This window comes from Aequorivita sp. CRS11 (genome assembly GCF_059693805.1).
This window is the reverse complement of sequence record NZ_JCATIG010000002.1, coordinates 288358-403700: the sequence shown is the minus strand read 5'-3', so window position 1 is coordinate 403700 and position 115343 is coordinate 288358. Positions and strand designations below refer to the sequence as shown.

General features: G+C 38.1%; 112 protein-coding genes, 1 other RNA gene and 1 pseudogene (2 of these 114 only partly in view). 64 read left to right on the top strand and 50 right to left on the bottom strand.

The features are described from left to right. On the top strand, positions 1-217 hold the end of the coding sequence (locus tag AC58DT_RS05015) for an OmpA/MotB family protein (RefSeq protein WP_497215740.1). It extends 626 nt beyond the left edge of the window; the window shows 217 of its 843 coding nt (coding positions 627-843); its start codon lies beyond the left edge, outside the window; it ends in the stop codon at positions 215-217. A gap of 142 nt (positions 218-359) precedes the next feature. Then, positions 360-725, top strand: a complete 366-nt coding sequence (locus AC58DT_RS05010) for a hypothetical protein (RefSeq protein WP_497215738.1) — start codon at positions 360-362, stop codon at positions 723-725. A 1-nt stretch (position 726) separates the two neighbouring features. Here the strand turns inward: AC58DT_RS05010 and AC58DT_RS05005 are convergent, their stop codons facing one another. Continuing rightward, a complete protein-coding gene (locus AC58DT_RS05005; RefSeq protein WP_497215737.1) occupies positions 727-1452 on the bottom strand; it encodes an SDR family oxidoreductase in 726 nt (241 codons plus the stop codon). Between the two features lie 70 nt (positions 1453-1522). On the opposite strand from AC58DT_RS05005, the gene AC58DT_RS05000 reads away from it, so the two are divergent. Then, complete coding sequence (locus AC58DT_RS05000) at positions 1523-2137, top strand: M15 family metallopeptidase (RefSeq protein ID WP_497215736.1); 615 nt, start codon at positions 1523-1525, stop codon at positions 2135-2137. A gap of 6 nt (positions 2138-2143) precedes the next feature. On the opposite strand, the gene AC58DT_RS04995 is transcribed toward AC58DT_RS05000, so the two are convergent. After that, a complete protein-coding gene (locus AC58DT_RS04995) occupies positions 2144-3064 on the bottom strand; it encodes a mechanosensitive ion channel family protein (RefSeq protein ID WP_497215735.1) in 921 nt (306 codons plus the stop codon). Between the two features lie 113 nt (positions 3065-3177). Here AC58DT_RS04995 and AC58DT_RS04990 point away from each other — a divergent pair, with 113 nt between their 5' ends. The 3 genes from AC58DT_RS04990 to AC58DT_RS04980 are packed head-to-tail and all read left to right on the top strand — an operon-like array spanning position 3178 to position 5834. Next, positions 3178-3456 (top strand): DUF3817 domain-containing protein, encoded by a 279-nt coding sequence (locus tag AC58DT_RS04990; RefSeq protein WP_497215734.1) that lies wholly within the window; start codon positions 3178-3180, stop codon positions 3454-3456. Then, a complete protein-coding gene (locus AC58DT_RS04985; protein ID WP_497215733.1) occupies positions 3456-4739 on the top strand; it encodes a mechanosensitive ion channel family protein in 1284 nt (427 codons plus the stop codon). The genes AC58DT_RS04990 and AC58DT_RS04985 overlap by 1 nt, the downstream gene beginning before the upstream one ends. A gap of 24 nt (positions 4740-4763) precedes the next feature. Further along, positions 4764-5834, top strand: coding sequence for an endonuclease/exonuclease/phosphatase family protein (locus AC58DT_RS04980; RefSeq protein WP_497215732.1), 1071 nt, complete (start codon positions 4764-4766; stop codon positions 5832-5834). Between the two features lie 11 nt (positions 5835-5845). Here AC58DT_RS04980 and AC58DT_RS04975 read toward each other — a convergent pair whose 3' ends face one another. Further along, complete coding sequence (locus AC58DT_RS04975; protein WP_497215730.1) at positions 5846-6733, bottom strand: DUF72 domain-containing protein; 888 nt, start codon at positions 6731-6733, stop codon at positions 5846-5848. A gap of 113 nt (positions 6734-6846) precedes the next feature. Between AC58DT_RS04975 and AC58DT_RS04970 the strand changes: the two genes are divergently transcribed. Both AC58DT_RS04970 and AC58DT_RS04965 read left to right on the top strand, forming a co-directional pair. Beyond that, positions 6847-7605 (top strand): outer membrane lipoprotein-sorting protein, encoded by a 759-nt coding sequence (locus tag AC58DT_RS04970; protein WP_497215729.1) that lies wholly within the window; start codon positions 6847-6849, stop codon positions 7603-7605. Positions 7606-7681: 76 nt separating this feature from the next. After that, on the top strand, positions 7682-10771 hold the full coding sequence (locus AC58DT_RS04965) for a WD40/YVTN/BNR-like repeat-containing protein (protein WP_497215728.1): 3090 nt from the start codon (positions 7682-7684) through the stop codon (positions 10769-10771). 52 nt (positions 10772-10823) lie between these two features. On the opposite strand, the gene AC58DT_RS04960 is transcribed toward AC58DT_RS04965, so the two are convergent. Then, positions 10824-12185 (bottom strand): NAD-dependent succinate-semialdehyde dehydrogenase, encoded by a 1362-nt coding sequence (locus AC58DT_RS04960; protein ID WP_497215727.1) that lies wholly within the window; start codon positions 12183-12185, stop codon positions 10824-10826. A gap of 182 nt (positions 12186-12367) precedes the next feature. Here AC58DT_RS04960 and gcvT point away from each other — a divergent pair, with 182 nt between their 5' ends. The 5 genes from gcvT (at position 12368) to AC58DT_RS04935 (ending at position 16319) form a co-directional block, all read left to right on the top strand. Then, positions 12368-13450, top strand: coding sequence for a glycine cleavage system aminomethyltransferase GcvT (gcvT, locus tag AC58DT_RS04955; protein ID WP_497215726.1), 1083 nt, complete (start codon positions 12368-12370; stop codon positions 13448-13450). Next, positions 13450-14364 carry a glutaminase gene (locus tag AC58DT_RS04950; RefSeq protein ID WP_497215725.1) on the top strand — a complete coding sequence of 305 codons (915 nt, stop codon included), beginning with the start codon at positions 13450-13452 and terminating at the stop codon, positions 14362-14364. Before gcvT ends, AC58DT_RS04950 begins: the two co-directional genes overlap by 1 nt. A gap of 17 nt (positions 14365-14381) precedes the next feature. After that, entirely contained in the window at positions 14382-15239 is an 858-nt protein-coding gene (locus AC58DT_RS04945; RefSeq protein WP_497215724.1) for a sugar nucleotide-binding protein, read from the top strand. A gap of 12 nt (positions 15240-15251) precedes the next feature. Further along, positions 15252-15533, top strand: coding sequence for a 4a-hydroxytetrahydrobiopterin dehydratase (locus tag AC58DT_RS04940; RefSeq protein WP_497215723.1), 282 nt, complete (start codon positions 15252-15254; stop codon positions 15531-15533). Positions 15534-15596: 63 nt separating this feature from the next. Beyond that, on the top strand, positions 15597-16319 hold the full coding sequence (locus AC58DT_RS04935; RefSeq protein ID WP_497215722.1) for a YebC/PmpR family DNA-binding transcriptional regulator: 723 nt from the start codon (positions 15597-15599) through the stop codon (positions 16317-16319). Between the two features lie 63 nt (positions 16320-16382). Here AC58DT_RS04935 and AC58DT_RS04930 read toward each other — a convergent pair whose 3' ends face one another. From AC58DT_RS04930 to AC58DT_RS04905, 6 genes and pseudogenes are all read right to left on the bottom strand, one after another. Beyond that, positions 16383-17411 (bottom strand): hypothetical protein, encoded by a 1029-nt coding sequence (locus tag AC58DT_RS04930; RefSeq protein ID WP_497215721.1) that lies wholly within the window; start codon positions 17409-17411, stop codon positions 16383-16385. A 203-nt stretch (positions 17412-17614) separates the two neighbouring features. Continuing rightward, complete coding sequence (locus AC58DT_RS04925) at positions 17615-18151, bottom strand: 1-acyl-sn-glycerol-3-phosphate acyltransferase (RefSeq protein WP_497215720.1); 537 nt, start codon at positions 18149-18151, stop codon at positions 17615-17617. 16 nt (positions 18152-18167) lie between these two features. Beyond that, the gene (locus AC58DT_RS04920; RefSeq protein WP_497215941.1) at positions 18168-19226 is read right to left on the bottom strand and encodes an iron-containing alcohol dehydrogenase family protein; all 1059 of its coding nucleotides are present in this window, start codon (positions 19224-19226) and stop codon (positions 18168-18170) included. A gap of 45 nt (positions 19227-19271) precedes the next feature. Then, positions 19272-19982 (bottom strand): annotated as a pseudogene (gene kdsB, locus AC58DT_RS04915) (3-deoxy-manno-octulosonate cytidylyltransferase); the annotation flags it as partial. A gap of 52 nt (positions 19983-20034) precedes the next feature. Beyond that, positions 20035-20613, bottom strand: a complete 579-nt coding sequence (locus AC58DT_RS04910) for a DUF4126 domain-containing protein (protein WP_497215719.1) — start codon at positions 20611-20613, stop codon at positions 20035-20037. Positions 20614-20619: 6 nt separating this feature from the next. Then, entirely contained in the window at positions 20620-22041 is a 1422-nt protein-coding gene (locus AC58DT_RS04905) for an ATP-dependent DNA helicase (RefSeq protein ID WP_497215718.1), read from the bottom strand. A gap of 128 nt (positions 22042-22169) precedes the next feature. On the opposite strand from AC58DT_RS04905, the gene AC58DT_RS04900 reads away from it, so the two are divergent. From AC58DT_RS04900 to AC58DT_RS04885, 4 genes are read left to right on the top strand one after another with little or no spacing between them, the layout of a single operon-like run. Then, a complete protein-coding gene (locus AC58DT_RS04900; RefSeq protein ID WP_497215717.1) occupies positions 22170-22832 on the top strand; it encodes a hypothetical protein in 663 nt (220 codons plus the stop codon). After that, positions 22810-23631, top strand: a complete 822-nt coding sequence (locus AC58DT_RS04895; RefSeq protein ID WP_497215716.1) for a DUF3822 family protein — start codon at positions 22810-22812, stop codon at positions 23629-23631. Before AC58DT_RS04900 ends, AC58DT_RS04895 begins: the two co-directional genes overlap by 23 nt. After that, on the top strand, positions 23631-24164 hold the full coding sequence (locus AC58DT_RS04890; RefSeq protein ID WP_497215715.1) for an RsmD family RNA methyltransferase: 534 nt from the start codon (positions 23631-23633) through the stop codon (positions 24162-24164). Before AC58DT_RS04895 ends, AC58DT_RS04890 begins: the two co-directional genes overlap by 1 nt. An 11-nt stretch (positions 24165-24175) precedes the next feature. Continuing rightward, the gene (locus tag AC58DT_RS04885; protein ID WP_497215713.1) at positions 24176-24559 is read left to right on the top strand and encodes a hypothetical protein; all 384 of its coding nucleotides are present in this window, start codon (positions 24176-24178) and stop codon (positions 24557-24559) included. On the opposite strand, the gene rnpB is transcribed toward AC58DT_RS04885, so the two are convergent. Further along, positions 24559-24880, bottom strand: an RNA gene (gene rnpB, locus AC58DT_RS04880) — RNase P RNA component class A. The two genes, AC58DT_RS04885 and rnpB, sit on opposite strands and share 1 nt — an antisense overlap. A 91-nt stretch (positions 24881-24971) precedes the next feature. Between rnpB and AC58DT_RS04875 the strand changes: the two genes are divergently transcribed. The 4 genes from AC58DT_RS04875 to AC58DT_RS04860 all read left to right on the top strand — a co-directional run bounded on the left by AC58DT_RS04875 (position 24972) and on the right by AC58DT_RS04860 (position 29173). After that, the gene (locus tag AC58DT_RS04875) at positions 24972-26762 is read left to right on the top strand and encodes a DNA polymerase III subunit gamma/tau (RefSeq protein ID WP_497215712.1); all 1791 of its coding nucleotides are present in this window, start codon (positions 24972-24974) and stop codon (positions 26760-26762) included. A gap of 88 nt (positions 26763-26850) precedes the next feature. Beyond that, positions 26851-27432: a MiaE family protein gene (locus tag AC58DT_RS04870; RefSeq protein ID WP_497215710.1), complete on the top strand. Its 582-nt coding sequence runs from the start codon at positions 26851-26853 to the stop codon at positions 27430-27432. A 21-nt stretch (positions 27433-27453) separates the two neighbouring features. Next, positions 27454-28749, top strand: a complete 1296-nt coding sequence (locus AC58DT_RS04865) for a chloride channel protein (RefSeq protein ID WP_497215709.1) — start codon at positions 27454-27456, stop codon at positions 28747-28749. Between the two features lie 64 nt (positions 28750-28813). Then, the gene (locus tag AC58DT_RS04860; protein ID WP_497215708.1) at positions 28814-29173 is read left to right on the top strand and encodes a hypothetical protein; all 360 of its coding nucleotides are present in this window, start codon (positions 28814-28816) and stop codon (positions 29171-29173) included. A 436-nt stretch (positions 29174-29609) separates the two neighbouring features. Here AC58DT_RS04860 and AC58DT_RS04855 read toward each other — a convergent pair whose 3' ends face one another. From AC58DT_RS04855 to AC58DT_RS04805, 11 genes are all read right to left on the bottom strand, one after another. Beyond that, positions 29610-30524 (bottom strand): Ppx/GppA phosphatase family protein, encoded by a 915-nt coding sequence (locus AC58DT_RS04855; protein WP_497215707.1) that lies wholly within the window; start codon positions 30522-30524, stop codon positions 29610-29612. A gap of 1 nt (position 30525) precedes the next feature. Beyond that, complete coding sequence (gene ppk1 / locus AC58DT_RS04850) at positions 30526-32622, bottom strand: polyphosphate kinase 1 (protein WP_497215706.1); 2097 nt, start codon at positions 32620-32622, stop codon at positions 30526-30528. Next, complete coding sequence (locus AC58DT_RS04845; RefSeq protein ID WP_497215705.1) at positions 32622-33107, bottom strand: SixA phosphatase family protein; 486 nt, start codon at positions 33105-33107, stop codon at positions 32622-32624. The genes ppk1 and AC58DT_RS04845 overlap by 1 nt, the downstream gene beginning before the upstream one ends. Before the next feature lie 33 nt (positions 33108-33140). Then, positions 33141-33785 carry a pyridoxamine 5'-phosphate oxidase gene (gene pdxH, locus AC58DT_RS04840; protein ID WP_497215704.1) on the bottom strand — a complete coding sequence of 215 codons (645 nt, stop codon included), beginning with the start codon at positions 33783-33785 and terminating at the stop codon, positions 33141-33143. Positions 33786-33860: 75 nt separating this feature from the next. Continuing rightward, positions 33861-34766 carry a ribonuclease Z gene (locus AC58DT_RS04835; RefSeq protein ID WP_497215703.1) on the bottom strand — a complete coding sequence of 302 codons (906 nt, stop codon included), beginning with the start codon at positions 34764-34766 and terminating at the stop codon, positions 33861-33863. A gap of 52 nt (positions 34767-34818) precedes the next feature. Continuing rightward, positions 34819-35154, bottom strand: coding sequence for a ribonuclease Z (locus AC58DT_RS04830; protein WP_497215702.1), 336 nt, complete (start codon positions 35152-35154; stop codon positions 34819-34821). Beyond that, positions 35144-36082 carry an aspartate carbamoyltransferase catalytic subunit gene (locus tag AC58DT_RS04825; RefSeq protein ID WP_497215701.1) on the bottom strand — a complete coding sequence of 313 codons (939 nt, stop codon included), beginning with the start codon at positions 36080-36082 and terminating at the stop codon, positions 35144-35146. Before AC58DT_RS04825 ends, AC58DT_RS04830 begins: the two co-directional genes overlap by 11 nt. A 47-nt stretch (positions 36083-36129) precedes the next feature. Next, the gene (gene pyrR, locus AC58DT_RS04820; RefSeq protein ID WP_497215940.1) at positions 36130-36669 is read right to left on the bottom strand and encodes a bifunctional pyr operon transcriptional regulator/uracil phosphoribosyltransferase PyrR; all 540 of its coding nucleotides are present in this window, start codon (positions 36667-36669) and stop codon (positions 36130-36132) included. 142 nt (positions 36670-36811) lie between these two features. Continuing rightward, positions 36812-38662 carry a 30S ribosomal protein S1 gene (gene rpsA / locus AC58DT_RS04815; protein ID WP_497215700.1) on the bottom strand — a complete coding sequence of 617 codons (1851 nt, stop codon included), beginning with the start codon at positions 38660-38662 and terminating at the stop codon, positions 36812-36814. Between the two features lie 633 nt (positions 38663-39295). Continuing rightward, positions 39296-41965: a DNA gyrase/topoisomerase IV subunit A gene (locus AC58DT_RS04810; RefSeq protein WP_497215698.1), complete on the bottom strand. Its 2670-nt coding sequence runs from the start codon at positions 41963-41965 to the stop codon at positions 39296-39298. Positions 41966-42092: 127 nt separating this feature from the next. Next, positions 42093-43943 carry a DNA topoisomerase IV subunit B gene (locus AC58DT_RS04805; RefSeq protein ID WP_497215696.1) on the bottom strand — a complete coding sequence of 617 codons (1851 nt, stop codon included), beginning with the start codon at positions 43941-43943 and terminating at the stop codon, positions 42093-42095. 279 nt (positions 43944-44222) lie between these two features. Between AC58DT_RS04805 and AC58DT_RS04800 the strand changes: the two genes are divergently transcribed. The 3 genes from AC58DT_RS04800 (at position 44223) to AC58DT_RS04790 (ending at position 46524) form a co-directional block, all read left to right on the top strand. Next, the gene (locus AC58DT_RS04800; RefSeq protein WP_497215695.1) at positions 44223-45143 is read left to right on the top strand and encodes a DnaJ C-terminal domain-containing protein; all 921 of its coding nucleotides are present in this window, start codon (positions 44223-44225) and stop codon (positions 45141-45143) included. After that, the gene (locus AC58DT_RS04795) at positions 45143-45433 is read left to right on the top strand and encodes a chaperone modulator CbpM (RefSeq protein ID WP_497215694.1); all 291 of its coding nucleotides are present in this window, start codon (positions 45143-45145) and stop codon (positions 45431-45433) included. The genes AC58DT_RS04800 and AC58DT_RS04795 overlap by 1 nt, the downstream gene beginning before the upstream one ends. 86 nt (positions 45434-45519) lie before the next feature. Next, on the top strand, positions 45520-46524 hold the full coding sequence (locus AC58DT_RS04790; RefSeq protein WP_497215693.1) for a phosphatase PAP2 family protein: 1005 nt from the start codon (positions 45520-45522) through the stop codon (positions 46522-46524). Positions 46525-46581: 57 nt separating this feature from the next. Here AC58DT_RS04790 and ychF read toward each other — a convergent pair whose 3' ends face one another. Continuing rightward, positions 46582-47676, bottom strand: a complete 1095-nt coding sequence (gene ychF, locus AC58DT_RS04785) for a redox-regulated ATPase YchF (RefSeq protein WP_497215692.1) — start codon at positions 47674-47676, stop codon at positions 46582-46584. Between the two features lie 166 nt (positions 47677-47842). On the opposite strand from ychF, the gene AC58DT_RS04780 reads away from it, so the two are divergent. The 3 genes from AC58DT_RS04780 to AC58DT_RS04770 all read left to right on the top strand — a co-directional run bounded on the left by AC58DT_RS04780 (position 47843) and on the right by AC58DT_RS04770 (position 49734). Continuing rightward, on the top strand, positions 47843-48316 hold the full coding sequence (locus AC58DT_RS04780; RefSeq protein ID WP_497215691.1) for a hypothetical protein: 474 nt from the start codon (positions 47843-47845) through the stop codon (positions 48314-48316). Positions 48317-48524: 208 nt separating this feature from the next. Next, on the top strand, positions 48525-49061 hold the full coding sequence (locus AC58DT_RS04775; protein WP_497215690.1) for a hypothetical protein: 537 nt from the start codon (positions 48525-48527) through the stop codon (positions 49059-49061). Positions 49062-49197: 136 nt separating this feature from the next. Further along, positions 49198-49734 carry a hypothetical protein gene (locus AC58DT_RS04770; RefSeq protein WP_497215689.1) on the top strand — a complete coding sequence of 179 codons (537 nt, stop codon included), beginning with the start codon at positions 49198-49200 and terminating at the stop codon, positions 49732-49734. Between the two features lie 83 nt (positions 49735-49817). On the opposite strand, the gene AC58DT_RS04765 is transcribed toward AC58DT_RS04770, so the two are convergent. Next, entirely contained in the window at positions 49818-50168 is a 351-nt protein-coding gene (locus tag AC58DT_RS04765; protein WP_497215687.1) for a 4Fe-4S dicluster domain-containing protein, read from the bottom strand. 63 nt (positions 50169-50231) lie between these two features. Here AC58DT_RS04765 and AC58DT_RS04760 point away from each other — a divergent pair, with 63 nt between their 5' ends. The 8 genes from AC58DT_RS04760 to AC58DT_RS04725 all read left to right on the top strand — a co-directional run bounded on the left by AC58DT_RS04760 (position 50232) and on the right by AC58DT_RS04725 (position 57557). Further along, positions 50232-51257 carry an acyl-CoA reductase gene (locus AC58DT_RS04760; protein WP_497215686.1) on the top strand — a complete coding sequence of 342 codons (1026 nt, stop codon included), beginning with the start codon at positions 50232-50234 and terminating at the stop codon, positions 51255-51257. A gap of 68 nt (positions 51258-51325) precedes the next feature. Further along, positions 51326-52393, top strand: coding sequence for a 3-phosphoserine/phosphohydroxythreonine transaminase (gene serC, locus AC58DT_RS04755; protein WP_497215684.1), 1068 nt, complete (start codon positions 51326-51328; stop codon positions 52391-52393). A 32-nt stretch (positions 52394-52425) separates the two neighbouring features. After that, on the top strand, positions 52426-53379 hold the full coding sequence (locus tag AC58DT_RS04750) for a D-2-hydroxyacid dehydrogenase (RefSeq protein WP_497215682.1): 954 nt from the start codon (positions 52426-52428) through the stop codon (positions 53377-53379). A gap of 108 nt (positions 53380-53487) precedes the next feature. Further along, on the top strand, positions 53488-54129 hold the full coding sequence (locus AC58DT_RS04745; RefSeq protein ID WP_497215681.1) for a DUF937 domain-containing protein: 642 nt from the start codon (positions 53488-53490) through the stop codon (positions 54127-54129). Between the two features lie 120 nt (positions 54130-54249). Next, positions 54250-54672, top strand: coding sequence for a DUF6146 family protein (locus tag AC58DT_RS04740; protein ID WP_497215680.1), 423 nt, complete (start codon positions 54250-54252; stop codon positions 54670-54672). Beyond that, a complete protein-coding gene (locus AC58DT_RS04735; protein ID WP_497215679.1) occupies positions 54669-54971 on the top strand; it encodes a DUF6787 family protein in 303 nt (100 codons plus the stop codon). The genes AC58DT_RS04740 and AC58DT_RS04735 overlap by 4 nt, the downstream gene beginning before the upstream one ends. Then, entirely contained in the window at positions 54968-55297 is a 330-nt protein-coding gene (locus tag AC58DT_RS04730; protein WP_497215678.1) for a hypothetical protein, read from the top strand. Before AC58DT_RS04735 ends, AC58DT_RS04730 begins: the two co-directional genes overlap by 4 nt. A gap of 46 nt (positions 55298-55343) precedes the next feature. After that, positions 55344-57557 (top strand): TonB-dependent receptor, encoded by a 2214-nt coding sequence (locus tag AC58DT_RS04725; protein ID WP_497215677.1) that lies wholly within the window; start codon positions 55344-55346, stop codon positions 57555-57557. Positions 57558-57582: 25 nt separating this feature from the next. Here the strand turns inward: AC58DT_RS04725 and AC58DT_RS04720 are convergent, their stop codons facing one another. Together AC58DT_RS04720 and folE are read right to left on the bottom strand one after the other, a co-directional pair. Then, the gene (locus tag AC58DT_RS04720) at positions 57583-57885 is read right to left on the bottom strand and encodes a hypothetical protein (protein WP_497215676.1); all 303 of its coding nucleotides are present in this window, start codon (positions 57883-57885) and stop codon (positions 57583-57585) included. A gap of 52 nt (positions 57886-57937) precedes the next feature. Beyond that, positions 57938-58537, bottom strand: coding sequence for a GTP cyclohydrolase I FolE (gene folE, locus AC58DT_RS04715; protein WP_497215675.1), 600 nt, complete (start codon positions 58535-58537; stop codon positions 57938-57940). Positions 58538-58658: 121 nt separating this feature from the next. Between folE and AC58DT_RS04710 the strand changes: the two genes are divergently transcribed. From AC58DT_RS04710 to AC58DT_RS04675, 8 genes are all read left to right on the top strand, one after another. Beyond that, complete coding sequence (locus tag AC58DT_RS04710) at positions 58659-59321, top strand: ABC transporter ATP-binding protein (protein WP_497215674.1); 663 nt, start codon at positions 58659-58661, stop codon at positions 59319-59321. Continuing rightward, positions 59322-60086, top strand: a complete 765-nt coding sequence (locus AC58DT_RS04705; RefSeq protein WP_497215673.1) for a TIGR02757 family protein — start codon at positions 59322-59324, stop codon at positions 60084-60086. It abuts the gene before it with no gap. A gap of 123 nt (positions 60087-60209) precedes the next feature. Further along, positions 60210-61415 (top strand): sensor histidine kinase, encoded by a 1206-nt coding sequence (locus tag AC58DT_RS04700; RefSeq protein WP_497215672.1) that lies wholly within the window; start codon positions 60210-60212, stop codon positions 61413-61415. A gap of 111 nt (positions 61416-61526) precedes the next feature. After that, complete coding sequence (locus AC58DT_RS04695; RefSeq protein ID WP_497215671.1) at positions 61527-63449, top strand: BatA domain-containing protein; 1923 nt, start codon at positions 61527-61529, stop codon at positions 63447-63449. Next, the gene (locus AC58DT_RS04690) at positions 63446-64702 is read left to right on the top strand and encodes a dihydroorotase (protein WP_497215670.1); all 1257 of its coding nucleotides are present in this window, start codon (positions 63446-63448) and stop codon (positions 64700-64702) included. The genes AC58DT_RS04695 and AC58DT_RS04690 overlap by 4 nt, the downstream gene beginning before the upstream one ends. Then, positions 64702-65022 (top strand): hypothetical protein, encoded by a 321-nt coding sequence (locus AC58DT_RS04685; protein ID WP_497215669.1) that lies wholly within the window; start codon positions 64702-64704, stop codon positions 65020-65022. Before AC58DT_RS04690 ends, AC58DT_RS04685 begins: the two co-directional genes overlap by 1 nt. 50 nt (positions 65023-65072) lie before the next feature. Further along, positions 65073-65396, top strand: a complete 324-nt coding sequence (locus tag AC58DT_RS04680) for a DUF4870 domain-containing protein (protein WP_497215668.1) — start codon at positions 65073-65075, stop codon at positions 65394-65396. Positions 65397-65473: 77 nt separating this feature from the next. Continuing rightward, entirely contained in the window at positions 65474-66130 is a 657-nt protein-coding gene (locus AC58DT_RS04675; protein ID WP_497215667.1) for an alpha/beta hydrolase, read from the top strand. Positions 66131-66152: 22 nt separating this feature from the next. Here the strand turns inward: AC58DT_RS04675 and AC58DT_RS04670 are convergent, their stop codons facing one another. Next, a complete protein-coding gene (locus tag AC58DT_RS04670; RefSeq protein ID WP_497215666.1) occupies positions 66153-66647 on the bottom strand; it encodes a hypothetical protein in 495 nt (164 codons plus the stop codon). Between the two features lie 2 nt (positions 66648-66649). Continuing rightward, positions 66650-67426: an MBL fold metallo-hydrolase gene (locus AC58DT_RS04665; RefSeq protein WP_497215665.1), complete on the bottom strand. Its 777-nt coding sequence runs from the start codon at positions 67424-67426 to the stop codon at positions 66650-66652. Positions 67427-67505: 79 nt separating this feature from the next. Between AC58DT_RS04665 and AC58DT_RS04660 the strand changes: the two genes are divergently transcribed. After that, a complete protein-coding gene (locus AC58DT_RS04660) occupies positions 67506-68960 on the top strand; it encodes a TonB-dependent receptor (RefSeq protein WP_497215664.1) in 1455 nt (484 codons plus the stop codon). Here AC58DT_RS04660 and bcp read toward each other — a convergent pair. After that, on the bottom strand, positions 68957-69409 hold the full coding sequence (gene bcp, locus AC58DT_RS04655) for a thioredoxin-dependent thiol peroxidase (RefSeq protein WP_497215663.1): 453 nt from the start codon (positions 69407-69409) through the stop codon (positions 68957-68959). The two genes, AC58DT_RS04660 and bcp, sit on opposite strands and share 4 nt — an antisense overlap. 30 nt (positions 69410-69439) lie before the next feature. On the opposite strand from bcp, the gene AC58DT_RS04650 reads away from it, so the two are divergent. After that, positions 69440-70102: an endonuclease III domain-containing protein gene (locus AC58DT_RS04650; RefSeq protein WP_497215662.1), complete on the top strand. Its 663-nt coding sequence runs from the start codon at positions 69440-69442 to the stop codon at positions 70100-70102. A gap of 110 nt (positions 70103-70212) precedes the next feature. Here the strand turns inward: AC58DT_RS04650 and AC58DT_RS04645 are convergent, their stop codons facing one another. Next, positions 70213-70365 (bottom strand): hypothetical protein, encoded by a 153-nt coding sequence (locus AC58DT_RS04645; protein ID WP_166517850.1) that lies wholly within the window; start codon positions 70363-70365, stop codon positions 70213-70215. 57 nt (positions 70366-70422) lie between these two features. Next, complete coding sequence (locus AC58DT_RS04640) at positions 70423-71007, bottom strand: RNA polymerase sigma factor (protein WP_497215661.1); 585 nt, start codon at positions 71005-71007, stop codon at positions 70423-70425. 255 nt (positions 71008-71262) lie between these two features. Between AC58DT_RS04640 and uvrA the strand changes: the two genes are divergently transcribed. Together uvrA and AC58DT_RS04630 are read left to right on the top strand one after the other, a co-directional pair. Further along, complete coding sequence (uvrA, locus tag AC58DT_RS04635) at positions 71263-74040, top strand: excinuclease ABC subunit UvrA (RefSeq protein WP_497215660.1); 2778 nt, start codon at positions 71263-71265, stop codon at positions 74038-74040. 281 nt (positions 74041-74321) lie between these two features. After that, positions 74322-75608, top strand: coding sequence for a hypothetical protein (locus AC58DT_RS04630; protein ID WP_497215659.1), 1287 nt, complete (start codon positions 74322-74324; stop codon positions 75606-75608). 81 nt (positions 75609-75689) lie between these two features. Here the strand turns inward: AC58DT_RS04630 and AC58DT_RS04625 are convergent, their stop codons facing one another. The 3 genes from AC58DT_RS04625 to AC58DT_RS04615 form a co-directional block, all read right to left on the bottom strand. After that, positions 75690-76976, bottom strand: coding sequence for a glycosyltransferase family 4 protein (locus AC58DT_RS04625; protein ID WP_497215658.1), 1287 nt, complete (start codon positions 76974-76976; stop codon positions 75690-75692). Beyond that, positions 76977-79412, bottom strand: a complete 2436-nt coding sequence (locus AC58DT_RS04620) for a YfhO family protein (protein ID WP_497215657.1) — start codon at positions 79410-79412, stop codon at positions 76977-76979. A gap of 123 nt (positions 79413-79535) precedes the next feature. After that, positions 79536-79796, bottom strand: coding sequence for a DUF4834 family protein (locus tag AC58DT_RS04615; RefSeq protein ID WP_497215939.1), 261 nt, complete (start codon positions 79794-79796; stop codon positions 79536-79538). Between the two features lie 109 nt (positions 79797-79905). On the opposite strand from AC58DT_RS04615, the gene AC58DT_RS04610 reads away from it, so the two are divergent. Together AC58DT_RS04610 and AC58DT_RS04605 are read left to right on the top strand one after the other, a co-directional pair. Then, positions 79906-80883, top strand: coding sequence for a transporter (locus tag AC58DT_RS04610; RefSeq protein ID WP_497215656.1), 978 nt, complete (start codon positions 79906-79908; stop codon positions 80881-80883). Between the two features lie 13 nt (positions 80884-80896). Further along, positions 80897-82015 (top strand): GTP cyclohydrolase, encoded by a 1119-nt coding sequence (locus AC58DT_RS04605; protein ID WP_497215655.1) that lies wholly within the window; start codon positions 80897-80899, stop codon positions 82013-82015. A gap of 69 nt (positions 82016-82084) precedes the next feature. On the opposite strand, the gene AC58DT_RS04600 is transcribed toward AC58DT_RS04605, so the two are convergent. The 4 genes from AC58DT_RS04600 to AC58DT_RS04585 form a co-directional block, all read right to left on the bottom strand. After that, positions 82085-82849, bottom strand: coding sequence for a DUF6090 family protein (locus AC58DT_RS04600; protein ID WP_497215654.1), 765 nt, complete (start codon positions 82847-82849; stop codon positions 82085-82087). 182 nt (positions 82850-83031) lie between these two features. Beyond that, positions 83032-84297 (bottom strand): cysteate-C-fatty acyltransferase, encoded by a 1266-nt coding sequence (gene capB / locus AC58DT_RS04595; protein ID WP_497215653.1) that lies wholly within the window; start codon positions 84295-84297, stop codon positions 83032-83034. Between the two features lie 163 nt (positions 84298-84460). Next, a complete protein-coding gene (gene capA / locus AC58DT_RS04590) occupies positions 84461-85498 on the bottom strand; it encodes a cysteate synthase (protein ID WP_497215652.1) in 1038 nt (345 codons plus the stop codon). 78 nt (positions 85499-85576) lie between these two features. Continuing rightward, positions 85577-87712: a S9 family peptidase gene (locus tag AC58DT_RS04585; protein WP_497215651.1), complete on the bottom strand. Its 2136-nt coding sequence runs from the start codon at positions 87710-87712 to the stop codon at positions 85577-85579. 65 nt (positions 87713-87777) lie between these two features. Here AC58DT_RS04585 and AC58DT_RS04580 point away from each other — a divergent pair, with 65 nt between their 5' ends. Together AC58DT_RS04580 and AC58DT_RS04575 are read left to right on the top strand one after the other, a co-directional pair. Continuing rightward, a complete protein-coding gene (locus AC58DT_RS04580) occupies positions 87778-88101 on the top strand; it encodes a YbaB/EbfC family nucleoid-associated protein (RefSeq protein ID WP_497215650.1) in 324 nt (107 codons plus the stop codon). 102 nt (positions 88102-88203) lie between these two features. Beyond that, positions 88204-88524 (top strand): YegP family protein, encoded by a 321-nt coding sequence (locus AC58DT_RS04575; RefSeq protein ID WP_497215649.1) that lies wholly within the window; start codon positions 88204-88206, stop codon positions 88522-88524. Between the two features lie 61 nt (positions 88525-88585). Here AC58DT_RS04575 and AC58DT_RS04570 read toward each other — a convergent pair whose 3' ends face one another. The 3 genes from AC58DT_RS04570 to AC58DT_RS04560 form a co-directional block, all read right to left on the bottom strand. Next, positions 88586-88825 carry a hexameric tyrosine-coordinated heme protein gene (locus AC58DT_RS04570; protein WP_062621147.1) on the bottom strand — a complete coding sequence of 80 codons (240 nt, stop codon included), beginning with the start codon at positions 88823-88825 and terminating at the stop codon, positions 88586-88588. Positions 88826-88892: 67 nt separating this feature from the next. Next, complete coding sequence (locus AC58DT_RS04565) at positions 88893-89918, bottom strand: threonine aldolase family protein (RefSeq protein ID WP_497215648.1); 1026 nt, start codon at positions 89916-89918, stop codon at positions 88893-88895. 9 nt (positions 89919-89927) lie between these two features. Continuing rightward, entirely contained in the window at positions 89928-90557 is a 630-nt protein-coding gene (locus AC58DT_RS04560) for a hypothetical protein (protein ID WP_497215647.1), read from the bottom strand. 111 nt (positions 90558-90668) lie between these two features. On the opposite strand from AC58DT_RS04560, the gene prfB reads away from it, so the two are divergent. After that, positions 90669-91776 (top strand): peptide chain release factor 2 gene (gene prfB, locus AC58DT_RS04555; RefSeq protein WP_497215646.1). Its coding sequence is split into 2 segments (ribosomal slippage): positions 90669-90731 and positions 90733-91776, totalling 1107 coding nucleotides; the frame shifts between segments, so codons are not numbered across the junction. Between the two features lie 185 nt (positions 91777-91961). Here prfB and AC58DT_RS04550 read toward each other — a convergent pair. From AC58DT_RS04550 to AC58DT_RS04530, 5 genes are all read right to left on the bottom strand, one after another. Next, the gene (locus tag AC58DT_RS04550) at positions 91962-92132 is read right to left on the bottom strand and encodes a hypothetical protein (RefSeq protein ID WP_497215645.1); all 171 of its coding nucleotides are present in this window, start codon (positions 92130-92132) and stop codon (positions 91962-91964) included. A gap of 98 nt (positions 92133-92230) precedes the next feature. Next, complete coding sequence (locus AC58DT_RS04545) at positions 92231-93964, bottom strand: hypothetical protein (protein WP_497215644.1); 1734 nt, start codon at positions 93962-93964, stop codon at positions 92231-92233. Between the two features lie 2 nt (positions 93965-93966). Then, complete coding sequence (locus tag AC58DT_RS04540) at positions 93967-95136, bottom strand: DUF4249 domain-containing protein (protein ID WP_497215643.1); 1170 nt, start codon at positions 95134-95136, stop codon at positions 93967-93969. Between the two features lie 44 nt (positions 95137-95180). After that, entirely contained in the window at positions 95181-97943 is a 2763-nt protein-coding gene (locus AC58DT_RS04535) for a carboxypeptidase-like regulatory domain-containing protein (protein ID WP_497215642.1), read from the bottom strand. 19 nt (positions 97944-97962) lie between these two features. Next, positions 97963-98694, bottom strand: a complete 732-nt coding sequence (locus AC58DT_RS04530) for a hypothetical protein (RefSeq protein ID WP_497215641.1) — start codon at positions 98692-98694, stop codon at positions 97963-97965. 152 nt (positions 98695-98846) lie between these two features. On the opposite strand from AC58DT_RS04530, the gene AC58DT_RS04525 reads away from it, so the two are divergent. From AC58DT_RS04525 to AC58DT_RS04515, 3 genes are all read left to right on the top strand, one after another. After that, the gene (locus AC58DT_RS04525) at positions 98847-99317 is read left to right on the top strand and encodes a hypothetical protein (RefSeq protein WP_497215640.1); all 471 of its coding nucleotides are present in this window, start codon (positions 98847-98849) and stop codon (positions 99315-99317) included. Positions 99318-99346: 29 nt separating this feature from the next. Next, the gene (gene arsC, locus AC58DT_RS04520) at positions 99347-99688 is read left to right on the top strand and encodes an arsenate reductase (glutaredoxin) (RefSeq protein WP_497215639.1); all 342 of its coding nucleotides are present in this window, start codon (positions 99347-99349) and stop codon (positions 99686-99688) included. An 84-nt stretch (positions 99689-99772) separates the two neighbouring features. After that, positions 99773-102268: a TonB-dependent receptor gene (locus AC58DT_RS04515; protein ID WP_497215638.1), complete on the top strand. Its 2496-nt coding sequence runs from the start codon at positions 99773-99775 to the stop codon at positions 102266-102268. A gap of 68 nt (positions 102269-102336) precedes the next feature. Here the strand turns inward: AC58DT_RS04515 and AC58DT_RS04510 are convergent, their stop codons facing one another. Next, on the bottom strand, positions 102337-102507 hold the full coding sequence (locus AC58DT_RS04510) for a hypothetical protein (RefSeq protein ID WP_045079762.1): 171 nt from the start codon (positions 102505-102507) through the stop codon (positions 102337-102339). Between the two features lie 191 nt (positions 102508-102698). Between AC58DT_RS04510 and fumC the strand changes: the two genes are divergently transcribed. Continuing rightward, positions 102699-104084 carry a class II fumarate hydratase gene (gene fumC, locus AC58DT_RS04505; protein WP_497215637.1) on the top strand — a complete coding sequence of 462 codons (1386 nt, stop codon included), beginning with the start codon at positions 102699-102701 and terminating at the stop codon, positions 104082-104084. A gap of 98 nt (positions 104085-104182) precedes the next feature. Here fumC and AC58DT_RS04500 read toward each other — a convergent pair whose 3' ends face one another. From AC58DT_RS04500 to AC58DT_RS04490, 3 genes are read right to left on the bottom strand one after another with little or no spacing between them, the layout of a single operon-like run. Then, complete coding sequence (locus AC58DT_RS04500) at positions 104183-107377, bottom strand: cytochrome c biogenesis protein (RefSeq protein WP_497215636.1); 3195 nt, start codon at positions 107375-107377, stop codon at positions 104183-104185. Between the two features lie 58 nt (positions 107378-107435). Further along, positions 107436-107843 (bottom strand): group III truncated hemoglobin, encoded by a 408-nt coding sequence (locus AC58DT_RS04495; protein WP_497215635.1) that lies wholly within the window; start codon positions 107841-107843, stop codon positions 107436-107438. Beyond that, a complete protein-coding gene (locus AC58DT_RS04490; RefSeq protein ID WP_225626047.1) occupies positions 107844-108131 on the bottom strand; it encodes a hypothetical protein in 288 nt (95 codons plus the stop codon). A gap of 81 nt (positions 108132-108212) precedes the next feature. On the opposite strand from AC58DT_RS04490, the gene AC58DT_RS04485 reads away from it, so the two are divergent. The 8 genes from AC58DT_RS04485 to AC58DT_RS04450 form a co-directional block, all read left to right on the top strand. Then, positions 108213-108800, top strand: a complete 588-nt coding sequence (locus AC58DT_RS04485; RefSeq protein WP_497215634.1) for a Crp/Fnr family transcriptional regulator — start codon at positions 108213-108215, stop codon at positions 108798-108800. Between the two features lie 53 nt (positions 108801-108853). Next, a complete protein-coding gene (locus tag AC58DT_RS04480; RefSeq protein ID WP_497215633.1) occupies positions 108854-109618 on the top strand; it encodes a Rossmann-like and DUF2520 domain-containing protein in 765 nt (254 codons plus the stop codon). Continuing rightward, positions 109602-110135: a KdsC family phosphatase gene (locus tag AC58DT_RS04475; RefSeq protein WP_497215631.1), complete on the top strand. Its 534-nt coding sequence runs from the start codon at positions 109602-109604 to the stop codon at positions 110133-110135. Before AC58DT_RS04480 ends, AC58DT_RS04475 begins: the two co-directional genes overlap by 17 nt. Positions 110136-110214: 79 nt before the next feature. After that, positions 110215-111126 carry a geranylgeranylglycerol-phosphate geranylgeranyltransferase gene (locus tag AC58DT_RS04470; protein WP_497215630.1) on the top strand — a complete coding sequence of 304 codons (912 nt, stop codon included), beginning with the start codon at positions 110215-110217 and terminating at the stop codon, positions 111124-111126. 27 nt (positions 111127-111153) lie between these two features. Beyond that, a complete protein-coding gene (locus tag AC58DT_RS04465; protein WP_497215629.1) occupies positions 111154-111741 on the top strand; it encodes a Maf-like protein in 588 nt (195 codons plus the stop codon). A gap of 34 nt (positions 111742-111775) precedes the next feature. Further along, on the top strand, positions 111776-112711 hold the full coding sequence (locus AC58DT_RS04460) for a septum formation inhibitor Maf (RefSeq protein WP_497215627.1): 936 nt from the start codon (positions 111776-111778) through the stop codon (positions 112709-112711). A gap of 5 nt (positions 112712-112716) precedes the next feature. Next, positions 112717-113277, top strand: coding sequence for a mechanosensitive ion channel domain-containing protein (locus AC58DT_RS04455; protein WP_497215626.1), 561 nt, complete (start codon positions 112717-112719; stop codon positions 113275-113277). 54 nt (positions 113278-113331) lie between these two features. Continuing rightward, a protein-coding gene (locus AC58DT_RS04450; protein ID WP_497215625.1) for a PIG-L family deacetylase crosses the window boundary here: on the top strand, positions 113332-115343 show its 5' portion. 481 nt of this gene lie beyond the right edge of the window; only the first 2012 of its 2493 coding nucleotides appear in the window; the start codon lies at positions 113332-113334; its stop codon lies off the right edge, out of view.

Genomic DNA, 115343 nt, shown 5'->3' with positions numbered 1-115343 from the left:
CAACTGGGAGTTGAGCGTGGACCGCTCCACTGCTGTTATCCGCATATTGCAGGATGATTATGGTGTTGCTCCTGAAAAATTGATTGCTGCTGGACGTAGTAGTTTTCATCCTTTAACTGAAAATGAAACCAAGGAAGGCCGTGCTACTAACAGAAGAACGCGAATTGTAATTTTACCGAATCTTGATAAATTTTTGGCTCTACTTTCCGCCAATTAATCATTAAAAATAAACTATTTTGAAAAGAGCAATCTGTTAAACAGGCTGCTCTTTTTTTTTGGAATAAGGAAAATAAATATGCAAGCACTAACAAATAAAAAAAAGGCATATCTTTAATTAAAAATCAATGCCTCCCGAAGCAATGGAAAAGAAACTACTTTCTGACTTTTGTGAACTATATCTTTATGACACCTACTCCCTGCTCCGTGTTTTTGAAAACCAGCATGTAGACCTAAAGAGAAATGATTGGATTAGAGCTAACTATAAAGAACATTTTGGCAACAAACCATTTGTTGTGATAGCCGATAGAAGGTACCGACATACCATTGATCTTGATATCTATAAAAACGGAAAGATGAAGAACAAAAAGGGAATGGCTATTGTCTCCACTTTGGAAGAAGAAAGGGAAAGAGCTCTTGTAGAACAAAAACTCTTCCCTCATAGTTTTGCTTTTTTTGATAATTTGGAAAACGCTCGCGCCTGGGCCGAATCATTTTCTTTCAAGTAAACTATTTTGAAGGAGGCATTGAGGGCCTAACCTCAATTTTACTTGGCAGTGTGCGCGAATTCATTTTTATTAAATCTACTATCAATTTACCAACATCCTCAATCTGAATTTTCCAGGCATCATCGGCATCTGGCTCATTTCCGTTAAAATGTGTTGAAACCGAACCAGGCATAATTGTACTCACTTTTACACCCTGGTCACGCAAATCCAGCATTACGGCTTGTGTAAAACCTGTCAAGCCAAATTTACTTGCGTTGTAAGCACTTCCACCTTTAAAAAAATTAGTCCCCGCCAAACTTGAGATAGTTATAAAATATCCTTTATTTTTTTTTAATTGCTCCACACTCGCTTTCAAGGAATAGAATGGACCCGAAAGATTAGTGTCAATAGTCTCCTCCCACTGCTCAATAGAAATATCTTCAACAGAGCCAAAATGTCCAAGCCCAGCATTTGCAATAACAATATCAATACCGCCAAATTGGATCAAGGTTTCTTTAACCGCCTTTTGCTGACTTTCATAATTGCGAACGTCAGCTTCCAGCCCTATGGCCTGTGCCCTATCGTTTCCGTTTGAGTTTAATCGTTTCGCGGCTTCTTCGGCAGTTTTTTTTGTTCTTCCCGTAATGGCAACGTTGATGCCTTCCTTAAGCAACGCTTCTGCAATTCCGTAACCTATTCCTTTAGTACCGCCAGTAATAAGTGCGGATTTGTTTCCTAAATCATTCATTGTTTTTCGTTTTTCCCAAAGTTACCAATTGCGAAATGGAATGTTATTAAATTCTGCTTAAATTTGAAAGATGAAGTTGTTGCCAATAGTATTTTTCATCTTTCTGTTCTTTGGTTTTTCTTCTGATGAAAAACTTCAGGAACCTTTGGTAAACCTTAAAGAGCTTTCAACAGAATTCGTTTACGAAATACGCTACGCTACCCCAAATAATTTTATAGGCGAAACGCTCTACGATTGTGCTGAATGTTTGCTACGTCCCGAAGTAGCGGAAGCGTTACTGGAAGCCAATCAATATTTTTGCGAGAGAGGTTACCGCATAAAAATTTACGATTGCTACCGCCCGCTGGACGTACAGAAAAAAATGTGGGCAAAAGTGCCTCGACCAACTTACGTGGGTAACCCATACGGGAATGGGTCTATCCATAACAAAGGTGCTGCGGTTGATATTACTTTGGAAACATTGGAAGGCTGCTATGTAGAAATGGGCAGCGACTATGATTATTTTGGAAGGGAGGCACATATTGACAATTATAATCTTTCAAAAGAAATACTTGCCAACCGAAAGCTGCTTTTTGAAGGAATGCGGAAGTTTGGCTTCAATACCATCCGCACGGAATGGTGGCACTTTAGCTATAAAAGAAACTGGAGTTACAAAACATTGAACATTCCCCTGCCCTGCGACTAATAATTATTATTTATTAGGAAGTTCTTTTTCTGCATTTCCACTTATTTTAAAAGGAATTTCAGGTGTGTTCTTATATAGTTTTAGTTCAACTACATCAGAAGGTAAATTGAAATCTGCATTGGCCAATGCTTCTTTTACCTCTTTTATTATCAAGCCTCGAAGTACCCGCGAAGCCCTTCTGTAATCAACGGTATCTACCCAAAAGAAAACTTTGAGGTTTACGGTACTTGCTGCAAGTTCGTCTTCAATCACAAAATTTTCATGAGTTTCATCACGAATTATCTCTTTGTTTTTATCCAAAACCTGCTGAATTACTCTCTTTGCTGCTTCAATATTATCTTCATAACCAATTCCAACGGTAAAATCGACTCTAAAAAAACCATCGGCGGTATAATTTTCAACAGGTTTGGTCAGCACGTCACTATTGGGGATATAAATATCGCGGCCATCAAAGGTTTTTATGTGTGAATCCCGAAAACTCAATTCTTTCACCCTTCCAAAAATATCATCCACCTTTATGGTGTCGTTAATATTAAAAGGTCTGTTAAAGGCCAAAATAATTCCGGCTAGAAAATTCTTTCCAATATCCTGAAATGCAAAACCCAAAATAATAGCACCGCCACCTACTGCCGTTAACAGTCCTGTAGCGATACCGTCCAATCCTGCTACCTGCAACGCTAACATAATTGAAATAATGATTAAAATAATTTTTACTGCCTGTGCCAGAAAGCGCGACATTAAAGGGTCTTCAGATTTTTGCTGGAAACGTCTTTTATAGAAATTTGTAAGTAATTGCGCCAGCAATACTCCTAAAATCACCACCAATACTCCCAATGCAATCCGAGGAAGGATTTTTAGAAATTCTTCGTAATAATTGTGCAATGAATTTTGGATTGTGTCGCCGGGAGATTGTAAAAGTGGGAGCATCTATTTTTCTTTTAAAGATAACAATTCTTCTCCAAATAAATCTTGACTTAAAATAATCTTAAAGTATAGTGGAACGAGCTGCAACATGTATCTTTGCAAAAAAAATAAAACCTGTGGAGCTTTCAGTAAAATCATTTAAATTAATTAGCACTTTAGAGGCTATATCATTTTTGGTTCTTTTGGGAATTGCAATGCCCTTAAAATACATTTGGCATATGCCACAAATGGTGCAAATAGTAGGAATGGCGCACGGCGTGCTATTTGTGCTTTATGTTGGCGGTGCTCTTTATATGTATAAAAAGTTGAAGTGGTCCATTACAGATTTATTTATTGTGGTAATGTGTTCAGTACTGCCTTTCGGCCCTTTTTATGTAGAACGTAAATATTTATAATGAACAGGGAAACAATTCAGAATTATAGTTGTCTTTTTCAGAATTACCTCGTTAGTGAAGGTATGACAGTTGAATGGGCTATTTTTTTGAATGTGCTTTTAAACTGTATTATCGTTTTAACAATAGTATTGATTCTTGATGTTATTTTCAGAAAATTTATTATTGAAACTTTCAAGGCTTTTAGCAACAAGACAAAAACCACCTTTGACGATTATTTGGTAAAAAGTAATTTTCCAAGATTCATCGCACATACTTTACCATTGGCAATAATTTGGTATCTCATCCCTATTATTTTTATTGAATCGCCGTTTATGACCAACCTGTTGTTGATAGCATCTCAGGTCTATCTGGTTATTCTTTGTGTATATATTTTCAGAAGTATTTTACGCACTACGCGAAATTACTTAGAAGAAAATGAGCATTACCGAGACAAGCCCACGGAAAGCTATGTTCAGGTATTGATGATTTTTGCTTGGGGAATTGGGATCTTTTGGATTATCCAGCTTCTTACTGGGTTTTCAGTTGTTAGTCTTACCACTTTAGGTGCGGCTTCAGCTGTAATTCTTTTAATTTTTAAAGATACCATTTTAGGCTTTGTTGCAAGTATTCAGGTTTCCGTAAATGATATTGTTCGTATTGGAGATTGGATTACATTCAGCAAATTTGGAGCAGATGGGTATGTAACCGAAATAAATCTTGCAACCGTTCGCGTACAAAATTGGGACAATACCTATACCACCATTCCCACCTACAGTTTAATTGCCGATTCATTCCAAAATTGGCGCGGAATGCAGGAAAGCGATGGCAGGAGAATAAAGCGTTCCATATTTATTAAACAATCTTCCATAAAATTTCTTTCGGTGGAAGATGTGCAGCGATTGAAAAAGATTCAATTGATCAAGCCTTATTTGGAACATCGTCAAAAAGATGTTGACAAATACAATGAAAAAAACGAAATTGATAAAGAGCTGTTAATAAACGGCAGAAACCAAACAAACCTAGGAGTATTCCGATATTATGCCGATGCGCTTTTAAATGAAAACTCTGCGATCAATAAAGATCTTTTTTTAATGGTGCGCCATTTGGCCCCTACGGATAAAGGAATACCTATTGAAATATTTTGCTTCAGCAAAGACAAGCGTTGGGTAAATTATGAACACATACAGGCCGATATTTTTGACCATCTGCTGGCCGCCATTCCTTATTTCGACCTTGAAATTTTTGAACTGCCAACGGGCAAGGACATTTCTTCCACCATCAATAAGGCATCTTTTGAAAATTAAAAGTATCTTTAATTCAAAAACCTTTTGGATTTAAAAAACTTTAAGACCTACCTGTACATTTTTGGAATGCTGGCTGTTGCCTTAACCATTTTTCCCTTCGTGGCAGTGGATTATTGGTGGATTCGCATATTCGATTTTCCACATATACAGCTTACTATCCTAACATTTGTAGCACTTGTGGTTTTCTTTATGAGGTTTGACTTGAAGCGGCTAAACGATTATCTATTTGTAACCGTTATGGCTGTCTGCCTCATTATTCAAGTTTGGAAAATAATACCCTATACGCCTTTGGCAGATAAAGACATTAACGACAGCCAAGAAAAAAAATCTGGAACTAGTATTTCATTGTACGCTGCCAATGTGCTTCAATCCAACAAAAAACCTGAACTTTTAATCTCGGATTTCAAAAAAATGGATCCAGATATAATGTTACTTGTAGAAACCAATAAGAGATGGAGGGATTATATTATTGAAAATTTACCCGAAACATATAAATATAAAGTTGAGGTACCTCAAGACAATACCTATGGTATGCTATTGTATTCAAAATATAAATTGATTAATCCACAAGTAAAATTTTTGGTAGATAAAGATATCCCTTCAATTCATACAAAGCTTTTGCTAACTAGCAATGATACTGTTCAACTTTACAGCATCCATCCTACCCCGCCAATGCCCCAGCACAACTCCCGCTCAACAGACAGGGATTCTGAAATGATGAAAATTGCAAATTTAAGCAGAACATCTACTTACCCCGTAATTGTTTTAGGTGACTTTAATGATGTCGCTTGGTCCAATACCACATCTTTGTTCCAGAATGTAGGCGAATTGTTGGATATCCGCAAAGGCAGGGGGATATACAATACATACAACGCCAAAAGTTTTTTAATGCGCTGGCCATTGGACCATATATTTGTATCAGCAGAATTTAGACTTATTGCTATAAAACTTGGACAAGATATCAATTCAGATCATTTGCCCACTTATGCAAAACTCAGCTTTGAGCCTTTAAAAGCAGCCGAGCAACAACCCGAAAAACCTTCTGAAAGACAATTGAAAAATGCAAAAGAGCAGGCAGAGCGGGTTCAGCTTTAAATTTCAAAATATTAAAATAAAGTGTCTGGTTTGTCCATATTGGGTGTATGAAGGTTAGTTCCAAACCGCTCATTCGCCTTTTTAATAAAATGTGCCGAAAGCAAGGGTGAAGCCTTTTCAATATTTTGGTGCACAAAAAAGTAAATGTTTTGCAACCCTTGCTCAATCCAGGTTTCCAGGCGGTCAATCCAATCATCAAGCCGAGTATAATCGCTTTCGTGGTTAGCGCCATTATAACGAATAAACGCTGTGGGCGTGGTAAGCCGCATGTGTAGCAAATCGCGCCTTCCTGCAGTATCAACAATAGCGTTAGTGATGTTGTGTTTTTCTAAAATATTATAGAGTTCTTCGGCTACATCTTCATCGTTAAACCAATCAGTGTGCCTAAACTCTATCGCTGGTTTTATATCTTTTGGTAGCATTTTGAAAAACGGTTCCAATCTATCCATATTTTTTGGTCCGAAATTATCAGGGAGTTGCACAAAAGGCATTTCAAGTTTTTCTTTCAAATTTGAAGAATTCAGAATGTATTCATTCAAAGTTTCCTCACAATCCTGAAGTCTTTTCCAATGTGAAACTCCTTGGAAAAATTTGGGAAAAAACCTGAAATCATCCGGTGTTTTTTCATACCAACCCGCAAAAGTATCTGCCGGAAAAATTCTGTAAAAGGTAGCATTCAGCTCAATACTGTTAAACTGGGTTGAATAATAAGCAAGCTCGTCTTTTGTACCTCGAGGATAAAAGCCCTTTAAATCTGCCTTGTTCCATTTTGCACAACCTACATATAAATTTGGAGGGCTGGATTTTTTATGCTTAGTAAGAACTTTTTTAGTTCCCGGATGGTCTTTTGGCAAGGTAAAGTCTATATTTTCAGGGTCGTCAACTTTTCCGAATTTCATGATTTTCAGTTTTCAGTAAAGATACTTTTAAAATCAAATTTCAAAAAAATATTAACCTGTAACTTTTTATAAAGCTGTTAGTCTTATATTTACTGAAACTTAAAAAATCATTTATGAAAATCATTAAAACACTTACCATTGCCTTTTTAATAACCGCCATGGTTCCTGTATCTGCGCAAACTGCCGACGAAATAATCAATAACTATTTCGAAAATACCGGTGGAAAAGCGGCTTGGGAAAATTTAAAAAGCTCAAAAATGACGGCAACCGCCCAAGCACAGGGAATGGAAATTCCAGTAGAGGTTTATCAAACCAAGGATGGCAAACAATTAATAAAAATTAATTTTCAAGGTCAAGATATAACGCAATTAGCCTTTGATGGCGAAACCATGTGGAGCACTAATTTTATGACCATGCAGCCTGAAAAAAGTGATGCCGAAGCTACTGCCAACATGAAAAAACAATCAAAAGATTTCCCCTCACCTTTTTTAAATTATAAAGAGAAAGGCTTTACGGCTGAGCTGATGGGTAAAGAAACAAAAGATGGTACCGAAACTTATAAAATAAAACTTACTCAGTCCCCTATTATGGTTGACGGTGTTGAGCAGCAAAATATAAGCTATCACTATTTTGACACTGAAACCTTTGTGCCGATTGTGGTTGAAAATGAAATCTTTCAAGGCCCCATGAAAGGCCAAATGAATGTAAGCACCATGAGCGATTATCAAGAAGTTGATGGTTTATATTTTCCATTTTCGCTTAGCATGGGTGGACAGGCAATTCAACTAAAGGAAATTATTATAAATCCTGAAATTGATGATGCAATGTTTGTATTTCCTGCTACAACAACAGAAGCTGTTAAAAAAGAATAAAAATTCTTTCTTATTAAAAATCCCTGCTAGTCGGGGATTTTTTTTTCCGCATTTTTAAAAACTAAAACTCTCTAAAATGAAATATTTCATCTTTACGTTTCTCCTGATACTTTCAGGTTTAATAGCCCCAGCACAAGAAACAGCTTTAAAAGGAAAAGAGCTTTTCGGCAATATGAAGGCTAGGCATATTGGTCCTGCACTTATGAGTGGTCGTATAAACGATCTTGAAAATCATCCTACCAACGCACGTATTCTTTATGCCGGTGCCGCAGGTGGTGGAGTTTGGAAATCTAGTGATGGTGGCGCAACCTTCGCCCCAATTTTTGATGAACACGCCCAATCCATAGGGATCATTACTTTAGATCCCAAAAACCCTGACGAAGTTATTTGGGTTGGCACAGGTGAAACATGGACACGAAACTCAGTTTCAGTTGGTAACGGTCTCTATAAATCTACCGATGGAGGAAATAATTGGAAGAAAGTTCCAGGGTTTGAAAACTCAGAACGGATTGCTTCCATCGTTATAAATCCAAACAATACAGATGAAGTTTACGTAGGCGTATTAGGCGCACTTTGGAGTGATAGTGAAGATCGGGGTGTTTACAAAACAACTGACGGCGGAAAAACGTGGAATAAAGTTTTATACGTAGGGCCTTCAACTGGTGTTTCAGATATTTTGATGGACTCTAAAAATCCAAATGTACTCTTTGCTTCCATGTGGCAATTCAGAAGAACTGCTTGGGGCTTCAATTCTGGAGGGGAGAATAGTGCTATTTACAAATCAATAGATGGCGGAAAAACCTGGAACAAATTAACGAAAGACCTTCCTTCAGGTAAACTAGGAAGAATAGGAATTGCAATGGCTCCAAGCGATAGTAAAATAATCTATGCTGTTATTGAAACGGGCAAAAAAGAAACAAATGGTCTTTGGAGATCAAATGATAGCGGCAATTCGTGGGAACATTTAAATAATGATTTTGGGCTTACCGTTCGTCCTTTTTACTTTTCACGTATCACGGTAGATCCTAAAAACCCAGATATCATATTGAAAGGTGGTTTAACAGGCTCCATAAGTCGAGATGGTGGCAAGACCTTTAAAAATCTTGGAAATATGCACAGCGACATCCACGATGTGGTTTTCGATATAAATAACAGTGATATTATTTATTCAGGAACAGATGGCGGAGTTTATCGCTCTTGGAATGGTGGCTCTACTTTTGAAATTGTGGAGAATCTTCCACTTTCGCAGTTTTATCATATAAGCGTTGATGATGCCGAACCCTACAATGTTTATGGAGGCCTGCAGGACAATGGCTCTTGGTATGGCCCCTCCTCTGCTCCTGGGGGTGTTTCCGCAAGACACTGGAACAGTATTGGTTACGGTGATGGTTTTAGGGTTTTAAAACACCCTGCAAAAAATATTATTTATTCCGAAATGCAGGGCGCAGCAAACGTTTGGCGTTATGATGTTGATAGAAATAGAACTACCACTGTGCAACCGCAACCTAAAAAAGGAGATCCAGAGCTTCGTTTTAATTGGAATGCGCCTATGGCCGTGAGCAATTTTGCTCCGGACAGGTTTTATATGGGAAGCCAGTTTTTGCACCGTTCCGAAGATATGGGCGATAGTTGGACCATCATTTCACCAGATTTAACTACAAATGATAAATTCAAGCAAGACCAAGCAAATTCTGGCGGACTTTCCGTTGATAATAGTGGTGCGGAAAAGCACACCACAATTTTCACAATTGCAGAATCTCCACTGGACCAAAATATAATTTGGGTTGGTACTGATGACGGAAACGTACAGCTCACAAAAGATGGTGGAAAAACGTGGACAAACCTTACCGATAATCTAGTAGGTATTCCCAAAAACACTTGGGTTTATCATATAGAAGCTAGCGTTCACGGAAAAGGAACTGCTTATGTTGTTTTTGAAGGTCATAACACGGGTGATATGAAACCCTACGCACTAAAAACCACCGATTATGGCAAAACTTGGAAATCAATTATTTCAGAAGATATTGATTCAAAAGCTTTCGTAAGAAATATTCAAGAGGATTATGTGAACGAAGATTTGCTTTTTCTTGGAACTGAGTTTGGTCTTTATGTAACAATTGACGGCGGAAAAAACTGGTCGCAATTTACAAATAATATGCCCCCTGTAGCAGTTCATTTTACTGATCTTCAAAAAAGAACGAATGATTTGGTGATGGGTACACACGGTCGCGGTGTTATTATTATTGACAATATCAGCCCCCTCCGCGAATTAAGTTCTGAAATATTAAATAAGGATGTTCACTTCTTTAAAACTGAACCTTTCTCAATGACAGAAGATAGCGGTTTCAGTGGAAATTTTGGAACTGAAACCCAATTTGTAGGTGAAAATAAAAACACCAATGCCAAAATTGTATATTACTTGAAAAAGCGTCATACGTTTGGAAAAATGGAGATGGAAGTTCAAGATATGGAAGGCAATAAAATAACGACACTCAATCCAGGAAAATCAAAAGGAATTAATATTGTAAGTTGGGATTTTAGTACGGCGGCTCCAAAAATGGCTCAAGCCAAAACCCTCGCTTTCAGTGGTTTTACTGCTCCAAGAGTACCTGCAGGAAAATATAAAATAGTGCTGACAAAAGGAAAGGAAACCTACACCCATAATATTGAAGTGAAGTACGATGAAAAGTCAGTCACCACTTTAGAACAACGAAAAGAGCAAGAAACGCTCACTGATGAATTGTTCAATATGGTAGAGGATTTGGCGTATATGGTTTATGAAATCACCGAAACACAAACAAAAGCTACTGAAGTTATTGAGAATAATCCAAAAGGAAAGAAAGAAGCCCAAAAATTATTTGATGCTTTGGAAATCCTTCGGAAAGACTTGGTTATTACCACAGGCGATAATTACGTTGCTTCCGCTGAACCGGAATTGCGAGAAAAGATGGGCGATCTTTACAGCAATGTGGCTTCAAATTTTAATAAGGTTTCTGGAGCTTCAAAAGCAAATTACGAATTGATTTCCGAAGAATTCTCAAAAGCAAAGCAGCGGTACGAAGCTATAATGGAAAAGGAAGGAAAGAAATTCTATTCATTTTTGGAAAAAAACAATATTCCAAAAACTGAAATTCAAAGTAAAGAAGAATTTTTGAAGAAAGGATAATTTGCTTCCAGACCTAACAGGTCTTTGGGACCTGTTAGGTTTTTTTTATTTCCTATTTATTAATAAATACCGTTTTACGATTCACAAATTCCCTAATACCATCTTCACTGAGCTCGCGGCCATAACCGCTTTGCTTAATCCCGCCAAAAGGTAGGCGTGGATCGCTTTTTACCAATTCATTTATAAAAACCGCGCCTTCATCAAAACGAAAAGCCAGCTTTTCAATTTCTTCAATCTTTTTTGTGAAAATAGAAACGCCCAACCCAAATTTTGAATTATTTGAAAGTTCAATTGCTTCTTCCACTGTCTTAAATGTTGTGACAGAAAGTGCCGGCCCGAAGGTTTCTTCATTAAATACGGCCATAATATCAGCAACGTTTGTTAAAATGGTAGGTTCAAAATAGGCACCTTGCCGCTTTCCTCCTATTTCCAACTTAGCGCCCGCCTTCACGGAAGCGTTTACTTGTTTTTCCAAATCCTTTGCTAAATCTGTGCGTGCCAGCGGGCCAATAAAAGTCTCGACATCCATCGGGTCGCCGCTTTTAAGCTCTCGTACTTTTACAAGCATTTTTTCAACAAATTCTTCAGCAATTGTTTCATCGATAAGCAAACGTTTTCCCGCTATACAGCTCTGTCCCGTGTTTTGAAATCGTGCTTGCACACAGGTATCAATAGTTTTTTGCATATCGCAATCTTTCATCACAACCAAGGCATTGTTTCCGCCCAGTTCCAAAACTGTTTTCTTAATATTCCTACCCGCAATGGAAGCTACCGAAGAACCCGCTGGACCGCTTCCGGTAAGTGTTACCGCTTTTATTTTTTTGTTTTCAATAATTTTTTCGACAGCATCACTTCCAACTAATAAAGTGGTAAAACAATTATCCGGAAACCCCGCTCTTTTGAATACTTTTTCAATATTTAAAGCACTTCCAAAAACATTTGAAGCGTGTTTCAAAACACCAATATTCCCTGCCATCAAAGCGGGGGCAGCAAATCTAAAAACCTGCCAAAATGGATAGTTCCAAGGCATAATTGCAAGTATAACGCCCAACGGTTCAAAGCTTATATAACTTTTGTGTGCATCGGTATTAATCACTTCATTTTGAAGTTGTTTTTCGGCATTTTCTGCATAATACTCACACACCCAGGCACACTTTTCAATTTCTGCAATAGCTTGCGAAATAGGCTTTCCCATTTCCAAGGTCATTGTTTCGGCATACTCTTTTTTATTTTTTCTTAATTCTGAAGCGGCTGCCAACATCAGTTTCTTTCGATGGGCAAAGGAAGTTTCACGCCAATTGTAAAATCGCTTATCAGCCAAATCAATTATTACGGAAATTTCTTTTAGTGTCTGATTTTTATAGGAATTTAATTCTTGACCAGTATATGGATTGATGGAAGTAGTTGTCGCCATTGTTTTTCTTTTAAAAGTATTGAAAACATTGGGAACCTTGCTACCGATTAAGAGGATTTTAACTCCAGATTTGTTAAAAATAAACCCTTTAAATACTCGTTACCTTTTAAGTATTGTAATACATTTGCGTAACTAAATATTTTATCAATTTCAAAAAGATTCCCGCCCTTGCGGATATAGTTATGAAAAATACAGCACTCTCTAACATACACGAAAAATTAGGCGCTAAGATGGTACCATTTGCGGGTTATAATATGCCCGTTTCTTATGAAGGCGTTAATGCCGAACACGAAACCGTACGTAATAACTTGGGCGTTTTTGATGTTTCACATATGGGTGAATTTTTAATTACTGGACCCAAAGCGTTAGATTTAATCCAAAAGGTATGCAGTAATGATGTGTCCAGAATAGTGGACGAACAAGCACAGTACAATTGTCTTCCCAATGAAACAGGCGGTATCGTGGACGATTTAATCGTTTATAAATTTGAGGATGGAAAATATTTATTGGTGGTGAACGCCTCAAACATTGACAAAGATTGGGACTGGATTTCAAAACACAACACAATGGGCGCTGAAATGCGCAATCTTTCAGATGATTATTCACTATTGGCCATTCAAGGTCCAAAAGCTGTGGAAGCTATGCAATCATTGACATCTGAAGATTTAAGCGCTATAAAATTTTATCATTTTAAAGTAGCTGATTTTGCGGGAATTGAGCACGTTATTATCAGCGCAACTGGTTATACCGGAAGTGGCGGTTTTGAGATTTACTGCAAAAACAGTGAAGTAGAACAGGTTTGGAACCAAGTGATGGAAGCCGGAAAAGATTACGGCATTAAACCGATTGGTTTGGCCGCCCGCGATACACTTAGGTTGGAAATGGGTTTCTGTCTTTACGGAAATGACATAAACGATACTACTTCGCCATTGGAAGCTGGTTTGGGCTGGATTACGAAATTCACAAAAGACTTTATCAATTCTGAAAACCTAAAAAAACAGAAAGAAGAAGGCGTTAAAAGAAAACTTATAGGTTTTGAATTGAACGAACGCGGTATTCCGCGCCATGATTACGAGATTGTTGATAAAGACGGAAAAAATATTGGGATCGTAACCAGTGGCACGATGGCGCCTTCCTTAAATAAAGGCATCGGGATGGGGTATGTTACAACTGAAAATAGTGCTCTTGGTACCGAAATTTTTATTCAAATTAGAAACAAACCAGTTGCAGCAACAGTTGTGAAAACACCATTTTATAAAGGTTAATGTTGGATTATCAAGCCATTTTAGAAGAAATACACACGTCCCTTAAAAAAATCGAAAATACGGGAGAAGTTGCAAGTTATATTCCAGAATTGGCGAATGTTCCAAAGAATAAACTCGGAATTCATCTGCAATTAATTACTGGCGAAAACTATTCCGTTGGTAATGCTTCCGAAAAATTCTCCATTCAAAGTATTTCAAAAGTACTTTCGCTTGCCAAAGCTTTTCAATTGGTAGGAAATGATTTGTGGGAACGGGTGGATGTGGAACCTTCCGGTAACCCATTCAACCATCTTTCACTTTTGGAACTTGAAGATGGAATTCCCAGAAATCCGTTAATCAACTCGGGAGCTATTGTAATTGCTGATGTTTTACTTTCACACTTAAAAAATCCGAAAGAAGATTTTTTAAACTTTGTGCGTGAATTGACGCATGACGAAGGTATTTCATATAATGAAAAAGTTGCCGAATCTGAACGGATAACCGGCTTCAATAATTACGCAGCAGCCAATCTTTTAAAATCTTATGGTAATTTAAACAACAAGGTTGAAGATGTTTTGGATTTTTATTTCCACCAATGTTCCATAATGATGGATTGTAGACAACTTACAAATGCTTTTTTCGTTTTTGCAAATAAAGGAAAGTGTTTGAAAGAAGTTCAGCATTTAACTTCCAGCCAGGTAAAACGCATCAACGCAATTATGCTGACCTGTGGGTTTTATGATGAAGCAGGAGAGTTTGCCTTTGAGGTAGGGTTGCCGGGTAAAAGTGGCGTAGGTGGAGGAATTGTAGCGCTATTGCCGCATTGTTTCACCATTGCAACTTGGGCACCGGCATTGAACCCGAAAGGCAATTCGTATTTAGGAATGCAGGCTTTGGAGCAGTTTACCACAAAAACCAAACTGTCTATTTTTTAACCGAAGAAAGAATTTTAATGAAGAAGAAAGAAGAAAGGCAACGCATTTTAATCTTGGGAGGCAGTGGTTTTATAGGCAATGCTCTTTATAGGGAACTACTCTCCTATTTCGATGTGCATTGCACTTACTGCCAGCAACACGGGGCTTTTTCAGAAAACCAAGTCTTTCATAACTTTTGTGTGGAAGAAGATTCTATGCTTCTGCTATTGAATAGAATTCAGCCAACGATTATTGTTTCTGCTATAAGCGGCGATTTTAAAAATCAGTTTGAAGCTCACAAAGAAATTGTGAATTATGCTTTATTGAATGAGGGTTGTTCCGTTATTTATATTTCTTCCGCTGAAGTTTTCGACGGTAAATTTGCCCATCCTTCATATGAAAACGACACAACGATTTCACAAACTGAGACCGGAAGGCTTAAAATTTCCATTGAAAAATTGCTTTTGGAAACTATTCCATCGCAAACAACCATTTTAAGATTGCCAATGGTACTCGGCATCAATTCGCCAGAGGTTTTTCATCTTCGTCAATGTATTAGGCACCAAGCTTCTTTTGATGTCTATCCAAATTTGGTAATTACCGCAACCACCGTAAATAAGGTTTGTCAACAAATACATTATATTATAAACCAATCGCTTCGCGGCATATTTCATTTGGCAAGCAATGATATGGTGCATCACGAAGATCTTTTTAAAGAAATCACTTTAAAAATGGGTGCTAAAATGCCTATCTTTAAAAGTGTTTTCAACAGTAATGAAGATCAATATAATGCACTTCTTCCAAAATATAGCAAATTGCCAAAAACGCATCAAATAACTGTTTCACAGGTAATTGAAGAGTGCAGCCTAAATGAAGAGATTATATCAATTAAATAAAAAAATTAAATTATGAAAGCGTTATCAGACAAAGAGATTAATGAAAAATTAAAAGAATTTGAAGGGTGGGATTACCATGAAGGTGCCCTGCACACTATTTTTGAATTTGAGGATTTTAAAGAAGCATTTTCAGCTATGACCCGAATTGCCTTTGAAGCTGAAAAATTGCAGCACCATCCCGAATGGAGCAATGTTTACAACTCCTTGGAGATCTACCTTTCTACTCACGATGCTGACGGTGTTACTGAAAAGGATTTTGAGCTTGCGAAGATTATTGACGAGCTAATTGGGTAGGTAGAAATAAAATTTGTAATGCCGTTCAAATTTTTAAATTTGCAATCAAAATAGTTTAAAATTATGGGAAGAGCTTTTGAATTCAGAAAAGCAAGAAAAATGAAGCGTTGGTCTGCAATGTCCAAGGCTTTTACACGTATTGGAAAAGATATTGTAATGGCCGTTAAGGAAGGCGGTCCTGATCCGGACGCCAACTCTAGGCTGCGAGCGGTAATCCAAAACGCAAAGGCAGTGAATATGCCCAAAGAAAACGTAGAGCGTGCTATAAAGCGTGCTAGCGATAAAAGTTTGGGCGAGTATAAAGAAGTTCTTTTTGAAGGTTACGCACCGCACGGAATAGCAATTTTAATTGAAACTGCTACCGATAACAATACCCGAACTGTTGCAAACGTCCGCAGTTATTTTAATAAATGTGATGGCAGTTTGGGAACTTCAGGTTCTGTATCTTTTATGTTTGACCACACTTGCAACTTTCGTATAAATCCAGAAGGCTTGGATATTGAGGAGCTTGAACTTGAATTAATAGATCATGGTGTTGAGGAAATTTTTGAGGACGAAGATGGAATTATGATATATGCCCCATTTGAAAGTTTTGGCGCTATTCAATCCTATCTTGAAAAAAACAATATTGAAATTCTCTCCTCAGGATTTGAACGTATTCCACAGGTTACTAAAAAATTATCCGAAGATCAGGCTGCAGATGTAGAAAAACTTCTCGAAAAAATAGAAGAAGATGATGACGTTCAAAACGTTTATCATACTATGGAGGAATCTTCTGAAGAATAATATTTACTATAGAGCATAAAAAAAGCCACCTTTTGGGTGGCTTTTTTTGTTAATAGGTATATACTATCTATCGATAAAATATAAAGAAGATGCTCCAGGAAATGGAGAACTTAAATTTGGAACTAGGTTTCCTCCTGCTCCAATTTCGTTGAAAAATAATACTTTTCCACCATCATTGGCTCTTTCGGCTATAAAAACGGTTTGGCTCGGACTATCATATTCAACAGCTACTGGGTTTCCTAAACCTGTAAGCGCACCCGAGACCCTAACTTGGTTTCCACTAACACTTAGTGTACCGCCATCTGGCGTTGCGTCAAATTTTGATACAAATCCACTAATAAAATGGAAACCTCCATCACTTTCATTGGCTGCATCACCAATATCTGTAAGTATTACAAAGCCTCCATCTTCGGTGATCCCGTGAGTTCGCATAATACCCCCGATGGTAATCTGTTTATCAGGAGTGGCTGTAACATCAGTAGTATAGGTTGAAATGAAATTTTTCAAAACAGCTACATCTGCCGTTTTATCGACAACAGTGTAGAGGTCGTTTCCTATTAATTGAATTCCCCATACCGCATAGTTTACGGTTACGATATTTCGCAAAGTGAATGCCATTGTGTCTTTTGTAAAAACAAAAAACCTCCCTTCTTCAGTGTTTGGATCGCCATCTGTATCGGCATTGTCAGATACGATATAGAAATTATCTTTAACAGCAAGATCTCTTGGACTATCAAGAACCACATCGCTCGATGCCAATAGATTTAATGTTCCGTTGGCAGGTGTTTGGTCAATATTCTGAAACGTGTTAATTACTTTTTGTTCCCTGGACAGTACCGTTAATTCATTTGCCGTTTCATCGTAAAAAATTCCCTCATTATCATTAGAACTGATATTAAATGGACGTAGCACTATACCATTTGGCGTAAAGTCATAAGAATAGATAGCGCTACTAGTGTTACTTGTAGCATAAAGATTAGCTAGAACTGGGGTTGGTGGCGTATCACCTCCTCCACCGGTATCATCATTGCTACAAGAAATGACTGTTAACGCTAATCCTAAAATTGGAATTAGATATTTTATTTTTTTCATATTTTTTTTTAAGTTTAAGATTGAATTGAATAAGATACTGTATCAGTTGCTTAGAACCCAATATGCATCTGCCCTGCATAAATAATACTTAGAAATTATATATGGAAATATTTTTAGACTGCTTAACTATTTTTTAACAACAATTTGCTTATTATCAATAAGTTATCTATTTTTCCAAAAACATTATTTTAACATTTTTTCTTTTATGAGTACGCTTTGTTTTTCCCTACTATACCCTTATAAAAGGAACGGAGTTTTAGAGTATCTTCGTCTATATTACCCGTGGGATAAAATGGTTCGTTTATAATAACTTTCTTTGTTAGATAATCAAAGGCTACCGCGATGATTGGTACATTTGCAGCTAAGGCAATATAATAATATCCTGTTCTCCAAACGGCTACTTTTTTACGTGTGCCTTCTGGCGATAAGGCCAAGCGAAATTCATCTTTTGTTTTGATTATTTCAGCAATGGCCTCAACTTGGTTTTGTCCCGGGCTTCTATCCAAAGGCGCACCTCCCATCCACTGGAAATACCATCCGAAGGGCCATTTGAACAATTCTTTTTTAGCAATATAGTTAATTTCAGTTTTTAGGATTTTTCTGGTAAAAGCTCCAATATAGAAATCGTGCCAGCTAGTATGTGGCACAACGATTACAACAGCTTTCTTTATTGAAGGATCAAAAGAACCCTCAATTTTCCAGCCCATCATTTTTTCAAAAATAAATTTAGTCAGCCCCATTGAAATGCTCGTATTATTACATCTTTTGATACAATTCTCTAAGTTTTTCTGGGGTAATTATAGCTTCCCAATTGCTTCCAAGGGCATTCTCCCATAGCGGCACCATCCCTAAAGCTACAGTAATCATAGTATCCATTTGCTCTATGGAAAGATCTTTGCAAATTCCCTGTGGTATTTCAACGCCGTGTTTTTTCACCATTTGTTTGAATAATGCTACATCTTTTGGATAAAATTCCTCCAATTGCTGAAAAACAATACAATTGCCTATGCCATGCTTTGTACCCAACACATAACCAAGACCATAACTCATTGCGTGTGCAACACCCACTTGTGAATATGCAATGCTCATACCACCATGCCACGACGCCATCATTAATTTGGCACGTGACTCTTCTTCTGAAAGAGAATCACCCAAAAATATTTCTAAACAAAGATCGTAGGCCTTTTCACCATAACTTTGACTGAAGGCATTTAAAAAAGTACCATTTAAAGATTCCACACAGTGGATGAAACAATCCATACCGGTATAAAACCATTGATTTTTGGACACTCCAATTGTTAGATCTGGGTCAAGTATTACCTGGTCAAAAGGAGTGAAATCACTGTTTATTCCAAGTTTGCGTACAGGGCCTGTGAGAACCGTTGTTCGAGAAACTTCGGCACCAGTTCCTGAAATCGTGGGAACGCCCACATGGTAAATTGCTTTCTGCTTTACCAAATCCCAGCCTTGATAATCGGCAGCACTTCCCTTATTTATTAACATAATAGAGACTGCTTTTGCAAGGTCCATTACTGTTCCACCGCCAATGCCAATTATTCCTGAAGGGGCATAAGTAAATTCTGCTTTTATATCTTTCACCAAATCATCTACCTGCGATGTTTTGGGTTCTTCTTCAGCTGAAATGAAAATCAATTTGTCATTAAAACGAAGGTTAATCCTATCCAAAAACTCAGTGTTTTTTTCAAAAACATCATCCACTAAAAATATAAAAGGCGCCTTTTCTTTTTTATGGGAAGATAAAATTGAAGTAAGTTGATCAAAACAGCCTTCTCCAAAAACCACTTTGGGCACCATTGGAAAATTTCGAAACTTATTGTTCACTGTATCTGGCTTACTTTCTTTCAGAAGTTTGTTTGCTCTTACCAAATCTTCGGGAGTGTCAATTTCAACACCGGTTGTATTTGAAACTGCCATTTTTATATTTTTTCCGTATTCCAAATAACGAATGCATTCTATCTTCTCCACCGCTTCCAGAGAACGCATTGGCAAGCGATAAAAGTCCATGATGGCTTGTTTTCTGAACGCATATATTCCTTTATGCTTATAATATTGTATTGCAACGTTTTTATCACGGGGATATGGAATGGGCGACCGTGAAAAATAAAGTGCAAAGTTGTCCTTATCAACAATTACTTTTACGGTATTCGGGTCATTGATTTCCTTCCAATCATGTATTTCGGACATAAGTGAAGCCAAATCAATTTTGTCTGCATCTGGTTCATTGAACACTGCTAAGACCTTTTCCAAGCCCTCGCGGCTGGTAAAAGGTTCATCGCCTTGAACATTTACCACAATATCCACATCCATATGTTCCACAGCCTCGGCAATACGGTCGCTTCCGCAGTCGTGTTCCTTTTGGCTCATAATTGCCTTGCCGCCGTTGGCTTCAATTTCTTTAAAGATCACATCACTATCGGTAACCACATATACTTCTTCGAAGAGATCAGTTGCTTTTGCGGCTTCATATGTTCTGACTATTACGGGCTTTCCAGCCAAATCTTGCATTAATTTTCCGGGAAACCGTGAAGCACCATATCGTGCTGGGATCATTGCTATTATTTTCAAGTCGAAGTTTTTAAAAATGATTTCAAAAATAAGAAGTTTAAGTTGGTGGCAATCTTTTTTTGCGAAGCTTTTTATAGAATCGAAATATCACAAAAAACAGAAATACCACAAGTAAAAAAGCCAAAATAGGTATAAATATAGAAGCAAAAGCCATAACTGCAGCAATTGCTGTTTCCACGGTTGCTATTATAGGGTTTGCAGTACCAGCTGTTGTCGCGGTTGAAGTTAACCTTGCTGCGGATGCATTTCCTTTAATTGCAGCGGCAGTGCCACCACCGGCAATAATGGCCAAAGACCAAGTAACAACAGGGCTTAAGTCGGTAACCGTGGCAACCATAACTGCAGTCCCTGCCAAGGTTGCCAAAGGCAATGCTATTGTATCCAACAAATTGTCGAGCCAAGGAATGTAATATCCAAATATTTCCACAGCAGTTGCAACACCCATAGTAATTACAGCCGTTAAACTTCCCATCCATTGCCAACTTTCATTCAGAGGGATAACGTCATAATAACCGGCTAAGCTCAAGACCAATAATGGCAAGAAAACACGGAAACCTACGGCAGCGGCCAAACCAATGCCCAAAAAAATACTGATGACGATTTCCAAGTTTTCCATGAACCACTAATCTACAAAAAATTCGTCCTTAAAACCTATTAAATACAACTTTTCGCGGGCACGAGTTACTGCTGTATAAAGCCAGCGTAGGTATTCTTTATCAATACCGTTTGGAAGATATGGCTGCTCCACAAAAACAGTGTTCCACTGCCCTCCCTGCGATTTGTGGCAGGTAATGGCATAACTGAATTTCACCTGTAGCGCATTAAAATATTTATTGTTTTTTACTGCCAGAAACTTCTTGTATTTAGATTTTTCTGAAACATAATCCTTCATTACTTCTTGGTAAAGTTTGTTGGATTCATCATACGTTAGCGAAGGGCTTTCAGAGGTTAAAGTGTCCAAAAGAAGTACGGTTTCCAGAGGTTTCATATTTGGATAATCTACCATTCTGATTTTCACTTCGGCGAAACGAAACCCATATAATTCCTTAAAAGCGAAAATTTCCAAAACCTCAATTATATCGCCATTGGCAATAAAACCTGCCTCACTGGTACTATCCACCCAAAAATAATTGTTCTTTACCACCATTAAATAATCACCTGCCGAAAGTTCGGATTCCTGAAAAAGGATGCGCTCGCGAATGCTTTGATTGTAGAGATTCGCCCTTTTATTTGAGCGAACAATAATAACAGTATCTTCATTTCCTAAAGATGAATAACTATCGTTTATTGCATCCATAATCTCCTGGCCATCGACGGGGCGGATGATATCTTGAAAATTTGTCCCGGAAAATTTAAATGCTTCATATAGTTCATCGTCGAGGCGTTCTCTAATTTTTGTAGCATTTTCCAAAATGCCACTGTCTTTTTGTTGACGTACTACTTCATCCAATTCAAGTTTTATTACTTCACGATTGTACTGATTTTCAAGTAGAAGTGCATCAAGCGCAGGACTTATGTCCAAATGCACTGGGGGCAATTGGGCAGAATCTCCAATCAACAATAGTTTACAATTATTACCGCTATATACGTATTGCATCAAATCGTCCAGCAGAGAACCATTTTCAAACAATTTTGAATCTTGGTTTATATCTGGAATCATCGAAGCTTCATCTACTATAAAAATTGTGTCGCGATGCTTGTTTTGCTGTAAAGTGAAAGACACGGAACCTTTTTCGCTTTTTGGAAAATATATTTTTTTATGAATAGTGAAAGCCTGCTTGTTTGAATAGTTACTTATCACTTTTGCAGCCCTTCCGGTGGGTGCCAATAGTACGGAACGCTTTTTTACTTTGGACAAATTTTTAACCAATGAACCTACGATTGTTGTTTTCCCGGTTCCTGCATATCCTTTTAATAAAAACGTTTCATTTTTGTTCGTGCCCAGCACAAATTTGGCCAACAATTGAAGCGCAATATCCTGTTTAGGGGTGGTGGTATGTGGAAAATCATTTTTTAAAAAACTGTAAAATTCAGATACATTCATCTTTCACTACTATCAATGAGGGTTTAAAGATAGGTATGATTTTTTCGGAATATACTTTTGTGAACAAAAAAAAATTGTAGATTTGCGATAGACCTTTTAGTAAAATCAACACTTAAATAATATCAATAATGAAATTAGTAATTCAGATTGTTCTTTGGATTGTCATCATCTTTTTGGGCTGGAAATTATGGAACTCAGTTATGGGCCCGGTGGAATTCAATAAAATTAAAGAAGCACGTTACGTAAAAGTAATTGAGAATTTAAAAGACATCCAGGCTGCAGAACTTGCCCATAAGGAAATAACAGGAAGTTTTACAGGTGATTGGGACAGTTTGATAAGTTTTATTGACACTGCTAAATTTGCCATCACACAAAGACGTGATACAAGTTATGCCGATGTTGCAAAAAACAAAGCCTTTGGAATTAGCGAAGGTTATTTTATTGAAGAATCCCTTATAGATACTTTAGGATTCACTCCCGTTAAAGATTCCCTTTACGGAAGTACAAACAGATACAAAACCATGATGAATGTTCCGGTGAAAGGCGTGGACGCTAAGTTTGACCTAAAAGCTGGAAAAATCACGAAAAACGATGCCACCTATTCCGTTTTTGAAGCCAAGGTTTCAAAAAAGGTAATTTTAGGCGATCTGGACAAGGATCTTTTAACTCAGGAAATGCAAGTTCAATCTGTTGATGGCGTTAATGGTCCAGATATAAAAGTAGGTTCCCTGGAAGACGTTAATACTTCAGGAAACTGGCCAAAAATTTATGATGCAGCAAAAGACAAATAATATAAACAATACAATAAACAATAGACTGTCCGTTCAAATTTCTTTGAACGGGCTTTCTTTTTTAGTGACAAACCCAGCGAGTGAGGAGCCTATTTTCTTTATAGAAAAAGTATTGGACCACAGCACCACGCCCGACGAACTATTGATTGATATTGAATCAATAATGTTCAAGAATAATATTTTGAATACAGACTTTGCTGAAGTTTCAGTTGTTTACTCCACCCCCATTTATAGTTTGGTTCCCGCGCCCTTGTTTGATGAAACTAAAGCCAGCGAATATTTAAAGTTCAATTCAAAAATATTGGCCAATGATTATATGGCGCACGATTTGGTTGAAAACCAGAACATCGTTGTGGTCTATGTGCCATTTATGAACATTAACAATTTTTTCTTTGAAAAATATGGCTCATTTAGCTATTATCATTCCGTTACCATAATGTTGAAAACAATTCTTGAAAAAGAAAAGTACTCACTGCCCAAAATGTATTTACACTTTCAGAAAAACAGTTTTGACTGCATAGTTTTGAAAAATAGCGAACTTCAACTTTGCAATAGCTATACCTATAAAACCCCCGAAGACTTTATTTATTATACGCTTTTCTGTATGGAGCAATTGAAACTAAATCCAGAAAATATCCCGGTAATTCTTTGTGGCGAAATTGAAAAGGATGATGAAAACTTCAAAATTGCCTATACCTATATACGCAATTTGGAGTTTATGGATTCAAATTTTACTTCCATAAAAAACTTGGGCAACGATAGGCCACACAACCATTTCATACTAAAAAACGTGATTTAATGCGGATCATTTCGGGAACATATAAAGGAAGAAGATTAACGGCCCCTAAAAACTTGCCCGTGCGTCCCACGACCGATTTTGCGAAAGAGGCCCTTTTCAACATTTTAAGGGTTCGGTATTATTTTGATGAAATTACAGTTTTAGATTTGTTTGCAGGAACAGGTAACATCAGTTTTGAGTTTGCCTCTCGCGGCGTCCCCGCTATTACGGCGGTTGATGGGCATTTGGGATGCATCCAGTATATCAACAAGATTTCAGAAGAATTTGAATTCCCCATCAGTACCGTAAAATCTGATGTAAGCAAATATTTGGAGAAAGCATCGGGCAACTATGATGTAATCTTTGCAGACCCTCCCTATGACTTTACAACCGAAGCATTAAAGAAGCTGGTGGAAGTAATTATGGCCAATTCTTTGTTGAATTCGGAAGGAATGCTTATTATTGAACACGCAAAACAAAATGATCTTTCCTCATTTCCCCATTTTGTAGAAGCACGCAAATACGGAAGTTCCGTATTCAGTTTTTTTAATTAAAACAAATAATCTTGTCGTTCACAAATAAAACTATTGATTTAGGCTTTATTGTCATGGAACTAACCGAACACTGTGTTACTGCCACTGTGAAGGAAGGTGTTTTGATTGAATTAGAGCATATCGCTGCGCTTCATGAAGTATTTGCCGAATATTACTCCGAAAGAAGTTTTGGTTATATTGACAATCGAATAAACCAATACGCCATAAACCTAAATCCCGAACTCTACAATACTCGTTATGCCAAAATGGTTGGAATAGCTATTGTATGCTATACCGACAACTGTATCAAAAATGCAAATTTTGAAAAAACTTTCTACAATTGGCCCTTTGGCGTTTTTAAAGATTTGGATGAAGCAAAACTGTGGATTGAGAAATTAATTGCCGAAGAAAAATAAAAAAATGCAGGCCTATAAGCCGGGTTCTGTATCAGCCAGTAGCTAACCCTTATCATTTATCTAGACGTACGGTTACCCGCACGCTCCATCTGCCTACCCTCCTGCATCGGGCGGGTACCCTCAAGCACAGGTTTACGTGGCATTTCACCGCATAGAGTTTACCTGGTTTCACTACAGCATTACCTGTACATCCTTTCTGTTGCACTTGTCCTAATCCCGAAGCGAGTTCGGGACCGACGGCCGTTAGCCGCTATGCTTCCCTATGGTGTCCGGACTTTCCTCTCCCGAATTAACTTCGGCAGCGATAAGGCGGCCTGCTGTGCAAAAGTACTCCAATGTTAATAAATATAGGAAAATACGAACAGCTATTTTTTTAAAACCCGTTGTACATCTTTATATTTGTTTCCGCACTATGGAACACTTCATTGTATCAGCCCGCAAATACCGCCCTGCCGTTTTTAAAGACGTTGTAGGGCAACAGGCCATTACAAATACTTTGGAAAATGCCATAGAAAACAATCACCTCGCGCAAGCATTGCTTTTTACGGGACCGCGCGGTGTGGGAAAAACAACTTGCGCACGAATTCTCGCCAAGAAAATAAACCAGGACGGCACAGAAAGGGAAGGTGAAGATTTCGCTTTTAATATTTTTGAACTCGATGCCGCCTCCAACAACTCCGTTGATGATATCCGTAATTTGATAGATCAGGTTAGAATCCCACCTCAGGTTGGAAAATACAAGGTTTATATTATTGATGAGGTGCATATGCTCTCTTCAGCGGCTTTTAATGCTTTTCTAAAAACCTTGGAAGAACCGCCGAAGCACGCCATTTTCATTTTGGCAACTACCGAAAAGCACAAAATAATACCCACCATACTTTCACGCTGCCAGATTTTTGATTTCAGAAGAATCGGCGTGCGTGATATTAAGGAACATTTAGCCGAAGTTGCAAAGGCGGAAAATATAGATGCCGAAGACGACGCCTTGCACATTATCGCCCAGAAAGCTGATGGAGCTTTGCGTGACGCACTCTCTATTTTTGATAGGGTTGTTAGTTTCGCTGGAAAAAACCTGACCCGCGAAGCCGTTACCGAAAATCTGAACGTACTGGATTATACGTGGTACTTTCAAATAACCTATTTGCTTTTGGAGAACAACATTCCGCAGGTTTTAGTTACTTACAACGATATTCTGTCTAAAGGATTTGATGGGCACCATTTTATAATGGGCCTCGCATCCCATTTCCGCGATCTTTTGGTCTGCAAAAACCAGCAAACTATAGATTTATTGGAAGTTGGCGAACAGGTAAAAGCAATGTATTTTGAACAATCCCAGAAAACAGATACACAGTTTTTAATTAACGGCATTGACATTGCAAACACCTGCGACTTGAAATATAAAAAAAGTCAAAACCAACGGCTATTGGTAGAACTTTGCCTAATGCAGCTTGCTTCCCTAACTTTTCAGGGCGAAAAAAAAAACTCCAATAACGGCCAGCGTTTCGTAATACCTCCCTCCTATTTTAAGAGTGAAAAATTTACTTCGGAAAAGATAACTTCCGCGGGAACTATTGCGCCCCAATCTCCGAAAAAAAACGAAATAGAAACCGAATTCGAATCTGAAAAAAGAGAAGTAAGTGAACCTTCAGAGGCAATTGGCAATGAAAACACACAACCGAAAACTGACAACGGACAAGCTGAAAAGGTTATCGAACGCCCCCAAATCCTAGCTGAAAGAAACGCCAAAAAGGTTTCCGCGCTTTCACTGAAAAGCATTCAGAAAAAGCAGGAGATAAAGCAAGAACTGGTTGCAAACCAACCGGATGCTGAAAATCTTCCCGTTAACCATTTTTCTGAGGAAGAAATGCAGGCTGCTTGGACGGAGTATACGGCAAACGTTGAAGGTGATGGAAAATATAACCTGCTTTCACATTTAACGATGGGAGTTCCAAAACTGGATGGCGCCATCATTCATCTTGAATTCCCAAACCAAACCATAAAGACCGAAGTAGAACGCGCAAAGTACGAATTGCTTGGTTTTTTGCGTGAAAAACTTCAGAATTACGATATAGATCTGGACATAACCGTAAACGAAACCGCTGAAAAAAGGTATGCTTACACCACTCGTGAAAAGTTTGAAAAAATGAAGGAATTGAATCCGATGATTGAAAAATTGCGGAAGGAATTTGATTTGGATGTATAATTAAACAGTAGTTTTCGGCTTCGTTCAACAACCGAATTCTTTTGAAGAAAAACCTGAAACCTGAAACCTTGAACTTGAAACAATTTTTATGCTTGGTTTAAAACTTCCCACAGACCCTCGCTGGGTAAACATTGTTGAAAAAAATATAGAAGACATTCTTACCGACCACGCTTGGTGCGAGCAGAAGGCAGCTTCCACAGCGGTTTCCTTGATTGTGAGCTTTCCGGAATATACTGAGCTCGTTCAGGAAATGATTGCTTTGGTAAAGGAAGAAATAAGCCATTTCAAAATGGTGCACGACAAAATCCTTGAGAATGGCTGGGTATTAGGCCGCGACAGAAAGGACGAATATGTGCTGCAGATTGTTCAATTCTTCCCAAAAGGCGGAAGCCGCACCACCCAACTTGTTCATCGTTTATTATACGCAGCTTTAATTGAAGCCCGAAGTTGTGAGCGTTTTCGGCTTTTAAGCGAGGAATTGGAAGACAAAGAATTGGCGGAATTTTACAGAAAACTGATGGTAAGCGAAGCAAACCACTACACGATGTTCCTCGGCTTTGCCCGCCAATACGGCGACCGAAAAGAAGTGGACCAAAAATGGAATGACCTGCTTTCCTTTGAAGCCGATGTAATGAAAGATTTGGGAAAACACCAATCTATTCACGGGTAATTCATTTTTAAATTCTTCGAAATGAAACTGAAAAGAAGAAGAAAACTTGTAAAATATGCTGATATTTTAGATCGTCCCATTCGGTTCAATCCTTTCGTTTTTAGCCGTATGTTTCTTCTCTGGGCGCTACTCGGGTTACTTGGGGGATTGATTTCAGGTTGTTACTGGGTAGTGCTGATGCTCCTTACCGATTTTTTGGGAGCCTATCAAGGCTGGTTCGTTATCCCCGTAATGGCTATTTGCGGGCTGTTGGCCGGGCTGATAATCTACTTTATCGGTGATCCGGGTGAAATGCAACTCATCGTAAACAACATTCGGTTCAACAAAGGCAAATTAGATCCCAAAAATAATCCGTCCATGGTATTGTCTTCTCTTTTATGTGTTGCTTCAGGGGGAAGTTTGGGACCGGAAGCTCCTTTGGTTCAGGTCACAGGTTCTACTGGAAGTTGGTTGGGAAAAATCTTCAGATTAAAAGGCGAAGAATTGCGCTCCCTCAGTATTGCTGGAATGGCTTCGGGCTTTACCGCTTTATTTGGAGCACCCTTGGGCGGGAGTTTGTTTTCCTTGGAAATTCTCCATCACAAACACGCTGTGGAGTATTATCAAGCCATCATCCCCGCACTCGTGGCGAGCGGGTTCAGTTATATCGTATTTGCCCTTATTGTCCATTTGGGGTTGGGACCTACATGGCATTTGCCAGCTTATGAGATGGCAACGGTGTTCGATTTTGCCTGGGCTGTCCTATTTGCGGTTATTGCCACTTTTGTAGGCTGGGGTTTTATATTCTGCACCAAATTTTTTAAAAACCTCTTCGGAAAATTATCAGTCCCTATCTATGTGAAAACGTTAATCGGCGGGCTTTTACTGGGAGTGATTTCCTTTTACATTCCGCTTACCCGTTACTTCAGCCATTTCGAAATTGAGACCTTGCTAGTAGGCGACTTTACCATCAAATTTCTTGTGGCAGTACTTGTATTTAAAATAATTGCCATTGCAATAACCGTAACCTCAGGATGGCGCGGTGGGTTTATTATTCCGCTATTTTTCTGTGGCACTGCCCTGGGATTGTTAATCCACAGCATATTTCCATCAATCAGTCTTTCGCTTACAATAGTTAGTTGCATGGCAGCAATAAATGCTTGTGTAACGCGAACACCTATGAGTACTACAATTCTTTTGGCCACGCTTACGGGGTTTACGTATTTTATACCCATACTTTTTGCAAGCCTTACAGGTTATTTTCTAGCGCCCCGCATTCCTTTTATTAGTGCGCAAATGGAAGAAAAGGAACGCAAAGCAGTTCAAAAAAGGCTGTAACAATCTATAGAAAAAGGAACTAATATGTTTAAATATCTATTTAGTTTTCATAAAATTTCTTTCTATGCGATTGCTTATAATATTCATAGTTATTTTGGTAACAACAAGCTGTAATAAAGATACTTCCAACCCACAAAACCAAGATGAAACCTATTTCACTTCAACAAAATGGAAAACAAAAAAGGGCGATGATTACCCCTATCGTGAAAAACTTTTGGACAGTGTAGTGTACAACGACACCATCCGCGAGCTTGACAAAGAGGAAATTATCACCCTCTTGGGCACACCAAACCGAACCAGTAACAACTTTTTGTATTACACCATTTCCGAAAAAAGAATAGGCTTGTGGACATTGCACGCCACTACCATGGTAATAAAGTTTGTGGACGATGATACTATTGAATGGATAAAAATCCAGGAGTAGTTTATAAAATCCTTATTTTAGGAAGCTTACATCATTCAAAATTTTATAAACACTCAGCCTAAAATAAAAACCCATGAGTACCTTTTCTAATTGTCATCATAGTTATTGTACTGCATCTATTGGTTGGGTTTGGATGGTTAATATATAAGCTGTCCCCTAGAAAGAAAGGTAAAAACAAAACGCCAAAGGACGAGGAGTAATTATTTTAGATGGACTGGAGTTGCCCAATTATAAATATATAAGGGAATAAAAGAAATAGTTGCTTTTATATAAATGTTTATTAGACTTTTAAAAAAAACATTTCTCATATTAATTTTCGGTCTATTGACTAACATTTTGGTTTCGCAAGAAATCCAATCTGGATATGTATATAAATCGGACTAAATTTTATGATTATCACGAAATAATATACTAAGTACAATTACCAACACTTACCTCAAGAATTCACCTCCAATTCCGCAGCAATCTTTTCATTATAAAGACTTTTTACAATCCCGTCACTAAGCCCTATTTTGGGAACATACACGTTTTTTGCTTTGCTCCATTTCATTGCGGATAGGTAGATGCGCGTGGCCGGAATTACCACATCGGCGCGGTCTGGGTTCATATCCAGCTCGGTAATGCGCTCTTCGTAACTAAGCGATTTCATCAATTCGTAATAAGAAGAAAGATACAGATAGCTTAAAGGCTTCCCGAGTTTCTTGCCGCTCTTTTTAAAGATAGAGTTAATATTGCCGCCACTACCAATCATAGAGACACGTTTATAATCCTTGAGTTCTTTTTTTATCCATAGCTCCATTTCTCCCCAAATACTTTCGTTCACCCTGTCTTCCAAAAGACGGACCGTTCCTAGTTTAAAACTTCGTGAGGCCATGTTTTTACCATCCGCAAAAACGGTAAGTTCTGTACTTCCGCCACCTACATCTACATAAAGAAAAACCTTATCATCCTGTATCAAGTTTTTTAAATCTGTGGAAGCTATTATAGCCGCCTCGTCATTGCCATCAATAATATTTATGGAGAGTCCGCTTTTCTTTTCAATTGCTTCGGCAACTTGGTGCCCGTTGCTAGCCTCCCGCATTGCAGAAGTGGCACAGGCACGAAAACGGGATATATTGTGGGTTTTCATGAGCAATTTAAAAGCCGTCATGGCATCTATCATGCGATTGGCACTGGTATCGGAGATTTTTCCATCGAGAAAAACTTCGGCACCCAAGCGTATGGGCACACGTACCAAAGATGTTTTTTTAAAAATAGTGTCTCTTCCCTTCTGCTCTATTACCGACATTACTAGCAAGCGTATGGCATTACTGCCAATATCTACCGCGCCATATTTTTCTATTTTCAACAAATCAGTTTACTTCAAGTTTTTTTAAATAATAATCATACATTTTAAATTGGGAACGTATCGGCTTTTTGTTGTTCTTCAAATAAGCATTATCGTTTTTAATACTTATTACGCGAGCCTTCACATTATCGCTCCATCCTATTTCAAAGTTCTCAAGAATTTCCCGCTTAATGTTCTCATCATAAATAGGACAGGATATCTCTACCCTATTATCAAGGTTTCTTCCCATAAAATCTGCAGAGGAAATATATACTTTGGTATCGCCTCCATTTTCAAAAATAAACAAGCGTGGGTGCTCCAAATACTTTCCTACAATGCTTATGGCTTCAATATTCTCGCTCATTCCCCCCACTCCGGGAATCAGGCAGCAAATACCACGCACTATCATTTTTATCTTCACGCCTGCCCTACTCGCTTCATATAGCTTATCAATCATTTTATAGTCTGAAAGACTATTCAGCTTCAATTTTATGCCACTTGGCAGTCCTGCTTTTTTGTTTTTTATTTCAGTATCAATCAAATGATAGATTGCCTTACGGGTATAATGTGGCGATACTATAAGGTGGCGGTATTTGCGCACTTGGTAATTAACCTCGAAAAACTCAAAAACTTTGTTTATTTCCTTACATATGCGTGGGTCTGCTGTAAAAAGCGTGTAATCTGTATAAAGACGGGCGGTAGACTCGTTAAAGTTACCTGTACTTAAAATTCCGTAGCGTACACTTTTATTGTTTTCCACTCTTTCCACAAGACACGCCTTGCAGTGTACTTTCAATCCCTTTACACCAAAAATTAAACGGATGTCTTCGCTCTGAAGCAATTCGGCATATTCTATATTTGCTTCCTCGTCAAAGCGTGCCTGAAGCTCTATCTGTACCGTAACATCCTTTCCGTTCTTTTTTGCGTTGATAAGCGAACTGGCAATGTGCGATACTTCTGCCAAGCGATAAATGGTGATTTTGATTGATTTTACTTTTGGGTCCAGGGCCGCTTCGCGTAAAAACTTCACCACGTACATAAAAGTTTGATAGGGAGTGTGCAGCAAATAATCTTTTTCGGCTATTCTGTCAAAAAGACTTCCCTGTAGGCTCAACCCGTGAATGGGCAATGGTTCTTGTGGCTCGTACTGCAAATCTGGTCTTCCCAATCTGGGAAAATTCATATAATCGCGACGGTTGTGATAGCGACCCCCGGGAATAATACTATCGGTTTTGTCAATTCCCATCTTGTTTAATAAAAACTGAAGCGTCTTTTTATCAATACTCTTGTCATACACAAAACGTACGGGATCGCCCACACTTCTATTTTTAACGCTTTTTGAAATTTTATCTATAAAACTTCGGCTTAAATCACTGTCAATGTCCAGTTCGGCATCACGGGTAATCTTAATCATATGTGCCGAAATGGTTTCATATTTAAAAATGCTGAATATATTGTGAAGACAATGGCGAATAAGGTCATCAAGAATAATAACATATTGTTTTTCTCCCTGTGGCGGAAGCACTACAAAGCGGTCTATGGTTCGGGGAATTTCGATAAGCGCATAATTATACTTTGCCTCAAAAGTATCGTCCTCCTTGCTCATCATCATCGTCACAGCAAGATATGCCGCACTGTCCCTCAAACTGGGAAATTCGTCCAGTTCCCCTATCATAATAGTCATCATTGCGGGGCTCACATGGCGAATGAAGTATTCAGAAATAAACTTGCTCTGGTCTGGTGTAATTTCAGTTTCATCTATGATGAAGATATTTTCCTTCTGAAGTTCCTTTTGAATGTTGCTAAGGATATTCAAACTGTGTGCCTGCTGGTCTATTACCATAAGGGTTATTTCTTCCAAAAGATCTTTTGCCGAAATACCTCCCAAAAAACTACGCCCTGTTTTTCCAGCTTCTACGATTCTCCTGATAGTGGCGTAGCGTACCTTAAAAAATTCATCAAGATTGTTTGAAAAAATACCCAAAAACCGAAGTCTCTCCAATAAGGGCAATTTTTTATCGTTCGCTTCCTGCAAAACCCGGGCATTAAACTGTAACCAGCTTAATTCCCGATTATTGTATTGATTGCGAACTTGTGTATGTATATCAATTTTTTCGGTCATTATTTGAGGTCCCGTGGGAAAATGGTTTTAACGGTTTCACCCGTGGTTATATCGCTCCACTTTTTTTCGTCAAACTGCAACATCACAAAGCCACAGGTGGGAACATTGTCAATATAACGGTTTCCGAGCATATTTGCAACGGAGGTGAAAGCATGGTTATGTCCCACAATCATAACTTTATCGAGACTATCTGGCAATGATTTTATAATTCGCATTACGTTTTGACCACTAAAATCATAAAGTTCGTGATTGGTTTCAAAGTTTGAGTCATCTATTTTTAAAGCATCTTTAAAAAAATATGCTGTGGAAAGTGCGCGGGTAGCGTCACTGCTGATTATTCGCTGGGGTGGATCAATCTCCTTCCCCACTTTTTTTGACACCAGTTTTCCATCACGTTCTCCCCTTCCTTTTAAAGGGCGTTTATGATCATCCACATCGTGTTTCCAAGATGATTTTGCGTGTCTTACTAAGTATAGTGTTTTCATAAAGATTGTTTCAGGTTTTTGGAATTTTTAAAACTATGGTGCCAAGCGTTCAATGACCCAATCGTCGTCCTTCAAAGTATAACGAATCCTGTCATGAAGCCTATTGGGCCTGCCCTGCCAAAATTCAATTGAAACAGGTTTTACAAGAAAACCACCCCAATCTTCAGGTTTGGGAATTTCTTTATTTTCGTATTTTTTTTCGAGCTCAGCCAAGTTTTTTTCTAAAACCTCTCTGGAAGCTACAATTTCACTTTGATGCGAAACCGCTGCGCCCAATTGGCTTCCCTTGGGTCTTGAATGAAAATAATTGGTTGAATCTGCTTCCGAAGTTTTTTCAACGGTTCCTTTTATGATAATCTGCCGCTCCATATTTGGCCAAAAAAAGGAAAGCGAGACCCTGTTGTTATTGGCTATGGATTTGCCTTTTTCACTGTTGTAATTGGTGTAAAAATAGAAGCCGTATTCGTCGTATTTTTTCAACAGAACTACACGCCCCTTGGGAAAACCATCGGTGCCGATTGTGGAAATGGTCATCGCATTCACTTCATCCACTCCCCCACTGTCCTTCACCTCAAAAAACCAGGTGCGGAATTGCTGCATTGGGTTTGCATCAACCGATGTCTTGGAAAGTTCGCCTTTTTCGTATGATTTTCGGTAATGGTGAAGTTTTTCTGACATTTTTTGAAATTAAACTGCAAGTTAACTGTTTTGCAGAAGTTTTGAAATATGCCGGTATTAAATATGTATTAAAATTTAGAATGAAAAAGTCTTTCCATCCTCTGCCAATTCCACATTTTCAAAAACCTCCTGAGCTTCTTTTCTGAAAAGTTCCAAATTACCGTATCGTCCTGAATAATGTCCAAGAATTAGGGTTCCCACCTTTGCCTTTCGCGCAATCACTCCTGCTTCCTTGGCGGTACTGTGTTTTGTTTTTTCACAAAGATGGTAATGCTCTTCCAAAAAAGTAGATTCGTGGTAAAGTACGGTTGCGCTTTCTATCTGCGGAACTATCTCGGGATAGTACGCCGTATCGCTGCAATAGGCGTAACTTTTTGGCGATGGCGGATCAAAAGTTATTTCTTTATTAGGAATCAGTTTCCCCGCTTTGTTTTCAACATCAAAACCTTGCTTTATTTTGTTGTAATAACTCAAGTCAATATTGAGCTTTCGGGCCTTTTCAATATCTAATTTTCTGTCATCCGGTTTTTCCTTGAAAAGAAATCCGTTGGTATAAACCCGGTGGTCCAAAGGAATGGTTTCCACAGAAACTTTATCATCCTCAAAAATAATTTGTGGCGTGGTTTCTTCCAATTCATGAAAATACAAGGGATAATTGGTATAAGCTTTCCCCAATTTTAAAAGAAGCAGAATGGCTTGCTTTATGCCCTTTGGCCCGTAAATGTGCAGCTCTGCTTCCCTTCCCAAAAGCAGAAAAGTAGAAATAAGTCCAACTAACCCATAAAAATGGTCGCCGTGCAGGTGTGAAATAAAAATATGTCGAATGCGTGAAAACTTTACCCTGTATTTGCGTAGTTGCATTTGGGTTCCTTCTCCACAATCAATCAAAAACAAATGACCCTTTATCTCCAATACCTGCGCCGTTGGGTGCGCCGAGGCTGTGGGTGTGGCAGAATGGCATCCGAGGATTGTTAGTTTCATTTACGATTTAGCATTTGGGATTTTATAAAATCTACAATTGGCAATCGTAAATTTAAAATCCAAGGTCTCTTTCAATCTCCTCCATTTCCACAATATCACCTGCTTCTTGAAGCGTTGGCACAACGATCATTTCAAAGGGAACTTCGTCTACCTCGATCGCATCGTTTACGATTACGAAGGATTGTTTAGTTTTTCGGTGAAGGTTTGAGGTTTTAAGAAATTGCAATAATTGCGGCAATTCCAGCGTATCGTACTTCAAAAGATTCAATACTACATTTTGTCCTTTGTATTTTGAAGGAACCTGGCTTTCTATAAATGAAGCAAAGTCAATAATATCGTCCTTTTCATCTTCAAGGACCACATAGTTTGGGTGATTCTCAATCTTCATGATGTTTTATTTTTGAAGCCAATAAATAGATTACCGCCATACGTATGGCAACGCCGTTCTGTACTTGTTCCAAAATAATGGATTGTTTGCTGTCCGCAACATCGCTCGTTATTTCAACTCCTCGATTTATCGGGCCAGGGTGCATCACAACAATTTCTTTATTTAGGGAATCGAGTATTTTTTTATTGAGTCCGAATTGCTGTGTATATTCCCGAGTTGTAGGAAAATAACTGATGTCCATCCGTTCGTTTTGCACGCGTAGCATATTTGCCACATCGCACCATTCCAACGCTTTGCGAAGGTTTGTTTCAATCCCTACATTAAGTTTTTCTATATATTTAGGAATAAGCGTTTTAGGACCACAGACCTTAACTGTTGCTCCAAGTTTTTGAAGTGCAAAAATATTTGAAAGTGCAACTCGTGAATGGAGAATATCACCAACAATTACCACGTTTTTACCAGCAACATCCCCGAGTTTTTCACGGATGGAATACGTATCCAGCAAAGCTTGCGTAGGATGTTCGTGGGCACCATCGCCTGCGTTAATAATGCTGGCATTTACGTGTTTTGAAAGAAATACGCCCGCGCCCGGATTGGGGTGGCGCATCACCACCATATCCACTTTCATTGAAAGGATATTATTTACGGTATCAATCAGCGTTTCGCCTTTCGTAACAGAGGAACTCGAAGAAGCGAAGTTTATAACGTCTGCGGAAAGCCTTTTCTCTGCAAGTTCAAAGGAGAGCTTGGTACGCGTACTGTTTTCAAAAAAGAGATTGGCAATGGTAATGTCGCGAAGCGAAGGAACTTTTTTGATGGGCCGATTGATAACTTCCTTAAAATGATCTGCCGTTTCGAAGATGAGTTGAATATCGGCTTCGGTGATGTATTTTATTCCCAGTAAGTGGTTTACACTTAGTTCGCTCATGTTCGGTTATCGGTTATCGGTTGTCAATTTTCTGTTTCAGTTTCGTTTCAATTTTTTACTAGGTAAACTGCGTCTTCCCCATCGTTCTCTTTCCAGCATACTTTTACTTTTTCACCATTGATTGCATCTACTTGTCTTCCTCGATAATCTGGTTGGATTGGTAAATGGCGGCTGAAACGACGGTCTATCAACGTCAGCAATTCAATTTCCAAAGGTCTTCCGAAAGATTGAACGGCAGTCAATGCGGAGCGGATGCTTCTTCCGGTGAAGAGCACATCGTCTATAAAGACTACATTTTTATCCTCAACAATAAAATTTATTTTGGTTTTGTTGGCCTCCAATGGTTTTTCACCTCTTCGGAAATCATCGCGGTAAAAAGTAATGTCCAAATATCCAAGCTTAATGTTCTTGATTTTGTATTCGGTTTCTAGGAGGGTTTTTAACCTTTCGGCTAAAAAAACGCCCCGTGGCTGTATGCCGATAAGTACTGTTTTGGAAAAATCGTCGTGTTTTTCGATCAATTGGCAAGCCAAACGGTTAAGCGCAATGTTTATCTCGGTTGCGTTCAGTAACACTTTTTGGCTCATAGGAAGTTCTGAATTGTATTCAGGAAGCAAAAATACATTTTTTTTGGCTTTTTAAAGTGAAGTATTTGAAATTGATTATGTCTAAGGCATAAAAAAAGCCTTTCGTTTCAGAAAGGCTTTTCGTTATTTATAAATGAAACGATTATTTTTTACCGTCCATTTTGTCTTTAAGCTCTTGCAATTTTGCATTGGCATCACCTAATGTTGGCTTTGCCTCCTCAGCATCCTGAGCTTGCTTTTTCGCGGCAGCTTTTACAATCTTCGCTTCTTCTTCTTTGTGAATAGTCATATGTGAAGCAACCACTTTCTTGAATTCTTTGTTGAATTCAATAATTTGGAATTCTGCTTCATCACCTTTCTTCAACATAGAACCATCTTCTTTTTCAAGGTGACGGCTTGGTACGAAAGCTACGATATCATCGTTAAATTTTACAGTTGCGCCTTTGTCAACTACCTCGTCAATAGTGGCAGTGTGCTTGGTTCCTACAGAAAATTCGTCTTCGTATTTATCCCAAGGATTTTCTTCGGTTTGTTTGTGACCTAAACTAAGTTTACGGCCTTCAACGTCCAATTCCAATACAACCACTTCAAGTTCGTCACCAATGTTAGTGAATTCACTTGGATGCTTGATTTTCTTGGTCCAAGAAAGATCGCTTATGTAGATAAGACCATCGATACCTTCTTCAAGTTCAACAAAAACACCAAAGTTGGTGAAGTTGCGAACAATACCTTTGTGGCGTGAACCAACTGGGTATTTTTTAGTGATATCAGTCCATGGGTCTGGAGTCATTTGCTTAATACCAAGGCTCATTTTGCGTTCTTCCTTATCCATTGTAAGGATTACCGCTTCAACCTCGTCACCAACATTTACGAAATCCTGAGCGCTACGTAAGTGTGTGCTCCAAGACATTTCGCTAACGTGGATAAGACCTTCAACACCTTCAGCAACCTCAATAAACGCACCGTAGTCTGCAATAACAACTACTTTACCTTTTACTTTATCACCAACTTTCAACTCTTCTCCAAGAGCTTCCCATGGGTGAGCGTTCAATTGCTTAAGACCTAATTGGATACGTGTTTTATCTTCATCGAAATCAAGAATTACAACGTTCAATTTCTGATCAAGTTCAACAATCTCATTCGGGTGGTTGATACGTGACCAAGAAAGGTCTGTAATGTGAACAAGTCCATCAACACCACCAAGATCAACGAATACACCGTATGAAGTAATGTTTTTAACAACACCTTCAAGTACCTGTCCTTTTTCAAGTTGGCCGATGATTTCTTTTTTCTGCTCTTCAATATCCGCTTCAATAAGCGCTTTGTGAGAAACAACAACGTTTTTAAACTCGTGGTTAATTTTAACAACTTTAAATTCCATTGTTTTACCAACGTAAACGTCGTAATCACGGATTGGTTTAACATCAATTTGCGAACCTGGCAAGAAAGCTTCGATACCGAAAACATCTACGATCATACCACCTTTTGTGCGACATTTTACGTAACCGTTTACGATTGTAGCTTCGTCGTGGGCAGCATTTACGCGATCCCAAGCCTTAATGGTTCTAGCTTTACGGTGGCTAAGAATTAATTGACCAGTGCTGTCCTCACGAACGTCGATCAATACTTCTACTTTGTCACCAACTTTTAAATCTGGATTGTAACGGAATTCGTTCAATGAAACAACACCTTCACTTTTCGCGTTAATGTCAATGATTGCATCACGATCAGTGATGTAAACCACTTTCCCTTCAACAACCTCGTCATCTAGTGTGTCAACGAAATTCTCTGCTACCAGTTTTTCGAATTCCTCAAGCTTTCCGTCGTCGATAGGATCAATTCCCTCTTCATAGTTGTGCCAGTTGAATTCCTTTAGAAATTTTTCAGGGTTGCTTTCCTTTAAGGAAACTTCCTTTTGGGGTTTTGTAGCTTCCCCGTTTTGAGTTGCAGTATCTTCTACCTGCACTTCTTCTTTGTTTGCTTTATCAGCCATTTGTTTGTAAAATTGATTTTCACCGCAAATGCTTTAAAAATCAATGCTTTGTATTCTGCGCTCTTTCAGGATTTTACTGCGACTATCCCACAGAAGGGTTTATTTTTATTTTGCTTCAATTCCTCTTATTCCTGACTCGTCGCTAAGAGGGGTGCAAAAATAGTGTTTTTCTTTTGAAAATCAAAAGGTTTGTAAGTTGAAACTGTAGAAATATTCTTTTGTATAAAATGCGTAGTGTTTCTTGGTTAACCAAAAGCTATAAATTTTACAAAGATCCTGCATTTTGGTTTCAATAATAACTCTATATCTACAGCTTTAGGGTTCATTACAAAAGCATTATGGTAGGCATAGAGAAAAACATTGCCGGTTTTTATCCTATCAAATATAGTAATCGAAATTTCTCAGAATTTGGCGCACTGTAGATAATCATAGAATCATTAATACCAATAAATTCAGTGTTATTTATAATCCACACTGTGTTCATTCAGTAGATTTCATACTGTATTCATACTTTATTTATGGCTTTTCTATGGCTTTTCTATGGCTTTGGGAAGGCTTTTATACGGGTGAACCTAGGGTTGGGGTCGTCTTAAAATAAAATGGAAACGGATTTTATATAATTATTTCAAAACATCAAAACAATCGTCCCTGCCCATCATTATCGGTAATGGATTCATCGGTTTCGTTTTCATCTTCGGGAGTATTTGTTTCCTCATTCAAATCCTCTTCATCCACCACGTCCATTTCCTTTGGCTCTGCAGGGGCGGGAGGCGTATATGGAAGCGGCTCCATCGTGTTAATTTCCAAAACCTTTTCTTTGGTCAACTGATTCCCCATAGCTGTGATTCCTTTTATAGCAATGAATTCCTCCAAATTCAATTCCATGTTTTCCTCGCGCTCCTGCCCTCTTTTTTTGGCGAAGACCACTTCGGCCATTGGGCGGTAATCGGTAAATATTTTTTCTAAATATGAATTGGAATGCTCGGTAATTATAGTTTCCTCTTTATCGGGATGTTCAATAAAGAAACGTTTCACATAAAACAATTCCTTTTCGCCTTCCCAATAAATGGCGCTCAACGGTTTTTTGGGGTCCCACTTTTCAAGAATTATCATATCGTCATCAAAACGAAGCTGAAGATCTGGCACAACGGTTTTTACTACTCCGCTCTGCTTCACGATCAGCAACCTATCCTCTTTTCTGAATTCACCCAAAAGTTCGCCGCGTTCGTCAACATTCAATCGCTGCACTGAATCGTCAAACCATATTTTACGGGGTTTTAGCGTTGAAAGACCTTTCTCTTTCAATTCAATTTTTTTGATAGAATATTTGGTGACAATATTTCCTTTGGAATTTCTTCCCTTCACCAACTGATCGGCAAAATCCAGATCGAACTTCAGCTTTTTAATGCTTCCGCTTTGGCGCAGATAAATGGTTACAACTTCTGCCTCGCCATTCGGATTGGCCGTAAAATAAAGCACTTTGGAACCTTTGGTTCCGTTGGTCATATCGTACTCCTTATCACGGGTGATGGAGGTTACCGCAAAACGTTTTACGTAATTTGCGCCGCGGGCACCGTCGCGGTAAATCATATTGTAAATGGTGCGTTTGTCCTTCTTTTTGAAAACCGCCACGTGGATTATATTTTTTCCCACAAAAGTTTTGGCGTCCACTTTGGTGACCATCATTGTTCCGTCCTCGGTGAAAACGATAATGTCGTCAATATCGCTGCAGTCGGTAACGTATTCATCCCGTTTTAGGCTGGTGCCCACAAAACCTTCCTCGCGGTTTACGTAGAGTTTTGTGTTTCTGATTACCACCTTTGTGGCCTCAATATCATCAAAAGTCCTGATTTCGGTTTTGCGCTCTTTTCCAGCGCCATAATCCTTTTTCAGCCTTTTGAAATAATCTATGGCATACTCAATCAAATGTGCTAAGTGATGCTTTATTTGAGCGATGCTATCTTCCAATGCCTCAATCTTTTGCTGCGCCTTATCAATATCGAATTTTGAAATTCTTTTGATTCGAATTTCAGTCAATCGCACAATATCCTCTTCGGTTACGGCACGCTTCAAATGCTGAATGTGCGGCTGCAGCCCTTTATCAATTGCGGCAATTACACCTTCCCAAGTTTCCTCTTCCTCTATGTCGCGATAGATTCGGTTTTCAATGAAAATTCTTTCAAGGGAAGCAAAATGCCACTGTTCCTCCAATTCATCCAATTGTATTTCAAGCTCACTTTTCAACAGTTCCACCGTGCGGTCGGTACTTCGGCGGAGCATTTCAGAAACACCAACAAACAAAGGCCTGTTATCCTCAATTACACAACCGAGCGGCGATACCGAAGTTTCACAACCCGTGAATGCATAAAGCGCATCAATGGTTTTATCGGGGGAAATGCCGCTGGGCAAATGGATCTGGATTTCCACTTCGGCAGCGGTGTTGTCCTCTATCTTTTTAATTTTTATTTTTCCTTTGTCGTTCGCTTTGAGAATGGTATCAATCAGCGATGAAGTATTGGTTCCAAAGGGAATTTCAGTAATTACAAGTGTGTTTTTATCGAGTTGGTTAATGCGCGCCCGGCTACGGATTTTTCCGCCGCGCATCCCATCGTTGTAATCGGCCACATCCATCAATCCACCCGTTGGGAAATCTGGATAAATCGTGAATTTCTTGCCCTGCAGATGCTTGATGGAAGCATCAATAAGTTCAATAAAATTGTGCGGAAGGATTTTGGTGGAAAGTCCCACTGCGATTCCCTCTCCGCCTTGGTTCAACAGCAATGGGAATTTAACCGGAAGGTTGATTGGCTCTTTTCTACGGCCGTCGTACGAAGCTTGCCAGCGGGTAACTTTTGGATTGTAAACCACATCCAAGGCAAACTTTGAAAGCCGCGCCTCAATATATCGCGAAGCGGCGGCACTATCGCCAGTTAAAATATTTCCCCAGTTTCCTTGGGTGTCGATAAGCAAATCCTTTTGGCCAATCTGCACCATCGCGTCGGCAATACTCGCGTCCCCGTGCGGGTGGTACTGCATGGTATGCCCAACAATGTTTGCGACCTTGTTGTAGCGTCCATCGTCCAAATCTTTCATAGACTGCATAATGCGTCGCTGCACGGGTTTAAAACCGTCCTCAATTGCAGGCACGGCGCGTTCCAGGATTACGTAGCTGGCGTAATCCAAAAACCAGTCGCGGTACATGCCGGTAACCTTTTTTATGGTGTCGCCGGAGGTATCGTCGTTTACGCCCAAATAGTCGGGGCCTGTTTGTTCTTCTTCGTTATTGTTGAGTTCGTCACTCATTGAATTATTCTCTATTCTTTATTTTTATTCTCTACGTTCTCTGCGTCTTGGCGGTAAAAATTCCACCTCAGAGTCGCAGAGGACGCAAAGTTACTCCTATTAACAAACTGCTTCTGAATGCTGCAAGCTATTCTTCCACCCTATCAAGTTCCACCTTCAAATTATCAATAATAAATTCCTGTCTATCGGGTGTGTTTTTCCCCATATAAAAGGAAAGTAATTCTTCAATACTCATCGATTTATCGAGCATTACTGGATCCAGGCGAATGTCGTTGCCAATAAAATGCACAAATTCATCGGGTGAGATTTCACCCAAACCTTTAAAGCGGGTTATTTCAGGTTTTGGTTTTAGTTTTTCTATGGCGGCTACTCTTTCTTCTTCGGAATAGCAATAGATGGTTTCCTTCTTATTTCGAACGCGGAACAGCGGCGTTTGCAGAATATACAAATGTCCTTCTTTTATCAATTCAGGGAAGAACTGAAGGAAGAATGTGATGAGCAATAAGCGAATGTGCATCCCGTCCACATCGGCATCCGTGGCGATTACGATGTTGTTGTACCGCAAATCTTCCATGGAATCCTCAATATTCAGTGCCGCTTGCAACAGATTGAATTCCTCGTTTTCATACACAATTTTTTTAGTCATTCCGTAAGTATTCAACGGCTTTCCACGGAGTGAAAAAACGGCTTGCGTATTTACGTCGCGACTTTTGGTAATACTTCCGCTCGCGGAATCTCCCTCGGTAATAAAAAGTGTAGATTCCAGATTGCGTTCGTTTTTCACGTCTCCCAAATGCACACGGCAATCGCGTAGTTTTTTATTGTGAAGATTCGCTTTTTTAGCGCGATCTTTCGCGAGTTTTCGGATGCCGCTCAACTCCTTTCGTTCACGTTCGGCCTGCACTATTTTTCGCTGAATGGCATCAGCAGTTTCAGGGTTTTTATGCAGAAAATTATCTAGCTGTGTTTTTACAAAATCATTTATAAACGTTCGCACCGTTGGCAGATCGCCGCCCATATCGGTTGAGCCGAGCTTAGTTTTTGTCTGGCTTTCAAAAACGGGCTCCATCACTTTTATACTGATTGCTGAAACGATAGACTTACGCACATCGCTGGCATCGTAATTTTTATTGTAGAATTCTCGGATGGTTTTTACCAACGCCTCGCGGAAAGCAGCTAAATGCGTACCGCCCTGGGTTGTGTTCTGTCCGTTCACAAAACTGTGATATTCTTCGCTGTACTGGGTTTTACTGTGCGTTATGGCAACTTCGATATCATCACCACGTAGATGAATTATGGGATAGGCCATATCTTCGTCGCTAATGGTTTCCATCAAAAGATCTTTTAAACCATTTTCGGAATAAAACTTTTCGCCGTTAAAATCTATCGTCAGTCCCGGGTTGAGATAGACGTAGTTTTTCAGCATTTTTTGAACGTATTCCGTGCGGTACTTAAAGTTTTTAAAAATACTTTCGTCGGGAATAAAAATTACTTTCGTTCCCTTTCGCTTTGTAGTTTCTTCAACGGCAACATCATTGGTCAATTCGCCCAGGGAAAATTCCGCAGCCTTCATTTGGTTATCGCGAACGGATTCAACTTTAAAAAATGCAGAAAGGGCATTTACGGCTTTGGTACCAACACCGTTCAAACCAACGGATTTTTTAAAGGCGCGGCTGTCGTACTTTCCGCCCGTGTTCATTTTTGAAACCACATCGATCACTTTTCCAAGCGGAATGCCGCGGCCATAATCGCGAACTTTTACTTCTTTGTCCTTAATGCGTACTTCGATAGTTTTTCCTGCACCCATCACAAATTCGTCGATACAGTTGTCTATAACCTCTTTCAGAAGTATATAGATCCCGTCATCTGGCGAAGAACCGTCGCCCAGCTTCCCAATATACATACCGGGGCGCATGCGGATGTGTTCTTTCCAGTCAAGCGAGCGTATGTTGTCTTCGGTATATTGCGTTTCAGCCATAAAGATTTGGTGTAGGGTTGCTAATATAAATATACGGGAGCACTTGTGAAACCAATACCTCGGAAAGTAATTAACAATAAAGCGAGGGGTTTTGTTAGTAAAATTCCCCCCATCCCTCAAAAGGGGGAAAGTCCCCTCCTGACCTCCCCAGAGGGGAGGAGTTTCGCACGGGTTCCCCCTTTGAACGATAGGAATTGCTAAACTTTTGTGAAGAATGAGTATTGTCATTGACTTGTTGGATTACTTTTTATAATTTCATCTCACAAATAAAACACCTTAATGGAATTTATAGATTACTACAAAATTCTCGGGCTGGACAAGAATGCGTCCCAGGCCGATATAAAAAAGGCATACAGAAAACTTGCCCGCAAGCTCCATCCCGATTTAAACCCCAATGACAAGGACGCCCAAAAAAAGTTCCAACAACTGAACGAAGCCAATGAAGTACTGAGCGACCCTGAAAAGCGCAAGAAATACGACCAATACGGTAAGGATTGGCAGCACGCCGATGCATTTGAGGAAGCCAAGCGACAGCAAGGCGCGCAAGGATTCGGTGGCGGATTTGGTGGGCGAAGAACATATTCTGGCGGCGGACAGCAATTTGACGAAAGCCAATTTTCAGACTTTTTTGAATCGATGTTTGGCGGTGGCGGTTTCAGCAGTGGTGCTGGACGCAGACAGACTGCACAATTTAAAGGGCAGGATTTGAACGCTACGCTTCGGCTAAATCTGACTGATATTCTGAAAAGCCAGAAACAAACCATCAGTCTTGGGGAGAAGAAAATCCGGCTTACCATTCCCGCAGGCGTTGAGGACGGGCAAACCATCAAGATAAAGGGCTACGGCGGCGATGGGATGAATGGCGGCCCAAAGGGCGATCTTTTTATCACTTTTGAAATTTTCAACAATACGGCCTTTAAACGCGTAGGCAACGATCTTTATAAAACCGAAAATATAAATCTATACAAAGCTATTTTGGGCGGCGAAATCACAATTGACACCTTGGATGGAGCCGTAAAACTACAAGTGAAGCCCGAAACCCAAAACGACACCAAAGTGAAACTGAAAGGCAAAGGACTTCCCAAATACAAAAAAGAAGACCAGCACGGCGATTTATTTGTAACTTATAAAATTGATCTGCCGAAAAACCTTTCTGAAAAAGAAAAGGAACTGTTTAATGAACTTTCAAAACTGAGATAATGGCACGAGAGAAATACATATTGGTAAGTCACTTTTGCAAACAGACACAGATAGAAATTTCCTTTGTGGAAAATCTTCACGAATATGGGTTAGTGACTTTTGAAGAAAAGGAAAACCAACTTTTTATGGACGAGAAGGATATTTCTGAAATAGAAAAAATGTTTCGCCTCCATAACGATCTGGGAATTAATTTTGAAGGACTGGACGCTCTTAACCAGCTACTGAAACGTATGCGAAAGATGGAAAGGGAAATGGATCTGCTTCAGAAAAGACTGCGATTGTATGAATGAGCATTTCCAAAAAGAACGGTAAATTCTAATTAATGAAATGTTAAATGGAATTTGCGGAAATGTGCAAACCCATATCTTTATCTTCTATGAGAAAAACAACTATACTATTCGCTTTATTGGTTTCTGTAAACCTCTTCGCACAACAAACCAATTTCAATTCAACAAATTCAATCAATAACCAAACAGCATCCTTAAATGATGAGGAGATAGATTCAGATTATTTGGATACTGAAAATCAAAATTTGCAAAAAACATCTTCAGTACTTAATTTTAATCCAAAGGATAAAACTGTTTTTGAGACCCAAAAGAGTAATTCACCCTATGAGTGGAAATGGGTTCGTGATGGAATTTGGACGGGTGCAGCACTTGGAGCTAGCGCCTATGGCTTGATACTTATAAAAAATAAAGACGATTTGTCCTTGGCAGAGCGGGAAAAGTTTTTAAATGAAGAAAGCCTTCAAAAAGAAATTGATAAATTAAATTTTCTGGATCAATGGGTTGCGGGTAAGCATAATGAAGACGCAAATGCAATTAGTGATATTCCTTTTGCGCTTTCCTTTGCAGCACCATTTGCCCTTTTATTTGATGATGAAATTAACGACCACACCGGACAATATGTGGGACTTTATATAGAAAGTTTGGCTACCACTGCAGCCATTTATACAATAACTGCTGGCTTGGTAAATAGAAGTCGTCCGTATGTTTATGACAACAGCGGGGAAACAACAAATGATAGACGATTTAAAAATAACGGCCAGCGTTCCTTTTATTCGGGACACGTGGCAGCTACTGCAACAGCAACGTTTTTTGCGGCAAAAGCATATAGTGATTTTAACCCTGATGCCAATGGCAAAGTTTGGGTTTGGACTGGCGCCGCAGCTTTACCTGCAGCTGTGGGAGTCTTTAGAATGGAGGCCGGACAGCACTTTTTGACCGATGTACTTTTAGGTTATGTTTTAGGAGCAGGAACTGGAATTTTAGTTCCCGAATTACATAAAAAGAAAATGGAAAACATAGATATATATCCAAGCTCCGGAACCAGTTTTAATGGTGATAGTTATAATGGAATGGCTTTTAGATATACTTTTTAGAATTAGAAATTCTAAACAATAAAAAATCCCGCAATAGCGGGATTTCTTTTATTCTGATTATACATTGAATCGGAAATGCATTACATCGCCATCCTTGACAATGTACTCCTTCCCTTCTACACCCATTTTGCCAGCTTCTTTTACTTTGGCCTCGCTCCCGTAGGTTACATAATCATCGTATTTTATTACTTCGGCACGGATAAAACCTTTTTCAAAATCGGTATGTATTACACCGGCAGCTTGCGGTGCCGTAGCGCCAATGGGAATAGTCCAAGCTCTTACTTCCTTCACACCAGCAGTAAAATAGGTTTGGAGATTTAATAATTTATAGGCACTTCGGATTAACTTTGCCGAACCTGCCTCTTCAAGCCCTAAATCTTCCAAAAACATTTGGCGTTCTTCAAAAGTTTCCAACTCGGTGATATCTGCTTCAGTGCCAACGGCCAATACCAAAACCTCGGCATTTTCATCTTTTACTGCTTCTTTTACTTTTTCAACATAAGCGTTTCCAGTGGCGGCGGAGCCTTCGTCAACATTGCAAACATACAGTACAGGTTTATCTGTAATGAATTGTGTATTTTCAATGAACTCTTCTCTTTCACTTTCGGTTAAATCGATTGCGCGTACAGAAATTCCAGCTTCCAGCCCTGCTTTTACTTTCTGCAAAGCTGCTTCTTCCTTTTGGGCTTCTTTATTTCCGGTACGGGCGGCACGTTTCACTTTTTCAAGTTTTTTGTCAACCGTTTCCAAATCCTTCAACTGAAGTTCAATATCAATCGTTTCCTTATCACGTATTGGGTTAACACTTCCATCAACGTGAACAATATTATCATTGTCAAAGCAACGCAAAACGTGCAGAATTGCATCAGTTTCGCGGATGTTGCTCAAAAACTGGTTTCCAAGCCCCTCTCCCTTGCTAGCTCCTTTTACGAGACCTGCAATATCAACAATTTCAACCGTGGCGGGCAATACACGCTCAGGCTTTACCAATTCTTCCAATTTCAACAAGCGTTTATCGGGAACGTTTACAACACCCACATTTGGCTCTATTGTACAAAAAGGAAAATTGGCGCTTTGTGCCTTGGCATTTGATAAACAATTAAATAGGGTGGATTTTCCAACGTTTGGCAATCCTACGATACCTGCTTTCATTAAATATAATTTTGAGGGTGCAAATATACATCTTCAAAACAGACTTTCAACATTTGGCAATAGATGCTTTTCAAAAAAAGTTTGGGTTTTATTTCACTTTAAATTTGCAAGAAATTAACGTTAATAGGGTTAGTTTTACTGAATAAACCATAAATAACCAATTATTATGAAAAAAGTAATTTTAAGCTTAGCTATTGCAATCTTTGCATTAACGGGAATTAATGCCCAAGAAAATAAAGATGTGCAATCTACAACCACCGTTAAAAAAGTTACCCAAAAAGGAACTGATGTAAAAACGAAAGTGATTGCAGAGACTGAAACGGACAAGGAAACAATTAAGGTGGAAGGTAACGAAAAACAAGATCAGGCTGTTGATGTAGTCAAAGACAAAAATATTGATTCAAAAGTCGTGTCTGATGACGTTTCTGTAGATATTGCAAACCAACAACAAATGATTTCTATAAAGCAGCAACAGCAAGCAGAACTTGCCAAAAAAATTGCTGATCAAAAAGCAGAAGCTGCTGCCAAAGCTGAAAAAGAAAGACAAGCAAAGTTATTGCAACAACAAAAAGAACTAGAAGCCAGAAGAGCTGCGCTTACCAAGCGCCCAGAAGGAATGGCTAAGTTGAAAAAGGATTAAACAATATATTTTTGCTTACTATGCGCCCGTTCCATGTTTTTGGAACGGGATTTTTTTATTGCAAAACCTTTATTTTAATAGAATTTAACAAATTATGGTGTGCTACCAAAAAAAATTTAGCAAAATGTTATAACCAAAGATTGGGCATATGGGCTGTTAGTAGTTATATTATTGTATAAGAAAAATTAATAATCACAATATAACTATTATGAAAAAGATATTTATCGTTTTTGCACTTGTAGCGTTTACTACAGGTTTCGCACAGGTTGACAAAAACACGAACACAAAGGAAACAACTGTTGTAAAGAAGACATACATTGAAGACGACAAGGGAATTGATGTTGAAACCCAAAAGGCCACGATTTCCCAACAACGCCAATTAGCGTTGAAGAATACAGATGTGGTTAAGACTAACTACAGCGTTACAATGACGCCCATTACTATGAATACTGATTATAGTTATACTTATAACAACAATAAATATAGTTTTAGTGCCGATGCCAATGGATATACTTTATACCAAATAGAAAATAGCAACAAACATTTGGAATATGCAAATCTCAAACCATTGGGACAAAAAGGATATTATCTTTTTAACAAAGATGGTCAAACTTCAGTTGGCTACTTTAACCAATACGGTAATTTTGTAGTTGAGGGGTTTGATTCAAATACAGACAATGTCTCTACCACTATTTTCATTCTTGATGAAAAAAGTAGGGATATGATGAAAGAGCAAAAAATGTAAGTTTCTTTCTGAAATAGATTTAAGAAAATACCGGTTTCCGGTATTTTTTTAATGAATTAGCTTTTCATTATCAAACCTTTACGACAATTTAACAAACACAAACCCTACATTTGAAATAACACTTAAAAACTATATCATGAAAAAAGCAATGTTACTTTTAGCGATGGTTCCTTTTTCGGTTACTTTCGCACAAGTTGATAAAAACACAAACACGGAAAAGCAAACAGTAGTTACCAAGACCTCGGTAACCGACGATAAAGGAACTGATACCGCCACCAAGGCAGTGACCCAAACCAAAAAAGAGGTGTTGAGTTTAAAAGATAGTGATGCCAACCAGACTAACCAAAGTGTGGTTATGAAGCCTATTGTTGTGGATACCGATGTTACTTATAGCTACGACGGTAACCGCTTCAAGTTTTTGAGCCAAAAGGACGAAAATGGCTATCGTTTAATGACCATAAAAGATAACGCAACAAATGAACAATACGCCGTTATCAAGCCTACTTCACAAAATGGATATTATATTATGTCGCAAGATGGAAAATCCTCTTTTGGATATTTTAACGCAGACGGCAATTTTGTAGTAGAACGCTATGACGCCAAAACCGATGCAATCATTTCAGAAGTTTATAAACTGAATGTGAAAAGTGATAGAAAAAAAGATAAAATGTAGAATATTTATTAACTATCCCCACTTAATGAAAAACGCCTCTTGGTCTGAACTGTGAGGCGTTTTTTTTACTTAATAATATTTTTTTATTTTTTGTGCATAAAATGCTGTTTGGCCAATAGTTCTTCCTCAGACTCAACGTGATCCTCATCGGGAACACAACAATCTACTGGACATACCGCCGCACATTGCGGTTCATCGTGAAAGCCTTTACATTCCGTACATTTATCTGGCACTATAAAATATATTTCGTCACTTACTGGTTCTTGCGCTTCATTGGCATCCACTGCTTTTCCGTTTGGTAATACTACTTTGCCCTCTAAATCGGTTCCATCGGCATAGCGCCAATCGTCGGCTCCTTCATAGATTGCGGTATTAGGGCACTCAGGCTCGCAAGCGCCGCAGTTTATACATTCATCGGTTATTATAATTGCCATGGGATTTTCTTTTTCTAACTTTGCGCAAATTTAATGCCTATCAATCGCAACTCCAAAATAAGTATGCAATTAAAACAAAGAATTAACGGTTTTATCGCCTTAGGAACCTATCTGAAACGAATTGTATCCGAAAACGGTGATTCTAGCGTGAAAGAACTATTTCGAAAAGCCGAGGCTGAAAATGGTTGGTTTACGCAAGACAATATAAGGTTTGCGCTAGAAAGCTGGAGCGAGGCGCTTTCAGAGGAAAATTTACAGCAATGGCTTTACGGTTACAATATTGAAAAGTCCAATCCAAAAACCGTTGCCATCATAATGGCCGGTAATGTTCCCTTGGTAGGGTTTCACGATTTTCTTTCAGTCCTTATAACAGGAAATAAAGTACTGGCAAAACTTTCGTCAAATGACAGAACCCTTTTACCCTTCCTATCAAAATACTTAATATCTGTGGAGCCGGAATTCAAAAATTATATTGAATTTACCGAAGGTAGATTGATTAATTTTGATGCAGTCATCGCGACCGGTAGCAACAACACTGCTCGCTACTTTGAATATTACTTTGGAAAATACCCGCACATTATTCGCAAAAACAGAAATTCAGTTGCAGTGTTAACCGGCAATGAAACTGTGGAAGAACTCACGGCACTCGCCAATGATATTTTTAGATATTTTGGCCTAGGTTGTCGAAATGTATCAAAATTATATGTTCCCGAAAATTATGATTTTGAAGCGTATTTTAAAGCAATGTACAGTTGGAAGGAAATTATTCATAACCACAAATACATCAATAATTACGATTATAACAAAGCGGTGTATTTAATGGACAGTTTTCCGTTATTGGACAATGAATTTTTATTACTGAAAGAGGACGATGGCTTCTCCTCTCCTATTTCGGTGGTTTTCTATGAAAAATATAGTACTTTCGAAAAACTTAACAAAGAATTGGAACTTCAATCAGAAAATATTCAATGTATTGTTTCAAATGCAAATCTTCCAAATGAAGTTTCTTTTGGAAAAGCGCAAACCCCAGATTTGTGGGATTATGCAGATGGGGTAGATACGGTTGATTTTCTGTTGAAACTTCCTTGATAAAATATTCATAATTCCCACATATTTAGTAGCATAATTCACATCTTTGTACTATAAATTTTCAAAGGATGAAAAAACATAATTTCAGTGCAGGTCCCTGCATTTTGCCACAATCTGTTTTAAAGAAATCTGCCGAGGCGGTTTTAAATTTCAACAATTCAAATCTTTCATTGATAGAAATTTCCCACCGAAGCAAAGATTTTGTAGAGGTAATGGACAATGCCCGAAAGCTTGCCCTGGAACATTTGGGGCTTCAGAACAAGGGCTACCAAGCCTTGTTTTTGCAAGGGGGTGCAAGTCTTGAGTTTTTGATGGTTGCCTATAATCTTTTGGAGAAAAAAGCGGCATATCTAAACACGGGAACTTGGAGCGACAAAGCCATAAAAGAAGCTAAATTGCTAGGAGAAATTGTGGAAGTTGCAACTTCAAAAAGTGATAATTTCAACTTTATTCCCAAAAATTATAGTATCCCTTCAGATACAGATTATTTCCACTGTACGAGCAACAATACTATTTTTGGAACGCAGATGCGCACTTTTCCCGAAACCGAAATCCCGATGGTTTGCGACATGAGCAGTGATATCTTTTCGCGACAGCTCGATTTTTCAAAATTCGGCTTAATCTATGCAGGCGCCCAAAAGAATATGGGGCCAGCAGGAACAACACTTGTAGTAATAAAAGAAGATATTTTAGGAAAAGTTTCCCGCGCCATTCCTTCTATGTTAAATTACAAAGTGCATATTGATAAAGAAAGTATGTTCAACACCCCAGCGGTATTTTCGGTGTACGTATCTATGTTGACATTGGAATGGTTAAAAGATTTGGGAGGCATTTCAGCAATTGAAAAAGTGAACAACCGAAAAGCTGAACTCCTTTACAATGAAATTGACAGAAACCCACTATTTGAAGGCTTTGTTGCGGATAAAGAAGACCGCTCAAAAATGAACGCTACCTTCAATTTAAAAAATGATGAATTGAAGGCCACTTTTGACGATCATTTAAAACAAGCTGGAATCAATGGTCTAAATGGCCATCGCAGCGTTGGCGGTTACCGCGCTTCTATGTATAATGCGCTACCGTTAGAAAGTGTGCAGGTTTTAGTGGATGTAATGCAAACTGTTGAAAAAGGCGCATAAATCAAAAGAATAATAACACAGAATTTTATTAAATGAAAATATTAGCAAACGACGGAATTTCACAAAGCGGCATAGATGCATTGAAAGATGCTGGTTTTGAAGTATTGACAGTACACGTAGCACAGGAGCAACTTCAAAACTACATCAACGAACATAAAATTGAGGTGCTTTTGGTTCGTAGTGCTACAAAAGTACGGAAAGACATTATTGACAATTGCCCAACTTTAAAAATCATTGGCCGCGGCGGTGTGGGTATGGATAACATAGATGTAGAGTATGCCCGTGAAAATGGAATCGAGGTAATAAATACTCCAGCGGCATCGTCAGAATCAGTGGCAGAATTGGTATTTGCCCATTTGTTTGGAGGTGTTCGTTTTCTTCACGATTCAAACAGGAATATGCCTTTGGAAGGAGACACTAGATTTAAGGAATTGAAGAAAAATTATGGCAGTGGCCGTGAACTTCGGGGGAAAACCTTAGGAATTGTTGGTTTTGGCAGAATAGGTCGCGAGGTAGCAAAAATAGCTTTGGGATGCGGCATGAAAGTAATTGCCAGTGACAGAGAGGTTGGAGAGGCAGATATTACTTTAACCTTTTATGATGGACAAAATATAACCCTGAAAATAAAGACCGCCCCCATAGATAAATTAATAAAACACAGTGATTTTATAAGCCTTCACGTGCCTTCCCAATCGGGTTATTTAATTGGCAAAGAAGAGATTTCAAAAATGAAGGAAGGCGTTGGTATTGTAAATGCTGCCCGTGGGGGTGTTCTTGATGAAAATGCGCTCTTGGAAGCCATTGAAGATGGAAAAGTTTCTTTTGCGGCACTTGACGTTTTTGAAAACGAACCCACCCCCTCCATAAAAGTATTAATGCACGATAAAATTTCACTAACACCGCACATTGGTGCAGCTACAAACGAGGCACAAGATAGAATTGGTGTAGAACTGGCAAATCAGATAATTTCGATTTTAGTAAAATAGAGTGTTTTTATTCACATAAGGCGCAATAATGTTATTATATCCATTTTATAAATAGATAATTATTCATTTTCAGTAACTTGCGGAAATAATTAATTAATGTAAAACAAAATGTCAGGAATTTTAGATTTATTGAACAGTAACCTCGGAAAACAAATTATTGGAGGTATTAGTCAAGAAACCAATCAACCAGCAGACAAAACAGCTTCTGTTGTAACAATGGCTATGCCCATACTGCTAGGTGCTATGAAACGCAATGCGAGTAACGAAAGTGGAGCCGCTAATTTGATGAATGCTTTAAACAGCAAGCATGACGGTAGTATCCTCGATAATTTAGGCGGTCTTTTCGGGGACGGTGTAAATGAAGAAGTGAAGCAGGATGGGCTTGGTATTTTAGGTCATGTTTTAGGAGGTTCGCAGGATAACGCAGTAAGAGCGCTTTCCCAAAAATCTGGTTTGGACACCAATTCGGTTATGCAAATTTTACAGGTTGCAGCCCCTATTTTATTAGGTTATTTGGGAAAACAAAAGCAACAAAAAAACGTAAACTCAGATTCTGGCATAGGCGATTTGCTGGGAGGTCTTATGGGCGGCGGCAAGAAACAACCAGAACAGCAATCAATGATTGAATCTTTGCTTGACGGAAATAATGACGGTAGTGTAATTGACGACATCGCTGGAATGGTTTTAGGTGGAGGCAGTCAGAAAAAAGGTGGTCTCGGCGGTCTTTTGGGAGGCTTCTTTGGGAAATAAAAATCTAAATATAAATTAGTCAAAATACTGTCATTCATAAAATGACGGTATTTTTTTTAAATGAAAGTTAAATCAGGCTACCTTCATTTTACATTTGTTAACTTTGTAAAAATCATTGATATGAAAAATTTTCTACTAATTGCGGTACTTTCATTTGTAATTTTTAGTTGCGGAACAGGAAATTCTTCCATAACCAGCTCACCTTCTGATGGAACCACAAAAAACGATACCGTCAGAATAGCAAATGATAGCCTTGAATATGAAATAATAATTGTAGAACCCGGATTTCAATCTTGGCTAATTTCCCAGCCACCACGCGGTTTTTATGGTCAAGCAAAATTAGAGGGGAAAAACCGTCAGTTTGTAGCTGAGTACAATAGTCGTGTTTTACAGCCAAATTTATATTCCAGAAATTTGTATGGTGAACAAATAAATTACGACCCAACTATTGATTATGGATATGAGGTGAATTACTTATTGTATAACTATTTTGTCTATTTTCAGGAAAAATACAATCAAAAATTTATAGGCGGAAGAAATTGAAAAAGCTTAAAAAACGTTGGAATATTAAAACCAACAGACAACTATTTATAATTTTACTGGTATTTGCCATTACTGGAAGTTCAGCTGCAAAATTGGCCGCTCCACTAACAGATTTTTTTAATATAACCAAGGAAATGGGTTGGTACATATACTGGCCGTTCCGAATTTTGATTATCCTTCCAATTTATAAAGTACTTTTGGTGTTTTTTGGATGGGTATTTGGAGAATTTCACTTCTTTTGGAATTTTGCGAAAAAAATGCTCAGAAGTATGGGGCTCGGATTTTTAACTAAACAATGATAAACCTTACAACAAAAGTTACGCATGTATTAATCGCTACGATATTCTCGTTGGCATTGCTGCTTCCTACTGCTGTACAATTTGCGCATACTTTTGAAGGTCACGAACACAAGGCTTGTACCGATATTTCAACGCATCTTCACGAAAAACAGTTAGACTGTTCAATTTGTGATTTTCACTTTTCAATATTTACCTTTACTCCTCTGGAATCTCCTGATTTCACTGTATTTCACAGTTTTCGAAATGTTGATAGTTTTTATTTTACATCTTCTTTTAATTTAGACCCTTCCCACTATTTTCTTAGAGGCCCTCCTCAACTTTCTTGATTTTTATCATTTTATTTTAATTCAAACATTTTTAAATCAAGAAAGCATGAAAAACATATTATGCTTACTTGTGGTGTTCTTTATATATACCACAGTGAGCTCACAAAATTCCTTGACGGGAAACATAACTTCAAAAAATACAAATGAACCAGTGCCCGCAACAATCTATATTCCGCAACTTGAAAAAGGAACCGTTGCAGATTTTGACGGTAACTATACGCTAATCAATATTCCTGACGGAAGCTATAACATAGTTTTTTCTTCACTAGGATTCGCGACCATTTCAAAAAAAATTAATTTTTCAAACGGAAAAAACGTTACCGAAAATCTTGAAATGCAGGAAAGTGCAGTTGAAATGGAAGAGGTTATAGTTTCTACGCCCTTCCATAAATTACAGAGTGATAATGTTATGAAGGTGGAACGCATTTCAACTGAAGACCTAAACGCCTCTGGTGCCGTAACCTTGGCCGATGGCATTAAAAATATTGCAGGAGTAGAAATCATTAGTACAGGGACGGGCATTGGAAAACCAGTTATTCGCGGACTAAGCTCAAATAGGGTTTTAACTTATGCACAGGGTGTTCGTTTAGAAAATCAGCAGTTTGGAGACGAGCACGGGCTGGGTATAAATGAAGCGGGAGTGGAAAGCGTAGAAGTCATAAAAGGTCCGGCGTCATTGCTTTACGGAAGCGATGCTCTGGGCGGAGTACTTTATCTGAATCCTGAAAAATTTGCGCTCTCCGGTGAAACTCATGGTGATCTAAACAGCGCTTACTTTTCAAATACATTGGGAACCGCTACAAATCTTGGAATTAAGACCTCAGGTGAAAAGCTAAAATTTTTGGCACGAGGCGCGTACGCTATTTTTAGTGATTATGATACGGGAGCAGATTATCGTGTTACCAACACTAGGTTTAATGAAAAAGATTTTAAGACTGGATTGCAATATTCTGGCACAAAATTTAAGTCAACACTTCGCTATAATTACAATCGCTCCAATATTGGTATTCCTGAGGAAATCAGTGAGCAAACGCGTTCTAAGGCTTTAGAACTTCCTTTTCAGGAAATTGATAACCATATTTTAAGTTTTGACAATACGCTATTTTTTACTAACTCCAGTTTAGATATAAAAGCCGGTTATCTGTTCAATGACAGACGTGAATTTGAAGACGAATCAGATGTGGCAGCCCTTCAGCTTAAATTAAACACATTTAATTATGATATGAAATATCACCTACCTCAATTGGGCAATTTTGAAACTATAGTGGGGCTTCAGGGAATGTTTCAAAAAAATAAAAACGAAGGTGAAGAAATTTTAATTCCTGATGCGACAACTACTGATATTGGAATTTTGGCAACTTCACACTATCATTTGGAAAAGATAGATTTTCAAGCCGGAATCCGTTTCGACTCTCGAAAAATTAAAAGTGAAGCCGCTGGAAATCCTGCTGATTTGGATTTTATTCCAGCACTTAATACCACTTTTAATAGTTTCACTGCTGCTTTAGGAGCTAAACTCGATATTGTTCGAAATTTTTCAACGCGAATCAATCTTGCCAGTGGATTTAGAGCGCCAAACTTGGCAGAACTAACTTCTAATGGGGTTCACGAAGGTACAAACAGATATGAACGCGGAAATATAAATTTATCAAATGAGCAGAATTTCCAGACCGATCTTGCTTTAGAATACAGAAACGAGCATATTGAATTTTTTGCAAATGGTTTTTACAACGCCGTTAATGACTACATTTTTCTGTCGCCTAGCAATGAAACCCTTGACGACGCACAGGTATTTGATTATTTGCAGGATAATGCAGCGTTGTATGGGGGCGAATTGGGTTTTCACCTTCACCCCCACCCGTTGGATTGGCTTCATTTGGAAAGTAGCTTCGAAACTGTTACAGGAAAATTGAGCAATGATAAATATTTGCCATTAATTCCGGCAAATTCACTCCGGAATACATTCCGAATAGAACTAAATGATGGAAAAACCAGAAAATCAAGTTCAGCTTTTATTACGCTTGAAAATACCTTTGACCAAAAAAATGTGAGCAATTTTGAAACGAGAACGGGAGGCTATTCATTACTGAGCGCAGGGATTGAAAGCAGCTTTCAATTTCAAAAGGTTTTATTTAAAATCGGACTAAACGGAACAAATCTTACAGATAAAAAATATATAGCCCATTTATCGAGATTAAAGCCGGATAGTATTTTTAATATGGGAAGGAGTATCAATGTAAATTTAAAATTGGAAATTTAAAGAAAAAGCCCCGATCGGGGCTTTTTTATTCGTTCGCTCTAACCTCAATAATCTGTGGTGTAGGCTGCTTTTTCCAAACAAATGTGTATAACCACATTAGTGTAAAGGTGGGGACAACATCCGTAAAGGGTAAAACTTCCTCTACAAATACAAGAACAGAAGCAATTTTTCCTTCAGTTCCTTTATACATTTCACTCATTTTTTTTGCTGCAAGAGGCGCCCAAAGTAAATCTAAAAAGGGACCGATTACAGGTATGGCCATTGTTGCCATACCTACTGCATCATAAAAAATGCCTTTTCTAAGCAACTTATATTTTTCGTTTTTCATCTTCCTGTTGTGTTTAATTTATTATTGAAGAGCAAAAAACATTCCAAAAAAATTAACCCAAATCGCTGCTGATCAGTTTCAAGAATTCATTTCTGGTTTCTATAGCCTCAAATTGGCCACGAAAACCTGAAGTTGTAGTAACGCTATTCTGTTTCTGCACACCGCGCATCATCATGCACATGTGCGATGCTTCAATAACTACGGCTACCCCTTTTGGTTTTAAAGTATCATTTATACATTCAAGAATATCATGGGTTAATCGTTCCTGAACCTGCAATCTACGTGCAAAAATATCAACAACCCGCGGAATTTTGCTAAGCCCAACAATATGTCCATCTGGAATATAAGCGATGTGTGCTTTTCCAAAAAAGGGCAATATGTGGTGCTCACAAAGGGAATAAAGTTCAATATCTTTTATAATAACCATATCATGATAAGCTTCGGCAAACATGGCACTTTTCAAGATTTCAGCGGGGTCCTGACAGTTGCCCGAGGTTAAAAATTGCATCGCCTTTGCGGCGCGTTCAGGTGTTTTTACAATACCATCTCGCGAAATATCTTCGCCTACCGTATGCAGGATTTTACTATAATTTTCAATCAACGTGTCCGTTACAGGTTGGTCGTATTCTTCAAAATATCTATAGGAAGCCATTAAAATTTGTTTAATAATATTAAATTCAAAAATAAACACATAAGTCCGAATAAAAACAATATAACCCATTGGATTGTATTATAGCGCTATAAATAGTACTTTCACGGTTTAATTTTTTGCTATGATTGAAGCCCAAAATATTCATAAATTCTACGACAACCTTCACGTTTTAAAGGGTGTTGACCTATACATAAAAAAGAGTGAAATTGTTTCAATAGTTGGTGCTTCGGGCGCGGGAAAAACAACCTTGCTGCAGATTTTGGGAACCTTGGATGCTTTTGATAAATCAAAAAGTAAATTAGCCATAAACGGTGTAAATATAGGTTCCCTTTCGGGGAAGAAATTAGCGCAGTTCCGAAATGAAAATTTAGGGTTTATTTTTCAGTTTCACCAACTATTGCCAGAGTTTACAGCACTTGAAAACGTCTGTATTCCAGCATTCATAAAAAAAACTCCAAAGAACATAGCTATAAAAAGAGCGAAAGAACTACTCACATTTTTAGGACTTTCGCACCGCGAGGACCATAAACCCAACGAACTTTCGGGCGGGGAACAACAACGAGTTGCCGTAGCAAGAGCTCTGATTAACAATCCGGCAATCATCTTGGCAGATGAACCTAGCGGAAATCTCGATACCGAAAGTGCCGAAAATCTGCACAATTTATTTTTCAAATTGCGGGATGAATTTGGGCAAACCTTTGTTATCGTTACGCACAATGAAGAACTTGCAAATATGGCTGATAGAAAATTGGTGATGCAAGACGGAAAAATTGTGAGCCATTAAATGAATAAAACCGAACTGAAATCATTCCTTGACGAAAAGGTCAATCTTTACAATAACCCCAAATTTATTGAAACCGATCCTATTCAAATTCCACATCTTTTCACTTTAAAGGAAGATATTGAAATTACAGGCTTTTTAGTGGCTACCATTGCTTGGGGAAATAGAAAAAGCATCATAAACAATGGCAACCGTTTAGTGGAAATGATGGGCAGCTCCCCTTATGATTTTGTGATGAATTTTTCAGAAGAGCAATCAGAGTCTCTTTCAAATTTTGTGCATAGAACTTTTAATAATGAAGATCTTGCTTATTTTCTGAAATCGCTTCAAAGTATATATAAAAACCATGGTGGGCTGGAAACCTTGTTTTCTAAACATGCCAAAAAAGACTCTATGCAACCGGCAATACATCATTTCAAAAAAACTTTTTTTGAACTCCCCCACCCTTCTCGAACACAAAAACACATTAGTGATCCCTTAAAAAATTCGGCTGCAAAAAGAATAAATATGTTTCTTCGGTGGATGGTTCGTAATGACGCTACGGGCGTAGATTTTGGAATTTGGAAAAGCATTGATTCTTCCCAGTTGTCTTGTCCGCTTGATGTTCATAGTGGTAACGTCGCACGGAAACTAAAATTACTGAAACGTAAACAAAACGATGCCAAAGCTTTATTGGAGTTGGATAATTCGCTTCGCAAATTGGACTCACAAGATCCTGTAAAATATGACTTTGCTCTTTTCGGATTAAGCGTTTTTGAACGCTTTTGATTTAAAAGTTGATACATTTCACATTATTTTTATCCGTTTCAAAACTGATTATAAAATATTGTACATTTACGTTTAATCCTTAAAAACCGATATTTTCGGTTTTAAGATAAAGTAACCTAAACCTTGATAAAACCACAATTTCCAATAGATGAAGAGCAACGCTTGGCCGCTGTACGTTCCTATCATTTGTTGGACACCTTGCCAGAAAAGGATTTCGACAATATAACCGCATTGACAGCAAATATATGTGATGTGCCAATTTCATTGGTAACGCTTCTGGATGCAGATCGTAATTTTCTGAAGTCGCATTACGGTATTCCTTTTAATGAATCACCAAGAGATATTTCTTTTTGCGGGCACGCCATATTGGAAGAATCAAACATTTTTATAATTGAAGATGCCAGAAAAGACAATCGTTTTAAAGATAACCCACTGGTAACAGAAATGAATGCCATTTTCTATGCCGGTGTGCGTTTGGTGAATAGTGAAGGTTATCCATTGGGAACTCTTTGTGTTTTTGATACCAAACCTAGGGTATTGACAAAATCCCAAAAAAAGGCACTTACTGCCATGGCCTACCAAGTGGTGAATTTATTTGAAGCCCGAAAACGTAACCGAGCATTGCTTTCTGTACAAAAAGAACTTAAGGAACGCAATGAGGAACTTAAAAATTTTGCTGGCGTAGTTTCCCACGATATGAAAATGCCGCTGGCAAATATGATTATCACATCAGATATGCTTCGCACCAAATATGGACAGCATTTGGATGAACAGGGCAAAGAATATTTAGATTACATCAAGCAGTCATCTTTCACACTAAGTGAATACGTTACTGGCCTGCTGGAGCATTACGAGACTGATAAAACAGCATCTTTGCGGAGTGAATCTTTTGACAGCCAAGATCTTTTAGAGGAAATAATAGAACTGCTAAATATCAACGTTGATTGTGAAATAAATCTACCCGAGGAAAACATTGAAATGCAGGCCAATAAAGTTGCCCTTGAGCAAATACTTTTGAACCTTATTGGTAATAGTTTAAAATACAACGATAAAAAGAAAATAAAAATTGATATTGATTGTGAAGAAAAGAACGGTTATTACCATTTTACTATTACCGATAACGGAATGGGAATACCAAAAGAACGAATAGAGCATATTTTTGATCTTTTTGTCACCACGGGAAATTTAGACCGAAATGGAAAAAAAGGAAATGGTATTGGACTTTCCACAGTAAAAAAGCTAGTAAATAGACTGGATGGTGAAATAAAAGTTTCTTCCACTTTGGGAGAAGGGACTACGTTTAAGTTTAGTGTGAAAAAATTAGATTGAATTTAAGTATTAAAAGATGTTTACTTATCAAAAGAAGGCATTTTCACCTTTAGCTTACAGAAATAGCTTTAATTGCATTCCATTTTTTATCTTTGGGCAATATTTATAGGAATGCAGTTCAAACACCCAGAAATTCTTTACGCCCTTTTCCTGCTGCTCATCCCAATATTTATTCATCTTTTTCAACTTCGGCGTTTTCAAAAAGTAGATTTTACGAATGTTGCTTTTCTTAAAAAAGTTACCATTCAGACCCGAAAAAGTTCACAACTCAAAAAGTGGCTTACCCTATTGATGCGTTTGCTAGCTTTAGCCTGTGTTATTATTGCATTTGCACAACCCTTCACAGCCACCAAAACTGCTTTAAGCACAAAAAAGGAAACCGTAATTTATATAGACAATTCCTTCAGCATGCAGGCGAAAGGTGCAAAAGGCCCAATGCTTGAGCGCGCCTTGCAGGATTTGTTTGATAAACTTGGGGGTACCGAAAAACTTAGTTGGTTTACGAATAATTCTGAACGAAAAAATGTTACCCCACAGGATTTTAAAAATGAGGTGCTTTCCATAGTATACTCACAAAACCAATTGACCCCTTCACAAGTGTTATTGAAAGCCAATCAGCTTTATTCAAAAGAAAAAGATGTGCTGAAACGATTGGTTTATCTTTCAGATTTTCAGCAAAAAGAAGTTTTTCCAGAAGTACCAACAGATTTAATACTGGATGCCGTACCACTGAAACCTGTAAAAGCATCAAATATCTCAATTGACAGCGCTTACATTGCTTCAAAGAATGCCTCAATAACGCAATTGAAGGTTAAAGTATCAAATACTACAACTGAAATTTCGGAAGTCCCTGTTTCCCTTTTTAATAAGAATAGATTGATTGCCAAAACAGCCTTGGATTTTTCAGGAAATTCTAACGGTACCGTAACTTTTGACATCGATAATTCCGAAGAATTTATTGGGGAACTACAAATAAATGAACCAAATATTCCTTTTGACAACTCGTTGTTTTTCAACATCAACAAGCCTGGAAAAATAAAGGTCTTAGCTATTAATGAAGCAGATGGAAACTTCCTGCAACGACTGTTTGAAAAAGAGGAATTCAAGTTTACACAGCAAACCTTCAAAACATTAAATTACAATGAAATTCCCGACCAAAATTTCATTGTGCTCAACGAGTTGAAAGAAATTCCGGCTTCCTTGGCCACCGCTTTACAATCGTTTAGCGACAATGGAGGAAGTGTTTTAGTTATACCCGCTTCCCTAGCAGATTTAAGCAGCTATAACAATTTGCTATTAACGATGGCTTTGGGAACGCTTTCCGAAGAAAAAATTCAAGAAAAAATGATTACGAAAATTGTTTTTTCGCATCCACTCTTTAAAGATGTTTTTGAAAAAGAGGTCGAAAATTTTCAGTACCCTAAGGTGAATGCGTTTTATAGTGTTTCATCAAATGCAACTCCCGCAATCGGTTTTGAGGACAACCAGTCCTTTTTACTTCAAAAAAACAAAACTTATCTATTTACAGCCCCAATAAACAAGGAAAATTCCAACTTCCAGAATTCGCCTTTGGTAGTGCCCACTATTTATAATATGGCCTTGCAGAGTTTGCCCTTACCCCGCTTGTATTATACAATTGGGCAGCAAAACGCAATAGCTGTTCCCGTGAAACTAGGCCCAGATGAAATACTTACCGTAAAGGACAGTACGGAGCAGTTTATTCCGCTTCAGCAAACAAAAGCCAATTATGTTTTAATGACTACCACTGATAAACCCAATAAAGCAGGAAATTACCAAATAGTGAAGAAAACTGAGTTTTTGGAAAATATAAGTTTCAATTATTCACGTAGTGAAAGTGAATTACAATACCTAAACCCCGAAGATTGGGAAGGTGCGGAAGTTTACAGTTCTGTGAATGATCTTTTTGATGCTATCGAAGATGCGAACGCTATTAACAGTTTTTGGAAATGGTTTGCTATTTTTGCATTGCTCTTCTTACTTTTTGAAATGCTTATCTTAAAATTCTACAAATGAAGATATTACTGAAATCCGCAACCATAGTAGATGTTTCCAGCAAACATCATTTAAAAAAACGGGATGTTTTGATAGAAAATGGTAAAATTTCAAAAATTGCTTCTACTATTTCTCCAACTGAAAAGATTAAAGAGGTTTCCTTAAAAAACCTACATATTTCCCAAGGTTGGTTTGATAGCAGCGTTTCTTTTGGCGAACCGGGTTTTGAAGAGCGGGAAACCATCGAAAACGGTTTAAAAACTGCCGCCTATAGCGGATTTACAAGTGTTGCCGTAAATGCAAACAGTTTTCCGATAACCGACAGCAAAGGGCACATAAAATTTCTAAAAAGCAAAGCCGAAGGGAACGCCGTTAACCTCTACCCTATCGGCGCACTAACCGTAGGCAGTAAAGGAACCGATCTTGCCGAACTCTACGATATGCAAAACGAGGGCGCAGTTTCTTTTTACGATTATAAAAACCCAATTGCAAATGCAAACTTGCTGAAAATAGCCTTGCAATACACACAGAATTTTCATGGGTTGGTGCAATCGTTTCCTTTTGAAAAATCTGTGGCGCGAAATGGATTGGTGAACGAAGAAGTAAACAGTACCCGGTTAGGATTGAAAGGAATTCCGGCACTTTCGGAAGAGCTCCAGATAATTCGCGATTTGTATATTTTGGAATATACTGGGGGTAAACTTCATATTCCTACCATATCAACCAAAAAATCTGTAGAACTGATTAGGGATGCCAAAAAGAAAGGACTAAATGTAACTTGCAGTGTCGCGATTTTCAACCTTATTTTGACAGATGATGTTTTGGAGGAATTTGATACGAACTATAAATTGCTTCCCCCCTTACGTACAAAAGAAGATTCCAAAGCACTGCTAAAAGGGTTGAAGGACAGAACGATTGATGGCGTAACCAGCGACCACAACCCAATAGATGTGGAGCACAAAAAAACAGAATTTGAGCAGGCTTACTTTGGAAGTATTGGTTTGGAAAGCTGTTTTGGTGCGCTCAATATGGTTTTGGGGATTGAGGAAACTGTTAAAGCGCTTACCGGTTTAAAACAAGCTTTCAATATTTCTTCAGAAAAAATTGAAGAAGGAAATCTTGCTGAGCTTACCCTTTTTAATCCTGATGGAAATTGGGAATTTTCAGAAAAAGATATTCTATCAACCTCAGAAAATGCCGCTTTTCTTGGAACAAAATTAAAGGGAAAACCTTACGGAATTTTGGTAAACAACAAATTGGCGCTGAAGAAATAATGAAGACTATACCCGCAGGAAAATCTACCGCCCTTATTGCCTATGCCCCATTTGTGGGTTTTATTATTGCCTATTTTTTCAACAGGGAAGAAAACCACCCCTTTGCAACGTGGCATATTAAAAATATGTTTGGGATTACGTTAATGTTTATCGTTTCGTTAGTTGTGCAAGCGCAAATAGATGTAACCGTTGGCGATATTATTTGGTTAATCTGTCTTTTGCTGTGGCTCTTTTGCTGGTCGATGGCTTTTTTCAGCAAAAAGAGGGGCATTCCGTTTTTAAGTGAAAAATTTCAGGAATGGTTTACATTTTTAAATTAAAGTATTGATTATCTTTAGCTTAAATAAACACTAACCTAAAATCAAAAAAAATGGAAACAACTGCAGACAACGGCAAAACCGTAGCCATCATTGCTTACATTACCTTAGTTGGCTGGATCATCGCTTTAATAATGAACAATGGAAATAAAACTGCTCTGGGCTCATTCCATGTGCGACAATCATTGGGTATTATGTGTGTGGGAGTAGTATTGAGTATTGTTATAAGTTTTATTGGGATTTCAATACTTACCTGGATTGTACAGCTCGCCATATTCGTATTTTGGCTCCTTGGATTGATAAGTGCCGTACAAGGTGAAATGAAACCGGTACCTGTATTTGGAGAACAATTTCAAGAATGGTTTAAAGGAATTTAGATTTTAAATAATATTTAACGAGACCTTTTCTGCTGAAAGAACTTCAGTTTAAAAGGTCTTTTTTATTTTTGCAGCCTATGGAAAAACAGACTTTACTTTTAGAACACAATTATAGACCCGCAAAAAATGCTTCAGAAAACTCACCGGCAATCATTATGCTGCATGGTTTTGGGAGCGATGAAAACGATTTGTTTTCCTTTGCCGGTGAACTTCCGGAAAAATATGCTGTCATCTCTCTGAAAGCCCCAATAAGGCTTGAACCTTACGGAAATGCTTGGTATAATATATACTTTGACAATTCACAGGGAAAATTCAGCGATGACGAACAAGCTATTGCCTCGCGCGAATTAGTTTCGAAGTGCATAGACGAAGTAATTGAAAAGTACAAAGTTGACAAAAATAATATTACGCTGCTCGGTTTTAGCCAAGGCACTATTTTAAGCTTCGCCATCGCGCTATGTTATCCTGAAAAAATAAAAAATGTAATCGGTTTAAGTGGTTATATTAATGAAGCCATTTTAAAAGAAGGGTATGCCAAAAATGACTTCAGCAATCTTAAAATCTATACGTCACACGGAAGTGTGGACCAAGTTATTCCTGTTCAATGGGCCCGAAAGACAGAGCCTTTCCTAAAAAACTTAAATATTGATTGTAAGTATTCGGAATTTCCTGTGGGGCACGGAGTAGCTCCCCAGAATTTTTACGAACTTAAAAGTTGGTTGGAAAATCAATAAGCTATAAGTTGTTCCAATTAGTTTAGTTTTGATATAAAAATGAAGCAATTGGCGTCAATTCAAGTTCATTTTTATCGTTGAAATAATATTCCAAAATCATTTCGCCCCAATAGGTGTTATCGGTAAAGTCTGCAAGGATCCATTTATGGTTAAGGAATTTTAGTTTATTGATTTTCATATCGCCCGCCATTCCCTCAAATGGAACTAATGGATTGTTTCCCTTTTGAAGATTGAAATCATAAATCTGATCAGAAACCATTGATTCCACTTCTGCAGCTTCATAACCCAAATTTTCAAAATAGGTCATTGCATTGTCATTTCCCATTAAAGTGAAATAGTTCAAGTTCATTATTTGTCCATGAAGGCCCTCGATAGAGTCGCTATATTTTTGAACTTTCATTTGCAGATTTTCAATTTGGGATTCCTGCGATTCAAAAATGCTTTTCTCGTTCATATATTGATAAATTATGAAAAGCAATGCAAAAAGAAACAAGTACATAAAAATTTTATTTCTCATAATCAAATAGTTATAGTGAGTGTATCATATGCCAAATGGACGTTTTGTGGAAGTTTTTTCTCCACTTCCTCATGAAAGCCCATTAAATGGCTAATGTGTGTAAAATATGTTTTTTCTGGTTTTACTTTTTCAACAAAATCAAGTGCTTCTGAGATGTTGAAATGTGAATAATGGGGTTCTTCGCGCAAAGCATTTACAACTAAAATCTTTGTCCCTTTTATTTTCTCAATTTCTTCTTCAGTAATGGTTTTAACATCCGTCAAATAGGTAAAGTCTCCCACCCGAAAACCTAAAACCGGTAGTGTGTCGTGGAATGCTTCAATTGAAATAATTTCTTTTCCCCCAATAGTGAAAGGTTTGTCTTTATCAATTTCAATTTCTTCAACGCTAGGTGCTCCGGGATATTTGTTTTCCGTTTCAAAAATATAGGCAAAACGTTCGTGCAGTGATTTAAATACTCGCTTATGGGCATAAAAAGGCATATTGCCCTGCATAAAATTGAATGGGCGGATATCGTCCAAACCTGCGGTGTGGTCGCTGTGTTCGTGCGTTAAAAGAATGCCGTCCAGTTTTGAAACCTTTTGGCGCAACATTTGCTGTCTAAAGTCAGGACCGCAATCAATAACGTAAGTAAAATCATCCCATTGCAATAAAACCGAAACACGCAAACGTTTATCTTTTGGGTCACTGCTTTTACAAACAGGGTGATTGCTGCCTATTACGGGTATGCCTTGTGAAGTTCCAGTGCCGAGAAATGTAACGCGGAATGTTGATTTCATCTGCGCAAAAATACTGGTATTTTTTTTGTTTACCTATTGTATTTGCTACCTTTGTTATATTAAAAAATAGAACGTTGCTATGCCAGAAACCATAATAGGAGACAAGGAATTTGAAAATATTCCCTCCATAAAAAGTAAGGCTTTACGAATCAATCTGAACGAAAACATTTACGGCACTTTTGCCGAAATCGGAGCCGGGCAAGAAACCGTTCGGAATTTTTTTAGAGCCGGTGGCGCTTCAGGAACCATTGCCAAAACAATGTCTGCCTATGATAAGGATTTTAGCGACGCAATCTATGGAATAGAAGAAGATGGCCGATACGTAACAGAATCAAGACTTCAAAAGATGCTCTCGCACGAGTTCAACTTGATAGAAGAGCGTATAAACCGTGAGAAACACCCCAACAGACTTTTCTTCTCGTACGCAAATACCGTTGCCACAATTGATTTTGCAAAAAAATATAAAGGGCATGGCTGGGTAGGAATTCGATATCAAATAGACCCAAAAGAACCTTATAACGAAATAACCCTGCACATTCGCTTTCACGAAAATGATGCACAATTACAGCAGATTACACTTGGTACTTTAGGTGTAAATTTAATTTATGGGGCATATTATAAATATGACCAACCCAATAAATTGCTTCGTTACCTGTACGACCATATCGATAAAGATAAAATTGAAATTGACACCATAAATTTTTCGGGGCCCCGCTTTAAGGACGTTGACAACAGATTGATGAGTCTTCAGCTAATTAAAAATGGTATGACCGATGCGGTTATGTTTAACCCTGAAGGCCACAATATACTTCCGGCAAGAATTCTTTATAAGAAAAACATTTTGGCCCTTCGCGGAAGCTTTAGACCTGTTACCAAGGTTAACATAGATATGTTTGAACGTTCCTATGAAATGTTTCTGAAGGAAAACAGGGTAGAAAAAGATAGAACTGAAGTAATATTTGAAATTACCCTTTCAAATTTGCGGGCCGAAGGTGAAATTGATGAAGAAGACTTTATGGACCGCGCCAGGCTGCTCTGTTCTTTGGGGCATACGGTTATGATTTCAAACTTTCAGGAGTACTATAAGCTAGTTGAATATTTCTCCAGATATACAAAGATGCGAATGGGGCTCGCCATGGGCGTCAATAATTTAGTGGACATTTTTGATGAAAAATATTATCGACACTTAAGTGGTGGTATTTTGGAAGCCTTTGGAAAATTATTTTTTAAAGATTTAAAGGTTTATCTCTATCCTATGAAAGATGCGGAAACGGGAGAATACACCAATAGTGAAAACCTGAAAGTACATCCACGAATGAAGGAATTGTACAAATTCTTTAAATATAACGGTAAAGTTGTTGACATCACTGATTATAATCCTGACAACATGGAGATATTTTCTCGCGAAGTATTGGCAATGATAGAAACAGGCGAAGAAGGATGGGAACAGATGTTGCCACCTGGAGTTTCAGAAATTATAAAGGATAAACAACTTTTCAATTATAAGACTACTCCTGAAAAGGTCGATAATTAATCCAATATCTGCGCAGCGTGATCTTTGGTCTTAACCTTGTCAATAATACGGGTTATGATTCCGTTTTCATCAATTATAAAAGTTTTACGGTGTATTCCATCAAATTCCCTTCCCATAAATTTCTTGGGTCCCCAAACCCCAAAACCATTTATAATCTCTTTGTTCTCGTCCGCCAATAAAGGAAAGGGGAAATCATACTTTTCTTTAAAATTTTTTTGACGTTTTTCACTATCTGCACTCACTCCCAATAATTCATAACCTTCCTTCTGTAATTTTTTATAATTATCACGAAGATTACAGGCTTCTGCAGTACACCCAGGAGTATTGGCTTTGGGATAGAAAAATACAATCCATTTCTTTCCCTTAAAATCTTTTGAGGAAATACTATTTCCATCTTGATCGTTTACTTTAAAATCTGGAGCCTTATCTCCTACCTTTAATGTTTTCATTATATTTATTTTTGCATAAAAGTACTTAAAATGACCAAGCAGGAAAAGGTAACCTTTGTTATTGATACGTTAAATAAGATTTATCCGCAAGTACCAATTCCCTTGGAACATAAGGATCCCTATACTTTATTGATCGCCGTGCTACTTTCTGCGCAAAGTACCGACGTTCGCGTCAACCAAATTACGCCCTTGCTATTTGAAGTAGCTGACAATCCCTATGATATGGTAAAACTAACCGTAGAAGAAATTAGGGAAATCATAAAACCTGTAGGACTCTCACCTATGAAATCAAAGGGAATTCACGGGCTTTCAGAAATCTTGATCGATAAATATAACGGGCAAGTACCAGCAGACTTTGAAGCGTTAGAGTCTTTACCCGCTGTAGGCCATAAAACAGCAAGTGTCGTTATGAGTCAGGCGTTTAACATACCTGCATTTCCAGTGGACACACATATACATCGATTGATGTATCGCTGGGGTTTTACTAATGGAAAAAATGTAGTGCAGACAGAAAAAGATGCAAAACGTTTATTTCCAAAAGATTTATGGAATATGCTGCATCTGCAGATTATATGGTACGGCAGGCAATACTCCCCGGCGCGTGGTTGGGATTTGGAAAAAGATATAATCACAAAGACCATTGGCAGAAAATCGGTGATAAAAGAGTATTTAAAGAAAGTAGATAAGAGATGAGCGATGAACTATGCAAGTTATGCCCCGTAAATAAATTCCCCCTTTGGGGGTTAGGGGGCTTTTTTTTCAAAAAAAACCCCGAAAAGCTAATTCCGGGGTTTCTCCAAAGTTTAGTTTAGAAGTGCTTCAAACTTCATTTTATGGTAATCTATAACACTTAAAGCCATCGAATAATCCAGAAGAAATTTAATAGTCTCTTCTTTTGGAACGAGTTTTTTATTCACGCCGTCCACACGTGATGTTTCAGAGTAAAATTTTTGCATAGAATGTTATTTTGAGGTTTTATTTCCAAATAACGTAGCAAAAATTACTTTATTGCATTAATTGGTCAATATAATATTATGTTTATCAATTACTTTGCGCAAATTGATTAATGCATAACGCATCCGGCCCAGTGCAGTATTAATGCTAACGCCTGTTTGCTCACTGATTTCCTTAAAGCTCATATCCTTATAAATTCGCATCATCAATACTTCCTTTTGATCTTCAGGTAATTCCTGAATCAATCTGCGGACATCACTTTCAACCTGCCCCTTGATTATCTGTTTTTCCACATTTAATGCATTGTCGCTCAAAACCGAAAAGATGTTAAAATCATTATTGTTTTCAAACTTGGGCATGCGGTTGTTTTTTCTGAAATGGTCTATCACCAAATTATGGGCAATTCGCATTACCCATGGAAGAAATTTTCCTTCTTCATTATAAGCTCCTCTTTTTAAGGTTTTAATAACCTTAATAAAGGTATCTTGGAAAATATCTTCAGCGACATCCCTATCAAAGACTTTCGAATAAATAAAACTGTAGATTCTTTGCTTGTGTCGAGTTATTAACTCGCTAAGAGCAGATTCATTACCGTTCATATAAGCGCTCACTAAAAACGCATCAGAGTTTGTGCTTTGCTTCATATCAATACTTCTTTAAAAAATAAACAACTATGGATTTGGTTGCTTAGTTAGAATGTTTATTTGTTAAAAGTAATGATCAGCTATAGGCAATAATTTTTATATATGACGTTAAGAGCCGTAAATATAACAACAAAGAAATCACAAATGCAAAAAAAAGGTTAAATTTTTCATTAAAAAATAATAATAACCGCAAATGTGCATTGCTGAAATCGATATAGTATCTTTGCAAAAAGCTATAAAAAAAGAAAAAATAAATTGAGTGCCGAAACCATAGATACTAAAAAAAGCATCCTAATACAAGGTGCTAAACTTCATAATCTTAAAAACATTTCTGTTGCTATTCCTCGAAATAAATTGGTAGTAGTAACAGGTCTTTCCGGAAGCGGAAAATCTAGTTTGGCTTTTGACACCCTCTACGCAGAAGGCCAGCGCCGCTATGTAGAGAGCCTTTCCAGTTATGCCCGCCAATTTTTGGGAAGATTGGATAAGCCAAAAGTAGATTCCATTAAGGGCATTGCTCCCGCAATTGCAATTGAACAAAAAGTAAATTCCACAAACCCGCGTTCTACCGTGGGTACCTCAACCGAGATATATGATTATTTAAAGTTGCTTTACACGCGAATCGGGAAAACCATATCGCCCATTTCCGGTAAAGAAGTTAAAAAAGACACCACCACAGATGTTATAAATTTCATAAAAAAGTTTCCTGAAGGTGAAAAATTATTGCTCCTCGCCCCTATTCTTTTGGAAGAAGGACGCACAATGGAAAACAAAATCAAGGCATTGGCACAACAGGGCTATTCACGAATTAAAATAAAAGATGAAGTTTTACGGATTGATGAATTGGAGAGCAAAACATTTCCGAAGAAAATAGATTTGGTCATAGACCGAATCATAACGAAAGACGAAGAAGATTTTTACAACCGCCTTGCCGATGCCATTGAAATAGCTTTCTTTGAAGGAAAGGGCGAACTTTATATTGAAGCACTTTCTTCAAAAAATATCACAGAATTCAACAACCGTTTTGAAGCAGACGGAATGGTTTTTATGGAGCCAAACGTACATCTCTTCAGTTTTAATAATCCGTACGGCGCCTGTCCTACTTGCGAGGGATACGGCGATGTAATTGGGATTGATGAAGATTTAGTCATACCAAATACTGCGCTCTCAATTTACGAAAACGCCATATTTCCGTGGCGAGGCGAAAGTATGAGTTGGTACCGCGACCAGTTGGTTAACAATGCTTATAAGTTTGACTTTCCAATCCACAAACCGTGGTTTCAACTCACCGATGATCAAAAACAATTGGTTTGGGATGGCAACAAGTATTTTGAAGGATTAAACTCTTTCTTTTCCTTTTTGGAATCCAAAAGTTATAAAATCCAAAACCGGGTGATGCTCTCTCGCTATCGTGGAAAAACGAGATGCACAACCTGCAAGGGAAAACGATTACGTCCCGAAGCTGGTTACGTAAAAATCAACAATACAGCAATTCAGGAATTAGTTGAACTACCATTGAATAAAACGGCCGAATTTTTCAAAAACCTTAAACTTTCAGAGTTTGATGAAAAAGTCGCAAAACGTTTACTACTGGAAATAAACAACCGCCTTCGTTTTTTGCAGGATGTTGGTTTAGGCTATTTAACATTGAACAGAAAATCGAACACGCTCTCGGGCGGCGAATCGCAACGAATCAATCTCGCCACCTCTTTGGGAAGCAGTCTCGTGGGCTCTATGTATATTTTGGACGAACCCAGTATTGGCCTTCACCCAAAGGATACCGAGCGGCTTATTGTTGTTTTACAATCGCTTCGTGATTTGGGCAATACCGTAATTGTCGTGGAGCACGATGAAGACATTATGAAAGCGGCCGATGAAATTATAGACATCGGACCCGAAGCTGGAACTTTTGGCGGCGAAGTGGTTGCCCAAGGAACCTATACTGAAATATTACAATCAGATTCGCTAACTGCAAAGTATTTGAATGGTGAAATGGAGATCGAAGTTCCAAAGAAACGGCGTACTTCAAAAAATAAAATTACAATCAGTGGGGCTCGGCAAAATAACTTGAAAAATATCGACGTAACTTTTCCACTGAATGTTTTCACGGCTGTAACGGGCGTTTCCGGTAGCGGAAAAAGTACGTTGGTAAAGAAAATTCTCTATCCAGCCCTGATGCGTGAAATTGGCGGGTATGGCGAAAAACCCGGTCAGTTCTCAGAAATAAAGGGAGATTTCGGCACCATAAAAAGTATTGAATTCATTGACCAAAATCCAATTGGCCGCTCCAGTCGAAGCAATCCCGTAACTTATATTAAAGCGTATGATGATATTCGGAATTTATATGCCTCACAAAAGCTTTCGGACATTCGCGGGTATAAAGCAAAACATTTCAGCTTCAACGTAGATGGCGGTCGATGCGAAACCTGCAAAGGCGAAGGCGAAGTAACCATCGAGATGCAATTTATGGCAGATGTACATTTGCTCTGCGATACCTGTAACGGCAAACGTTTTAAAAAGGAAGTTTTGGAAGTAACCTTTCAAAATAAAAATATTGACGATATCCTCACAATGACCGTGGATGATGCCGTTGCTTTCTTTGGAGAACAGAAGCAAGATAAAATTGCGGCCAAACTACAACCCTTACAAGATGTTGGGCTGGGCTATGTGAAATTAGGGCAAAGCTCCTCTACTCTTTCCGGCGGCGAGGCACAACGTATTAAGCTTGCTTCATTTTTGGTAAAGGGAACTTCAAAAGAAAAAACCGTTTTCATTTTTGATGAACCTACAACGGGACTTCACTTTCACGATATAAAAAAACTTTTGGCTTCGTTTTATGCCTTGCTTGACAGAGGGCATACCGTAATTGTTGTAGAACACAATTTAGATTTAATTAAATGTGCCGACCATATTATTGATCTTGGACCCGAAGGTGGTGAAAACGGAGGACAAGTAGTTGTATTTGGTACTCCTGAAGAAGTTGTGAAAAGTAAGGAATCTTTTACTGCAATATATTTAAAGGAGAAAGTTTAAAATAATTGATTTTTTGGCACACTAATTGAAATCAAAGTAATAGAAAATAAGACTTTTAGTTTTTTTGGTTGGTTAGTTTTTAAAGTCCGTTGAATTGGTGAAACAGTTCAGCGGATTTTTTATTTGGATGCTCCCAAAATTCCAATTTAATCTTACAGTAGCTCAAAGTATTACTGAAAATCAATGCTTTAAAAACTTGGCACGGTCGTTGGTTATTTAAAAGCGTACTCCGCTAACCAAGAAACATCAAGCAAGTACAAACCTTTTAAATATTGAAACTTATGAAAAACATAGCATTTATTTTTAGCATCCTTTTAATGGGGTTTTCAGCAAATGCAACTTCCACTGAAAGTGAAAACAACCTAAGAAGAGGATATGACGGAAGCGCATATATTTTTGTTGAAGGCGACGTAGAATTTTCCGTTTTCCCCGACGGTCAATTTGATTTCGTGTATATTGGACCCCAAAGAGCTTCAAACGTTACCATAAACACTCCCAATGTGAATATAAGTTTCAATTCGGGTTATGATTATGACGCTTATGTACAATACGATGATTACGGAGCGGTAATACAAGTAGAAAGTGTTCCTATCTATTATGATTACTACGGACGCATTATCCAGGCTGGAAATGTTGATATTCAATATAATGACAGAAGAATAGTTAGAGTTGGCGGTTTACACGTAGTGTATAATAATTATGGTTACTTTTCACACGCCACTGGTATTATAAACGTTTACAATCCTTATTATATTTATCGTCCTTGGCACGTGTATTACACACCTCCTATTTATACCCACTGTGTAGTTTATGATCTGCCCTACAGAAGATATTACAGTCCAGTTAGATATAGTTACCACGACCACGTAATATATTACAAAAAGAGACATCGTGTAGCTTACCATAATGGCCACAGAGAATTTTATCGTCCAGGTAGCCGAGTTTACGATAAAAAAGGAAGAGCTTCAATAAACAGGAATTATAATCCGAATAGAAAAAATACTATGGTTGCGACCAGCAATACGCGATCTAATAGTACAGTAAGAAATAATAGCACTACCCGAAGCAATAATGCTATCCGAAACAACAACTCTCGTAGCAACAATGCTGTACGAAGTAATAATACACGTAGCGAAACCGTAACTAGAAATAGAAGTTCGAGTAGTAAAGGCGCTGCTGTTATTGATAGAAGCAGTCGAAATGATAGAAGTTATTCCAATACACCAAGTAGAAATACTGTAACTTCTCGAAATAGCGGTAACACTAAGGTAAAAAGCAATACTACTAGAAACAATGTAAGAAATACTCGGAGCGAAAACGCAGTTCGCTCAACCAATAACAGAACTGTTTCTAACAACAAAACGGTTCAAAGACAAACACGGGCTACATCAAACAACAGAAGCAGTTCGGTAAGTAGGAATAAAACTCAGGCTCCAAAGCGGGAAACCGCCAGCCGTAGCCGCAGTACAGTAAATAAATCCAGCGCACCTTCGCGCAGCAGCTCAAGAGCTAAGACCTCACGTGGTAGTTCATCAAGAGAAGCCAATTCCAGAGGAGGACGCGGATAAAGATAGTTTTTTGGTTGGTTGGTTAAACCTCCGTGATTCGCCCTTGGCGGAGATCGGGGGTTTACTTTTTAAAACTCACTATTATTGAAGACCAGTTGCTATAAGCGAGGCCATTTGTTTGGTAAGTTCTTTTCTGCTGTATTTCTCAATTCCTTCGGAAGAAACCTTTAGGTGGCCATTTTTAAAACCTTTGTATAATTGAAGGATTTCAGCCTTCAATTCATCATCATCCCAATAGCTGAAGAATTTCCCAGATTTAGTTTCAGCGATAATTTTCTCAATATCACTTTCTTTTGGTCCTAAAGCAATTATAGGGCGTTTGGCGGCAAGATATTCAAAAAGCTTTCCGGGAATAATGGCACGGGTCTCGGCACTGTTTATTTCAACTAAAAGTAATACTTGGCTTTTATTTTGAAGCTGAAGTGCTTCGGAATGGGACACATACCCTAAAATTTCGCAATTTCCAATTAGTCCGAAGTTTTCAAGACTTTGTTTCACTTCTTCGCTTAGAGCTCCTGCAAATTTCAACTGTAAATCATTTTTGAAGGGAGCATTTTCTTTGCAAATTTCAGCAAGTATTTTCCACAATACCTCTGGGTTTCTTTCACTCAACAATGAGCCAATATGTGAAATAGAAAAAACAGAATCTGTCGTAAAATCGCTTTTCTCAGCAATATCGTAACCGTTGGTAATAACCTCAATGGGCTTTTCAGTAATCATCCCAAATTCCTTTTTGGTCGTTGGGCTCGTCACTGTAATAATATCTGCCGATTTTAAAACCGAAGCTTCCAAGGCTTTATGTTTTCGGGCTGAAGCTTTGCTCAATCGAAGTGATTTGTGGTAATGGATGGTCGTCCACGGATCGCGAAAATCTGAAATCCACTTTACATTCAAATCTTTTTGAAGTTGCATTCCAATCAAGTGAAGGCTGTGCGGAGGACCCGTTGTAATTACAACATCCACAGGATTTTCAGAAATATATTTTGAAAGAAACGATACCGAAGGCTTCACCCAACCCACCCGCGCATCGGGAATAAAAAAATTACCGCGAATGTAAAGCATCAGCTTTTCCATTGCCGAAATTTCCTTTTTTGAAATAATGCCGCTACTTATCTGCTTGGTTTTCTTTTTTGAAAAAAGTTTCGCAAAACGATACGGCTCTTTGATCGATTGTTTGATAATTTCGATATCCGAAGGAATTTCCGACGAAAAATTTTCATCAACCAATGGATAGTTCGGGTTTTTTGGGGCATACACTATTGGTTCCACACCAAACTCCCTAAAATATTTTACAAACTTCAACCACCGCTGTACGCCCGGACCGCCCGCGGGAGGCCAATAGTATGTGATGATAAGGGCGCGTTTCATTTATTCTTGCAGTTCTTTTTTTCGAAAGGCAAAATACAGCCCGCTCAATAAAATTAATAGGAATATAATACTGCTCACCAAAGAAATGGTACTTCCAGTTTGGATTACTTTTGGTTCAAACTTGAATTCTATTTTATTATTTCCCGCTGGGATAACCATAGCACGAAGTACATAATTGGCTCGGAAATATTCAGCAGGTTTACCATTTATATATGCGTTCCAACCTTTTGGGTAATATACTTCTGAAAAAACAGCCAATTGCGGCGACTTGGTAGAAGCTTCGTAAACTAGATGATTGGGTTGATAAGTGAATAGTTCAATAGTTGCCGTACTGTCCCTTTCAATTTTTTGGTTCGGAATTTTTGAAAGAAATTCTTTATTGATAACTGCGGTTCTTTTGGTGTCCAAACTGTCCAAAAGCTGAATTTCCTCATTTGCATTTTCCGCAGGTAACACGTTTTCAACAAACCAAGCATCTCCATTTGCGTATGGATTGCGCTGCGCTACTGGACCACCGTTTTTGGTTTGGGTAATGATGTAACGCACATTCATCATATTCAAAATTCCAATATTACCCTGACTGATGTAAAATTCAAATAAATCCTGCATTCTTCCAGGTTTCGCAGCGTGATAACCGCCCAAAGCATTGTGATAATAACTTGCGCGACCACTGTTAAAAGCATTTGCAGCCGCATCATAAACCCGATAATGCCCATCATCTTCCAAGATTTGCATATCGGCTCCGTTTTTTTGAAATGGTTCTTCAACCAACTTTGCTTGTACAAAGTCTTCCTCATCTACGTATCTTCTATCCACGCCTACTAAATCAACCAAAACCAAAATACAAAGTGCTGCAACAGCAAGGCCTTTTTTAACTGTTCCTTTAATAAAAAACCAAAGAACTGCAGCAGTTAAAAGCACAAAAATTAATGAACGGATGGCATCGGAGGTGAAAAGCGACATTCTATCCTCGCGGATCGCTTCCAAAAACGGAAGCCCCATTTCTTCCCTAAAATAGCTATCGTACGGGCTCGCAAAATCGAACAATGTTGTTTTAAAAAGAATAAATATCAATGTAATTCCGCCCACAATTCCTGTTGACCAAAGCAATGCCTTTTTCTTTTCATCTTCTTTTTCAAAATGGCTAAAAAACTGATGTAAACCAACAATAGCAAGGATTGGAAGAATCAATTCAATAATTACCTGAATAGAGGAAACCGCGCGGAATTTATCGTACATCGGTACGTAATCAATAAAAAATTGGGTCAATCCTTTAAAATTGTCTCCCCAAGATAGCAGCAGGGTTAAAATAAATCCAGCAACGACCCACCACTTCAATCTGCCACGAACTAAAAAAAGTGCCAGTACGGCAAGAAATATAACAATTGCGCCTATATATGCTGGAGCTCCCACATAAGTCTGTTCGCCCCAATACATCGGAATCTGGTTCAAAACTTGATTAGCTTCCTGTGCCGAAGCACCCATCCGCATTAAGCTCTCTACGGTTTTTGAATCCTTCGGAAATGCTTCGGAAGAGCTTCCGCCCATAAACCGCGGAATGAAAAGATTGAAACTTTCTAGCCTTCCATAGCTGTATTCCGTGATATAATCGTAATCAAGCCCTGTTTTGTTATCTTTTGGGGTGCCGTCCGCATTTACGGTCAGTTCAGTTTTTCCACGGGTAGAAGTATCTGCATATTCCTTGGTTGCCAAAATATTTGTGGCATTCAACCCTATAGATATAATTACTGCGACCATCATTATACCTACGGCTTTAAAATAATGGGGCAGCATTTTCTTTTTAAAAGCATCAATCAAATAAACAATGCCGATGATTACTACCAAAAGCATTAAATAATACGTCATTTGGAAGTGGTTGGCCACCAATTCCAGCCCCATCGAAACCGTGAGCAGTAAAAATCCCCAGAGATATTTTCCGCGGAAGGTGAGAAATATTCCACTTAAAACAAAGGGCATATAGGCTATGGCGTGGGCTTTTGCGTTGTGCCCAACGCCAAGGATAATAATTAAATACGTTGAAAAGCCAAACGCCAGCGCACCTAAAAAGGCCAGTTTATAATCCACTTTCAGCACCAAAAACAGGATATACATTCCTATGAAATACAGGAAGAGATAATCTGCCGGACGGGGAAGAAAACGAATGGCAAGATCGAGCTGTTTTATGTAGTTGTTTGGGTATTTTGCACCCAATTGGTAGGTTGGCATTCCGCCGAAAGCGGCATCGGTCCAATAAGTTTCTTCGCCCGTAGCCTCTCGAAAATCATTTTGTTGTTTCGCCATACCGGTGTATTGCACAATATCGCTTTGGAATATTTTTTTTCCCTGTAAAACCGGGTTAAAATAGGCCAGCGAAGCCACGATAAACAAAACGAAAACAACTAAATGCGGAACAAGTTTTTTATAGTTGGGCTGCATAATTTGGCTTGTGATTTTGAAGAGGGGAAATTATGAAAAATATATTTAACGTTGGGCGCTTGAAGTTCTTCAAGTTTTTGCAAGTCGTAAATTCATTCGACCTCGCAGTTTCCTGTTTTAGTACTACTCTACCTCTTCGTAATCTACATATTCACCAACTTTTTTACTGTTTCGGGAATTTGGAGAAGGATTTTTATCAATTGTAATACTCCCCTCCTTTTCGGGCTGGGTGTTCATATTTGGATTATTTCCGAAGAACTGCTCAAACTGCTGTCCGGCTTTTTTCGAAATATAACGCATTAAATAAGGGGTTGCCAGCCTAATAAGAAACTTTAGACCAAAATATACCAGAAGAACGATTAATATCGTTTTTAGGAATGTCATCATAACTGTAAAATTCTTTCCAAAAATAAGGATTGGTGTAGAAAAAGACGAATGTTGACTATTAAATAAATGGTAAAATCTTATATCTTTGAACTAAACCCAACTTTCCATGAATATCAAACTTCCCTTTCTCTTTCTGCTGAGTTTTATGACTTTCTTCAATATTTCGGCACAATATACCGAAATGATCAACACCAATCGCCCAGGGGGCTCACAGGGTGCTTTTTCGGTAGGTACCAATGTACTTCAGGTTGAAACTGGGTTTAGCTACGGAAAAGAAAAACACGAACTTTTAAAGACAGAGACAAACGGTTTTAACATTGATTATTCCGTGCGCTACGGTTTTTGGAAAGAACGCCTGGAGGTGAGTCTTATGGGCGAGTTTCAATCAAATTCGGTTACAGATAATCGTTCTGCAGTTGCAAGGGAGTACAGCCTTTCAAACTTTAAAAGCAATACGCTTGGTGCAAAATATTTAATATATGATCCCTATCGAAAACGTGAACTTAAAGGTCCTAACCTTTACAGTTGGAAGGCAAATAATAAAACGCAATGGGCAGATTTAATTCCTGCAATTTCAATTTATGCAGGCGCCAATTTTGATTTTGCAGACAATCCATTTACTCCCGAAGCCGAAGGCAAAATAAGTCCGAAATTTGTTCTTTCAACTCAAAACAATTTTATTGGCGGATGGGTTTTTGTAACCAATATAATCGTGGACCGCGTTACTACAGATTTTCCCACCTATGGCTATATTTTAACCCTAACACACGCTACCAATCGCTATTTTTCAGTTTTTCTCGAAAACCAAGGTTTAAAAAGTGACTTTTATTCAGACCAATTGGTGCGTGGAGGTGCTGCTGCGCTTATTAATCAAAATTTACAAGTCGATCTCTCACTTACTTATAGTTTTAAGGATACTCCGTCTAAATTTTATGGGCGTGCGGGCTTAGCCTATCGATTTGATATGCACAATAAAGATGAATATTTGGAAGATGATGCTAAAAAGGAGATGAAAGACAAAAAAGAAAAGGATAAAAAAGAAGAACGCCAAGAAGAACTGAACTTGGACGAAGGTGGCGAATAATAACATTTTGTGTATGATTACAATAAAACAACTAACCTCAAAAAGTGATCTAAAAAAATTTGTCACTTTTCCATTTAAACTATACAAAGACAGTAAGTACTGGGTTCCGTCGCTTATTAAGGATGAAATGGAAACCTTGGATACTGAAAAAAATCCGGTTTTCAAAAATGCCGAAGCTTGGTATTATTTGGCATATAAAAATGATGAAATTGTTGGTCGCATCGCAGTTATTTTAAATCATTTTGAGGTAAACGAACAGGGAAAGAAAAAAATCCGCTTTGGCTGGCTGGATATGGTGGACGATATTGAAGTGACCAAAGCCCTACTTGAAAAAGTATATGAAAAAGGCCGCGAACACAATCTAGAGTACGCCGAAGGCCCCGTGGGTTTTAGCAATATGGAAAAAGCTGGTATCCTCACCATGGGTTTTGAGGAAATGAACACCATGATTACTTGGTATCATTATCCGTATTATGCAGTGCATATGGAAAAACTGGGTTTTGAGAAACAGGCAACTTGGGTAGAATATAAAATGAACATACCCCCCGCTATCCTTGATAAGGTCAAGAAATTCTCAAAAATTGTTCGAGAACGTTATCAAATATCTGTTATTCGCTTTAAGAACAAAAAGGAAATCCTGCCGTATGTAGATAGCATGTTCGATTTATTGAACAAAACCTATAACAGCCTACAGACCTTCGTTCCAATCCAGCAATACCAAATAGATTATTATAAGGAAAAATATTTCAGCTTTATACATCCTGATTATATAACCTGTATAAAAGACAAGGAAGGAAAACTTATAGCGTTTTCAATCGTAATGCCTTCCTTTTCCAAAGCCCTGAAAAAAGCGAATGGAAAACTTTTCCCACTTGGTTGGAGCCATATTTTAAAAGCGCAAAAAAAGAACGACACTGCGGCTTTTTATTTAATAGGCATAGACCCAGAATACCAAGGGAAAGGTGTTACCGCCATTATTTTTGAGGAAATGCAATACCTCTTCAATTCCAAGGGAATACAGACCGTGGAAACCAATCCAGAATTAAAGGAAAACACTGCGGTTCAGTTACTTTGGAAGGATTACAATCCTGTGCAACATAAGGAACGGAGTACTTTTAGGACGGATATTTAGATTTTTTGATATAGGGTTTTATGTATGAGTTCATATGTTACAGATACACGTGGTACTGTCGCTATAATATTAATTATCATATGAATCTATTTCCCTAATTACATTTTCACCTACTTCATCAAGTTGACCGTATAAATCAATCATCCAATCAAACTGAAAAGCTGCTAAATTAATTACATTTCTATATGATGCAGATGAAGTGTACTCTTTAAAATCCTCAATATATTCAGATTGAGGTGTAGCTCTTAAGTTTAATGAATCTGGAGGTAAGAAAGCTGTTGCGAGAACCAACGATTTATCAAACTGAGTGGAAATATAATTTTCTTGGCCTTTTAGATATCCATTATAACTTCCTTCATTTTGTGAAATGTCATCTACGAGCCTGTGGTAACGAATCAAAAGAGAATCTAAATCCGTATTGTTTATTTTACCGAAATAATTAGAATTTTTTAGAGCTTCATAGCCATCTGTGTTAGGTTTGAAATGAAACTCCAAAAAGGCAGACCCACAACCCATGAGCAGAAGCAGGTTTTCTTCTTCCTTTTTATCTAGAATTGCTATTCTTGCTTTCTTACAAAGATTTCCAATATTTTTTCGATACTTAGTTAATGAATCTAACATTCTCATATCTTCTTGGGTGTGTGATTTTATCTTTCCCAAGTATTCCCTCAAAATTTTATCATCTTTCTTTACCTGATTCCAATTGTTTATCTGAAGAGCAATCAAAATACCTATAACAACCAATAAAATCTCACCAATGGCATATTTCAAATACCTACTGGTTTGACCTTTTGATAGTAAATCATATCTTATCTTTCTAAAGATTTTTATCATTGGTTAGTGTTTGAATATAATGCAAAACAATTTGCTATATGATAGTTTTTTATTGTTGTTATTCCGTAAAGTTAATTAAAAACGCCAAAAAGTTATTCCTAAAAAATTTAGGGCATAAAAAATCCACCCAAAAAAGGTGGATTTTTCAATATTATAAGATTCCCGCCTGCGCGGGAATTTGTTTAAATCTTCTCTCCCATCGCCTCAGCAACAGCCGCAGAAAGACGCTTGTAAGTTCCATTCTCCAAACGCTCGCGGATAGATGAAAAAGCCTCTAAGGTCTCTTCAATATCCTGCATGGTGTGTGAAGCCGTTGGGATCATCCTTAAAAGAATCAATCCTTTCGGAATTACTGGATAAACTACAATTGAGCAGAATATTCCGTGGTTTTCACGCAGGTCTTTTACTAGCGCCATCGCTTCCGGGATGCTTCCTTTTAAATACACTGGCGTTACGCAACTTTGGGTTGTTCCTATATCAAAACCTCTTTTTTTCAATCCACCCTGAAGTGCGTTTACATTTTCCCAAAGTTTTTCCTTCAGTTCAGGCATAGTGCGAAGCATATCCAAACGCTTCAAAGCACCTTCCACCAAAACCATCTGCAATGATTTCGCAAACATCTGCGAACGCAAATTGTATTTCAGGTAATTCATTATTTCTTCATCTCCTGCTATAAATGCACCTGTACTTGCCATAGATTTTGCGAAAGTTGCAAAATAAACGTCTATTCCGTCCTGCACGCCTTGCTCCTCTCCTGCTCCGGCACCATTTTTACCTAGTGTTCCGAAACCGTGCGCATCATCCACAAAAAAGCGGAAATTGTATTTTTTCTTAAGTGCGATAATTTCTTTCAATTTTCCCTGCTCGCCGCGCATTCCGAAAACGCCTTCAGAAATAAGAAGAATTCCACCACCTGTTTTTTCAGCAACCTTTTCTGCACGCTGTAAGTTTTTCTCGATACTTTCCATATCGTTATGCTTGTAGGTGAAGCGTTGCCCCAAGTGAAGACGAACCCCGTCAATAATACAAGCGTGGGCATCAACATCATAAACAATCACATCGTCTTTTGAAACAAGCGCGTCTATGGTTGAGACCATTCCTTGATAACCAAAATTCAATAGATAAGCTGCTTCTTTATCTACAAAAGCTGCAAGTTCTCTTTGAAGTTGCTCGTGAAGGTCGGTATGGCCACTCATCATTCGGGCGCCCATCGGGTATGCAGAGCCCCATTTTTTGGCGGCTTCAGCATCTACTTTTCTAACTTCTGGGTGGTTGGCAAGACCTAAGTAATCATTGATACTCCAAGTGATTACATCTTTGCCCTTAAATTTCATTCTGTTAGAGATTGGACCTTCCAGTTTTGGGAAAACAAAATAGCCTTCCGCTTGTTCAGCCCATTTTCCTAACGGACCTTTATCTTTATAGATTTTATCGAATAAATCTTTCATTAAATCTTTAGTTAAAAATGCGGGACAAAATTAATTAAATTATTTGTGAGATATTAGATTTTGGACATTAGATTTTAGAAAGGCACTTTCAGAAAAAAATCCCGAAAGCACATTGCTATCGGGATTTAAGTAGTTTAAAACTTTTTATTTTCTATTTCAGAAGTTATTTCACAAATTCTATTTGATGGATTTCAGCAGTTTCAGAATCAAAAAAGCCTTGCTGGGTCATCCATTCGTCATTATAAATTTTGCTCATATATCGTGAACCGTGATCGGGGAAGATGACAACTATATTGCTGTTTTGGTTAAATTCACCTTCTTCCTCAAGTTGCTTCAAACCTTGCATTGCAGCACCGCTTGTGTACCCTACAAACAAGCCTTCTGTTTTTGCAAGTTCACGGGCTGTGTGGGCACTGCTTTCGTCGGTTACTTTTTCAAACTTGTCAATAATGTTGAAATCTGTAGCGGTAGGAATTAAGTTTTTTCCCAAACCTTCAATGCGGTACGGATAGATTTCATTTGCATCAAATTCCTTGGTTTGGTGATATTTTTGAAGAACCGAGCCGTAAGCGTCGATACCTATCACTCTAATATTTGGATTTTTTTCTTTTAGGAAACGTGCCGTTCCCGAAATGGTTCCTCCGGTTCCACTGCAAGCTACCAAATGGGTGATTTTTCCAGTAGTCTGCTCCCAAATTTCTGGCCCAGTGGTTTGGTAATGTGCATCAATATTTAATTCGTTAAAATATTGATTGATGTAAACAGAACCTTTTATTTCATTGTGAAGACGCTTTGCAACTTCGTAGTAGGAACGCGGATCGTCCGCACTTACGTGGGCTGGGCAAACGTATACTTTGGCGCCCATTGTCTTCAGCATATCAATTTTATCTGCAGATGATTTTGAGCTTACAGCCAAAATACATTCATACCCTTTAATAATGCTAACCATAGCAATACTGAAACCTGTGTTTCCACTTGTGGTCTCAATAATGGTATCGCCTGGCTTAAGAATGCCTTTTCTTTCAGCTTCTTCAATGATATAAAGTGCAATGCGGTCTTTGGTAGAATGTCCCGGGTTGAACGCTTCAACTTTTGCGAAATAATTACCCTTCATTTTTTGGGTAATTTTGTTAAGCTTTATCAACGGTGTGTTGCCTATAAGTTCCAACACGTTATTGTGGGCTTTAATTTCTTCTTTCATAAAGAGGGAGTTCGTTATAAAATAACTTCAGTTTTAAACTGAAAATTTTAACCGCACAAAGGTAAGGAATTATTTTTATTACTCCTTAATTCCTTCCAAATCCAATAGAAAGGCATAGTCCATAGCTACTTCCTTTAAGGCCTCAAAACGCCCGGAAGCTCCGCCATGGCCTGCATCCATATTGGTTTGCAACAGCAATATATTATTGTCAGTTTTTAAATCTCTAAGTTTGGCAACCCATTTTGCGGGTTCCCAATATTGTACTTGGCTGTCGTGCAGCCCCGTTGTTACAAGCATATTTGGGTAGGCTTTGGCTTCCACATTATCATAGGGTGAATAACTTTTCATATAATTATAGTATTCAACCTCATTAGGGTTTCCCCATTCATCGTATTCGCCGGTAGTTAATGGAATAGAATCATCGAGCATAGTTGTAACCACATCCACAAACGGTACCGATGCAATTACACCGTTATATAGTTCTGGAGCCATATTTATAACGGCACCCATCAAAAGTCCACCAGCAGAACCTCCCGAAGCATATAAATGTTCTTTGGAAGTATAACCCTGCTCTATCAAATATTTGGAAGCATCGATAAAATCGGTAAATGAATTTTTCTTTTTTAGCAATTTTCCATCCTCATACCATTGTCTTCCCATATATTCACCACCGCGAACGTGAGCAATTGCGAAAACAAACCCACGATCCAAAAGACTTAACCGAACTGTGGAAAAGTATGGGTCAATGGTAGCTCCATAGGATCCATAACCATATACCAACGTTGGGTTTGTACCATCTTTTTTGATACCTTTTCTGTAAATAACCGACATCGGGATTTTTGTTCCATCTTCGGCGGTTGCCCATAAACGCTCAGTTTCATAGTTATTCTTATCAAATTTTCCGCCCAAGACTTCGGTCTCTTTCAGAACCGTTCTCTCCTTTGTTTCCATATTAAAATCAATAACCGAAGCGGGAGTATTCAAAGAATTATAACCGTAGCGAAGAATTTTGGTATCAAATTCGGGGTTCTGCGTTGTGAAGGCCGTATATGTTTCGTTATCAAAAGGCAAATAATAATCTATATTGTCTTTCCATTTTTTTATTCGAAGCTTGGTCAATCCATTATTGCGTTCACTAACTACCAAATAATCCTTGAAAATATCAATGTCTTCCAAAAGCACATCATCGCGGTGTGGAATCATATCTTCCCAATTTTCTTTGGAAGTTTTATCTTCTGAGGCTTTCATGAGTTTGAAATTGAGCGCTTTGTCCTTGTTTGTCAAAACGTACCAATTGTTGCCGTAGTGCGAAATACTGTACTCCAACCCTCTTTCGCGCGGCTGAAAGATTTGGAACTTACCTGTAGGATTGCCTGCAGACAGTATGCGGTACTCTGAAGTTAAGGTACTGTAGCTTCCTATAACAATAAATTTTTTCGATTTTGTTTTATAAACATATGTACCGAAGGTATCATCAGCTTCGGTAAATACAAGTTCATCGGTAATAGGATCAGTACCCAAAGTATGGCGATAAATTCTATCTGCGCGTAGGGTTTTGTCATCCTTTCTGGTATAGAAAAGGGTTTTGTTATCGCTACCCCAAGTGGCGCTTCCCGTAGTTAGCGGAATGCGCTCTGGGTAAATCTCGCCCGTTTCAAGGTTTTTTATATAAATGTCGTATTTTCTTCGGCTTAAGGTATCTACCCCAAATGAAACCAGTTTGTTATCTTCGGAAACATTTAGACCCGTAAGGTTGTAATAGGAATAATCCTTCGCCATTTCATTCACATCAAAAAGAATTTCTTCGGTCGCCTCCAAACTTCCTTTTTTTCTAGTATAAATAGGGTAGTCCTTCCCTATTTCATACCTAGTGATGTAGTAATAACCGTTCAATTTATATGGAACTGATTCGTCATCCTCTTTTATGCGCGCCTTCATTTCCTCAAAAAGATTTTCTTTGAATTTTTTGGTATGCGCCGTCATTGCTTCGTAGTAATTATTCTCTTCCTTCAAATAATTTATTACTTTTTCATCTTCGGGATTGTTGAGCCAGTAATAATTATCAACCCGAATATCGTCGTGGGCTTTTAATTCCTTGGCTATTTTTTCTGCTTTCGGGGGAGTAATTTCCATATTTTTATCTGAAGTATCTTGATTTTTGCAAGCAACGGCAAAAGTAAGGCAAGCGATTGAAACAATTAAACTATTTTTCATAATTGAAGGTTGTTGAATAGCCTTACAAAGTAGTAAATTTGCATCAAACTTAAATACAAAAAAATATGTTTGGAGATTTAATGGGAATGATGGGCAAACTGAAAGAAACCCAAGAGAAAGTAGAAGCTACAAAAAAACGTTTGGACACTGTTTTAATTGATGAAGAAAGTAATGACGGACTTCTAAAAATAACGCTTACCGCAAACCGACAAATCAAAACTATTGAAATTGATGATGCGCTGCTTGAAGACAAAGAGCAATTGGAAGATTTCCTAATCCTTACTTTGAATAAAGCCATCGAAAAAGCTACTAATGTTCACGAAACAGAAGTTGCCGCTGTGGCAAAAGAAGGTATGCCAAATATTCCGGGGATGGATATGTTTAAATAAATAATGCTAAACTTATTATAAATGCGTTCAGCAATTTTTTAAACATCTTGTTTTTCACGATATTGAGCATTTAAATATTCAATAAACCTTAAACACCTAATTATGTTTGAACTCAAAAAAAGCGGTGATAAATTTCATTTTGTACTAAAAGCGTCCAACGGTCAAGTTATTTTAACCAGCCAAATGTATGCTTCGAAAGCTTCTGCAATGAACGGGATAGAATCTGTTCAAAAAAACTGCGGAAAAGACAGCAGTTTTGAAATGAAAACCGCAAAAAACGGAAAAATCCATTTCAACATTAAAGCTACGAATGGGCAAATTATTGGCAGCAGCCAAATGTATGCCGCTGAGAGTGGGGCTAAAAACGGAATTGAATCCGTCCGAAAGAACGCACCCGGAGCTACGGTGAAAGAAGTGGAATAAACTTTAGCCACGAATCCACAAATATCGTTTTAAAAATATTTGTGGATTTGTGGCTTTTATATTATTTCCAATAATTATTCGCAGCAGCAATAGTTGCAAATTCAGTTGCAACTACCTGCCCTATAGCGATGAGCATTGCAGCGTCCTGGGCATAAATAGGCCTTAGTTTTTCACGAACCGATGCATCCGGTTGTGTTGCCTTTATTACCAATCGCGCCATTTTAACGGCTAGCTGCCTCCCTTCTTCGGGAGTTTTGGTAATTAATGAATTTCCTGGAATCATTTGAACTTGTTCTGACATCATACTTTAAGTTTTTGATATTTTCTTTAAAGTTAATGAAACCAATAATAAACCCAAAAACGAAATTTTAAGTTGGGTATTCTGTAAGTGTTTTAAGAAATGTTTCGTGCATTTCATTAGTATAATCAAGGTGGGTAACAATACGTAGCTTGCCCTGCCCCATTGCGCTAATTTTAATATTTTTTTGAAGAAGATCATTCATGAATTTCTCTTCAGATATTTCTTCAGCCAAGTAAAATATCACAATATTGGTTTCAGTAGGCTCTACTTTTTTTACAAATTGTTGCTGTGATAGTACCTCTGCAATTTCAAAAGCCTTTTTATGGTCTTCCGCTAAACGCTCAATGTGATTGTCCAGAGCATAGATTCCAGCCGCTGCCATAAAACCAATCTGCCGCATGCCGCCACCCAAAACTTTCCGGACGCGCATTGCTTTCTGCATAATTTCTTTTTTTCCTATTAAAACACTTCCCATAGGCGTACCCAACCCTTTACTTAAACATACTGAGACGGTATCAAAAATTTTTCCATAGTCTTTCGGATCTTCTTTTTTGGCGACCAAAGCGTTCCAAACTCGCGCGCCGTCTAAATGCAAACCTAAATTGTGGTCGTTGCAAACTTTGCGGATTTTTTCAATTTCTGAAAAATCATAACAGGCACCCCCACCTTTATTTGTCGTGTTTTCCAAACAGACTAAACTAGTGAGTGGACTGTGGTAAAAATCAGGCGGATTAATGTTTTCGGCCACTTGCCCAGCTGTAATCATCCCTCTGTGTCCGTCAATCAACTTACACGATACACCACTATTGAAAGAAACCCCACCACCTTCATAATTATAAACGTGCGCCCATTTATCTGCTATCAACTGTTCGCTCGGTTGGGTGTGCATTTTTATGGCGGCCTGGTTCGCCATACTGCCCGTTGGGAAAAATAATGCAGAATCCATCCCAAACATATCGGCCAATTTTTTTTCCAGTCTATTTGCGGTTGGATCTTCTTTATATACGTCATCCCCCACTTCGGCTTCCAAAATTGCCTGCATCATGCCCTTCGTGGGCTTAGTTACCGTATCGCTTCTTAAATCTATTATCATTATCAGCTTTTAGTTTTCTCGAAAGAATTTCCCGTTCTCATCAAAGTTTTTTATCATTTCAGAAATAATAATGTCCATCTTTATCAGTTCCAGTGAATTGTTATGCTCGGCATTAATATTTTTATATTTTGAATCATTTGTCAAGTCAAATTCCTTAAATTTTTTTTCAAAGGGTTTTCCTCCAAAAACAAACTTATACTCCTTATGGCAAGACTGAACTGACATATTTCCGAAAGCATTTTCGTCAATTTTCTCTCCTTCATAGGGTTTTACCTCCCCTTCTCTTAACGCGTTTTTATCTTTAAGTAGTTTTCCTAATGTGCTTTTTCTACTAATGCTTATAGGCATAAAGCTTCCACAATTATCAAACTTTTGAAATTTCATAACATCTTCATCTTCGCTCCAAAAAACATAGACAGCATAATAGGTAGATTTTGAAGTGCAAAGCTTTCCACTGGGTAAGTTAAACATCTGTATATTGCCATCGCAATAATCTTTTCTGAAGAAATATTCAGGGTTTTGTTGCAATTCAAGTTCCGCCATTTTTTGGGCAACCTTAGCATCCACATACGCTTCATCATTTTGAGTAAAACCTGCAGCAGTTATAAGCACTGTAAATAAAAATAGTAGTTTTTTCATCTGTAAAAATATTTTGAGAAATACGTTTTTATAAGAAACCATAAAATTAGCCGAAATATTCGTTCGGCTCACGAAGTTAATAGTATTTTTGCTAAAATTCTTACCTAAAATATGACAACAACAGACCAAATAAAAGACCTTAAGGTGCGGTTAGATGCCTTGAGGCGCTATCTTTGACATTGCTGGAAAAAACATAGAGATTACAAACGACGAAGAAAAAACCTTTGACCCCAACTTTTGGAACAATCCGCTGGAAGCAGAAGCTTTTATGAAAGTTCTCCGTACCAAAAAAAAATGGGTTACCGATTACGAAACCGCAAAAACACTTACCGAAGAAGCTGAAATTCTACTTGAATTTTACAAAGACGGCGAAGGAAAGCCTGAAAATGTAGATGTGGCCTTTGAAAAGGCTGAATCTGCAATTGAAGATTTGGAGTTCCGTAATATGCTGGGCGAAGAAGGCGACGACATGAGTGCCGTACTACAGATTACCGCAGGCGCCGGCGGAACCGAAAGCTGCGATTGGGCACAAATGCTTATGCGCATGTACCTTATGTGGGCCCAAAAAAACAATTTTAAAGTAAAGGAACTCAACTTTCAGGCGGGCGATGTTGCCGGCGTAAAGACCGTAACGCTGGAAATTGAAGGCGAATATGCTTTTGGCTGGCTAAAAAGCGAAAACGGCGTTCACCGCTTGGTGCGTATTTCTCCTTTTGATAGCAACGCAAAGCGACATACAAGTTTTGCAAGTGTGTATGTTTACCCATTGGTTGATGATACCATTGAAATTGAAATAAACCCAGCCGATATTTCGTGGGAGTTTGCCCGCAGTAGTGGTGCTGGCGGACAAAATGTGAATAAAGTTGAAACAAAAGCCATTCTTACCCACCATCCTTCAGGAATTGTTATCCATAACAGTGAAACCCGTAGCCAACTGGACAATCGCGAAAAGGCGATGCAGATGCTGAAATCACAATTGTATGAAATTGAACTTCGCAAGCAAATGGCACAGCGTGCCGAAATTGAGGACAACAAACTTGCCATAGAATGGGGTTCACAGATACGCAATTATGTGTTGCATCCCTACAAATTGGTAAAAGACGTTCGCACCGCCCACGAAACCGGTAATACCGATGCAATGCTGGATGGCGAGATTGATGGATTTTTAAAGGCGTATTTGATGATGACTGGGCAGAAGGAAAAGAGTGATGAGCTGTAAAAAACAAAGGGAACTAGATTCTAAAATCTTCGTTCCCTTTGCAAATCATATTCCTTCTGCTGGCATTATCCGTTTCGAAGTTTTTACGGGTATATTCTCAGCTGTTTTTAAAACTTAAGCACCCCGATATGATAGTTCAGTAAATTTACAAAAAATTAATTATTAATATACTCGTTTTCAAAATTTTAACCTTTACGCCTTCCTACAAAATCTGTGGCCCAAAAAGCCAATAGCAAAAACAAAAATATTCCAGAAATATACTTGGCAGGTTCAAGTCCGCCATCACCAATCCCGATAAATCCCACAACTGCGAAGACTATTGCTAGTATAATGTATATCGCTTTCCAATGAAGCATATGGTAGTTGGCTAGAAAGTTGTTTAATCAAAGTGAATAAAGTTAAAACATTTTTATTTAAATTTTAACAATGAAATCATCTTTTTTAACACAAAAAGCTATTTGTCCATAATTTGAAAATAACTTTTAACCAAATAATATTTGCCCTCCTCACTAAAACCTTCTATTGATATTTCATAAGTACCCGACACGTCCGACGTATAAAAAGTTGTTGAATAACTTCCGCCGGAAAATTGAACATTTGGTTCCCAGAACAGTTGTATGCGATAATCTGGAATTCTAGCCTGTACTTCCTTAATACTATAATCTGGTCTGTAATACTTTTTTTGTTTAATAAGGGGCGGAAGCTCCATTTCATTCAAATAATCGTGAGATAGATTTTGAACAAAGTTTCCGTTTTTGGTTTCTACAGCTATAATTCCGCTAAAAATTTTAGGTCCATATCGATACGGTTCGTTGACCACACGTATACTTTCAATATCGCGGGCATTGTAATTTATGAGTTCTTCATTGTTCTGGATTACAATTCCATCCACAAGCACCAATGGGTCAATGTCATTAAACTTTGCTATTCTATTAGGATCATACTCGTTGTTTACAATAAATTTAGCATTATCTCCAGTTCCTCTAATTGCTGCCAGAGTAATTACCTCTATAAAAGTTTCTCTTACGGTAGGAAACCTTGTATAATCATCAAGTAAAAAAACGGTTCCTAAATTATCATAAAATATAGAGTTGATTTTGTTTTTTAAAATGCTGTCCTTCTTAACATCAAAATAGGCATTCTCAACTTGCAATTGTACACTACGTTCCTCTAGCCAATCTTTTAATTGTTTGTCTAATTTTAAAAAATAGGGCTCGCCTTGGCTTAAATGAAAATCTTTTTCATCCATAACAATTTTAAAATCTCGCCTTGTAGCTTCATCTCCATATAATTGCACGATACTTTTTTCTGAATCATAACCTTCTGCCACAGAAAAGAAAAAACGCCCCTCGCTATTGGTTTTAGCAATTTTATAAACAAAATCCTTTCCAGGTATGGTGAGCGCTACTTCCCTATTTGCCGAAGGAACATCACCAAGCTTGGAGAGAACAACACCTGAAATTAGTTCGCCCCGCAGTTCTGGCAAATAAAAATTTTCTGATGAAATAGCTGTTTTGGCTTTTATAACTTCACCGGAAATTTCAACCGGGTTTACCTTTCTTACCGACAATCTGTAATTTCCATTTGCAATCCTGGTGTTGCTATTCAGTTTTAAGTCCACTTTTTCACGAAAACCAAAAGTTTCTTTATTCAAAATAGTTTCAAATACTTCGGAACTGCCATCACTTCCAGAATTTTCAACAGCGCTTTCAGTCGATGCATCTATAAAAATTGTATCCTTTGTTGTATTGACGAGTTCATTTTTTTTGAAAGTATTTATAATATAAATAGACTTCTCTGCAAAAGCATCTTGAATGTTATTCCTTGAAAAGTTAGTATATCCAATCAATTTATAAACACCCGTTTGCAAATTAGATGGCAGAAAAAAATCTCCATTTGCAACCCCTTTTTCAACCTTTATTTTATGGTTAAAGACTAACGAATCTTTTTGATTCCTCAGCGAAACGTAAACCACTTTACTTAAAAGGCTTTTTCTGTTTGAAGTATTGAGTATGTAAGCTTTATACTGAAGCAATTCTCCGGCAAGCAACACTTCAGAATTAATGGATAGAGCTACAGTTTCCTTGGGAAAAATACTTACATCAACCGTAACATTATCTTTAGGAATTTGGGCTGTCGCAAAAAATCCTAAAAAAACGAAAATTGTAAAAACTAATTTTTTAACCATAATCAATCTTCCCAAAAACTGGGTCTTACATTTGATGAAAAAGAAGTGCACACAGTGCATTCTGGCTTAGCGATAGTGTATAAAAAATTTTGGGCAAAACTTACTACCTGATAATCATAGTAGGTTAAATAATTATAGATTATTTCGCGCTCGTCCGGATCGTTATCCAGTGACGTATTGTCGCGGTAATCTAGCAATAGTAAGTCACAATCCACAAAATAAGGTGGTTTTTCCAAGCTAAAATCTTCGTAATTAAAATAAATTCTTTTTGATGTCATTGATGACGCCTCAAAGAAACCCAAAACTTTTTCTTCAGGATTTGCTTCAGAAACCATATTACCGGCAACGTAACCGGGCTGACCTTGCGATAAAAGGCTTTCAATACTACCAAGTTCATCTATTATTTTATAAAAAGTATAGGCCTCAACACTTTGCGCATATTGTTTTACGAGAATACTGTATCGAGTCTGCAGCTTAGCATCAAATTTTGACAAATAACGCACTGGAAAACGAAACACCCTATTTTCATTTAACTCTGTTGTAGTAGTTTGGTTAATTCCAGATGAAAATTCAGTAGAATAACAAATTTCTTCAGGCTCCCGAGGAGTTAAAACTACTTCATAACTTCCAGTGGAAGGATTATAATTGATAATTTCTGAAATATATGGAGAAGGATTGGGAGCAATAATTTTATAGGTCTCTTCGTACTCATATCTAAAATATTTTGCTTGGCCTGTTAAATCTTCTGTGTCCACCAAAACTTGAACGCCATCCTTGTTATCCATAGCATCTACAATTCGTTCCGCATAAAGTGAGCCTATTTCTACTATTGGTGGCAAAGTAACTGCAGTTGATGAATAACGCTTCCCATCTGAAGTGACAATCTTTAAAATATAAGATGTATTGGGGGCCGCGCTAAACGGCTGTTCAGATAAATAATTACCGGACTCACTATCCCAATAAAAACTATAATTATAGCCATTACTTGCTGATACAGTAACTGTGGCGCTGTTCACAATTAAAATTTCGGGATCTTCGAGCCTTGAAGTTTTACTTAGTTTTACAACTTGTGGCCTTACCTCATTGGTAATGGTGCTTTCCACCACCAAAACACTTTCAAAATCTACAGTTTCAATTTCATAAGGCTCCGTGCAACTTATTTGTAAAAGCATTAATGAAATGAATATGGTATATAAGAATCGTAACCTCATAATTCCTAAAACTTAAAGTTATACGTTATGGTTGGTACCGGCACTGAAAATATTGATGTTTTATAAGCCTTAATCTGCCCTTCCTCATTTACAAAAAATACCGAATACGGATTATTTCTTCCTAAAACATTATATACTGAAATGTTTATAAAACTATGAGCCAGTTTATTCAACTTATGGTTGCCTTCAATATTTACCCCCAAATCTAGCCTGTAGTAATCTGGAATACGGTACTGGTTTCGGTCGCTGTAAAGCACCTGCTCCTCCCCCGCAAAAACATATCGCCCTATGGGATATGTTATGGGTCTTCCCGTTTGGTAGGTGAAATTTCCTGAAAAACTAAAGCGCTTGGTCAACTTATAATTAGTAACTACCGAAAAGTCGTGAGGCTTGTCATAATTCGCTGGAAAAAACTCGCCATTGTTTACCCGCTCTTGCATAAGCTGGCTGTCCAGCTTTACTTCTGATCGGGAATAGCTGTAACCGACATATCCATTAAATCTACCCGAATTCTTTTTAGCCAAAAACTCAACACCATAAGCCCTGCCCTCACCCTGCAATAAGTCGGTTTCAAGGGCATCGTTTAAAATTAACTGCGCTCCAATTTTATAATCCAGCAAATCATCCATTGTTTTGTAATATCCTTCCAGGCTGAATTCCACCTCCTTGCCAGATAGATTTTTGAAGAAACCCAAACTGTATTGGTTGGCCCGCTGGGGAGCAATATTAAGATCTGAAAGTTTCCAAATATCCGTCGGTGACTGCGTTGTATTTGTAGAAAGTAGATGTAAGTATTGAATAGTCCTGTTAAAGCCGCCCTTTACCGAAAAATCGTTCCCTAGTAAATAACGTGCAGATATTCTATATTCTGGTCCACTGTATCTTTTTATTGATTCATTGTTGCCAAACTCTTTAACTTCAATTATTGAACTTTCATTTTTGGGTACTCCTTCTTCATAAACATTTTGGGTTGAAGGTCCGAGCGCCATATAAAACGAATAGCGCAATCCCAAATCAAGCAGAAATTTATCGCTCACTTCAAATAAATCTGAAAGATATATGGCAGACTCCAGTCCTTTTTCACGATCGATTGTTTTGGCTTCTACATCAGAATTAGGCCCTATAGGCATTATTTCTCCAGGATCTATTGAATAAAGTTTACTGCTTAGTCCATAACTTAGTTTGTGCTTTGTGCTTAACTTATAATTGAAATTGAGCTTTGCTTGATATTCATTCAATTCATATCCAAAATCAAAATCTTCATTGGCATCTGCTTCATAGTTGACTCCATATTTGTATTGGCTGTTTACCAAAATTAGCTCAGCTCTACTTTTTTCACTGAAGATATGTCCATATTTCAACGAAATCAAGCGGTTGCTGTAATCAAAAATAGAATCTGATGTTATGCTGAAACGGTCTTTGCTATAATAAAAGGTGCCTTGAACCGAATTGTTATTGTCTATATTATGCTTGTATTTTACAATACCATCATAAAAGGACGCCTCGCTATTTTTAAGTTCCTCTTCATCAAGACTTCTTAAAATCCAATCTGAATACGTAGCTCTAAACCCTGCAATAAGTGATGCCTTCTCCTTCACTACGGGAACTTCCACAGCAAGATTGGCGGTTATTGGCCCAACAGAGCCTTCACCAGCAAACTTTTCCATATTGCCAGACTTGGTCTCGATGTCAAAAACCGAAGAGAGTCTCCCACCGTATTCAGCGGGGATGCTTGCTTTATAAATTTCAAGACTTCCAGTTGTAAATGGGTTTACGGCTGAAAAGAAGCCTAAGAAGTGTGAAGGATTGTAGAGTACCGCATCATCTAATAATATTAGGTTTTGATCAGCTCTTCCGCCACGAACATTAAATCCACTTGCGCCTTCACCTGCCGTTTTTATACCAGGCATGGTGGTTGCAACCTTAAGAACGTCGCGTTCCCCCAATACTAATGGAATTGTCTTAATAGATTCAATATCAATATTTGTAACCCCCACTACGGCATCGCGCACATTTGCATCTTTGTTGGATTTTACAACAACTTCATCAAGAGATTCTGTATTTTCTCGCAATTCAATATCCAACGAACCATCGCCATACATAATTACGTCTTGACGGATTTTTTCAAACCCCAAGAGATTTGTTTCCAACTTGTTCAAACCATAAGGCAGCCGAATGCTGAAACGCCCCTCAGAATCTGTTACCGCATATTTTGTTCTATCAGTTGTAGAAATGGAAAGATTTTGAAGTGGCTCACCTGTCTTGGAGTTTTTAAAAATACCTGATAGGGTGTAAGTCTTATTTGCTGCATTAGGGCTCTGTTTACCAATAGTTACCAATTTTCTTGTTTGGACACTACCCTGCGAAATGAATTCTTCTTGAAAAATAGGCGCGTTGTTATTATCATCAACTACCTTTTTATCGGGTTTTTCTTCGTTAAAATAATCAGTGGGCAAATCTGTATAAACATAGGTGTTGTTTAGCAGAATAACATTTCCACCATTTAAAAAATAATTAATATTTGTATTGCTGAAAAGTTCGTCCAAAACCTTTCGGAGTGATTCGTTTTCAAAATCTTTTGTCACAAAATGCCCTTTCAGCCAGGTTTCATCAAAAAAGAAAGTTTTGCCGGAAAGTGTTTCTACCTTTACGATTGCCTCTTGTAGTGCGGTATTGTTAAACTTTACGGTTAAATTTTGATTGTTTTGCCCAAATATTCCAGTTGTTGACAATAAAAGTATTGCAATGACGAGTAATTTATTTTGCATACGGAACTTTAGCTTCAAATTATTGGTATTTTTCGGTTTCGGGCCCATCAAGGTATTTGATCAATCTGGCCATAAATACATCGGGATTGGATTTATAAATAGCTTTATAGCTTTTAAAATACTCACGTATTTCCTCAGATTTTTGTGGAAGTATTTCCCGAATGTCTTTTGAGGAATTAACTAAAAAAAACGTTCCATTGTGTTTGAGCACATAGTAATTATCTTCAGAAAACCTATATTGAATTCCGTTTTTCAGGGCTTTGTCTTTCATTTTTTTGGTATGCTTTATATACAGTTCCAAATCATTGCCAACATACCCAACTTCAAAAAAACCATTGCCACCAAGCCCGAGATCAATCTCTGGAAGCCTCACAAATTTGTGATTATAAATTGAAAATGAATCTACAAACCCTGGGATAAGTGTGACATTAAATACGCTTAAATTATCATCAGATCGGGCAAGAATATTATCTCGCAGAAGATCATATTTTAATAAAACATTTACGTAATGTTGCCCATTATATGTAATTGAACCCCGAGTATAATCATAGCCCTCATAGTACCTATAGGTGCCATCCGTATTCAAAAACAGATCAGTGAATTCTGTACCGTTATAAAGGCCAGTGTTATCCAAACCTACAATCTTATCATAGGTTTCATAAATATTATCCTGTAAATTTGATTGTGAAAATGCTGCTAGATGAAACAATATACAGCAAAGAAAAATGTGTTCGGTTTTTGAAATACTCATTCTAAAATTTTGCGATTTTAAAAGTACATAAAATAGATAGCCATTCTAAAATTATATAGTTAAAACAACACCAATCGCCAATTTTTTAATTTTAAAATATATATTACTCAAGAAATAATAAGATGTATTTTTAGCTTTACAGATAAAAAACGATGAAAGCAGCATCCTTAAAAGAAATAAAAACCGAACTAAACCATCGTTCCACGCAGGAATTGCTGGAGCTTTGCCTTCGGCTTTCCAAATTCAAAAAAGAAAATAAAGAACTGCTCACTTATTTGCTTTTTGAATCTGCAAATGAAGAAGCTTTTGTCCAAAACATCAAAAATAAAGTTGATGCAGATTTTGAATCCATAAATACTAAAACATTTTTCTATATAAAAAAGAGCGTTCGGAAAATTTTGAGAGAGCTGAAAAAATTCATTCGCTATTCACAAAAGAAAGAAACCGAAGTAGAGCTTTTGCTTTATTTTTGCGAAAAGCTAAAGGATTTCAAACCATCCATAAAAAGAAACACGACTCTCACCAATTTGTACAATCGACAAATAGATTATATATCAAAAAAAGTGGAAACACTACACGAGGATTTGCAATATGACTATAGATTGGAGTTGGACAAATTATAAAAAAAGTAAACTAACATTAATTAATTAGAATGACAACACTATACCATAACCCACGTTGCAGCAAATCGCGCCAAGCACTTCAACTTTTGGAGAAAGAAGGCGAGACCATTGAAATTATAAAATATCTTGAAAACGCTCCAACCCACCAAGAATTGAAACAGGTTATTGAACTTTTGGGAATAGAGCCCATAGAACTTGTGCGAACGCAAGAAACGCTATGGAAAGAAAACTACAAAGGCAAAAATCTGAGCAACGCAGAAATAATTGATGCCATGATTCAAAATCCCAAGTTAATTGAACGGTCTATAGCAATTAAGGGAACCCATGCAGTAATAGGGAGACCCCCGGAGAAAGTGCTTGACATTTTATAGTTTCAGGGTTTTTATTTAACAGAAATTTAGCAGTTCCTAATTAAACCACGGCTATTTTCGTGTGTCAAAATTGCTAAAAATTACATGAAAATCAACCTCTTAGTACTATTCGCATTTGCCACCTCCCTCTTGATGGCACAAAATCCTGAAAAAAAAGAAGTTAACGTTAAAGGCCTTATTCTTGAAGAAGGCACTGACTATCCTTTAGAATATTCTACTGTTTCCTTCATAAACAAACAAGGAAAAACCGTTACTGGAGGAATAACAGATACCGAGGGAAAATACAGCATTGATGTACCAGCAGGTGTTTATACTGTGAAATATGAGTTTATTTCCTATAAATCAAAAGAAGTTCCAAACCAAAACCTAAATAAAAATACTACCCTTCCTACAGTAAAACTGGCTTTGGATGCTGCTAGTTTAGATGAAGTTGTGGTACGTGCTGAGACCACTGAAGTTCAAGTAAGGCTTGATAAAAAAATATATAATATAGGTAAGGACCTTACTGCAGGTGGCGCTACCGTTAGTGATGCATTGAACAATGTTCCTTCGGTTACGGTAGATGTAGATGGCGCCATTGCGCTCCGCGGAAATGACAACGTACGCATTCTTATCAACGGCAAGCCATCTGCAATTGCGGGGTTCGGCTCTACCGATGCTTTGCGACAGCTGCCCGCAGAAGCCATAGAGCGCGTAGAGGTTATTACTTCACCTTCTGCCCGTTATGATGCCGAGGGAACTGCCGGAATTTTAAACATCATCCTCAAAAAAGAAAAAACACTTGGCCTAAACGGCTCGCTCAGCACCAGTTTGGGAGTACCTTTAAATAGTAACGCCACAGGTAATATTAACCTAAGAACCGACAAGTTTAATATTTTCAACACCACGGGCGTGTATTACCGAAACAGTCCCGGAAATGCCTTTTTTGATAATAGATATTTCTCCCGTACCATTTTGGATGACGATGGAAACACCGTGACAATAGATCCTCAATTCGATCAGGTTATAGAGCGCAGAAAATACGAGCGTATGGGAAAAGGATTCAATACCAACTTGGGTATTGAATATTTTTTAACTGATCGCTCTTCCGTTACGGCGAGTGCATTTTACCGCAAAGGAGATGGTAATGATGAAACTACAAACAATACCTTCAACTACAACGACAATACTGTTGAACAACAGATTACGAGAATTGAAAACGAAGGTGAAGATGACGAAACCTATCAATTATCATTGAATTACGTAAATGAATTTAACAATAACGGCCACAAGCTTACAGCCGATTTTCAATATGAGAACGATACGGAAACCGAAACATCCTTTATCACGGAAGAACTTATTTTTCCGGCAATGGAAACATTGCCAGCTGAAGATATCATTCAGAAAGAAGACCAGAAAGAATATTTAGCGCAAGTAGATTATGTGCTTCCTATAGGTGAAAACGCTCAGTTTGAAGCAGGCTATCGCGGTAATTTTGAAGAATCCATTACAGACTATACTCTGTTTGAGGAAAATGGTACTACGGGCAATTTTATAAGAAATGATAGCATTTCAAATATTTTCACCTATAACGAAAACGTACACGCCTTTTATTCGCAATATGGAAATAAAATAGGAAAGTTTTCTTTCCTATTAGGGCTTCGATTGGAAAACACACAATTAAAGGGTAAAGTTGAAGCTGAAAATATTACTGGCAGCACTGCTTTTGACTTAAATTTTGATAAAAACTATACAGGTCTTTTTCCAACGGTAAATCTTACCTATGAGCTGAAGGAAAACGAAAACATCACGCTTGGTTACAACAGACGTATAAATAGACCGCGCAACTGGTTCATTAACCCATTCCCGTCACGTTCCAGTGAAGCAAATGTATTCCAGGGGAACCCTGATTTGGATCCGGCATACGCAAGCGCTTTTGATTTAGGGTATTTAAAACGCTGGAAGAAACTTACATTAACATCCTCTATCTATTACCAGTACGAAACCGATGCCTTTGAAAGAGTGCAAGAGGAAACCGGAGAAGTAACCAGCAATGGAATTCCCGTAATCCGTACTATTCCTATAAACCTTTCCACCAACGAACGTTATGGCTTTGAATTTGGATTGCTTTATAATCCTACAAAATGGCTTAACCTAAACGGAAGTTTCAATTATTTTCTGTTCAAAACTGAAGGGTTCTATAACAATGTAGATTACGGTGCCGAAAACACTAGTTATTTTGGGCGTTTCAGCAGCAAAGTGAAACTTCCGGCAAAGATTGAATGGCAGACCAATGCTTTTTACAGAGGGCCATCCAATAACTCCCAAACAGAATCTGAAGGTATTCTCTCCGTCGATATGGCAATGAGCAAAGACATTATTAATGATAACGCTACATTAGCTTTGAACGCACGAGACCTTTTCAATTCACGTAAAAGAAACAGTCTGACTACAACCGATACGTTTACCAGTGAAAGCGAATTTCAGTGGAGACAACGCCAGGTAACACTTACGTTTACATATAGATTTAATCAGAAAAAGCAACGCCAGCGCCCTGAAAGAAATGGTAACGGTGATGATGAGGGTGGCTTTGAAGGTTAAACAAGATTGATTGCAATAAAAAAAGGGAACCAAGTTGGTTCCCTTTTTCATATAAAATATTGAAGTAATTACTTCATTTCGTTCTTACGTTTCGCTTCACGCTTCAATTTCCAGTTTTCGTAAAGTGCTCCGCCTATCCAATAAGGAAGAATACTTACCAAAAAGATCATCAACCAAAAACCCATAGTAAGGATGGCTAAAAATGCAAGAAAACCTAGATATTGTTCAAATGTAAACATGATGCAGCTTTTTTTAAATGATGCCCCAAAGATAATAGGTTTTTTTGAAAAACGACTACAAAACTTTTCGATTTATTCACAACAAATAAACAGCCGTGCGGGTTGAACAACTTTTGCCTTTTCGTTACCTTTGCATCAAAATAAAAAGCTTTGCAAAAAAGTTTAATTAATTCAAAATAAACCATCTCACAATGCAATATAGAATAGAAAAAGATACCATGGGCGAGGTAAAAGTACCTGCCGATAAACTTTGGGGCGCACAAACGGAACGTTCCTTTGAAAATTTTAAAATTGGACCAAAGGCTTCCATGCCATTGGAAATCATTTATGGTTTTGCATATTTGAAGAAAGCCGCCGCCTATACAAATTGCGATCTTGGCATTCTTTCGGAAGAAAAAAGAGATTTGATCGCAAAGGTCTGTGATGAAATTCTGGAAGGAAAACACGATGATCAATTTCCATTGGTAATCTGGCAAACCGGAAGCGGCACCCAAAGCAATATGAACGTGAACGAAGTAATTGCTAACCGTGCCCACCAAATTGCTGGTAAAACAATTGGTGAAGGCGATAAAACACTTCAGCCGAATGATGATGTGAATAAATCACAATCTTCAAATGATACTTTCCCAACAGGAATGCACATTGCTGCTTATAAAAAGTTGATTGAAACCACACTTCCCGGTGTTGAACAACTTCAAAAAACATTTTCAAGTAAAGCTGATGAATTTAAAAATGTAGTGAAAATAGGCCGCACCCATTTTATGGATGCCACTCCCCTAACCCTTGGGCAGGAATTTAGTGGTTATGCCGCACAACTTGAGCACGGAATTAAAGCATTAAAAAATACCCTTCCACATCTAGCTGAACTCGCTTTGGGCGGAACTGCCGTTGGAACAGGTTTAAACACTCCAAAAGGTTACGATGTAAAAGTTGCCGAATATATTGCAGAGTTTACTGATTTACCATTTGTAACGGCAAAAAACAAGTTTGAAGCACTTGCAGCCCACGATGCTTTTGTGGAAAGCCACGGCGCTTTAAAACAATTGGCTGTTTCATTAAACAAAATAGCGAACGATGTTCGGATGCTTGCCAGCGGTCCAAGAAGCGGGATTGGCGAGATCAATATTCCCGCAAATGAGCCCGGGTCTTCCATTATGCCTGGAAAAGTTAACCCTACACAATGCGAAGCGTTAACCATGGTTTGTGCGCAAGTAATTGGTAATGATTTGGCGATAGCAGTTGGTGGAATGCAGGGCCAATTTGAACTAAATGTTTTCAAGCCTGTAATGGCTGCTAATTTCCTTCAATCGGCACAATTGCTTGGCGATGCCTGTGTTTCTTTTGATGTTCATTGCGCACAGGGAATTGAACCAAATTACGAAGTAATTAAAAAGCAATTGAACAACAGCTTGATGCTTGTTACGGCTTTAAACCCAAAAATTGGATATTATAAAGCCGCAGAAATTGCAAACACGGCACACAAAAACGGAACTACCTTAAAGGAAGAAGCTGTAAACCTTGGCTATTTAACTGCGGAAGAATTTGATGAATGGGTGAAGCCGGAAGATATGGTTTAATGATTTAAGATTAACGATTGACGATTTTAGATTGTCGATTTTTTTCTGCCACGAATTCACGAATTATTTCAAAAACATTTCGTGAATTCGTGGTTTTTTTAATTCCTCCTTCGGGGGTTAGGGGGCCTTTTCTTCCCATAAAATTTCCTATATCTAAAATATGCCACCGCACTCAAAATAGCTGCAAATAGCGTAATCCACCAAACAAATGTTGGCGTAGCAGGCGCATCGCCGCTTGCATAGGAATGTAGTCCGCTTAGGTAAAAATTCACCCCAAAATAGGTCATCATAATTGAAGCGTAAGCAAACATTGCCAAAACGTTAAATGTCCAACGGCCGCGAAGCCCCGGCACCAATCTGGCGTGGATAACGAATGCATAAATCATAATGCTGATAAGCGCCCAAGTTTCTTTGGGATCCCAGCCCCAATAGCGCCCCCAACTCTCGTTGGCCCACTGTCCGCCCAAAAAGTTACCGATGGTCAATAAAACCAACCCTACAGTTAGCGCCATTTCTGTAATAACAGTAAGTTCGCTGATATTAATTTCCATTTTTTTATAGTTGCCTTTGGTGGTAAAAATCATTAGAAACAAGGAAACCGCTGCCAAGATCATACCCAACGTAAAAGGTCCGTAGCTCATAACAATCACTGCCACGTGAATCATTAGCCAATAACTGTCCAAAACCGGCTGTAAAGTAGAAATTGATGGATCCAACCAGTTCTCGTGCGCAACCCAAAGGATGATTGCTCCTGCAAATGCCGTGGCTGCGACGGTTAAATCACTTTTTCTTCCAAAAGCGAGTCCAAAGAAAATAGTGGCCCAAGCCACATAGACTACAGATTCGTATGCATCACTCCAAGGCGCGTGGCCACTAACGTACCAGCGCAATGCCAAGCCTAATGTCATCACTGCAAAGAAGACCCACATTATAATTTTGGAACCTTTAATGAGGGTGCGAAGTATTTTTCGATCTTTAAAAAGCTGTGCAATTATAAGCACCATCATTAAAATTCCGAAGACCGCAAAATATTTATAAAGTCTGTTGAAAATATCTGCTTTGTTATAGATTGTCTCGGCACGAAGCTTGTTTTCTGAAGGCATCACTTGTTCGCCATATTTTTTCTGAAAATTGGTAATGCTTTCCAAAAATTCATTCGCCTGTGTATAATCCCCACTTTCGCGCGCTTTCTTCAAACTGTCAAAGTAAAGCGGCAGAATATTTTTGGCGTAAAGTGAATCCATTCCCTTTAAATTGGCCTCACCCAATTCAGGATAGGAAACCCATTTGTTACCTTCATCTCCGGGAATTGGGAATATTTTCAGAATACTTCCGCTCAAAGCGGCATTCAAAAGTGAAAAGTTTTCATGGGCACGTATAAAGTCTTTTTGAAATTGGTTTGGTGTATTTGTACGCGTTGCGGCTTCCAAATAAGGCTCCAACTTATAATTTCCTTTTTCATCAAAAAGGTCAAGCAAGGCAATATCCTTTTGGCCTTCGGGTACACCGGCCACGTGGCGAATACTGTCATTACCTCGTTTTAAGGCAATAAGCGGCACTTCTACCCAGAGACGAGGAAATTCAGTCATAGAAATAAAAACCTGGTTTGCATCCAGACCTTCATAGGTTTCGCTTCTGCTAACTTTTCGCAATAGTTCACTTGCAAACGTGTTTATTGGCTTCATTCGCCCATTGTCCTGGATTATTAAATGGCCAAATTCAGCGGCGTGTTCCTTACTTACTGCGTTTGCCTTAATCAAGGAATCAATCTGTGCTTTGGGCGGTGGCGTATGTGCGGAAGGTGCATGCTGCTGCGCAAATCCAGCAAACGAGAAAAGCAAAACGATGGTAGTAACCATGCTTTTCTTTTTACGTTTTATTCTGCTCAATATTTCCTCCAATTTTCCGAAACGGCTATGTTTACTAAAAAGAATAGCCATTAAACCTAGGTAAAGAAAGAAATACCCAATATAGGTTATCCAAGTACCCCACCAATCGTGGTTTACGGAAAGAATGGTTCCACCCTCATCGGGATCAAAACCAGACTGGAAAAAACGGTAGCCTTCGTGGTCAAGCACATTATTCATATAGATATCGGAATCAAAATGGGTTTTGTCCTCATTGATTACGGTTACCTTACTTTTGAAGGAGGAATACCCTTTTTCGGTACCGGGATATTTTTCGGCAATAAAATCATTTAAGGTTATACTGAACGGAAGCTCAATTTCCTTTGAACCATAACTGGTATAAACCTTTAAACCTGCAATTTCAGTTTCAACAGGATTTGGGGCAGTCCCCTTTCCGCCAAGTAAGGAAACAGTTTTTGTTTCATCTCCAGAAGCTATTTCAAGAATTAGTGCATCTTGATTGCTGGGTTGCCCTTCAGAGGCCTTTACAACTCCAAATTCTCCCTTGGTAACCGGCTCCGGAACCACGAATGAAATTCCACCCATACGGTAAAGGGAGCGAAGGTTAAATGGTTGTACGCTGTCTGCAACCACTTTTCCTTGAGATTGGTCTGCCATTATCATATAATCACCTTCAAAAGGGCTGGAAATAGTATAATTGCCATCTTGGGAATAGGTGATGTTAATTGCTCCATCAGTAGGTTTATTTACCGCAAAAAGAATGTTATGTATGTCTGAGACCTCTCCCACTTTTACCCAATGGTCGTGACGCTCGCCATCGCCAGATTCCACGATTTTTATATATTCCTCGCCATTTTCGTTTGGCGTCAAACCTTCTACGGCACCATCTATAAATTCCTTGAATTTTATTATTACTGGCTGATTGTTATAATCGGTTTCTATTCGGAAGTCATTGTTAAGTTTTTCTGAAAGCCTTAATTTTTTGGGTTTCACTTTTCGACGTTGTGCTACGCCGTCAATAATATAATCACCATCAATAAAAACATCCAAGTAGGCCTGTTCTGAAAGAATAGTATTTTCCGTTTGTCCCTCGCGAATGTGCATCACGCCTTCAAAACCTATATAGCGTGTTACGAAAGCACCGACAATCACCAAAATAAAAGATACGTGAAGCATCAGTGAAGCCCACATTTTGCGTTTGTGAAGATTATATCGAAAAATATTACCAACAAAGTTGATTACAAAGAGCAACATTATAGCCTCAAACCACCACGCATTGTATATAAGTTCGCGTGTATAAGGCGTTGGCGGACTTTGGGAATCAGCATCCATAAAGGTTCCCGCGGCCATGGCTGCGGCAAAAACTATAAATAAAACGGCGGTTAAACGGGTAGAGAAAAGAACGGAAGCAATCTTTTTTTGCATTACAGGAAATTTTGGCGCAAAAATAAGGAATTGCGCCCATTTAGACTACTGAAATCTGTTAACTATTGTCGTTTTTTGAATCTTCTTTTCTGGCGTTGAAAATATTCAGATGTATGAAAGTTCCCATGTTTCGGGCACGGTTTTTTGCAACATTGGCTGTTTCGCCTTCAAAAAGCTCATCAATGGTTTCATGCCAAAGATTGATCCACGTCCCAAAGTGGAGTTCATTAATGGTACCACCCACTTTTTTATCTACCTCAATATGAGCGTGCATAGGGTTTCCAAAGTATTTTCTTTTAAAGAAAAGATTCGTCTCCCAAAAATCGGTAAGCAATTCTAAGTGAGTCTCCCAATCGGTGATGATTCTATTAAAAATAGGCCCTAGAAGTGTGTCTTTTCTAATTTTTGAATAGAACGTTCTTACTAGCAAAGACACATCTTCTCGGGACTCTATTTTCTTTTTCATCTATAGCAAAGTTATCAAAATCAGCAGTAAGTTGGCAATTAGGCTCACTATAAGTAACCAAAAAGAAAATTTTCGGTTTGAACCAGCCAACAAGGCTGCATTATATCCCATACATAAGGCCACACAGATAGTTAGCTCAACGCCCGAAACTATACCAGTACCCTGGGCCAAAACCGTCATAGCGGCAATAGAGCCGATACAGCTGTTCAAAATAATGGTTAGCGGAATGTACATGTAAAAATCATTTTCAAATTCTTTTTGCAGTGTTTTTATTGAAAGTGTTTTCATATTATAAATAGGGTTTTGAATTTTAAGGTGTAAATTTACAATGCGAAACAGGCCTTAATTTATGAGGCAAATCATAAAGAAATGATTCCTGAAAGTCTACTATTAAATTACAACGCAACGCTTGAAAACATTAATGCTTCGGAAATAATTCTACACGAAAAGAAACGGGCGGATTTCTATTTTCAGATTAAGACCGGCGAGGTTAAAATGTTCAACCTTAATGAACAGGGAAAAGAATTTGTGCAAGGCATTTTTTATGATGGCGAAAGTTTTGGCGAACCACCTTTGCTGGGCGATTTTAAATATCCTGCCTCTGCTTCGGCGGTAAAACAAACGCAACTATACAAATTGAACAAAACAAAATTGTTTGAATTGCTTACCGAAAATCCGGAAATAAATTTAAAATTCACCAAAGCGCTTGCAAAACGGCTTTATTACAAGGCCACCATTTTAAAGGAAATCTCAGTACATCCTCCCGAACACCGTATTTTAACTCTAATAGATTTTTTAAAACGAAAATATGGCTCCGAAGGACTTTTTCAAGTGGAACTGACCCGTCAACAAATTGCAGATTTAACAGGACAACGGGTTGAAACTGTAATCCGTGCAATAAAACAGCTGGAGCAGGACGGTGAGATAAAATTGATAAAACACAAAGTTTTTCGTTGAGAAACGCAAAAAGAGAAGTGTAAAAAGATTAAAGAAAATACTAACTTCGCACTATGATAAAGGTGGTTTTTTTAGGCTTCGGAAATGTAAATAGTCATTTACTCAACGCTTTAAATAAAAGTACTGAAATTTCTGTCAAACAGGTTTTTAACAGAAATTATATTAAGCTTATTTCATCTTTTGAGCATATTCAGTTTACTGATGATATTTCAAAAATTACCGATGCCGATATTTACATAATCGGGATTCCCGATGACGCCATTTCAACCTTTTCCGAATCATTAACTTTTCAAAATAAATTAGTTGTGCACACTTCGGGAGGAGCTGCAATGAATGCACTTTCTTCAAAAAACCAACGCGGGGTTTTTTATCCGTTACAGACTTTTTCCAAGCAACGGGAAGTTGATTTTGAAGAGATTCCCATTTGCATAGAAGCTGAAAATACAGAAGATTTGGAAATATTGCGAAAATTGGGTGAGACCATTTCAGAAAATGTGGTTGAGATTTCTTCAGAAAAAAGGGCCAAGCTCCATCTCGCCGCAGTATTTGTAAACAATTTCGTAAATCATTTATATGAAATAGGAAGTGAAATTTTAAATGAGGAAGATTTACCGTTTGATTTGTTGAAACCGCTGATTGCCGAAACCGCTTCAAAGATTAAAACCCTTTCCCCCGAAGAAGCGCAGACCGGCCCGGCAAAACGGAACGACAAAAAAACTATTGAAAAACATTTACATTTGTTGACAGACAGCCCCCATGCAAAACTCTACAAACTGTTTACAGAGCAATTAAACCAGAAATATGGAAAAGAGCTATAAAGAATATTTAAAACACATAACCACCTTTATTTTTGATGTTGACGGCGTACTAACGGACGGCACAATTCAAGTAAATACACAAGGGGAAATGTTTCGGACTATGAACATTAAAGATGGATACGGCCTAAAAACGGCAGTTGACCAAGGATTTAATGTGTGTGTTATTTCTGGGGGCTCCAATGAAGGTGTGCGTGTACGGCTTCAAAATCTGGGGATAAGAGACATCTTTTTAGGCGCCCACCACAAAACCAAAATTCTGGAAGACTACTTAAAAACCAAAAACATAAAACGAGAAAACACTTTATTTATGGGCGATGACCTTCCCGATTATGAAATTATGCAGGAAGTTGGCCTGCCTACTTGTCCGCAAGACGCCGTTCCTGAAATTAAAGCGATTTCAAAATATGTTTCCCATAAAAAGGGCGGTAAAGGCTGCGTTCGCGATGTGATTGAACAAGTGCTGAAAGTACAGGGAAAATGGCTGGTTACTAAAGGTGTAAGTGCAAAATATGATTAAGCTGGGTGCCGGAAATCTACCAGCCGCTATCTGTAATGCAAAAAGCTTTCATAGAATATAAAACTTTCAAAATTAAACCTTGAACTGCCTAAACCTCATCCGATACCAAAACTTACTGTTCATCGCATTAGCACAGGTTTTCATAAAATATGGTCTTTTTCAAGCTTTTAGGGTAGAAACAGCCTTGAATCATTTCGGTTTTGCATTGCTCGTAATAGCAACAATCTGCATTGCAGCTGCGGGAAATATCATCAACGACATTTACGATGTTGAAATTGACAAAATCAACAAACCCAGTAAAGTTTTGATTGGCAAAAAGATTTCGGAAAGAAGAGCAAACAGGCTTTTTATAATATTGAACATCACCGGTGTTGCAATAGGTTTTTATCTGGCCAACACTATAGAAAAGCCAGGTTTTGCCGCGTTGTTCATCGTTTTTTCTGCACTGCTTTATTTGTACGCTTCATATTTGAAGGGAATGTTGCTTATTGGAAATATTTTGATTTCAGCTTTGGTTGCAATGAGCCTGATAATTGTGGCACTTTTCGATTTGCTTCCAACTATAACCCTACAAAACCAAGCTATGCAGTCCACGGTTTTTAAAATAGTTTTGCATTATGCGTTGTTTGCTTTTTCAATAAATTTTATTCGTGAAATTGTAAAGGACCTGCAAGATATTAACGGCGATAAAAAAGGAGGAATGAACACCTTAGCCATTGCTTTAGGGCGTAAAAGAACATCTACAATAGTATTCGTTTTATGCCTTTTGATGGTCTTTGGCGTCGTTTTTTATATGTATGAATATTTATACAATCAGCAAATTATAATGTTGTATTTCCTTTTCGTCATTCTTGCACCATTACTCTACTTTTGCATAAAATCTTATGATGCCGATACACCAAACAAATACGGTTTTCTTTCAAAATTGTTGAAAATCATCATGTTTTTGGGCATTTGTTCCATTCCATTGTATGGATTTGTAACTTTATAAAAACCAACCTGAAACCAGAAACTTAAAATGCTTCGCGAAAAATTAAAAAACTACAACATCATTCTTGCCTCCGGTTCGCCGCGAAGGCAAGCTTTTTTTAAGAAATTGGATTTGGATTTTACCATTCAAGTTAAAGAAGTTGAAGAAATTTATTCTGAAGAATTAAACCGTTCAAATATTACGGATTATCTTTCCCGACTTAAAGCTTCAGTATTTAAAGATTTAAATAAAAATGATGTTCTAATAACCAGCGATACTATTGTCTGGCTGAACGGAAAAGCCCTCGAAAAGCCTAAAGATTTTGAGGAAGCCAAACAAATGCTTCAAAATTTAAGCGGGCAAATGCACGAGGTCATTACTTCGGTGTGTTTTACTTCAAAAGAATTTCAGAAAACGGTGAATGATATTACAAAGGTTTGGTTCAAAAAACTATCTGAAGAAGAAATCGATTTTTACATAGAAAACTACAAACCCTTTGATAAAGCAGGAAGCTACGGTATTCAGGAATGGATTGGTTACATTGGCATCGAAAAAATAGAAGGCTGCTATTTTAACGTAATGGGGTTGCCAACGCGACTTGTTTATAAAACGTTAAGCGAGATTGCCAACCGTTGAATTTGTGGTATTTTTGGATAAAATTCTACGAATAATGAACTTTTTCAAACTTTTCCTTCTCTTCGTTATTTTGACAGTGCTAAGCAGTTGCAATTCTTCCGAAGAAAAAAGTGATTCACAACTAATTTTAGCTAAAAAGGAAACCTCCAAAACAGCTGCACCGCGCAACAATTCAGAAGAATTTAAAGAGTATTGGTACAGCGGAACCGCAGAAATTACTTCGTATAGCCTGATGCAAGAGCGTTACGGTGAAATTCGTGAGGGAACGGCAGTTAATATTTTTGTCACGGAAGATTTTCTAGCAGATGCGCAGGTTAAGGCAAATAATCCTTCAGAAGAAAATGTTTCGGTGATGAAGCTGAACCAAATGAAGAATTTCAATACCGGCATTTATCCTTACTCAATAATGACGAGCACTTTCAGCCCAATTGCAGAAAAGGAGCATCCGCTGAAAATTACAAACAGCGTGCAGGAATGGTGCGGCCAAGCTTATATGCAACTTAACAATCGTGAGGATTTTGAAATTGAAAGTCACTCCTATTTTCAAGGCGAGGCCGACCAAAAGCTTTCTTTGCCGAAAACCTATTTGGAAAACGAACTTTGGAATCTTATCCGAATCAATCCCGAAGAACTTCCAACGGGCGATGTGATGATTATTCCTTCGTTTGAATATTTGCGACTTCGGCATAAGGAAATTAGGGAACACAATGCTTTCGCCAGTTTGAAACAGGGCGATTCCATAACCATTTACACTTTAAACTACCCTGATCTACAGCGGCAATTGATGCTCTTTTTCAACAGCACCTTTCCGTATGAAATTGAAAAGTGGGAAGAAGTTAACGCAGCAGACCAGAACGACACGTTGCGATTAAAAACCACTGCCACAAAACTGAAAAGGATTAAAAGTGATTATTGGACCAAAAACAAAAACGAGAATCTCAATTTGCGCGATACGCTGCAACTGAAATAAAAAATATGAATATTCAAGAACACACCCTTCAACTTATTGAATCTGCCGCCCTGATTCTGATTTTGCTCTTTATAAGACTGATGCTCAAAAGAACGGTACGCAACTTTGCCAAAAAAATAGAAAGACTTGAACACCGCACGGGTCTCATCATGAAACACGTGGACTTTGCCGTTTTCTTTTTGATGGTTTTGGGCCTCATACTTATTTGGGGAGTGGATTTCAGAAATCTGGGGCTGGTAATGTCATCGGTTTTTGCGGTTATCGGTATTGCTTTTTTTGCGCAATGGTCAATACTCAGCAACGTAACAAGTGGCGTGATAATGTTTTTCACCTTTCCCTACAAAATAGGCGATTATATAAAAATCCATGACAAGGAGATGCCCTGTGAAGGTATAATTGAAGACATAAAAACTTTTCATATTATTCTGCACACAAAAGATAACGAAATTGTTACCTACCCCAACAGCATGATGCTCCAAAAAGGCGTGAGTATTGTAAAGGCCGAAGAGTTTCACGAACAGCAACACGAACTCGATAAAAATAAGGAAGGCCTCCCACACGAATAATTTTCACAAATAAGTATCTTTGAAGGATTTTGAATAAATCAGCACTATAATTTTATGCATAAATCATTTTTTTTAAGACTTCTATTTTTATTTCTCACGATAGCTGCCTCCGGTCAAGCTCCCAAAAAACCTACTGCCTCTGAAATATTCCACGATCTTCAAAAATTAAATTTTGTTGGGTCTGCACTATTTATAGCCGCACATCCCGATGATGAAAACACCCGGCTCATCTCCTATTTGGTCAACGATGTACATGCAAACACTGCCTATCTTTCCATAACACGGGGAGATGGCGGGCAAAATTTAATTGGCTCTGAATTACGCGAACTTTTGGGCGTAATCCGCACACAGGAACTTGTTGCAGCCCGAAAAACGGATGGCGGACAACAATTTTTTACCCGTGCCAATGATTTCGGTTATAGCAAAAACCCTAATGAAACCTTTGAATTTTGGACCAAAGACGAGGTGCTCAGCGATGTGGTCATGACCATCAGAAAATTCAAACCAGACATTATCGTAAACCGTTTTGACCATCGCAGTCCCGGCAGTACGCACGGGCATCACACAGCTTCGGCTATGTTGAGTGTGGAAGCTTTTGATATGGTTGACGATGCTGCAAAATTTCCAAAATCAGCTACGGAATACGGGGTTTGGAAACCACAGCGATTGTTCTTCAATACTTCTTGGTGGTTTTACGGAAGCCAGGAAAAATTTGAAAAAGCAGACAAAACGAATCTCGTTTCAGTGGAAACTGGAAACTACTTCCCTGCCCTAGGGCTTTCCAATGGTGAAATAGCCTCTTTGAGTCGAAGCATGCACAAATCGCAAGGCTTTGGCAGTACAGGTTCCCGTGGTGCAGAAACTGAATATTTGGAATTGTTGAAAGGCAGCAAGCCTACCGAAAATAATCTTTTTGAAGGAATAAACACCAATTGGTCGCGACTTGAGGGCGGAAATGAAATTGGAGCGATTTTGAATCCTTTGGAAGAAAGTTTCAACTTTCAAAATCCTTCTGAAATGCTTCCGCAGTTGCTGAAAGCCTACCCGTTGGTTTCAAACTTGAAAGATAGTCACTGGCAAAAAATAAAACTCGAGCAATTAAAGCAATTGATTTTGGATTGCGGCGGCATTTTTATTGAAGCCGTTTCCAAAGTAAATTCAATAAACCCGAATGAAATCTTCAAAGTGAATATTGAAGCCGTTAATCGCGGAAATGTAGCTGTTGTTTTACGAGCTGTTAAAAATTCCGAAGAAAAAATACTTTGGAATGAACCGGAACCACTGCCTTTTAATGATAAAAAAAATATTGATATAACTATTAATGCAGGAAATAGCAATCTATCATACTCTTCCCCTTATTGGTTAAACGAAAAAGGCACGGAAGGAATGTATGCAGCGCCTGAAGCAATGATTGGTCTTCCCGAAACTCCCGCTTTGGAAAAAGTAGTTTTTGAACTTCAGTTTGGAAACCTTACAATTCCTTTCACGAAAAACATAATTTACAAATTTAACGATCCAGTAAAAGGTGAAGTGTATCGCCCACTGGAAGTATTGCCCGAAGTCACGGCCTCTATCACCGAAAAGGTTTTGATTTTTGCAAGTGATGATGCTGAAAATGTTTCAGTAATCGTTCGCGCCGGAAAAGATAACATTTCCGGAAATGTAAGCCTAAATCATCCCGAAGGCTGGAAAGTTGAACCACCACAGCAAGCATTTCAGCTTGAAAGAAATGGCGAAACTAAAACCTTCAATTTTACCGTAACACCGCCAAGCGGACAAAGTGAGGGATATTTACAAACAATTGTAACCACCGATGGCAAAAGCTACGATAAGGAGCTGGTTACAATTGATTATGACCATATTCCTTACCAAAGTGTTTTGTTGCCTTCGGAAGCGAAAATTGCAAAAATTGATATTCAGAAAAAAGGTCAGAATATAGGCTACATAAACGGTGCGGGGGATGCAATTCCTGAGAGTTTAAAGCAGATTGGGTATTCTATTACGACAATTGAACCCTCCAATATTTCCGCAGAAAATGTGCAGCATTTTGACGCAATCGTTATTGG

Bases quoted from the DNA above. Each gene is read 5' to 3' on its own strand.
- AC58DT_RS05010 (WP_497215738.1), top strand. From the start codon at position 360: ATGGAAAAGAAACTACTTTCTGACTTTTGTGAACTATATCTTTATGAC.
- AC58DT_RS05005 (WP_497215737.1), bottom strand. From the start codon at position 1,452: ATGAATGATTTAGGAAACAAATCCGCACTTATTACTGGCGGTACTAAA.
- AC58DT_RS05000 (WP_497215736.1), top strand. From the start codon at position 1,523: ATGAAGTTGTTGCCAATAGTATTTTTCATCTTTCTGTTCTTTGGTTTT.
- AC58DT_RS04995 (WP_497215735.1), bottom strand. From the start codon at position 3,064: ATGCTCCCACTTTTACAATCTCCCGGCGACACAATCCAAAATTCATTG.
- AC58DT_RS04985 (WP_497215733.1), top strand. From the start codon at position 3,456: ATGAACAGGGAAACAATTCAGAATTATAGTTGTCTTTTTCAGAATTAC.
- AC58DT_RS04975 (WP_497215730.1), bottom strand. From the start codon at position 6,733: ATGAAATTCGGAAAAGTTGACGACCCTGAAAATATAGACTTTACCTTG.
- AC58DT_RS04970 (WP_497215729.1), top strand. From the start codon at position 6,847: ATGAAAATCATTAAAACACTTACCATTGCCTTTTTAATAACCGCCATG.
- AC58DT_RS04965 (WP_497215728.1), top strand. From the start codon at position 7,682: ATGAAATATTTCATCTTTACGTTTCTCCTGATACTTTCAGGTTTAATA.
- AC58DT_RS04960 (WP_497215727.1), bottom strand. From the start codon at position 12,185: ATGGCGACAACTACTTCCATCAATCCATATACTGGTCAAGAATTAAAT.
- gcvT (WP_497215726.1), top strand. From the start codon at position 12,368: ATGAAAAATACAGCACTCTCTAACATACACGAAAAATTAGGCGCTAAG.
- AC58DT_RS04950 (WP_497215725.1), top strand. From the start codon at position 13,450: ATGTTGGATTATCAAGCCATTTTAGAAGAAATACACACGTCCCTTAAA.
- AC58DT_RS04945 (WP_497215724.1), top strand. From the start codon at position 14,382: ATGAAGAAGAAAGAAGAAAGGCAACGCATTTTAATCTTGGGAGGCAGT.
- AC58DT_RS04940 (WP_497215723.1), top strand. From the start codon at position 15,252: ATGAAAGCGTTATCAGACAAAGAGATTAATGAAAAATTAAAAGAATTT.
- AC58DT_RS04935 (WP_497215722.1), top strand. From the start codon at position 15,597: ATGGGAAGAGCTTTTGAATTCAGAAAAGCAAGAAAAATGAAGCGTTGG.
- AC58DT_RS04930 (WP_497215721.1), bottom strand. From the start codon at position 17,411: ATGAAAAAAATAAAATATCTAATTCCAATTTTAGGATTAGCGTTAACA.
- AC58DT_RS04925 (WP_497215720.1), bottom strand. From the start codon at position 18,151: ATGGGGCTGACTAAATTTATTTTTGAAAAAATGATGGGCTGGAAAATT.
- AC58DT_RS04920 (WP_497215941.1), bottom strand. From the start codon at position 19,226: ATGGTGCCCAAAGTGGTTTTTGGAGAAGGCTGTTTTGATCAACTTACT.
- AC58DT_RS04910 (WP_497215719.1), bottom strand. From the start codon at position 20,613: ATGGAAAACTTGGAAATCGTCATCAGTATTTTTTTGGGCATTGGTTTG.
- AC58DT_RS04905 (WP_497215718.1), bottom strand. From the start codon at position 22,041: ATGAATGTATCTGAATTTTACAGTTTTTTAAAAAATGATTTTCCACAT.
- AC58DT_RS04900 (WP_497215717.1), top strand. From the start codon at position 22,170: ATGAAATTAGTAATTCAGATTGTTCTTTGGATTGTCATCATCTTTTTG.
- AC58DT_RS04895 (WP_497215716.1), top strand. From the start codon at position 22,810: ATGATGCAGCAAAAGACAAATAATATAAACAATACAATAAACAATAGA.
- AC58DT_RS04890 (WP_497215715.1), top strand. From the start codon at position 23,631: ATGCGGATCATTTCGGGAACATATAAAGGAAGAAGATTAACGGCCCCT.
- AC58DT_RS04875 (WP_497215712.1), top strand. From the start codon at position 24,972: ATGGAACACTTCATTGTATCAGCCCGCAAATACCGCCCTGCCGTTTTT.
- AC58DT_RS04870 (WP_497215710.1), top strand. From the start codon at position 26,851: ATGCTTGGTTTAAAACTTCCCACAGACCCTCGCTGGGTAAACATTGTT.
- AC58DT_RS04865 (WP_497215709.1), top strand. From the start codon at position 27,454: ATGAAACTGAAAAGAAGAAGAAAACTTGTAAAATATGCTGATATTTTA.
- AC58DT_RS04860 (WP_497215708.1), top strand. From the start codon at position 28,814: ATGCGATTGCTTATAATATTCATAGTTATTTTGGTAACAACAAGCTGT.
- ppk1 (WP_497215706.1), bottom strand. From the start codon at position 32,622: ATGACCGAAAAAATTGATATACATACACAAGTTCGCAATCAATACAAT.
- AC58DT_RS04845 (WP_497215705.1), bottom strand. From the start codon at position 33,107: ATGAAAACACTATACTTAGTAAGACACGCAAAATCATCTTGGAAACAC.
- pdxH (WP_497215704.1), bottom strand. From the start codon at position 33,785: ATGTCAGAAAAACTTCACCATTACCGAAAATCATACGAAAAAGGCGAA.
- AC58DT_RS04835 (WP_497215703.1), bottom strand. From the start codon at position 34,766: ATGAAACTAACAATCCTCGGATGCCATTCTGCCACACCCACAGCCTCG.
- AC58DT_RS04830 (WP_497215702.1), bottom strand. From the start codon at position 35,154: ATGAAGATTGAGAATCACCCAAACTATGTGGTCCTTGAAGATGAAAAG.
- AC58DT_RS04825 (WP_497215701.1), bottom strand. From the start codon at position 36,082: ATGAGCGAACTAAGTGTAAACCACTTACTGGGAATAAAATACATCACC.
- pyrR (WP_497215940.1), bottom strand. From the start codon at position 36,669: ATGAGCCAAAAAGTGTTACTGAACGCAACCGAGATAAACATTGCGCTT.
- rpsA (WP_497215700.1), bottom strand. From the start codon at position 38,662: ATGGCTGATAAAGCAAACAAAGAAGAAGTGCAGGTAGAAGATACTGCA.
- AC58DT_RS04810 (WP_497215698.1), bottom strand. From the start codon at position 41,965: ATGAGTGACGAACTCAACAATAACGAAGAAGAACAAACAGGCCCCGAC.
- AC58DT_RS04805 (WP_497215696.1), bottom strand. From the start codon at position 43,943: ATGGCTGAAACGCAATATACCGAAGACAACATACGCTCGCTTGACTGG.
- AC58DT_RS04800 (WP_497215695.1), top strand. From the start codon at position 44,223: ATGGAATTTATAGATTACTACAAAATTCTCGGGCTGGACAAGAATGCG.
- AC58DT_RS04795 (WP_497215694.1), top strand. From the start codon at position 45,143: ATGGCACGAGAGAAATACATATTGGTAAGTCACTTTTGCAAACAGACA.
- AC58DT_RS04790 (WP_497215693.1), top strand. From the start codon at position 45,520: ATGAGAAAAACAACTATACTATTCGCTTTATTGGTTTCTGTAAACCTC.
- ychF (WP_497215692.1), bottom strand. From the start codon at position 47,676: ATGAAAGCAGGTATCGTAGGATTGCCAAACGTTGGAAAATCCACCCTA.
- AC58DT_RS04780 (WP_497215691.1), top strand. From the start codon at position 47,843: ATGAAAAAAGTAATTTTAAGCTTAGCTATTGCAATCTTTGCATTAACG.
- AC58DT_RS04775 (WP_497215690.1), top strand. From the start codon at position 48,525: ATGAAAAAGATATTTATCGTTTTTGCACTTGTAGCGTTTACTACAGGT.
- AC58DT_RS04770 (WP_497215689.1), top strand. From the start codon at position 49,198: ATGAAAAAAGCAATGTTACTTTTAGCGATGGTTCCTTTTTCGGTTACT.
- AC58DT_RS04765 (WP_497215687.1), bottom strand. From the start codon at position 50,168: ATGGCAATTATAATAACCGATGAATGTATAAACTGCGGCGCTTGCGAG.
- AC58DT_RS04760 (WP_497215686.1), top strand. From the start codon at position 50,232: ATGCAATTAAAACAAAGAATTAACGGTTTTATCGCCTTAGGAACCTAT.
- serC (WP_497215684.1), top strand. From the start codon at position 51,326: ATGAAAAAACATAATTTCAGTGCAGGTCCCTGCATTTTGCCACAATCT.
- AC58DT_RS04750 (WP_497215682.1), top strand. From the start codon at position 52,426: ATGAAAATATTAGCAAACGACGGAATTTCACAAAGCGGCATAGATGCA.
- AC58DT_RS04745 (WP_497215681.1), top strand. From the start codon at position 53,488: ATGTCAGGAATTTTAGATTTATTGAACAGTAACCTCGGAAAACAAATT.
- AC58DT_RS04740 (WP_497215680.1), top strand. From the start codon at position 54,250: ATGAAAAATTTTCTACTAATTGCGGTACTTTCATTTGTAATTTTTAGT.
- AC58DT_RS04730 (WP_497215678.1), top strand. From the start codon at position 54,968: ATGATAAACCTTACAACAAAAGTTACGCATGTATTAATCGCTACGATA.
- AC58DT_RS04725 (WP_497215677.1), top strand. From the start codon at position 55,344: ATGAAAAACATATTATGCTTACTTGTGGTGTTCTTTATATATACCACA.
- AC58DT_RS04720 (WP_497215676.1), bottom strand. From the start codon at position 57,885: ATGAAAAACGAAAAATATAAGTTGCTTAGAAAAGGCATTTTTTATGAT.
- folE (WP_497215675.1), bottom strand. From the start codon at position 58,537: ATGGCTTCCTATAGATATTTTGAAGAATACGACCAACCTGTAACGGAC.
- AC58DT_RS04710 (WP_497215674.1), top strand. From the start codon at position 58,659: ATGATTGAAGCCCAAAATATTCATAAATTCTACGACAACCTTCACGTT.
- AC58DT_RS04705 (WP_497215673.1), top strand. From the start codon at position 59,322: ATGAATAAAACCGAACTGAAATCATTCCTTGACGAAAAGGTCAATCTT.
- AC58DT_RS04695 (WP_497215671.1), top strand. From the start codon at position 61,527: ATGCAGTTCAAACACCCAGAAATTCTTTACGCCCTTTTCCTGCTGCTC.
- AC58DT_RS04690 (WP_497215670.1), top strand. From the start codon at position 63,446: ATGAAGATATTACTGAAATCCGCAACCATAGTAGATGTTTCCAGCAAA.
- AC58DT_RS04685 (WP_497215669.1), top strand. From the start codon at position 64,702: ATGAAGACTATACCCGCAGGAAAATCTACCGCCCTTATTGCCTATGCC.
- AC58DT_RS04680 (WP_497215668.1), top strand. From the start codon at position 65,073: ATGGAAACAACTGCAGACAACGGCAAAACCGTAGCCATCATTGCTTAC.
- AC58DT_RS04675 (WP_497215667.1), top strand. From the start codon at position 65,474: ATGGAAAAACAGACTTTACTTTTAGAACACAATTATAGACCCGCAAAA.
- AC58DT_RS04670 (WP_497215666.1), bottom strand. From the start codon at position 66,647: ATGAGAAATAAAATTTTTATGTACTTGTTTCTTTTTGCATTGCTTTTC.
- AC58DT_RS04665 (WP_497215665.1), bottom strand. From the start codon at position 67,426: ATGAAATCAACATTCCGCGTTACATTTCTCGGCACTGGAACTTCACAA.
- AC58DT_RS04660 (WP_497215664.1), top strand. From the start codon at position 67,506: ATGCCAGAAACCATAATAGGAGACAAGGAATTTGAAAATATTCCCTCC.
- bcp (WP_497215663.1), bottom strand. From the start codon at position 69,409: ATGAAAACATTAAAGGTAGGAGATAAGGCTCCAGATTTTAAAGTAAAC.
- AC58DT_RS04650 (WP_497215662.1), top strand. From the start codon at position 69,440: ATGACCAAGCAGGAAAAGGTAACCTTTGTTATTGATACGTTAAATAAG.
- AC58DT_RS04645 (WP_166517850.1), bottom strand. From the start codon at position 70,365: ATGCAAAAATTTTACTCTGAAACATCACGTGTGGACGGCGTGAATAAA.
- AC58DT_RS04640 (WP_497215661.1), bottom strand. From the start codon at position 71,007: ATGAAGCAAAGCACAAACTCTGATGCGTTTTTAGTGAGCGCTTATATG.
- AC58DT_RS04630 (WP_497215659.1), top strand. From the start codon at position 74,322: ATGAAAAACATAGCATTTATTTTTAGCATCCTTTTAATGGGGTTTTCA.
- AC58DT_RS04625 (WP_497215658.1), bottom strand. From the start codon at position 76,976: ATGAAACGCGCCCTTATCATCACATACTATTGGCCTCCCGCGGGCGGT.
- AC58DT_RS04620 (WP_497215657.1), bottom strand. From the start codon at position 79,412: ATGCAGCCCAACTATAAAAAACTTGTTCCGCATTTAGTTGTTTTCGTT.
- AC58DT_RS04615 (WP_497215939.1), bottom strand. From the start codon at position 79,796: ATGACATTCCTAAAAACGATATTAATCGTTCTTCTGGTATATTTTGGT.
- AC58DT_RS04610 (WP_497215656.1), top strand. From the start codon at position 79,906: ATGAATATCAAACTTCCCTTTCTCTTTCTGCTGAGTTTTATGACTTTC.
- AC58DT_RS04605 (WP_497215655.1), top strand. From the start codon at position 80,897: ATGATTACAATAAAACAACTAACCTCAAAAAGTGATCTAAAAAAATTT.
- AC58DT_RS04600 (WP_497215654.1), bottom strand. From the start codon at position 82,849: ATGATAAAAATCTTTAGAAAGATAAGATATGATTTACTATCAAAAGGT.
- capB (WP_497215653.1), bottom strand. From the start codon at position 84,297: ATGAAAGATTTATTCGATAAAATCTATAAAGATAAAGGTCCGTTAGGA.
- capA (WP_497215652.1), bottom strand. From the start codon at position 85,498: ATGAAAGAAGAAATTAAAGCCCACAATAACGTGTTGGAACTTATAGGC.
- AC58DT_RS04585 (WP_497215651.1), bottom strand. From the start codon at position 87,712: ATGAAAAATAGTTTAATTGTTTCAATCGCTTGCCTTACTTTTGCCGTT.
- AC58DT_RS04580 (WP_497215650.1), top strand. From the start codon at position 87,778: ATGTTTGGAGATTTAATGGGAATGATGGGCAAACTGAAAGAAACCCAA.
- AC58DT_RS04575 (WP_497215649.1), top strand. From the start codon at position 88,204: ATGTTTGAACTCAAAAAAAGCGGTGATAAATTTCATTTTGTACTAAAA.
- AC58DT_RS04570 (WP_062621147.1), bottom strand. From the start codon at position 88,825: ATGTCAGAACAAGTTCAAATGATTCCAGGAAATTCATTAATTACCAAA.
- AC58DT_RS04565 (WP_497215648.1), bottom strand. From the start codon at position 89,918: ATGATAATAGATTTAAGAAGCGATACGGTAACTAAGCCCACGAAGGGC.
- AC58DT_RS04560 (WP_497215647.1), bottom strand. From the start codon at position 90,557: ATGAAAAAACTACTATTTTTATTTACAGTGCTTATAACTGCTGCAGGT.
- AC58DT_RS04550 (WP_497215645.1), bottom strand. From the start codon at position 92,132: ATGCTTCATTGGAAAGCGATATACATTATACTAGCAATAGTCTTCGCA.
- AC58DT_RS04545 (WP_497215644.1), bottom strand. From the start codon at position 93,964: ATGGTTAAAAAATTAGTTTTTACAATTTTCGTTTTTTTAGGATTTTTT.
- AC58DT_RS04540 (WP_497215643.1), bottom strand. From the start codon at position 95,136: ATGCTTTTACAAATAAGTTGCACGGAGCCTTATGAAATTGAAACTGTA.
- AC58DT_RS04535 (WP_497215642.1), bottom strand. From the start codon at position 97,943: ATGCAAAATAAATTACTCGTCATTGCAATACTTTTATTGTCAACAACT.
- AC58DT_RS04530 (WP_497215641.1), bottom strand. From the start codon at position 98,694: ATGAGTATTTCAAAAACCGAACACATTTTTCTTTGCTGTATATTGTTT.
- AC58DT_RS04525 (WP_497215640.1), top strand. From the start codon at position 98,847: ATGAAAGCAGCATCCTTAAAAGAAATAAAAACCGAACTAAACCATCGT.
- arsC (WP_497215639.1), top strand. From the start codon at position 99,347: ATGACAACACTATACCATAACCCACGTTGCAGCAAATCGCGCCAAGCA.
- AC58DT_RS04515 (WP_497215638.1), top strand. From the start codon at position 99,773: ATGAAAATCAACCTCTTAGTACTATTCGCATTTGCCACCTCCCTCTTG.
- AC58DT_RS04510 (WP_045079762.1), bottom strand. From the start codon at position 102,507: ATGTTTACATTTGAACAATATCTAGGTTTTCTTGCATTTTTAGCCATC.
- fumC (WP_497215637.1), top strand. From the start codon at position 102,699: ATGCAATATAGAATAGAAAAAGATACCATGGGCGAGGTAAAAGTACCT.
- AC58DT_RS04500 (WP_497215636.1), bottom strand. From the start codon at position 107,377: ATGCAAAAAAAGATTGCTTCCGTTCTTTTCTCTACCCGTTTAACCGCC.
- AC58DT_RS04495 (WP_497215635.1), bottom strand. From the start codon at position 107,843: ATGAAAAAGAAAATAGAGTCCCGAGAAGATGTGTCTTTGCTAGTAAGA.
- AC58DT_RS04490 (WP_225626047.1), bottom strand. From the start codon at position 108,131: ATGAAAACACTTTCAATAAAAACACTGCAAAAAGAATTTGAAAATGAT.
- AC58DT_RS04485 (WP_497215634.1), top strand. From the start codon at position 108,213: ATGATTCCTGAAAGTCTACTATTAAATTACAACGCAACGCTTGAAAAC.
- AC58DT_RS04480 (WP_497215633.1), top strand. From the start codon at position 108,854: ATGATAAAGGTGGTTTTTTTAGGCTTCGGAAATGTAAATAGTCATTTA.
- AC58DT_RS04475 (WP_497215631.1), top strand. From the start codon at position 109,602: ATGGAAAAGAGCTATAAAGAATATTTAAAACACATAACCACCTTTATT.
- AC58DT_RS04465 (WP_497215629.1), top strand. From the start codon at position 111,154: ATGCTTCGCGAAAAATTAAAAAACTACAACATCATTCTTGCCTCCGGT.
- AC58DT_RS04460 (WP_497215627.1), top strand. From the start codon at position 111,776: ATGAACTTTTTCAAACTTTTCCTTCTCTTCGTTATTTTGACAGTGCTA.
- AC58DT_RS04455 (WP_497215626.1), top strand. From the start codon at position 112,717: ATGAATATTCAAGAACACACCCTTCAACTTATTGAATCTGCCGCCCTG.